Here is a 115,343-nt window from a genome sequence, read left to right as displayed (position 1 = left end):
CAAATGTCTAGGATAGTGATTTTCTCGGTCTGACAAGCCAACTTTTGCTAATTCTTCCTTGGCTATTTTGGTCGCTTCTTGGTCAGACAGTTTCTTAACTACCAGCAGACCTTCCTTGACATTTTCCAGAGCTGTCCGGCGGGAAAAGAGATTAAACTGCTGAAAGACCATGGCTAGCTTGCGGCGCAGTAGCAAAATCTCATCTTTGGAAATCCTTGAAAAATCCACTTTGAAGCCGTCGATAGTAATCTTTCCGCTATCAGGCTGTTCCAGATAGTTGAGGCTGCGGAGGAAGGTTGACTTCCCAGCACCTGAAGAGCCAATCAAAGCCACTACTTCACCTTTTTGAATGTCCAAACTGAGATCATCCAGAACCTTTTGACCTGAAAAAGTCTTACTTAAATATGAAATATTAATCATCAGATTCCTTCTCCTTCTGCTTGCTGAAGCGATTCAAAATTATCCGGCTGCTTGATATCCATCATTTTTTCAATCCATCGGCCAAGCTGCTCAATGAGAATATTGACAGCCCAATAAATCAGCGACACCGAAATAAAACGCTCAAAGTAACGGTAGTCTGCCCCTGCGATAGCCTGCGCCTTGGCAAAAATTTCCACTACACCAGCACTAAAGGCCAGAGAAGTCCCCTTGGTCAAGCCAATCAGGGAATTAATCAGACTAGGCGTCGCTACCACTGCTGCATTGGGGATAATGACACGTATATAAACCTGCTTGTTGGTCATTCCTAAGCTGCGTGCAGCCTCGATTTCTCCCAGATCTACAGACAAGATTGCTGCCCGGATGGTCTCACTGGCATAAGCCGCTTCGTTGAAAGCAAAGGCAACAATCGCAAAGACAGACGCTGGAATCTCGTTGATATTAAAGCTTGTGCCATACTTCTGATTGATGGCCTTGAGCAATAAAGGAATCCCAAAATAGGTCAGCATGAGCTGGACCAGCAGCGGTGTTCCTCTCAGAAAGCTGACAAAGAAAGCCTGAATCGGATACAGGACTTTAACCCGATTAATCTTGACGACAGCAAAAACCATGGCAAGCATAATACCAAAGACTGCACCGCCCACCGTTAAAAGAAGGGTGATTGGCAGATTTTGCAAAATGCCAGGAATGGCCTCAAAAACAGCCCTTAAACTAAATAATTTACCATCTGGAATAATCTTGAGGAACTCCTCATACCAACCAGTTGTCAGAAGATAAGTTGTAACCACTATTATTACTTCCTTTTCTTGATAATGAAATATTTTAACACAATTCTGGAACAAAACAAAGAATTTGCTTCGCTTTTACTGTCTTTTTAGCAGTCAAAACATGAGCAGCTAGTGCAAATCTCGTGTTCCTAAATATCAAATAAGCCACACTAAGCCCAATATAAAAATAGACTAGTTTCACTAGTCTATCATATCTATCTCACAAAGACTAATATATTTTTCTTATCACAGCGATAAGAAAAGTATATCACTAAAAGGTTTGGCGCTTAGCCTTACGCTCTGCCCGGCCACGTGCACGATTCTCTGCTCGCTTGGTCTTGCGGCGCTTTTCGTTCACTGCCCACTGGATTTTTTTCTTGTAGCCTGGTTTGATTTTTTTCTTTTTCTTCTTGACCAGTCCCAGCATTTCCGTGTCCAGCTTCTCCCGACTCTTTTCCCGATTGGCCCGACGGTCTCGGTCGTAGGTATCCTGGAACTCGTCATCTTTTATCATCTTGGGAATGAACTTAATCCCCATCTTTTCTAACTCCCGAATATCTGAGTCGTCACTCGGCTGGTAGAGTGTAATGGCTGTGCCAGGAAGACCATTACGGCCGGTCCGGCCTACCCTATGGACAAAGAAAGACAAGTCCCGAGGAATGCCATCGTTGATAACATGGCTGACACCTTCGATATCAATCCCCCGCGCTGCCAAGTCAGTAGCGACAATATACTCAAAATCCAGATTCTTGACCTGATTCATGATGCGCTTGCGCTCCCGCGGAGCAATATCTCCATGAATTTTAGCAACTTTGAGTCCCTGAGCTGTCAGATAGCTGTGTAGCTCATCTGCCCTCGTCTTGGTATTGACGAAAATCATGGCCAGATAAGGCTGCAGAAGCTGACTGATTTGATAAATCTGAGCATTCTTGTTTCGTCCCTTGGTTGATAGGAGCCAGTTTTCAATGGTGTCGGCAATGACCGTCTTGGTCTTAATCTGCTCAATCACTGGATTAGACAGGTATTTTTTCAAAAAAGGCTGGAGCTTCTGCGGAATGGTCGCTGAAAAAACGAGAAACTGCAGGTCTTTTGGCAGCCGGCCTGCAATCTTATCAACCGTCGCCAAAAAGCCCATGTCCAGTGTCATATCTGCCTCGTCAACGACAAAGGTCTTGGCCTTGTGAATAGCCAAATCGCCAGACTCTACCAGGTCATAAATCCGCCCAGGGGTTCCGATGACGATATGAGGCTGACTGGACTCTAACTTCCCAATCTGACGAGCCTTGTCAGTCCCACCGACATAGTTAGCCACCCGAATCTCTTTTTCAGAAAAACTAGCCAACTGACGAGCAGCCTGATAAATCTGTGCTGCCAGCTCCCGACTTGGGGCTGTAATGACAGCCTGCACACTGTCTGCCTCCTCATCCAGCATTTGAAAGATCGGCAGCAAAAACGTGTGGGTCTTCCCAGAGCCTGTCTTGGACTCCCCGACCAAATCCCGACCAGACAATACCACCGGAATCAGCTTCTCTTGGACTGGAGTCGCTTCAACGAAGTTCAAATCCCTGAGCGCTTCCTGAATATAATCTTTAAACTTAAATTCTGTAAATTTCATCTTGTCCTCTATTCTATTATCCTAACTATTATACCAAAAAATTGACCATCCTGCTTACCCTCAAATCTAAGAAGCAGAAAAGCGAGCCAGAGACTCGCTTCTTGCTATAAATATAGGATAGCCAGGGTCAAGAGACTACCCACGATACCGATTCCCCAGAAGAAGAAATCGACTTTCCACTCGCTCCACTCCTTGCCGTGGCCAGTTAGGCCACCAAGCTCAAAGTGGTGATGAACCGGGGTCATCCGGAAAATCCGCTTGCCGCCGGTCAGCTTGAAGTAAGTCACCTGCATCATGACAGAGGTTGTTTCAAACACATAGACGATACCAATCAAGAGCAGGGTCCACTCTTGGTGAAGGGAAATAGAGATAGCAGCCAGCATACCGCCCAAAGCCAAGCTTCCTACATCTCCCATGAAGATTTTAGCAGGCTTATGGTTGAAAACAAAGAAGCCTAGCAAGCCGCCAATCATGCTAATGATGACAATCAAAATATCAAAACGCTTCTGCTCAACAGCAATTACAGCATAGGCCACCAAGCTAATGACCACCGAGATACTGGCCAAACCATCAATTCCATCCGTCAGATTGACAGCATTGGAAAAGCCAATCAGCCAAAAAAGGACGAAAAAGACATAGAGGAAGCCTATCTGGACAGGAACGGTGAAGACATTCAGCTGGTCACCTGCACCGTGCTGATTATAGAAGAAGTAAAAGACAACTCCGCCGACCAGCTGCAGAAACAGTTTCTGCTTTGGATTTAGACCCTCGTTAATCTTACGAAACACCTTGAGGAAGTCGTCTAAAAAGCCAACAACGCCATACAGGACCAAGATAAAAAGAATCATGATGAGGCCGTTGGACAGCTGATGCGAAACCAGACCGATAACAAAGCTGGCCAGAACGGAGGTCAAGAGAAAGACAGTACCCCCCATGGTTGGTGTTCCGGCCTTGGCCTGATGCTGCTTAACATCTTCGTGCATCTGTTGGCCTGTGATACGAGCCTTATGGTAAAAACGAATAAAGGCAGGAATGCCGATGATAGTTAGGATAAAAGTTACGATTCCTGCAATAAGAGCAATAAGCATATTAGTCTCCCATTGTAATTGTTATTTTCTTGAGATTTTTCAGCGAAGTATTGGTCTTCTCGCTCTGCTTGACGACCTTGGAGCCCTCTCCTTTGAAAGTGACTTCAATGCCCTGCCACTTCGCAAAACGTTCGACATTGGCCTTGGTCCAGCCGTACATATCGGGCAGACTTTCTAAATCATCTGACAAGATCAAAATCTGCTGATTGGCCTTGAGATTCTTGCCCTCTTTGACAGATACTTTTTTAATCTTACCACCTGTTCCCAGTACAATTGGTTGGACGAGGTTACGGCGCAATTCATCTGCCAAGCCGCCAGGACTGATTTGATGTTTCAGACCTAGTTGCTTGGTCAAATCTTCCAGTGATGGCATTTTATAGCTGGTTTCTTCAGTGACTGTTTCAAGAGCTGGAGTTGTCTCTGTCGTCAGATTAAGACTGTCTTTGAGAGCGACAGCTTCTTCCAAGACCGGATTGACCACTTCCTGCCAGAATATAGGCTGGAATTTTTCCTCGGGCTGCTGAACTGTCACATACATGATAAATTCAGGATTTTCTGCCGGCGTCATGGCAACAACTGAGTAGATGTAGTCGTTCTCACCCTCTAGATAACCATTTTCAGAAGCGATCTGAGCGGTCCCTGACTTGACAGCGACATTCTGACCGGCCACTTGAATGACGGGTTCTCCACCGACATTCAGGGTTCCTTTGTAGGGGTCTGTTCCGACCTGAACCATATAATCCCGAGTGGTTTGAGCTGCTTTTTCTGAGACAGGATTTCCGATAATTTCTGTCGCTGTCTTACGAGCTGTATTGGTTTTTGGATCATGGATGGCATTGATAAACTTAGGCTCCACCATGACACCGTCATTGGCTACCGATGAGAAGGCACGCAGCATCTGCACCTGGGTCACACCAATCCCTTGACCGAAAGAACTCATGGCAATCGTAACATAGTTATCACCTGGCAGGGAGCCATAGGTTTCATTACCCATACCAAAGCGGGTCGGCAGACCAAACTTAAACTTACTCAAGTAGTCCAGCCACTTGTCATTGCCCATCTTCTGCTCCAGAATGGTCATACCGACGTTACTGGAATAGGTAAATCCTTGGGCAAAGGTCAGGGTTTCCCCTTCTGAAATCCCCATGTTGACGTTCCAGTCCCGAATGGTCGCATCCATGACCTTGTATTCTCTACTGTCATAGGTATCGTTAGGATTAAAGCTGCCATTATCAATAGCTGAAGCCAGAGTCATAACTTTCATAGTAGATCCTGGCTCGTACTGGCCTTGATAGAGCATGGTGTTCCAGTTGCCTAGATTTTTCTCATTCAAGCCTTCCTTGGTATCGGCATTATAGGTCGGCCGTTGAGAGGTAGCTAGGATTTCGCCGGTCTTGGCACTGACCAAGGTTGCATTGACAAACTTACCTTTGACTTTTTCCTGAAAGGCGTTCATCCGCGTTTCTAGGTAAGTTTGCAAATCAGCCGACAGCGTTGTATAGACGTCCTTGCCATCCTCTGCCTGTACAGAGACCTTTTCTGATCCAGGCACAACATTACCATTTCGGTCTTTTTCATAGGTCACAATCCCATTTTGACCAGCAAGAATCCGATCCAGTGCCTGCTCCATGCCAGAAGTCCCTTTCAGCGTCTTATTGCCTTCCTTATCCTCCTGCAGCTGGGCAAGACCGATAAACTGGGAGGCAAAGACACCGTTACTATAACTGCGGTTGGGACTGGTAGTAAAGTCAATCCCTTCAATACCAGCAGCTTCAAAGGCTTCCCGCATGGCATTCATATTACTGTAGGTAATGCCATTGCCCTGTGCCCCAAAGGAAACCTGCTTGAGATTTTTCTGCGACAGCTGGGTTTTGACGTAGTCCTTGTCCAGTTCTAGGTATTGATTGAAAATCTCTGCCACCTTATCATACTGGGATTCTTCCACATAGAGAATCTTGCCGGTAGCTGATTTGTAACTCTTGTCAATAATGGCATAGACATTATAAGTCGTAGCATCCTCTGCAATGGGAACTCCATTTCGGTCATAGATCGTTCCCCGCCGGGCAGCGACTGTAACCGTCTTTTGATGGACTACTTCTGCACCCTTTGATAGATTAACACCGAACTTCTGGTCTGTCCCAATAATAATGGCAAAATTAATCAAGAAAACGAAAAAGAGAAAGATAGCTAAGATACTCATGCTCTTTCCCACTTGCCTCCGATTGTATTCAGGGGTTTGCCTATTTTTCAGGGCGTATTTTTTAATTCTTTCAAAAATTCTATTCTTCATCCGTTGAACTCACTGTTTTACGATTTCCCTTCTGGAGTTTCATATCCTGAGAGCTGGCCAGCTGGGACAGCCTTTCATAGCGGGTCAGTTCATTGACTTCCTGCTTGATGTCGGCTAGCTCTGTCTGCTCCGCTTCAATCTGGGTATTAACTTCTGTCAAATCCCGGTCCACCTGCAATAGCTTGGTCTGCATAAAGACGATGCTGACCGCTAAAATAATGGCAGTCAAAACGATAGATCCGTAAAAGGCCTTCTCAACTCGGGAAAATTTTCTCATCTGATCTTGAAGCGGGTTTGGTCTTTTTTCTGACATTTCTTCCTCACTTGTGTATCTTACGGGCCACGCGCAGCTTAGCGGAATGAGCCCGATTATTGCTTTCTAATTCTTCTTTGCTTGGTAAAATTGGTTTGCGGCTGACCAGCTCCAGCTTAGGCTGCAGTTCATCAGGGATGAAGGGCAGGCCCTTAGGAACATCCACTGTCGAAGCCTCCTTGAAAAGCTGCTTGGTCAGACGGTCTTCCAGCGAATGAAAAGTAATGACCGCAATCCGGCCGTCCACCGCCAGCAGATCAATGGCCTGCTGAATAGACTCATCCGCTGCGCCCAGTTCATCATTGACCTCAATCCGAATGGCCTGAAAAATCTGCTTGGCTGGATGGCCTTTCTTCTTCAGCTCCTTAGCTGGCTTGGCTGACTTGATAATTTCAGCCAGTTCTGTCGTTGTTTCAATGGGCTTGACACTTCTAGCCTGCTCAATCTTGCGAGCAATCTGCTTAGAAAACTTATCTTCACCGTATTTAAAAAAGATTCGTACCAAATCCTGATAGCTATAATGATTGACAACCTCAAAAGCTGTCAAGGCTGCCTCGCGGTTCATGCGCATATCCAAAGGCGCATCCTGTTTATAGGAAAAACCACGCTCACGCTGATCCAGCTGAGGGCTGGAAACGCCTAAATCATAACAGATCCCATCAATTTCTTCCACACCGGCTTCTTGCAAACGGCTCTTGAGGTGGCGGAAATTGTCCTTGATAAAGGTCACCATCCCCCTCTCTACATAAGGAGCCAAACGCTTTTTAGCATTGTCAATAGCCGTCTGGTCCTGATCAAAGGCATAGAGATGCCCCTCATCTCCGAGCTGGCTCAAAAGATATTCGCTGTGACCAGCACCGCCAAGGGTCGCATCGATATATATGCCGTCAGGCTTAACCGCCAACTGGTCAACCGTTTCATGAAGAAGAACCGTAATGTGATGAAATTCGTTTGTCATATCTTACTTATTATATCACATTCAAAAGCAAAAAAAAATTTAAAAGAAAAAGTAAGCGGATGAAATCCTTTTTTGAATTTTTTGTCAGATATACTTGACACTTTTTCTAAAAAGTATTATACTAGCATAAAATAAAAGTCAAATATAACTGACAAACTTACTGGAAGTTATCAGTTATAGAATTAGAAAGGAAGGGTGTAATGAATCGTGTCAAAGAATTTCGAAAAGAAAAAAAGATGTCTCAGCTAGAGTTGGCCAAGTCTATCGGGGTATCGCGGCAAACTATCAATATGATTGAAAACAACAAATACAACCCCACCCTCGAGCTCTGTATCAATCTGGCTAGAGCGCTGGATACTGACCTCAACGCCCTCTTTTGGGATCCCCAGCTGATAGATGAAGATTCAGAGGACTAAGAGTTTTTCCCTGTAGCAAATTTCATACCTAAAGAAAGGACTAAAAAATGAAAAAAGAAACATTCTCAGACAAGATGATTAAACGATTTTACGGCATTACCGGACCTTTGGACGAGCAAAAACGTCAACAGGCTGAGCATCTAGGAAATATAGGCTTTATCTGGCTTTTCTTTATTCTGATTTTTGGCAATGCCATCGCCTTTCCCCTAGCCTTTCGCTGGCCCAAAATTATCGCTGTTGCCTATCCTATCCTGCTGGAAATCCTTATCCTCGGCTTCTGTGTCTATATAGTCATTCAAGCACGGCGCAAAGGAATTGATGACCTAGAGCTAGGACTTCAGGATGAAAAAGAAGAAAAAGCTATGAAACATGCTGGTCTCAAAGCAGGTTTCTCCTATTGGCTACTCTTTTACCCTCTCTTCGGCATCATGATAGCTGTCATGGAAAAGAAAGATATCCTACAAGTTTTGCTTCAACCTAAACTTATTGTAACTGGATTAGCCGCAGGCCTTGGATTTGGACTGATTATGCATTTCATTGCCAAAGGAAAGATTCGTCAAGCACAAAAAAAGGAGGAAGAAGACCTATGAGACTCAATCTCAAAGAAAAAATGGATTTAGGGATTCTATCCCTCATTATTGCCATCGCTGCTTATTTCTTTTTCCGTATTACAGAGCCTTGGATTTTCTGGCTGGATGTAGCAATTATCGTTAGCTGCATCTATGTAGTCCTCCGCATTTTGAAAAAACGTAAACAAGAATAAAAGAACCCCTCGACAGGAACTTTCTAGCTTCCTAGCGAGGGATTTTTTATATTTACTTAAGACTCTGGGTCATCTAGACTACGACCATGAAGACCTTTCTCGCGCTGAACTTGACGCAATTTTTCAGGAGTGATATCATTGCCAGCCTCATCAACAATCTTGATGCCTTCGATGTGATGGCGAACAGAGCGACGGTAGCCTTCGATATACTCTTCACGAAGCTTGGCTTGTTCCACTTTTTCCTCAGCAGTTAGACCTTCTGTTTTTTTCTTCTTAGCCAGTTCATTAATACGGGCAATTTTTTTAGGATCCATGATTCTACCTCTCTTACCTTTTATTTGGTATTAATCTGATTAAACTGGGCCAGCTGTCCCGCTTTGGCCGTCAAAGACGCCAGGAGAGCTAGGCGGTTGTTACGCACAGCTTCATCTTCTGCCATGACCATGGTATGGTCAAAGAAAGCGTCAATAACTGGACTGAGAGCAAAGAGTTGGTCCAGATTGGCAGCTAAGTCAGGCGTCAGCTCCACTTTTTCAATAGCAGCTGCCAAGTCTTTTTCCTCTTGATTTTCAAAGAGTGCTGGATTGACAGCTGTCTGCCCTTGAGCTTTCTCAGCTAGATTAAAGACCCGAGACAGGCTTTCGACTGCTGACTTGAAGTTGTCTTCCTGAGCTTTTTCTGCTAGGAGTGCAGCTGTTTCTACCAAATCGCGTACGACAAAGTTAGTGCTTTGAAGAACAGCCGTCACGATGTCTTTGGGAATGCCTCGATCCATCATTTTCTCAACACGAGCACGGAAGAAGTCCAGCACGGCCTCTTGATTGTCATAGCTTAGACTATCAAACTTGAGTTCGTAAAGTCGACCAAGAAGCTGAGCCAAGTCAATGTTCCAGCCAAACTTGTCCAAGATACGCACGACACCCTGAGTCGCACGGCGCAAGGCATAAGGGTCATTGGAACCGCTCGGAATCAAGCCAACTGAGAAGAAAGACAGAATAGTATCCAGCTTATCAGCCAGAGCCAAGACTGCTCCAACCTTAGTATCAGGCAATTCGCCATCGGCTGAAGTCGGCATATAGTGCTCCCGAATAGCAGCTGCCACCGCAGCATTCTCACCAGCCAGAAGAGCATACTTCTCACCCATGATACCTTGCAACTCATCAAACTCACCAACCATACCAGTCAGCAAGTCAAACTTATAAATAGCTGCTGCACGAGCCAAGTCGGCTGTCTCATCAGCATCCAATCCTGCTTCTTGCGCCAAGAAAGTAGCAATCTTGCCAGTCCGCTCCATGTGCTCTGCCAGAGAACCGATTTTTTCGTGGAAGGTCACATTGCTCAGCTTTTCAACCAAGTCGGCAATAGCCAGTTTTTGGTCTTCTCGCCAGAAGAATTCCCCATCTTCCAGACGAGCTACCAAGACTTTCTCATTTCCCTTGATGACATTTTCTAAGTGCTCTGCATTTCCGTTGCGGACAGAGATAAAGTGCGGCAAAAGCTTGCCTTCACTATCACGCACAACAAAATAACGCTGGTGCTCTTTCATGGAAGTTACTAAGACTTCCTCAGGCACTTCTAAGTATTTGGCATCAAAATTACCTAAGAAAGCAGTTGGATATTCCACTAGATTCAACACTTCATTGAGCAAGTCTTCGTCAATCTCGATAGAAACCCCGTGCTCCTCTTCCAGTGCTCGAATCTGCTCAACAATCATATCTCCCCGCTCAAGAGGGCTGGCAATCACAAACTGAGCCCGTAGGTCATCTTCATAGGAATCCGCTGAAGCAATCTCCGTTTCTTTCCCCAAGAAACGGTGTCCACGGCTAGTACGACCGCTCTTGATGTCCAAGAAATCCAAATCGAAGGCCTGCTCATCTAGGAGAACTATCAAGGTGTGGACTGGACGGATGTATTCAAAAGTGTTATTAGCCCAGTGCATGCTGACAGGGAAGGTCAGGGCTTGCAAAACTTCTGTCACTGCTGGGATGATCTCCTCTACCGGGCGGCCGATTTCTTCCTTGGTCACATAGACGTATTCTTCCCCCTTGATTTCACGGAAAGTAATGTCCCCAACTGTCAATCCCTTGCCACGAACAAAGCCTTGAGCAGCCTTGGTAAAGTTGCCGTCAGCGTCCAGAGCAATTTTCTTAGAAGGGCCTTTGAAATCTTCTGTCAAATCAGACTGCTTGTCCGCCAAGCCAACCACGCGCACCGCCAGACGACGCGGTGTGGAGAACATTTCAATTTTCTCAAAGGTCAGACGATGGTCTGTCAGGAAAGCTCCCATCTTGTCGCGCAGCTGCTTCATGCTAGGTGTCACGACATAGGCTGGCATTTCCTCCAAGCCTAATTCAACTAATAAATTTTTTACCATGATTATTCCTTTATTTTTTTCTAATATTTAGTGAACTATTTAATATTCTATTTCGACTTCGACAATAGATTTAACCCTTTTAGAATATGCACCTTCCAGTGTGGGGACAGTAATCAAAAAATCTTTAAGAGATTTTATCTGTTGCAAAATTTCATCACATTTTCGCGTTGATTCTTCCTCTGATAGCCCTACACAAGAAATTCCTAATTGAAACAATAATCCACAATAATCGTATTCATTGTTATTAGAAAAATGAGAGAAGTTACAATACAATATTGATTCTGCATTCCCAATCTTTTGAGATAGACATGTTTTAAAATTTATCCCCATCCTATGATCATCAAGGGTTCCAGGAAAGCCCTCCAATTCAACCTTTAACAGTTCCTCCATGATTATTCCCCCTCCTCTGCCAAGAGTTTCTCGCGAGTCTCTGCATCCAAAAGCGGATAACCCAGACGCTTGCGCTCAGCCACAAAGGTCTTGGCCACGACACGGGCCAGATTACGAATACGGGCGATATAACCAGCCCGCTCTGTCACAGATACAGCTCCACGTGCATCCAAGAGGTTAAAGGTATGCGAGCATTTGAGAACATAGTCATAGGCTGGGTGCACCAGATGCTCGTCCAGACAGCGCTTAGCTTCCGCTTCAAACTTCTCAAAATTCCCCAAGAGCAAGTCTTGGTCGCTGACCTCAAAGCTGTACTTGGAATGCTCATACTCAGGATGCGTGAAAATTTCACCGTACTTAACGCCATCAGCCCACTCAATGTCATAGACTGAGTCCACTTCTTGGATATAAGAAGCCAGACGCTCCAGACCATAAGTCACCTCAGCAGTCACCGGATGAGTTGGCAGACCTCCGACCTGCTGGAAGTAAGTGAACTGCGTGATTTCCATTCCATCCAGCCAAACTTCCCAGCCCAGACCAGCAGAGCCAGTTGACGGGTTTTCCCAGTTATCCTCAACAAAGCGGATGTCGTGCTCCAGCGGATTGATGCCCAAGAGCTCCAAAGACTGCAAATAAAGTTCTTGGATATTGCTTGGAGACGGCTTCATGACTACCTGAAATTGATGGTGCTGATAAAGACGGTTAGGATTTTCCCCATAACGACCATCTGCCGGCCGGCGAGACGGCTCTACATAGGCCGCATTCCACGGCTCTGGCCCAATAGCCCGCAGGAAAGTATAGGGACTCATCGTTCCCGCCCCCTTTTCATTATCATAAGCCTGCATGAGCATACAGCCTTGGTCATTCCAGAACTGCTGTAAAGTCAAGATAATTTCTTGAAATGTTAACTTTTTAGACATTTGTTACTCCTTTTGTTTCTTGAGATTCTTGCGAAGCGTTCAAAAGGGAACAATTACTTCCCTTTTGAAAAGCTAGTACATCGCTTAGACAAACCGCCCCATAACGGTTGTCGTTAGCCAATCGAACCTTTAGGTTCGCAATTGACTTTAGCGAGGTGAAATGTTAACTTCTTAGACATTTGTTACTCCTTTTGTTTGTTTATATCTCTTTGTCTATTATTTTCTGTTCTATGAACCAATCCAACAAGGTAAGTGTTTTATCTGTATTTGCCCAACGATGATAAGAATTAAAGACCGCTTGCACACTGCCTAGATTTTCTACTAACTTGTCAACTGTCAAAAAACTGCGCCAGTATTCGTAAAAAATACTAGCATAATTCCCTTGATAAGTTGAAGTACCGAAATCATTCAATGAATGCCAACCGTGCTTTTTCTGAAAGAGCTTTACGAGAGACTGATTACATGCTTTTTCCACTCGAAATTCCTCATCTGTAAAGAAATACTTGCGACTAATATACTCAGCCATACCTTCTTCAAACCAGATATAGGCACCGTATCCATCAAAGTCATCTAAAAAATGCTCTGACCAATGAGCCAACTCATGGCCTACAATCTGCAAGAGGGAATTCCCCGACAAAGACTGATAGTGGCTTTCTATTGCTTGAGTTTGGTGAGAGGTCTCGTAATTCTCCAACTGAAGGAGATACAAATCTTTCCAAACCGTCAACTCGGGAGTCATAACCATCCGCCTGTCATTTGTATAGGCTGGTAAAGGAATTTCCCGAATGATCTGTGTAGCAGAATCAAAATCGGACCAAATGATGGCTTGCGGCAAGTCATAAACCGCAAACTCGTCTTTTAAAAAAGCTAGATAACCCTGCAACTTTGCGGCATTCTTTGCGACGAAATCTCGAAAAGCTGCTAATTGGTTCTCGTCTTTTACAAGATAAAGGTTCTCCACGAATCTCCTTTCTTTCGAACAATAGACTCAGTACGCAAAAGAACCACATCCGACAGTCCTAGGCTATTCACCTAGGGGCGTCAAGACGCGGTTCCACCCTAATTTATTACTTCATTACTTTTGAAATTATATCCGAAAGCGCCATCTGCACTGCTTCCCTATCCGGCTCACACTATCCCGAACTCGCTAAAAAGTAGACAATGAGAATTCTTTCTAAAAAAGATTATAGCAGAAAATAGAGCCAATGTAAAATACTTATCGAAAAATCCCTCAAGTTTCAACTTAAGGGATTTTAACTAATCTAAACCAATTAGACTTGTTTAGTTTTTTTCGGTCTCACAACTCTTGGCTTTCTGCCATCGAGTTTTCTTTTTGCCTCTCTGAGGTTGGCAATAGCTGCTTTGACATCTTCCTGGCTGGCACCTGGATCCGCCAATACTGCCTTAGCCTCTGCATAGGCCTCTAGATAAGCTGCCTTCACCGCATCAGTCGCATAGATAAACTTATTGCTGATGGCTTGGTAATGCACCTCATCATCAACTAGCTTCTTGAGATTGGTAAAGTTAGTCGCCTTGCCATCCAACTTCTTCTCTGCTGTAGTCAGCTGAGCTAGAGCTGTATCAATTTGCTCCTGGGTCACCTTATCCTGCACCAAGAGCAGAGCCACTGCTTGGAAGGCCTTGTCATAAGCGCGGCGAGTTCTATCCTTAGCATTGGCATAAGCACCTGTCTTAGTGGTTGTTGCATAAGCTTCCACAGCCGCCTTAACCGCAGCAATATCAGAGTCCTTGCCGTCTAGATTAGCAGATGCTGTTTCTAGCTTACCTCTTACGGAATCAACTTGCGCTTGGGTCAGTTTGCTTGTCAAAGCTTCCTTGGCTGCTTGATAGGCTTGGTCGTAGGCTGTGCGCTTCGCTGCAGAAGCATTGTAATACTGAGCAGTGCCGACCAGACTAGACTGCTGATTGACAGCTGCCAGCAAGCCTGACTTGACGATAACTCCCAGCTTCAGCAGATTATTCTGGCCTTCTTTGACCTCAATAGTTGGCTCATTTTCCCAGAGCTCATAGCCAGTCGGTAGGTTGACAAAGACAGAGTAGAATCCAGCTGCTACGGATCTTCCGAAGGCATGCTTGCCAAACAGTTCTGCTGGAAGCGTATAAGCATCACCATTGTTATTCTTGAGAACCACTTGGGTATTCTTCGGAACAGCTTGATCAAAGGCAACGCTGACCGGTGCAAAGACCAGCTTCTTGACTAGAAACTCAATCGTCTTAAAACTATCCTGGGCTGTCAGCTCAAACTCCTGAGTCAGAGCACTGTAGAAACGAAGCTCATCCTTATCATAAGTAAAGATCTCAGCTGTGTAGCGGCCAAACGGCAGAGCATTGATTTGCTTGCCCTTGTCCAGTTCGACATACTTGCCCTTGCTATCCTTGATTCGATAGACAAAGGTCGAATGCACATCTTGACGCGTATTGGCATCCACCAGAGCGACACGGATACGCCCGTCATTTTCAGCACTGACTAGCTCTGACAAAGCTATGGCATCACGGTTACCCGCATAGTCCTCTACCACATAGAAGATCTTAGACTTGTCCACTCCTTTTGGCAAGGTGTAGCTGCCATCCGCATTGGCTGAGATGTAAACTCGACGCTCGTAATCACGCTCAATGCCAAAATCATCCACGTCTTTATAGGTCTCTTTCCCTTTTTCATCTGCTTGCAGATAGAAGACCTGTTCTCTCAAAATACCGCCGTTGCCAACATCTTTTGGCTTACGAGCCGTAAAGGTTTCCGCACCATCCTTGGTACTGATATAGCCTGAGCTAATCAAAGGCTTCTGATTATCAATCTGCAGGTTAAAGGTAATCTGCTGCTCTTTAGCACCTGGTACATCTGGCGTATAGCGAACCACATAGGTATAGAGGCCATCTTCCAGCTTCTCACCCTTGCTATCACGACCATCCCAGTATGTATCTTCTAGTAGGTAGGACTTAGGATTGTCTGACCGACCACTATAATAGTTCTTGCGGCTTTCTCTAATCGTGCTGCTCTGCCAGATTGGGAAGCGATAGTCCTTATCATCTGCCGTATAGACACTAGCTGTCAGATTATTGATATTACGATAGAGAACTGTCCGATACTGGATGCTGTCCTGATTGCCATCACCATTAGGTGAGAAGGCCAGACGAATCTTGCCATCCGCTCCCAGCTGCAGCACATGCTTACCATCCGCATTTTCTGCAGTTCCCAGTACAATTGAGCTGCGAGCAGCTGTTCGACCGGTAGAGTAGAGTGTATCATTTGACTCTGTCACAAGGGAAGAGACATTGTCATCAGACAGGATACTCTTGTCCTCTGGCACTGGGTAATAGAAGCCTGACTTGCCTTCTTGGACCAGATCATAGATTGGTCTTTCTACAGCTGGCAGATCTTGGAATTGCCCACGGAAGCCCATAAATGGCAGACTAACCACATCGCCGTCATCTGCTGGATCGACAAAGCGGACAAAGCCTTCTAAGAAATAGCCGTTCGGCATCTGCTTGATTAACTCTTCCGCAAACTTAGCAGTATTTACCTTGACCGTCACTTTTTGGCTGCTGTGAGCCTTGACAGTAACTTCTGGCCAGACCGTTTCAGTTAGTTTGCGAGGTGTCAGGGTAAAGTAGCCATCCTTGACCGCATCCGTGTTGGTATTGACAATCATCTTCAGTGTCCGATCCTTATCCGTGATATTATGAACCGTAACATCAAAGGTGAAGCTGTCTTGGACATTGCCCAAGGAAACGCTAGGATATTGGTTATCCCCTGTCACATAGAGGCCAGTAGAAACCGCCGCTGCCGTATCCACGATACCAGCACCCTGCTGACGCGGAGAGGTATAGGCACCTGTTTCCTTGTTGACATGCAGCTTGGCTGTAGACATGATAAGAGCTTTGACCAGATCTGCATTCTGGGCAGGTGTCAGGTCTGGATAATGCTGAAGGAGATATTCCTTGACCAGAGCCGCTACACCAGCCACATGAGGGGTAGCCATACTGGTTCCCTGCATATTGCCATAGGTATTGTCGTTAAGTGAAGAGTAAATATCGCCACCTGGTGCTGTCACATCTGGCTTGAGCAAGCCATCTGTCGTCACACCCCAGCTAGAGAAGTCAGACAGACTACCTGCTCCTGGATGCGGCCGATTGACCTTAAGTCCATTAAAGGCCACCTTGTAGTTACCAGCTGCTAAAGCCTCTCCATATTTCTTACTGATAAAGGCTGACGGAACCTTTTTAGATTCACTGTCTAGGCTCATCGTTAGGTTAGCTCCGTCGACATTATTGTACATCAGAGCACCAACAGCACCATGGCTAATGGCATTTCTAACTTTTTCAGCAAAGGTAAAGGAACCACGCTGGATAAGAGCCAGCTTACCTGTCAGATCCTTACCAGCAAAGTCCTCTTCACGGCCAAGACCAACATGGACATACTCATATTCCTTGCCCTTTTCAAAGGTTGCATTTGTCTCACCCATGGAGTAGCTGAAATGACCGTTCAAAAGCTTATCATTCTTTTCCAGACCACGCACTTCCATGACTTCCTCTGTCAGAACAGTGTTATTGACAGAGGCGACTGAGATAGAGCTTTCTACTGTTGAAGGACTGCCAACTAGACCATAGTCTGGATTTTCAACCAGAGGTTTAGAGTATTCACTTCCGAAGGTGTTGTCATTACCCGCCGCAATGATCACGCTCACCCCCTTGGCCCGAGCGCGCTCAATAGCGGCCTGCAGACTAGGGCTGACATCAACCGTTGAACCTGTTGCTGAACCTAGACTCATATTGATGGTATCAGCCCCCAAAGCCACCGCATCATCAATAGCTTTGATATAGATAGCGTCGCTAGTTGTGCGTTGACGGTCTGAGAAGACCCGCATAAACATAACTTGTGCTTCTGGCGCAACACCATAGACATACTCATCATTAGGAGCTTTCTTGTTGGGATTTCCCGCTGTAATCCCTGTTACGTGCATACCATGTGAGTAACTGTTCTTTTCCTTGATATTGTCATCACCGTCGATATAGTTATAGGCATAGACAACCTTGCTGTTATACCATTTCCCGTAGTCAATACCAGCCTTTTTCTTAGCTTCTTCCAGAGCTGCCTCTGTCTGATACTTGGCCTTTGACGGGTCAGATATCTTCAGAACCTCATGGTGGACATCCAGACCTGAGTCGATAATGGCTACCACACGGCCTTGACCTTTATAGCCTTGAGACCAGGTCTGAGGAACCTTGATGATCTCATTGGTACTGATGCTGCTTGGTTTAGCATCCCGAGAAGTTGGTGACTCTGCTACTGCATCAGGTTTAGATGCTGGCTTGTCTGAGTTTGCGGCTGCCGAAGACTCTGCAGTTGGACTAGCTGGAGCTGTTGGCTTGGTCTCTGTGGCAGATGGCTGAGTTACCTTCTCAGCACTTGAAGAAGCCTCTTCCGATGAGGAAGTCGCTCCTTTCTCTACAGGAGCTGCAGCTGCTTCCTTAGCCTCTGCCGTAGAAGGCTGGCTCGCCTGCTCTGTACTTGAAGCTACCGATTCAGAAGAAGCTGGTGCTGCTTTCTCCACAGCAGCTGGAGTTACCGGCTGACTCTCAGGTGTAGCTTCTTGAGAAGCGGACTCAGTCGCTGATACCACAGCGGCAGTCGGCTGACCTTGCCCTGACGAACTAACTGTCGCCTGCTCATCCGCCTGAGCCTGTCCAGCACCAAAAACCAGAGCAGTTCCCAGCAGAACAGAAGCCAAACCGAACTTGTATTTACGAAGTGAAAATCGTTGTCTTTGCATAGAAGTCTCCTTATCTTTATTTATAAACCATATTATAATAAAAATTTTCTGACAATTCATACAATCCTAACAAATTTAACCAAAACGTAATAATGGCGAATGTTTTAGCCAAAAACTACTATATGATAAAGTTTCAAGTCTCTATTTATTTGAAATACAGAACAAATACAGTTTAAAATCCGGAAATAAGAAAAACCAATCAGAACTAGCGCAGAATGTACCAGTTTGATTGGTTTGTTATGGGATGTTTATTAGATACTATTTTTCATTGATAAATAAGCAAACGTACTACTTCTTGGAATGATATTTACGTCATCTCTAGCTAATAAAGCACACTCTCCATCAAAAACATCTGTTTTTTTGTTTTATATGCTAATTCAAATTTCAGTATAATAGCGAATTCCTCAAGACCTACAGTAGTGAGTGTTGAAATAAAAAAGTTAATAAGAAATTCCAACCTTTTATTATTCGTCCCTAAAATCAAGGAATTTTTAATTCCATGGTTTACAATGAACTCATAAAATAACTCATGGTAACAGGACTTCTTTCATTCTTTTAGCATCTTGACTTTGCACAAATACAACTTTTTCCATGCCAGTAAGTTCGACTAATTTGTCTTTACCAATAATTATTGCCAAATTTTTAATCAACGAGCGTTTAGCAAATTCATCATAATATGTAAAAATAAATCTACTTTCGAATAGAGCATTTTCTGTTTTTTCAAAACATTTTTGGAAAATTTCTTTATCTAAAGGATCGACTGAATGACCAAAAATAATAATATTTTTAGAAATAATATTCTCAGGCAATATTTTTTCACTAGTGGAATCAGTTTTTACTTCAAAAAATTTCTCATATTTATTCCCAGTTTCTTTGACAACTCGTTGATAGTATTTTTGGTACGGTATTAAATCGCTATTCACATCATTTCCCTTATCTTCAATTCCGAAGACGATAGTGTTCATTTTTGATTTTTTTCTTGATAAATCAATCTCACCATGAATGTGATGAGTTCTCTCTTCCGATATTCCGAATAATTTCTCTGCAGTATGAGTATAGTTGAAACTTAACACATATGATTCTGATAAATTAGCAATACTATCCAAAGCTGTCTTTTGACGCTTTATTTTTTTCACTTCAAAATCATCATAATCTCTATATGACAAATATATCTCTAGGAGATCTATCAATAAGTCTAATTGCTTAATAAACTTATTATTGAATTCTTCTAACTTAATTTCTTTTTGGGAATTTCCCCAAAACTCATCTCCAAAAAAAGAGACAAATGCTCCTGTAATAAATGCTTTCGCATTAAAATTATCGTGTTCCTTGAAAACATCTCCCAGTAAATCATATTCATTCCCTGGATCTTGTTCGACAGCAAGAAATAATTCCTCTCTATTTTTTTTAAAATATATTATTGCTTCTACAATATTAGATAACATTATTTCAAGATTAGACCAGTTAGAACCAAGATTTTTTCCTTATTTATTAATGCATTCTAGATAAATATTATTCTTATATTCATCAATAACTATATTCCAAGTATTTATAAAATCTTGAAACTTTTCATCTTTTATTTGATATAAATCATTGGCAAAGTCAATAAAATTCTCATATCGTGTCTCCCTCCCCATCGCTATATCAAAGCCGTTACCTAGTATTAAAATATTGTCAGCCATACTTAACCTCCCCTATTATATTAAATTTGATTAATATCATTATTTTTTTCTAAATTGTTCCGCTTTAAATTCTAAATTCTCTATATCAATAATTCCTTTCATTCCTCAATTTTTAAAATGTAATTATCTGTTTTTATAACTATAAAATACCCTCTATATCTTGTTTTCTATTCTGGTAAAATTATACCACAAAAACACCAAAAATCCCCTAGAATTCACAATTCTAAGGGATTATTCTTTATCCTGCTGCTTCCGGTGCTTGTTCCGGTTTGGTTTTCTTATTTGGACTAGCCAAGCGGCGCTTGCTGTCTCGGATAGTATTGAGATCCTTGAGGAGTTTGGCAAAGTGGGCTTTCTCTGGATAGGCTTCTGCAGAGGCTGCGGTATAGCGCATAAAGAGGTCATAAGTGCGAGAGATTTCCGTGCGCAGCTGCTTGGTCTTACCGACTTCTTTGCTGGACTTAGCTGCACGCGCTAGGACTTCGGCCTTATCATAGTCTTCCTGAGCAGTCGTCACTGCGCTAATCACCGGTGAGAGTCCCAGAGTAGTTACTGCCGCATTGTAGGGCTCTTCCTTGAGGGTTTTGAGGAGGCTCTTAATCTCAGCAGTTGCGACATCGTTATTATGCTTAGTGATATCCTTGTACTTAGTCAGGACTGGAGCCAACGTCTCATAGGCTTCCTTAAACTTTGCTTCCTTTATCTTAGCAAATCCCCTATGCAGGGTAAAAAGTCCGACCAGAGCACTGTCCCGCTCCTTATCCACCTCTGCCAGACTTATGGTCTGCTTCTTTTCCACGCTGGCTAGCTGTTTCTGGAACTCTTCTAACTTGCTCGCAAAGGGCTCCAAGTGCGTACCATACATATCTTCGCTCTTGTTGGCCTTGACGAAGTCGGTGATGATTTGACGAGAATCCGTCATCAAACTTTCAAACTCACGGTGAGTAAAGTTGCTATAGGTCAAGGGACGAATGGTGTAGTTAGTAGTCATAATAAAACCTCTCCAATAATTTGATGAACTAAGTATAACACGTGACAATAAATCTTTTGTATGGCTGCCCTGAAATGTCATTTTTTATCCCTGAAATAGCACTTTTTCAAAATCAAAGACATAAAATATCCCCACCTGATGATTTCTTCAACTTCAGATGGGGATTATTTCTTTTCAAAAATGGATTATCAGAGCATTTCACGCTTAGAATGCTTTAAAATTTTAACAAACACTAGTATTCGAACTTTAGAAAACCTGTAAATTATAGTAATCCACATCATCTGACAGATAGAAAGCATGAATTTTTTTACAAACAGGACTAATCGAAAACTTAATTGCTTAAAAACTTTAGTAAACACTCGTGTTCAGCTTTTAGACTGATTGGATATTTGGCCATAGATGACTCTTCGAGTTTTTAATGATTACCTTTCTCTCTCATCTCCCCACTCTCAAGGGCTCGATACCTTTTTCAATCAGTTGGGTGTAATTTCCAATTCTTGGGTCTTCTTCATCTAACTCCCCTATCTTAGTATTTCGTTGGATATTGGTCTCATTTTACATCTCTCATTATAGCATAGAAGCAGTTTGTTTTATAGTTTCTTCTAGTGGTAGAGATAAAAATCCCCAGCTCTTTTTAAACTGGGGATAGCTTTATATTTTTAATTCATACACTTCCTGCCAGCCGGCTGGTCCTAATATACGTTGGGGCTGTTTGCTAAAACCGGTCTCTCGGTAGAGATAGGAAGCGACTTGATTTCTCTCATTGACGCCTAGGATGATGCTTTTATACATAGGCAAATGCTCTCTTATGAAATCAGGCAAGAGCTTCAGCGTCTGACTACCGTATCCTCGCATCCGAAAGCCTTCATCCGTTGAAAAGCTACGAAGGAGCAGGCTCTCTGGCTGACCGCCATAAGTAAACTTCTTTTCTCCAGCATCCAAGATCAGAAAAGTTACGATTTGATGTTCTACAAGGCCCAAGATAGCATAGCGATTTTCTAAGTCAGCAACAGCCTGACTGGGATGACTGGTAAATCTCAAATCGGTTAAATGGTAAGACTGCAGAGCTTGCCTATCCGAACTTCGATAGAATCGGATTTTCACCTAAAAATCCATCCCATCCGGATTTGGTGCGCCACCAGCCAAACCGCTGACATTTTTGAGTACTTCCAAATCAGCAGCATCTAGCTCAATGCCAAAGCAGTCCAGATTGCTGGCAATCCGGCTCGGAGTGACCGACTTAGGTAGAGGCAGGAAGCCTTCCTGCAAGCTCCAAGCTAGCGCGACTTGAGCAATGGTCTTGCCATATTTGTCTGCCACAGCCTGTACAGCTGGATTTTGGAAGAGCTCGCCTTGACCAAATGGTCCCCAAGCTTCCAGTAAAATCTCGTGCTCACGGCAGAAGTTCACCGCTTCTGTCTGATAGACACCTGGAGCCAGGCGGATTTGATTAACAGCAGGAGTCATGCGAGCTGTTTCAAGCAAGGCTTCTAAGTGATGAGGCAGGAAATTGCTGACGCCAATCGCTCGAATCTTTCCGAGATTATAAAGATCTTCCATAGCCCGCCAGACCTCAGCATTGCGCTTTTTCCAAGCATCATTTTCCCTCAGGGGTTTGGGATTCGGCCAGTGGATGAGGTAGAGATCCAGATAGTCCAGTCCCAACCGCTCCATTGAGGCCGCAAAGGCCTCTTGAGCCTCCTCATAAGTATGAATGTCATTCCAAAGCTTGGTCGTGACGAAGAGCTCCTCCCGCGGAATGCCGCTGTCCTTGATTGCCCGTCCAACACTCTCTTCGTTCTTATAGATGGCTGCCGTATCAATGTGACGATAACCTGCCTTGAGAGCGGCTAATGTCGCTTGATAGGCTTCTTCACCATCCTGAGCCTTCCAAGTACCGAAGCCCAGTACAGGAATGCCAACACCATTGTTCAAAAGATATTCTCTCATCTCATGTCTCCTTTACAAGTTCCATCTACTGCCTTCAGCAAGGCAGCTGCTATAGTGTTCACAAGAGCAGAACTGCTCACTTCTTTTCTTTTTTCTTCAGTATTGGCTTGGGTTTAAAGATATTTTCCTTAGTCGGCTCCATGCCTTTACTGAAAAAGCTATAGATAATGAAAGCAACTCCTGCGACAAGGATTAAGATTCGTCCAAAGATCAGTCCCGCCAGCAGCAAAACAAGTCCCATTATCAGAAATTTCGCATCAATTCGTTTCATAGCCTACTCCTGTTTACATTATAGTTTCATTATAACACGCCTAAGAAAGCAATTCAAATCTAGAAGAAGGCTATCAAATAGCTTGACAACCAAAAAGAACAGGTTGCCCTGCTCTTTCTGAAAAATATAAGGAGACTAATTTAAAATACCTGCGGTTCTCATACATGGAATCGTTCTTGACCATCAAGATAAGTAGCTACCAGCTCTAAATCTTTATCTAAAACGATAAAGTCAGCATCGTAGCCTTCCTTGATCTGCCCGCAGATATCATCAATATGGACTGATTTTGCTGGAATCAGGCTAGCCATCATAACCGCCTGATGAGGATTGGCAATGCCCCATTTGACCACATTTTTCAATCCGTCCTTGAGTTTGAGGATAGAGCCAGCTAGATTGCCCGTTGACTTGAGCCGAGCTGTTCCTTCTGCCACAACCACTGGAAATTCTCCTAGCATGTAGTCACCATCTTCAAGACCTCCTGCGGTCATACAGTCAGTAATGAGGGCAATATTTTCATGTCCCTTCTGCTTGAGCAAGATGTCACAGGCCTTAGGGTCCACATGATGGCCGTCACAAATCAGTTCCGCATAGGTGTGGGGCAACTCGTACATGGCACCAACCATGCCCAGCTCCCGGTGGGTCAAGCCCCGCATACCATTGTATGCATGCACCCAGACACTGGCACCTGCTTCGACCGCAGTTTTGGCTTCATCAAAGGTAGCGTTAGAATGCCCCAGAGCAACAGTCACGCCTTCATCAGTCAGCGTGCGGACAAATTCCTCTACGCCATCACGCTCTGGTGCGAGAGCGATCTTATTGAGCAAGCCATTTGCGGCTTTCTGCCAAGCACGAAACTCATCCATGCTAGGATCTTTCATATAGGCCGGATTTTGGGCACCCTTATACTTCTCGGTGAAGTAAGGCCCTTCAAAATAGAGACCGCGAATCTTGGCCCCACTGGCTTCTTGATAGCGTGCACCGATATTTTCAGTGACTGCTAAGAGCCGCTCATAGGATGAGGTCAGGGTTGTTGGTAAAAAGCTAGTCACACCAGTAGTCAAGAGACCCTCACTCATGGTATGAAGAGTTCCTTCGATGTTATTGTCCATTACATCAACACCGCCGAAGCCGTGAATGTGAGTATCCACCAGACCCGGCGCAATCGAGTAGCCGCTGTAGTCTATGACTTCTGCATCCTGCGGAACAGACTGCACCAACTTGCCAAACTTGCCGTCAATCAACTCTAAATAACCGCCCTGACGGATTCCCTGAGGATAGAAAAATTGATCTGCTTTGATATATGTAGGCATAAGACTGCCTCCCTTGTTCTTGAATGCTATATTCTCGGCCATTCAAAGCGGAAGTCTGTGATAGAGCTAGCATCTTTCTATAGCTGCTTTCTAACTTCCGCTTTTGAATCTCTGAGTTTTCTTGACTATATTATAACTCTTTCTTTTTTATTTGTAAATGGTATATACCTATTTTTACGAAAAATTGTTATATTAAATTAAAAAACAAGAAAACCCAGCCATGACAGCTGAGTTTCTGCTTTACTTTTTATCTAAATCGCGCAGCATCTGGTCGATCTTATTGCCATACTCGATGGATTCGTCCTTGACAAAGGTCAAATCTGGAATCTTGTACATCTTCAGATTGTGACCCAGCTCTCGCTTGATGGTACCGGTCGCTTTTTCCAGACCGGTCTGAGCTTTTTGATTATCAGAGGCCAGATTGCTCATAATCGTGTAGTAGACCTTGGCCATGGATAGGTCGCCCAGCATTTGAACATCGGTAATGGTCACTCCCTGCACCCTCGGGTCACGAACTTTCTTCTGCAAGATTTCATTGACTTCGCGCTTGATTTCCATACCCACACGGTCTGTACGAAAATTATTTGCCATGAGATTTCCTTTCTAATTTTTCTTTTCTGCAATATAAGCTAGGCTAGGCCTAGCTTATATTTTAGTTTTAATGAATGAAATTCGATCTAAACTCTTTGTGAAAAAGATGTGGAACTAGAAGTATCAACTTCCACCAAATATGATTTCACTGCGAGTTTTTAACGGACTTCTTATCTTATTTCTTAATTTCTTCCATGATATAGGCTTCGATCGTGTCATCTACTTGAATGTCATTGTAGCCATCAATCATGAGTCCACCTTCACGGCCGTTGGTAACTTCCTTAACATCATCCTTGAAGTGCTTGAGGCTGGCAAGCTCACCATCGTAAATCACGACGCCGTCACGGATAACACGAACCTTGGAATCACGGGTAACTTTACCATTGATAACCATAAATCCACCGATAGTACCAACCTTGGAAACCTTGAAGGTTTCGCGGATAAGAGCTTCCCCAATGATCTTTTCTTCGTATTCTGGATCCAGCATTCCCTTCATGGCATCTTCCATTTCTTCGATAACCTTGTAGATAATGCTGTGGAGACGGATTTCGACATCGTCAGCTTCTGCCTGCTGGCGAGCTTGAGATGTAGGACGAACGTTAAATCCGATGATGAAAGCATTTGAAGCTTCCGCCAGTGTCACGTCAGATTCATTGATAGCACCAACCGCTGAGTGGACGATGGTAATCTTAACGCCTTCCACTTCAATCTTCTGCAGGGAAGCAGACAGGGCTTCTACAGAACCTTGCACATCAGCCTTGATGATAACATTGACAGACTTAACTTCGCCAGCTTTGAGGGTATCAAAGAGATTTTCCAGACTGACACGGTGAGTAGCTTGACGCTGTTTGAGAAGGGCACGTTTGGCACGTTCTTCACCGGCTGCACGCGCAGCTTTTTCATCTTCATAGACCGCAAAGTGGTCACCAGCCATCGGAGTTTCATTGAGACCAGTGATAGAAACCGGTGTAGATGGTCCTGCCACCTTAACACGACGGCCCAGGTCATTGGTCATAGCCCGAACCCGACCGAAGGTATTTCCAACAACGATTGGATCCTGCACATTCAGAGTTCCCTGCTGAACCAGAAGGGTTGCGACAGCACCTTTTCCTTTATCCAGACGGGCCTCGATAACTGTACCAATCGCTCGAACAGTCGGATCTGCCTTGAGTTCTTGGATTTCAGCCACCAAGAGGACTGTTTCCAGCAAGCTGTCGATATTTTGATTGAATTTCGCTGAGATTTCAACAAATTCAGAATCTCCGCCCCAAGCTGTTGACATGACACCATGCTCAGCCAATTCACCAATCACGCGCTCAGGATTGGCACCTGGCTTATCAATCTTGTTAATGGCTACGATGATTGGGACATCAGCCGCCTTGGAGTGGTTGATAGCTTCGATCGTTTGCGGCATAACACCGTCATCAGCCGCTACGACCAGGATAGTGATATCCGTAACAGAGGCACCACGGGCCCGCATAGAAGTAAAGGCCGCGTGTCCAGGCGTATCCAAGAAAGTAATCTTCTTGCCGCTTTCCTCGATCTGGTAAGCACCGATGTGCTGAGTTATACCACCTGCTTCGCCTGTTGCTACGCGAGAGTTACGCAGGGTATCCAAAAGGGTTGTTTTACCATGGTCAACGTGTCCCATGATGGTTACAACCGGTGGACGCTCTACCAAGGCATCTTGGTTGATATAACCTTCTTCTACGAAGAAGCGCTCAATGTCAGCTGTGTCAACTTCCACCTTCTTCTTAGCTTCGATACCGTAGTCCACCATGAGGAGCTCAATAGTATCGCCGTCAAGAGATTGGTTTTGCGTTGCCATCACGCCCATCATAAAGAGCTTCTTAACAATTTCAGCTGGCTCGCGCTTGATCCGTTTTGCAATTTCTGCAACGGTCATTCCGTCTGTATATTCAAATTCAGTTGGCAACTCATGGAACTTACGTTCTGTAACAGGTTTTGGTGCCTGATTATTGTTGCCCTTTCCTTTTTTATTTTTCTTGTTTTTATTCCAATTACTATTTCTTTGATTTCTCACTTGATTTTGACTGCTTCGATTCTTTTGTTGTTTTCTTGGACCTTCTTCTTCGCGATCAAAATCATCGCGCTTCTTATCTGGTCGAGCTTGCTTCTTACGACGCGTATCCACAGCGGCTGGCGCTGGACTTGGATTCGCCGCTGGAGCAGATGGAGCTGGTGCAGGCTGAACTGGTGCACTTGCTTCTGCCTTAGGCTGCTCCTTGCGGCGGTTTTGCCGTTCCATAACTTCTTTTGCTTCCTGAGCTTGCTTAAAGCGTTCCTCGCTGGAGCGAGCGTATTCAGCATTCTGCTCTGCTTTCAAAGCTGCTGCTCGGGCCTTAAAGTCAATCTTCGGTCCTTGAGGCTGTTGGCGGTTTTGACCGTTAAATCCTTGATGATTCTGACCATTTCGGCGGCCATCTTGACCACGATTATCGCGACGGTCATTTGGACGATTGCCCCTATCTCGGTCGTTGCGGTTTCCGCGATTCTTATTTCGATTATCACGGTCCTCACGTTTGCCTTGCTCTTTGTTTTGTGGTTTGCGGTTGCCTTGCTGCTTCCGACGCGCTGCCTCTTCCTTGGCTCTCGCTTCACGCTCTGCCTTAAAGTTCCGGCTTTGCGGGCGCTTGACAGGCGCTGCCGTTTCTGCTTTCGCTTCTGGCTTAGCAGCTGCTTTTGCTTCTGTCTGTTCTGCCTTGACTGGCGCCGCCTCTTTGGCAGGAGTTTTTTGCGGTGATGGCTGAGCTGCTGTAGGCTTTTCTGCAGTAGCTTGAGGTGTGGCTGCTTTTTTCGTAAAGCTGGATTTGATTCGTTCACCAGCGTCAGCTTCTACGCTGGATGAATGACTCTTGACATCCAGACCCAGCTCCTTCGCACGAGCCACTACCTCCTTGCTTTCTTTTCCCAGTTCTTTGGCGATTTCATACAATCTTACTTTAGACAAATCTTGTCCTCCTCTTCTATTACATAAGAGACCTCATTTTCTTTGTAAAACCAGCATCTGTCACGGCGAGCACTTTTCTGGCCTTGCCAATGGCAGAGCTTAATTCCAGTGTTGAAAACACGGTTGATACTTCTACTTGGTAGTAACGACTTTTATCAGTGATTTTCTTGCTGAGATTAGGAGCTGCATCCTGGGCCAAAAAGACCAGATGTGCTTTTCCCTCCTGGATAGACTTAACGGTCAGCTCCTCACCAGAAATGATGCGGCCAGCCCGCTGAGCCAGTCCCAGCAAATTTGCAAGTTTCTCTTTATTCAAGACCTAACTCTCTTCTTTTGACCTTATGATCAACATAAGCGATTAACTCATCATAGAAAGCCTCATCCACTTCCATACTAAAGCTGCGGTTAAAGACCCGCTTCTTCTTAGCTTGAAGGGCTTCTTGATTATCCAGCTTGATATAGGCTCCACGGCCGTTGGCCTTGCCTGTCGGATCGATAAAGACTTGACCTTCCTTGTTCTTGACAATCCGCAGCAAATCACGCTTGTCAATCACTTCGTTGGAGACCACTGATTTTCTTAAAGGGATTTTTCTTGTTTTTGCCATTCCAGCCCCCTTAATCTAGTTCTTCAGCTTCGCTTTCTAAACCAGCTGTTTCTAGTACAGTTTCCTCTGCAGCTGCGTCAAAGTCTGTTGCTTCTGCTGCTGAAACTTCTGTCTCCAAAACATCTGCATCCGCAAGAATTTCTTCAGCTTCCTGAGCAAATCCGCCCAGTTCATTGGCTGCTTCCATTTCTTCAAACTCTGTGGCAGACTTGATATCGATTCTAAAGCCTGTCAAATGAGCTGCCAAGCGTACGTTCTGTCCGCGACGGCCGATAGCCAGAGAAAGCTTGTTGTCCGGTACAACAACCAAAGCCCGCTTGTTATCTTCTTGGTTAAAGATAACTTGGTCAACCTCTGCAGGAGCAATAGCGTTGTAGATAAATTCAGCTGGATCTGCTACCCACTCGATGACATCGATATTTTCTTCAGTCGGCACCATACGGCCACTCTTGGGATCGTATTTGGCAGGATGGAACTTGCTCGTAATTTTCTTGATATTAGCTCCACCGCGTCCGACGATTGTACCGATGGCATCCACATTAGGATTGTGGCTGCGAACCGCTACCTTGGTCCGATCGCCAGCTTCCCGTGACACGCTCATGATTTCTACAGTTCCGTCATAGACTTCTGGGATTTCCTGCTCCATCAAGCGCTTAATCATTTCTGGATGGCTGCGGCTAACAAAGACATTGACACCGCGAGGATTGTCTTCTACCTTATAGACAAAGACTTCGATACGATCGTGAGAGGCAAAGACCTCACCAGGAATCTGGTCTTGCTTCGATAATTGTGCTTCAATGCTGCCAAGATTGACATAGATAAAGCGATTGTCAAAGCGCTCCACCGTTCCTGACATGATTTCATTTTCATGTTCTTTGTAGGTATTGTAAGTGATAGCACGAGTTTGTTTGCGCATCTTTTCCATGATGGTTTGCTTAGCAGACTGAGCAGCGACCCGGCCAAATTCAGCTGGCGCTTCTTCAAACTTGATCTTATCTCCCAACTCATAGGCTGAACTGATAGCCAAGGCATCTTTGAGACTGATTTCCAAACGGCTGTCAAAGACCTCGTCCACGACTTCGCGAACAGTATAGACACGGAAATCTCCTGACTTTTCGTCAAACTCAATAGCTGCGCTGTCTGCCTGACCATAGCGACGACGATAGGCTGAGCGGAGTGACTCAGTCACTGCGTCAATGATATCTTCTTTCTTGATTCCTTTGTCTTCTTCCAAAATACGGAAGGCCTCTAGCATTTCTTTACTCATTTTCATGTGACTTTTGCCGAAACAAAAGTGTTCCTTTCTTTTCTATATTGCTTCTGCGGCTAAAACTTAACGGCTAATCTGGCTTTGGAAACCAGACTGTAGGGAATTTCGACTTCTTTTCTGCGAGTCTTGTCCAGATATTCCATGTGCAGAACATCCTCTTCAAAGCTCAGCAAGGTGCCTTCAAAGGCTTTCTGCTTGTCAACAGCCTTATAGAGACTGACATGGATATAGCTTCCGACTGCATCGGCCAGCTGTTCCTTGGTCTTGAGCGGGCGCTCCAAGCCAGGACTGGTCACTTCCAGAAAATACTGTTCTGGGAAGGGATCTGGCTTGATTTGATCCAAGAGCGGACTGATAATATCCGTCAAATCCGCTGTATCATTGACCGTAATGCCCTCAGGCTTATCTACAAAGACACTGAGAACGTAGTCCCCGCCCATCTTTCCGTACTCAATATCGACTAATTCATAGGGGGCCAAAATGGCTGGTTCAATAACCTCCCTCACCAATTCAACAATCGTTGCGATATGACGACACCTCCTCACAGATAAGAGGCGAAGATACTTCCTCGCCTCTCTTTCCTTATTCATTACTAGTATTATAGCACGACAAGTCCCAGAATGCAAGGGAAATGTGTCTTACAAGCTTTTAAAGACAGAATGCTACTTAAAATACTCTTATTTTTAAGCAAAATTCTTTCCTAATAATAAAGTCTTCAAGGAGTATTTCCTCAAAGACTTTTTCTTATTCAAACGCTGCTTCCACCCGGTAGATAACTTGTCCTTTGTTAGCAAATTTCTGCTCATACTCAGTCAGGACATTGTCCTCGAAGTCGCTGGCATGCAAATCCAACCACACACCCTTTAACTTCATACCATACTGAGAAAAGCTTACTAGGCTATATTCAAAAAGGCCACGGTTGTCCGTTTTGAAGTGGATTTCTCCATTTTCTGGCAAAATCTGCTGATAGGTCGCCAGAAAGGACTGATAGGTCAGACGGCGCTTTTCATGACGTTTCTTGGGCCAAGGATCCGAGAAGTTCAGATAGAGGCGGTCAATCTCGCCCTCTTCAAAATAATCAGTCAGATCCGAACCGTCCACCCATAGAAGCTTGATATTGGGCACATCCGTTGCTAGCACCTTGTCCAAGGCATAGCTGAGAACCGATTTCTGAATATCAATCCCGATGTAGTTGATCTCAGGATTGGCCTTGGCCATACCGGATACAAAAGCTCCTTTACCGCTGCCAACCTCTACATGAATGGGATGGTCATTGCCAAAAATCTCCTGCCATCTGCCCTTGGCGTCTGCCGGATTTAAAATCACATACTGGGGATGCGCCTCTAGCAGTTCCGTCGCTCCCTTACGATTCCTTACTCTCATTGTCCTCTTCCGTATTTGGAACGGAAGTTTCGTAATGCGTAAATCTCCCGGTTCACATTTTCTAAATCATTGTTTTCATAGTATTTGGCAATCTGCATCAGATAAGAATACTGACCAAACCAGTATAGCTTATTGAAAACAGTCTGATTATACTTATAGCCATAAGCACTCAGCCACTCTTGCCAACCTGAATCAGGCACATAATGGCTTAAAATATGTGCTACATCCATCATCCTGTCTGTCAGGCGCACAGAATCCCAATCCACCAAGTAAATAAGCCCGCTGTCGGTCTCTACCCAGTTGCTGTGGCGCACATCTCCGTGAACGATGGTCGCGTAGTCCTCACGAAAGGCTGGTACTGTCTGGCGTAGGTCGCGGATAACTGATTGCAGATATTGATTATTCCTCAAAGCAAGCGGCACTTGATTGAGCCAGGCATTCAGCAAATCAGTTGGCATTTCCAAAGTATAGCCCAGCTTGGTCAGCTGCGTCATCAATGGGCGCGAGCGATGCAGCCGTGTCAAAATGTTGATGACCTGCTTTTTGGACATATCATTTGGGGTCAGAATAGTGCCTGAAAGCCACTCCTGCCCGCTCATTACGTTGCCGTCCGGCATCCGGCGGCTCCACAAAAGCTGCGGTGCGATTTGTTCTCGAGCTAAGCCTGCTAAGATAGGGGTTGTATTCATCTTGACGAAAACGCGTCCCCCGTCCGGATAAGTCCCCATATAGGCCTTTCCGCTCTTACCAGCTATCGGTGTCAGGGTCAGCTCGTTATCAACCAAGTCCATATTTCCCCTCCGTAAAAAGTTTCTTTATCATTTTACTAGTTTTACCTCTTTTAGTCAACCAATCTCCGTAACTTAAACGGCAGATAGAACAGATAGAGTAGGGCAGTCGCTCCCAGCATGGCCAGCACTGCTGTCTTGTCTTGGAAAAATAGCAGAGCAGTCAGCACTTCAGCCAAGAGAACGCTGATGCCAATCGAAGTAATAATTTGTCTGGTTCCCTTAAGCTTTTCCCCTCTTTCTATCGGAAAAAGCTGGGTCAAAAACTGATAGTCAAAAGCTTCATACAAGGCTGTCAGCTGGAAGACTAAGAGGTAATTGAACAAGACCGCAAAAGCTGCAGCAATCCAAGTTTGACTGACAAAAACCAAGGCCAAAAGAGCCAAAAAGAGCAGTCTCAAGGTCAGAGCAAAGAAGTCTCCATTTCGCAAGTAAGAGCGCAAAAAGAGATTCTGCCAGGTCTTGCCATGCTGCTTGCCCACAAGTCTCGTCAAACCATCCAGATAAGCCCGGCGCTTGACACTGTTTGAAATGCCTTTAACATTGGTAAAGAGAGCAAAGAAGCGCAGAATCATCTGCTTTCGGGCTGCTTCATAAGCCACCAGCGCCTGCCAATCTAGGCCATTTTTAGTAAAGAACTTCTTGGCCTTAGCCTGAAACAAAAACCATTTTAAGACTAGCATAAAGAGGCAGTAAAGCCCGAAGCCCCAAACAGGCAATCCCAGAGCCAGAAAAAGCGGAGCTAACAGTAGCAATAGCCCAGTCTGTAAGACTGCGTACAAGAGATAAGAACGTAGAATCTGTCCTTTGATGAAAGACTTGACTTCTGCTTCTCTGACCAAGAGAAAGAGAGCATCCGGCTTTTCCAGATAGGTCGCAATCCGTCCAAAGGGCAGGATAAAGAGCGATAGAATAACCAGACTAGCAATAATGGGTAGGTGATTGGTCGGAAAATGCCGCAAAAGCTGACTGTACTGAACACCTAAAAATCCCATAAAAATCAGCAGAAAGAGTACGAAATGATCATTAAAAACATAGCGCAGGTATTTCAGACACTGCTGACGAAAATCCTGCTTTCGTTTGGCAAATAATTCTTTCATAGCGCTGCCTCTTCTGTCAGGGCTAGATAGATGTCATTCAGGCTAGCATCCGGCATTTGAAATTGAGCACGCAACTCAGTCAAGCTGCCCTTGGCCCGCACTTGACCCTTGTGCAGAATTACAAAACTATCGCACATCTTCTCAGCAGAGTCCAAAACATGGGTGCTCATCAGAATGGACTTGCCCTTCTTCTTTTCCTCCTCCAAGAGCTGGATAAGGTCTGCAATAGCTACCGGATCCAGACCTAAAAAAGGCTCATCTACGATAAAAAGGCTGGGATCAACTACAAAAGCACAGATAATCATCACTTTTTGCTTCATCCCTTTTGAAAAGTGAACAGGGAACCAATCCAGTTTTTCCTTGAGTCGGAACATTTCCAATAGCTTATCCACACGCTTAAAAGCTGTCTCCTGCTCAATGTCGTAAGCCATAGCTACCGTCTCAATGTGCTCGCGCAGGGTCAATTCTTCGTAAAGACTAGGCGTTTCCGGAATAAAACCGATCTTCTTGCGGTAATCACTGGGATTAGTCCGCAGCTCCAGTCCATCAATCTGAATTTGCCCCTTATAAGGCGTCAGAAGACCAATAATCTCATTGATAGTCGTGGACTTGCCCGCACCGTTGAGACCAATCAGACCAACCAGCTGGCCATTGCCCACTTCAAAGCTGACATCCTTTAAAACCGGGATATTAACATAGCCGCCCGTAAGCTCTTTGATTTCTAACATATTTTCTCCGAATTCTGGTATAATGGTTCTTATATTATAACAAAATCTAGCGAATAGAGGTACCATTTATGGCTGATTGTATTTTTTGTAAAATTATTGCTGGAGAAATCCCTTCTTCTAAAGTCTATGAAGACGAGAAAGTCCTTGCTTTTCTGGATATTTCCCAGGTAACACCAGGTCATACCTTGGTTGTCCCTAAAGAGCATTTCCGAAATGTTCTGGATATGGATGCCGACAGCACCAGTCAGCTCTTCGCTCGCGTACCTGACATTGCTCGAAAGGTGATGAAAGCCACAGGTGCAGCCGGTATGAATATCATCAACAACAACGAAGAAATTGCTGGACAGACTGTCTTTCATACCCATGTGCATTTGGCACCGCGCTACAGTGATGCAGATGACCTCAAGATAACTTTCGCAGCCCACGAACCAGACTTTCCAGCTCTGGCCGAATTAGCTGAAAAGATTGCACAAGCTTAAGGAGGGAATATGAAACTTTCAAATATTTTCCTATTTATCGGTGCCGCAGCAGCCAGTTACAAACTGGTCGAAAACCGTCAAAAAATTCAAGAAGAAATCATTGAAACAACAGATAGTCTAGACAAAGTAAAGGACAGTCTAGCCAATATTCAACGAAATATTGCCATCATTCAAGAGCAAAAAGAGCAAGTCAAAGACATCGCTCAAGAACTTACTTATAAATATAAAGTCCTTGAAAACCAAGCTCAAGTGCAGATCCAGCAAGTCAAAGACATCTGGGAAAAGTACGAGTCTTGATAGAGAAAAGGTGGTTGATAGGGAAACAAAAACTCCAATCCGCTACCGCGTCAAGAACCTCCTGTCATTACCAAAAGAGGCCGAGACATTTTGTCCCGGTCTCTTTTTATATTTAACTTTTTACTCTGTAGTCGCATTGACTACTGGCTGACTTTGTGGGGTGCTGACACTGACATCTGTAGCTGGGGCAGAGGAAGCTGCTGGAGCAACCTGAGTCGTATTCGTAGTTCCAACTGTTGTATCTGTCGTCGGATAAGAATAATTCTCATAACCATTATTATAAGTAGGCTGACTATAAGAATTCTGGTAACTGCTATAGCTTTCTGTGCTGCTAGATGTACTGCTGCTATTGCTGCTTCTTAGACTGTTGCCGCCCATAATATCTTCATAGAGAACAGCATTGGTCTTCAGACTCTTAACTGTGTCCAAGCCCAGAGACTTGCGGATTAGATTCTGCATGCTCAGCAGATGCTCTGACGTCACTAGCTGATAGCTTCCACCATCAGGCAAGGTCGCATCTTCTCCACGCAGCTGCTCAGACTTAATGTTTTTAAAGGCGTCTTTATAGCCTAACAATTGAGGAATGCTTTTTGAATCAAGCGCGATATTAGTCTGCATATTGTTGCTGACAGCTTTTAAAATAGTCTGATAACGGCTGAGACTGTTGAGACTAAGAACTTTTTCAACCACTTTCTCAATTACTTCACGTTGACGCTTTTGGCGGCCATAGTCGCTATCTGGATCCTGATAGCGCATGCGAGCATATACCAGCGCTTGATCACCATTGATTTTTTGCTTGCCAGGTTCCACCTTGGCAGTATACTCAGGCTCATTATCTTCAATAGAAATTGGGAAGTCAAAGGTATTATTGACCTCAATACCACCTACTGCATCTACTAACTGAACCAAGCCCTGCATATTAATCATCACATAGCGGTCGATGTGGATATTCATCAAGCCCTCAATAGTCGAAATGGCTAACTCTGCTCCGCCTGTCGCATAGGCGGCATTCAGCTTGGCTTCAACTGTCTGACCGTTTTCGTCAATCTGAGTCAGAATATCACGTTCCAAACTCATCATGACTGTTTTCTTGGTCTTAGGATTGACACTCAGGAGAATCATGGTATCGCTGTTCCCGACCCAAGTATCCTCGCGGGATCCGCTCCCTGTATCTACACCCATCAGCAAGATAGTCATGGGCTTAGTTGCAGAAATAACATCTGTCTCATTTCCCAAACCCTTATAAGTCTTGGACAGTTCATCTGTTGACTGACCATAAATCGTCCAAGCATAAGTACCGATACCAGCTGTCGTTACGACAAGGAGACTGAGAAACATCATTATAATCTTTTTAAACATATCTTTTTTAGTCTATCAGCTTACCCATCAGGTAAACATCAAGAAATATCCCTTCTTTTAAATAGGCTCCTCTTTTTTGTAAGCCTTCAATTTCAAATCCTAAATCTTTATAGAGGTGAACTGCTCGTTCATTTCTAACCTGAACGCTCAATTCCAAACGTCTAATAACTTGAGAATCTTCTGCCCAAGTCAATGCCTCTTCCAGCAATATGCGTCCCAGTCCTTGGTTCCAGAAAGCTTTCTTCACTACAACAAAGACTTGACCAATATGGCGAATTCGCTCATGGAAATCAGCTGTGATGCTGACAAGGCCAGCAATCTTACCATTCAAAAGCGCCAACAGATAAAGCTGATTACTGGAAGCAGCCTGATGCTCAATGAATGAAGCCATCTCCTCTTGATTCATCAAGATTCCAGCCTCATCCAGCGTCATATAATCTGACTCAGACCCGACCTGATTGAGGAAGGCAATCAGATCAGCAGCATCTGTTTTTTCCGCTTCTCGCAAGCATAATTCATATTCAGTCATTCTGCAGTTCCTCAAGCAACTCTTGGGCTCGCTTTCCTTTGGCTTCAAAAACCAATTCACGCCCGTCTTCCTTTTTCAAGAGGCTTAATTTGAGATAGTCTTCAGGTAGATTTTCTCCTAGCAGCTCTCCCCATTCAATGACCGTCACACCCTCCCCGAAGAGAAAGTCATCCAAATCAATGGAATCTGGATCGCCTCCGATGCGGTAGACATCCAGATGATAGAGCGGCAAGCGCCCCTCGTATTCCCGAACAATGGTATAGGTTGGACTTTTAATCATCTGACTGATGCCCAAACCTAGAGCCAGACCCTTAGTAAAGGTTGTCTTCCCTGCTCCTAAATTTCCCGTTAAAACCAGTACGTCCCCTGCCTGAAGCAATTTGCCCAGACGCTGACCCTGCTGGATTAATTCTTCCTCATTATGACTAAACATTCTCTTATTATACCAGAAAAAAATTTTTTCTGCTTAATTTTGCAAAAGAAAAATCAGCCAGGAAAAGTTGATTTTTTATACTGAAAATATAAGCTATCCAAACTTTACTAGACACAAGGAAATCCAGCAATGTTTAGACCTAATTTAAAGCCAAATTTACGAAATTCAAAATAAAGAGAAAATCCAAAATCCAAATCATAGAATGCACATCCTTAGCTTGACCTTTGAAGATTTTGACCAAGGTGTAGGTAATAAACCCAGCTGCTATCCCGTGAGTGATAGAATAGGCAAATCCCATAAAAATAGAAGTAAAGAAAGCTGGAATGGCTTCTGTCATATCATCCCAATGGATATTTTTTAAGCTAGCCAGCATCATAATCCCCACGATAATGAGAATCGGTGCAGTTGCAGCATTAGGAACAATAGCCAAGAGTGGGCTAAAGAAGCTTGATACCGCAAAGCAGATGGCTACGACCAAGGCTGTCAGACCTGTTCGGCCCCCAGCTCCGATACCAGCTGCAGACTCCACATAAGTCGTCACGTTAGAGGTTCCAGCAATGGCGCCAATAGAGGTTCCGATGAGGTCCGAGTAAAGCGCCTTATCCAAGCCTTCTGATTCATGGTTTTCCCCAGAAGTCGCCACAATCCCGACCTTTTCGCCTGTACCGATTAAGGTACCAATGGTATCAAAAATATCTGTCAATGAAAAAGCTAGAATAGCCATAAATGTCTGAGGCCAGCGAGCTGAATCTGCTAAAAGGGCACCCAGACCTTTCGGACCTACTGCCACCCCAAAAATCTGCCCCAGTTCATTAACAGCAGTACCAATGTTATTCTGCCCAAAATCAATAGATGACAAATCAACCAAGCCAACCAGAATAGCCACAACTGTCGTGACTAGAATGGATAGGATAACACCACCCTTGATATTTTTCACGATAAAGAAGATTGTGATGGCCAAACCAACTAGGGCTACTAGGACCGCTGGATTGTTAAAGTCTACCAGGCCTGGAGTTGCTGCTGAATTAGCCGTAATAGCCGCTGCAGCTTTATCTGCTCCCTTGCCAGCTACTGTATAGTTTCCCGGATCGATTGAAAACTTGAGCAAGCCAGCATTTTTAATACCTACATAAGCCAGAAAGACTCCAATCCCTGCTGAAATAGCTGCTCGCAAGGAGCCTGGAATTGACTCAATGATCATCTTACGCACCTTGGTCAAAGTGATAATAAGCGAAATAATTCCGCAGATAAAGACCATAGCCAAGGCTTCCTGCCAAGTGTAGCCCAAGGCAAAGACGACCGTAAAAGTGAAAAAGGCATTCAACCCCATACCCGGCGCCTGCGCATAAGGCAGGTTGGCAAAGAAGGCCATCATCAAGGTGCCGGCAACAGCCCCGATAATCGTAGCTAGAAAAACACCCTGCTTGGGCATACCTGTCTGAGCCAGCATGGCCGGATTGACAAATAAAATGTAGGACATGGCAAAGAAAGTCGTCAGACCCGCCAAAACTTCTGTCCGGACATCTGTCCCTTTTTCGGTCAGTTTGAAAAATTTATCCATTTTTCAATAAATCTCCTTTTGAGTAAAATTTCTAATATCTAGTTCAACAAAAAAGAAAAAAGATTGAATTTCGTTTATTTGCGAACGATAACTTAGATTATAATAAAAAACATTCACTTTTTCAAGATGAATGTCTCGCTATTCTTATTTTTTATTATCTCTCATCAGAAATACCAAACTCATAAACTGTAAAAAGGCAAAACCAATAATGAAAGGCAGACGATTAGGCTGCAAAGTTTGCAAAAGCTTCTGTATAACCAGCTGTGGATGAAGCAATAAATCCCAGCTATTGAGGCGATCATAACGTCCTATATAGATAGCCAGACTGGACACAACAGACAGAGCTGCCGTCAGCAATAGATCCAAATACCAGTTAAGCTTCCAGCCTTCCTTGATGACATACCAGCTCTCCATCCCACAGAAAATCCCGAATAAAATACTGGAAACAAAAGCTAAAAAGAGCAGGAAAACACTAGGCTTACTCAGAACATCTGCCACCCAAGTCATGTGAATCAAATCTGTAATCATATAGAAAGTGTTAGGGAAGAAAAGCAACCACAGTAGGAAAAGAAGAGGATAAATCCATTTCTGCTTCTTGAATAAAAGTGTCAAGACAGCTGCATCATAGCTAATTAAGGTCAAGGTCATATTCCAGATGAGATAGGTCGGACCGCCATTTAGAGATTGGATATAGATAAAAAAGGCAATCATCAGAAAAAGAGCATGAATCATGATCGGTTTACGCATACGAAAAGCTCCTCCTTGGTGTGTCATAATTGTGACTGATTAGAGCACCATTATAACATAAGTCGTGTTATTTACACTGAATTCTGTTATAATAGTCTGTATTATCACTGAAAAGAGACTCACATGACAAAAAAAGTAATCGCTGTGGACTTGGACGGAACCTTGCTTGATTCTAACAGCAATTTGTCTGACTTCACCAAAGAAACCATCAAAAAAATTTCCCAAAAGGGCCACAAGGTCATTATCACAACAGGCCGGCCCTACCGCATGGCTTTGAAATATTATAAAGAATTAGAGCTCAATACGCCCATGATCAACTTCAATGGCTCTTTGACTCACATTCCAGAAAAGAAATGGGAGTTTGAAAAATCGCTGACGCTGGATAAGTCCTTTCTGCTGGATATGGTTAAGCGTAGGGATGAGATTGAAGCGGATTTCATTGCTGGCGAATACCGCAATAAATTCTATATCACCAATCCCAACGAGGAAATCGCTGATCCCAAGCTCTTTGGCATCGATGCTTTCAAACCAGAAAACCAGTTTCAAGCTAATCTGGTAACGGAGAATCCTAACGCCATTCTCCTGCAGACACGAGCAGCTGACAAATACGCTCTGGCAGAGGAAATGAATGCTTTTTACCAGCATGAACTTGCCATCAACTCTTGGGGCGGCCCACTCAACATTCTCGAGTGTGCTCCCAAAGGGGTCAACAAAGCCTTCGCCCTTCAGTACCTGCTTAATGTTCTCAATGTGGATCGTAAAAATCTGATTGCCTTTGGTGATGAGCAAAATGATACTGAGATGCTGTCCTTTGCTGGTACTGGCTATGCCATGAAAAATGCCAATACTGACCTGCTGCCCTACGCCGACCAGCAATTATCTTTGACTAACGACCAAGATGGCGTCGCCCACGAGCTCAACAAACTCTTTTTATAAAAGTAGACAATTAGCCAAACTCTGTTTGAGAGTTTGTCTTTTCTTTTTTGTCTTCTCTCGACCTCAATCATGCTCAAAAGCTTTAAAAATAGAAGCTTATCCGCCGTATCATAGTTTTAAAGGTTACTTTCGCTCACATTTGTAAGCGTTTGCCATTTGTTCGAGTTTGTGATATAATTAACATAATCAAAAACTAAATAACAGGAGGAAACTACTTATGAAAGCAGTTGTTGTAAATCCAGAAGGAACCAATGTCCAACTCGTCGAAAATAAGGAACTTCGTCCTCTTGAAACAGGGGAAGCTCTCGTTGACATTGAATACTGCGGTGTCTGCCATACGGACCTGCACGTCGCGCATGGTGACTTTGGCAAGGTACCGGGTCGCGTTCTCGGACATGAAGGTATCGGTATTGTCAAAGAAATTGCTCCAGATGTAAAAAGCCTCAAGGTCGGAGACCGCGTCAGTGTCGCTTGGTTCTTTGAAGGCTGCGGCGCTTGTGAATACTGTACAACTGGTCGCGAAACCCTTTGCCGTACAGTAAAAAATGCTGGTTATTCCGTTGATGGTGGGATGGCAGAGCAATGTATCGTAACTGCTAATTATGCAGTCAAAGTTCCAGAAGGACTCGATCCTGCCCAAGCTTCTTCTATCACCTGTGCCGGCGTAACTACCTACAAAGCTATTAAAGAAGCCCAGCTGCAGCCAGGACAATGGACAGTAATCTTTGGAGCAGGTGGATTGGGTAACCTAGCGGTGCAATATGCCAAGAAAGTCTTTAATGCCCATGTTGTCGCTGTTGATATCAACAATGACAAGCTAGCTTTGGCTAAAGAAGTCGGTGCTGATATCGTCATCAACGGCCATGAAGTTGAAGATGTCACTGCTCTTATCCAAGAAAAAACTGGCGGTGCGCATTCTGCAGTAGTAACAGCCGTTTCTAAAGTTGCCTTCAATCAAGCTGTTGATTCTGTTCGTGCTGGCGGTCGGGTAGTTGCCGTTGGATTGCCATCTGAAATGATGGACCTCAGCATTGTCAAAACCGTTTTAGATGGTATCCAAGTCATCGGTTCCCTCGTTGGTACACGTAAGGACTTGGAAGAAGCCTTCCAGTTTGGCGCTGAAGGATTAGTGGTTCCTGTCGTTCAAAAACGCCCTGTTTCAGATGCTGTGGATGTCTTTGACGAAATGGAAGCGGGTACCATTCAGGGACGTATGGTACTTGACTTCACGCACTAATCCTTTAAAGCATGTCAATCCCAACATTTACCAAACTCTTGGAAACGTATGATGGGCAGACTTGATATTATTTAGAAACTTTTGCCATTATAGAGGGAGACTAAAGACATAAGATGCGATTTTTTGTCTTTGGTCCTCCTCTTTCTTTTTTGATAAACAAACACTTTCTTAAACACGATTCTTTTCTTTCATTTCAAAAGTCTCTTTCATATTATTTCAATATCTTTTCATATATCAACCTATTGTATTTTCTGTTTTCCTAATTTATTAAAACATTTCTATATCTATGGTTTGCTTATACCTATATTTATCAGGGGTTCAGCAAATACTGACATTTTTGAAAGAAAATGTTCTTTTTAAAGACAAACGCTTGCATTTTTCATGAAAACGTTTTATAATAAAACTGCCTTAAAGTTTTCTTAAAACTTAAGTCAAACATTTTATAAGGAGGAATGTCAATAATGAGTATCGGAATCATTATTGCTAGCCACGGTGAATTTGCTGCTGGTATTCATCAATCAGGTTCTATGATTTTCGGTGAGCAGGAAAAATTACAAGTTGTTACTTTCATGCCCAACGAAGGACCAGATGATCTCTATGCAAAGTTCAATGACGCTGTGGCTTCGTTTGATGCGGACGATGAAGTGTTGGTCTTGGCTGACCTTTGGAGTGGCTCTCCATTCAACCAAGCTAGCCGTGTCATGGGTGAAAATCCAGACCGCAAGTTCGCTATCATTACAGGCTTGAACCTGCCTATGCTGATTCAAGCTTATACAGAAAGGATGATGGATGCCAACGCCGGCGTTGAAGCTGTTGTTGCTAACATTATCAAAGAAGCCAAGGAAGGAGTCAAAGCTCTGCCTGAAGAGCTGAACCCTGCTGTTGAAGAAGCAACTGCTCCTGCTGCAGCTGCTCCAGTTGCCCAAGCAGCAATCCCTGAAGGGACTGTAATCGGTGACGGCAAGCTCAAAATCAACCTTGCCCGTATCGACACACGCTTGCTGCACGGTCAGGTAGCAACAGCTTGGACGCCAGATTCAAAAGCAGATCGTATTATCGTTGCCTCTGACTCAGTAGCTCAAGATGAACTTCGTAAAGAATTGATCAAGCAAGCTGCACCAGGTAATGTCAAAGCCAATGTTGTCCCAATCGACAAATTGATTGCTGTTTCAAAAGACCCTCGCTTTGGCAACACTCATGCCTTGATTCTGTTTGAAACTCCTCAAGACGCCCTTCGTGCTGTTGAAGGCGGTGTGCCAATCAAGACCCTTAACGTTGGTTCTATGGCTCACTCAACTGGTAAAACGATGGTCAACAACGTACTGTCAATGGACAAGGAAGACGTTGCTACTTATGAAAAGCTGCGTGACCTTGGCGTTGAATTCGACGTACGTAAAGTACCAAATGACTCTAAAAAAGATTTGTTTGATTTGATTAAGAAAGCCAACGTGCAGTAGAATCAAACGTTTTGCTTTTATTAATTTACGAAAGGATTTAGAACATGTCTATTATTTCTATGGTTTTAGTAGTCTTTGTTGCCTTCTTAGCTGGTCTAGAAGGTATCTTGGACCAATTCCAATTCCACCAACCGCTGGTTGCTTGTACCTTGATTGGACTGGTAACTGGTAATTTGGCTGCCGGTGTTATGCTGGGTGGCTCTCTCCAGCTGATCGCTCTTGGCTGGGCTAATATCGGAGCTGCTGTAGCACCTGATGCCGCCCTCGCTTCTGTTGCCGCTGCCATCATCATGGTACTGGGTGGAGACTTCTCAAGCAAAGGAATCGCTGTAGCACAAGGTGTTGCTATTCCACTTGCTGTTGCTGGTCTCTTCTTGACTATGATTGTCCGCACTTTGTCAGTCGGTTTGGTTCACGGTGCAGATGCTGCTGCGAAAAAAGGAGACATTAAAGGAGTTGAACGCGCTCACTTCATCGCTCTCTTCATGCAAGGAGCACGTATTGCTATTCCTGCAGCACTTCTTTTAATGATTCCTGCTGAATCTGTTAAATCTGCTCTTGAAGCTATGCCAGCTTGGCTATCAGAAGGTATGCAAATCGGTGGTGGCATGGTCGTAGCCGTTGGTTATGCCATGGTTATCAACATGATGGCAACTCGTGAAGTATGGCCATTCTTCGCTATTGGTTTCGCTTTGGCTGCTGTCAGCGAACTCACTCTGATTGCCCTCGGTGCAATTGGTGTCGCTATTGCCCTCATCTACCTTGCCTTGTCTAAAAAAGGCGGAAATGGTGGCGGTGGAGCAACAGCTTCATCTAACGATCCAATCGGCGATATCCTAGAAGACTACTAAGAAAGGAGACACACTATCATGACAGAATTAAATACTGTAAAACCTGATGAGTCAGGAAAATTGACTCTTTCAAAGGCTGACCGTCAAAAAGTTTGGTGGCGTTCTACTTTCTTGCAAGGCTCTTGGAACTACGAACGTATGCAAAACTTGGGCTGGGCTTATTCACTGATTCCAGCTATTAAGAAGCTTTATACTAAAAAAGAAGATCAAGCTGCTGCTCTTGAGCGTCACTTGGAATTCTTCAACACTCACCCATATGTAGCAGCTCCAATCATCGGAGTTACACTTGCGCTTGAAGAAGAAAAAGCAAATGGTGCAGCAATTGACGATGCGGCTATCCAAGGGGTTAAAATCGGTATGATGGGACCTCTGGCTGGTATCGGAGACCCTGTCTTCTGGTTCACAGTTCGTCCTATCCTTGGAGCACTTGGTGCATCTCTTGCTTTGACTGGAAATATCATTGGTCCACTTATCTTCTTCTTAGCTTGGAATGCTATCCGGATGGCTTTCCTCTGGTACACACAAGAATTGGGCTACAAGGCTGGTTCTGAAATCACTAAGGACATGTCTGGTGGTATCCTCCAAGACATTACCAAAGGTGCTTCAATCCTAGGTATGTTTATCTTGGCTGTTCTGGTTGAGCGCTGGGTATCTATTAAGTTTGTCTTTAACGTTTCATCTGTTAAGCTAGATGATAAAGCATATATTCATTGGGACAAATTGTCTAGTGGCTATAAGGGTATCCAAGAAGCATTTGCTCAAGTAGGCCAAGGACTATCTCAAACCCCTGAAAAAGTTACAACTTTCCAACAAAACTTGGATTCCTTGATTCCTGGTTTGATGGGACTGCTTCTAACTTTTGCTTGTATGTGGTTGCTTAAGAAGAAAGTATCCCCTATCACTATCATCATCGCCCTCTTCGTAGTTGGTGTACTAGCTCACGTTGCTGGTTTGATGTAATCAAAAAGAAGGTTTCGGCCTTCTTTTTATTGTGGTATAATAGCTATATTATTTAAAAGGGAGTTACTCTATGGCACAGTCACAAAATAAAACAGTTGAGTTTAATACCACTGGCGTTTCCTATCTTGGATTAGGCGGAAAGGTTGGGAAATTTCTAATCGGCGAGACAGCTCTGGAGTTTTATGCTGATGCCAATGTAGAAGATTATATTCAGCTGCCTTGGTCTAGCATCACTACTATCGGTGCTAATGTTTCTGGCAAAAAAGTCAGCCGCCATTTTGAAATCTGGACTGACAAGGGAAAGTTTCTCTTTGCCTCCAAAGATTCTGGTAAGATACTCAAAATTGCGCGGGAGCATATCGGCAACGACAAAGTCGTTAGATTGCCGACTCTGTTACAAAAAATTGCTGGAATCTTTAAGAAGAAAAAATAGGGTTGAAAAAGTTTCTGCCCTATTTTTTATATTTCCGACTAAGACAAAACCAGCTTGTACCACCAAAATGGAGCTAGCACAAAAAATTGGAAAGTGAATCAGTCTGAGAATGCACTATTTCAGCCCCTTGAAATGATGGGATGAAGTAAGCTGATATTATCAATGCAAGACCGCATCATTAGATTTTCAAAAAGGATAAACATCAGCTAAATTTTTCTCGAAAGTCCATGTCTTGACACCTTCAACATCACGGACATCTAGTTGTTTAAATCCGTTCTTTTTGTAAAAACGACAGTTGCTTTCTGTATGAGTAATTAAAGTAAGCCGCTGGCATTTTTCTTCTTTTGCAAGCAATTCAAGTCCCTTTGAGATAAAAAGACCGCCAACTCCCTGTCCTTGATAATCAGGCAGCACACCCAGCAATTCAAGATAAAGAGTTGAAATACCCCTTTTTTTAGCTTCTTTACTGCCCTCCCCAAAGACTTTTTGAAAGGCTAAAAGCTGGGGAATATATTGCCACATCCTCCATGCTCCTGCCCGCAAAAAGGAAAGCATACCGACAGGATGATTACCGAGCTTATGAATGGTAGCGACCGCCATAAGACGCCCGTCCACTTCAGCAAGTAGGCAAATATGATGACGCATCGCCGCCTTAACCATAACTGCATGCAATCTATTTAGAAAATCAATATAAGACTGACTGCTGCCAAAGAGAGGACGGAATTTTTCTCTGTAGATCTCATGCTCAGCAAAAGCAGCAGTTAAAACCGAGACTGCTGCAGCAAGATCCCTTTCATCTGCTCTTCTAAAACGAATCATGATAACTACCTCTTCAAATCTTTTCTGCTAATTTTTCTAAAAAAGCTTGACGTTTTTCAGCTGTAGACTGAGAAATATTCCCGAAATTCAACCAACGGCGCTGTCTAGCACCGATAGACTTAAAGGTATGGCCCAACATGGCTTTCTTGACGACATCACCACAGAAATACTTAAGATAGAAGGTCGGTGCTGCAGAGGTAGTAATAGCTAACACCTCTTTAATATTGGTCAAACAACCAACTAACTGGCGAGTCTTCGTCTCCTCGTAAATCTTATTTTTCAAAAATACCTTATCTTCAAAGCCCTTGACAATAGCTGGCATATCCGCCCACCAGATAGGAAAAATCATGATAAGGCGGTCACAGGACGCAAGAGCTTCCTGATATTTTAAAACCAGCGGGTCTAGTGCCTGCCCTTTATTAAAAAGCGCTAGCTCTTCCTTGGTATAGACAGGATTAAAACCATCCTCATAGAGATCGACCAGTTCATAGGTCTGACCTTTCTTCTCCAACAAGTCCTGAACCTGCTCTAAAATAGCATGGTTAAAGCTTTTATCATAGGGATGTGCATAAACAATGAGATTTTTAATCATGTTTGTAACCTCCTAGTAAATCATTGAACATTGAGCGATAGACTTCCTCATCAAAAGGCTCCAAGCCTTTGGCAATAAAATGGCCATAGCCTGTGATGAAAGTGTCCAGCTTGAGCAAGAGAATCTTTTTTTCTTTCTGACTCTCAATAGGCAGCCGATCCAGATAAGCCACTGTCTTGTTCCCGATTTCCAGAAGCTCACCTTTCCGATAAGCCTCTGTCGCCACAGGACTGAAAAAGAGAAAATCCATCATCTGACTGTTGGTCTCATATTCCGATAAAAGAAAGAGTCCTATCTGCCAAATGCAATCCAGAGGATCAGAGACTCCATCTAGATACTGCTCCTCTAAACGCTTAAGCTGCCTCTGGTTTTCCAAAAGACAGACCTGATAATAAAGATCCTCCTTGTTCTCAAAAGCCTTGTAAAAAGCACCAGTCGTAACCCCCAGCAGAGATGCCAGTTTTCTCAAGGGAATATTCCGATAGCCATACTCTCTGATAAGCTGGCTTGCCTTCTCAATCATACGGTCGCGCGTTGTTTGTTTTACCATAAGAACTCCTTCAGATAACTATGTTACCTTTATTTAAAGATAACATAGTTATCTTTTTCTGTCAAGATTTTTCCTATCCTGGGATTTACATTTTCCGGAAAATCCTGTATAATAGTCGAAACGGATAAGTACTATTGGGCACTTTTCAGAAAGTCTGCGGTGGCTGTGAGCAGATAAGGAGAAAATAGGAAATTCTACCGTTAGTTTAAAAATGAATAATTAAGCAAGTGCACTTTTGTGAAGTTGGATGGAACCGCGGCTCTGCCGCTCCAACAGTTTCATAAAGTGCTTTTTATTTTTGGAGGTACCTATGTTAGATTTAAAACGCATCCGTACGGACTTTGATTCTGTTGCTAAAAAATTGGCTACGCGAGGTGTTGATGCTGCTACCCTTAACCAAATGAAAAGCATTGACAAAGAACGTCGGGATTTGTTAGTCAAGGTCGAAGAACTCAAGGCTGAGCGCAATACTGTCTCTGCTGAAATTGCTCAAGCTAAACGCAACAAAGAAAATGCTGATGACAAGATTGCTGCTATGCAAAAACTTTCTGCTGAGGTCAAGAACTTAGACGCAACCTTGGCTGAGCTGGATGCTAAGTTGACTGAATTCACTACTACTCTGCCTAATATTCCACATGATAGTGTTCCTGTGGGAGCAGATGAGGACGAAAACATTGAAGTTCGTCGCTGGGGGACACCTCGCCAATTTGACTTTGAAGCTAAGGCTCACTGGGATTTAGGTGAAGAACTGGATATCTTAGACTGGGAACGTGGAGCAAAAGTTACTGGTGCTCGCTTCCTCTTCTATAAGGGCTTGGGAGCTCGATTAGAGCGCGCTATCTACAACTTCATGCTGGACGAGCATGGCAAAGAAGGCTACACCGAAGTCATCACTCCTTACATGGTCAACCACGATTCTATGTTTGGGACTGGGCAATATCCTAAGTTCAAAGAAGATACCTTTGAGCTAAGCGATACCAACTTCGTTCTGATTCCGACTGCTGAAGTTCCACTGACCAACTATTATCGAGATGAAATTTTGGACGGAAAAGAATTGCCAATCTACTTCACAGCTATGAGTCCATCATTCCGCTCTGAAGCTGGCTCTGCTGGTCGTGACACGCGCGGTCTCATCCGTCTGCACCAGTTCCACAAAGTTGAAATGGTGAAATTTGCCAAGCCAGAAGAATCTTATCAAGAGCTGGAAAAGATGACTGCCAACGCAGAAAACATCCTGCAAAAGCTGAATCTGCCTTACCGCGTTGTAGCACTCTGTACTGGAGATATGGGCTTCTCAGCTGCTAAGACCTACGACTTGGAAGTTTGGATTCCGGCTCAGAACACCTACCGTGAAATCTCTAGTTGCTCTAACACAGAAGATTTCCAAGCTCGTCGAGCTCAAATCCGCTACCGTGACGAAGCAGATGGTAAGGTCAAACTCCTTCATACTCTCAACGGTTCTGGACTGGCTGTCGGACGCACAGTAGCAGCTATCTTAGAAAACTACCAAAACGAAGACGGCTCTGTGACTATCCCGGAGGTTCTGCGTCCGTACATGGGGGGATTAGAAGTTATAGCGCCAAAATAAAAATCAGATCATCCTGATAATTTGCCTGTATCATCAGGTCTGAATGCAGACTTATTTTGCTAAAATTAAAAAAATCCGAGTTCAACTCAGAGAAAATCAAAAACAGATTTTCAAAGAGTATCATCTCGGATTTTTTGTTATCTTTCTGGCTCGCAATGAGACTGTATAGTAAAAACAAACATAGAGGACAATTACGACGGCTAGCAGAGCTTCTGCATGACTTAGCCAAACAAGCCAAGCCCAACCTAGATAATCAAGTCCTAGTTTCAGGGCAAAAGCTGTATTGACAAGAGGAAAAGTCAAGGCTGACCAGCTAAGCTGAGGTCCCAGTCGGAAAATACGAGGTAAGAGGCATAGGACCAAGAGATAAAAGGCCTGCGATAAGAGGAGCAGTAAGGCAACAAACCAACCTTCAGCATCAGAACCAGCCAGACGGATATAACTTCCCAGCAAGAGTGAGAAAGGCGCACAGTAAATAGCCCACTGCGGCTTTAAAGCATCAGGCAAACTTTGTGACCGCCTTGCTCTGTAAAATAAGGGATAGAGAATCAAACTCAGTAGCAGAGCAAAAAACCAAGCCAAATAGCCCAAAAACGGCTGATGAACTACACCCTGAGTCAAGCTTGCCATGGCCAATCCAACATAGAGGACCGTCCAGCTCGGGGTCAAAGCTAATCCCTCAGCCTTAAGCACATACTTCCATGTAAAGATAGCTATTAGAAAAATATGCAGCAACAAGGCCATGTACCAAAGCAGCTGGCCCACCCAAAATAAGCCAAGCTTGCTAAGGAGCCTTTTTCAATTCCTGACGATAGTCCGAAAATAACAGCACTAAAGCCAGTGTCAGATAAAGCCAAAGTATCAAAGCTAGACCATTCAAGAAGTGGAAAAAGATAGAATGGTAGTTCAGTAAAAGATTAGCTAGGCCAAACAGGCCAAGAATCAACCCAGATAAGAGAATGGGCGGTCGTTTGCTGTTCACGAAGCAACTCCTTTATAGTAATATCTCGAAGCCCCTTTTCAATGACAATCAGACGTTTGTTTGCCATCATTTCTATGAAACTTCTAAAATATGCCGCAGCTGGACTGCACTCGGTGAGACAATGGGAAGAAAAGCTCCTTCGTTCCAACGGCGGATAAATCCAGAAGTCGAATTACTCAAGTATCCTCTGCCTCCACTAGCCTGCAACTCCAAGAGCAGACTTTGAGCTACCACATCAACTATATCAATTCGCAACTGGAAGAGCTCCTTAGGACGCTCAACAAAATAGCCAGGCTGGAGAAGTCCTCTATAGAGCTGATCCTGGATTTCAGTCAGAGCAGCCACTTGCTCCTCCCACTCCTCTCTCAAAATGGAGCGAACTGACAGATTGGCCTCGACCTCCGCCAGAGACTTCTCTGCTAAGCCAAGAGCCAAACCAAACTGATAACCTAGAAAAGCTGGGCGATTTTCTGCCAAAAAGTCCTGGGCATCTTGAGCAAGAATCCATTCCTCTTGCAAAGGCACATGGTTAAAGGTCAGGGCAGCTGTATTTCCCCCTTGCAAAGATACAAACTCTAAATCCGCTGAACGAGAGAAATTCTCTGCGTCAGATGGCACAGCCAGAACCAACGGCTGGCGGCTCCCATCTTCGAAACCAGCAACAAATATGCTGAGAAAGCGATCCGCGCGAGCATTGGTTACCCAAGGCAGACGCCCCTTCAGATAAAGCTGCCCATCTTCTTCCACAATAGAGACATTTAACTCTTCTAAGTCCGACAGGAATTTGACAGCATTGGACAGGGCTGTCGCACCTGCATATTCCCCTGACAAGAGCCCTTCCAAATAGTGGTTTCTAAAGTAGAGATTAGGAGATTTTAAAATGTTATCAATAAAGGTTCTTTGCCCCCAAGAGATAAAGGAGGCGGTCAAAGAATGGTGAGCCAGCTCCTTGAGCACTTCAATCACATCCGTATCATTGCCACCTCGGCCTCCCAGCTCTTCTGGAACGCCAACCCGAAAGGCTCCTTCAGCGGCGATACGCTCAATCAGTTGGTTACCCGCTGCACAGGATTCTTTGTCAATTTGGTCAGCGTGATCATCCAACCAGTTGATAAACTCTTCTGAAAAAAATGTCATTTGCCACCTCCTCAAAGACTAGGCATAAGGCTGCAATTCTGGATTAATTGGCGTGTTGGCCAGATTATTGGCATAATTGCATAGGGTCGCAAGGCTAACACCCAGAACTACATCCAGTGCATTCTCATGCGTATAGCCTGCTTCTAGGAAATCTGCCAAAGCCTCATCTCCAACCCGTCCCTTGGTATTGATGACAGCAATGGTAAATTTAGCAAGCGTATCTAGCTTCGGATCTGTATCAATCGGAGTACGATTGCGCAGAGCCTCCAAAAGATCATCATTCATTTGAATCTGCTTGATTGAAAAAGCTGTATGACCCGCCACACAGAAAGCACAGCCATTGGTAACCGCAGCCGTAATCTGCACTACTTCACGCTCAGTCGGTGTCAGGCTGTTACGGCGATTGATGGCTCCAACCGTCCGATATGTTTCCAAAGCCGTTGGCGCATTGGCCAAAAGACCGATAAGATTGGGAACGTAGCCACCGTTATCTTTTTGAACAGTTTCCAGGACTTCTTTTACCTCGGCTGGTGCGGACTCAATTGTGTGGATAGTAAATTCTGACATATGAAACCTCATTTCTTTTAATTAGAAACTATCTTAACATAGGACCAATAGCTTGTATAATATATATTTTATATAAGTCCTATAAAGAGAATATAATGCGATTTTTCAAACTAAAATATATTACCCTCGTAATGTGGCTCCACATCAATTTCAAACAAGAATCCGAAACGAGAAAAAGAAGCCTTTGGGCTTCGATTTTTTAATATTTCCTGAATCGCTGATAGCGATTTTCCAGTAATTGCTCCAAGGTCAGCTGAGACAGACTATCCAACTCAGCAGCGATTTCTTCTTTCACTGCAGCCAGTAATTCATGGTTGTTAAAGCCTCTTTCAGGAATGACCTTATCCACCACTTCCATCTGCAAGAGCTCATGTGAAGTAATTTTCATCAGTTCTGCCGCTTCCATAGCGCGGCTGCCGTCTTTCCAGAGGATAGAAGCAAAACCTTCTGGACTAAGAACTGCATACATAGAGTTTTCCAGCATCCAGACCTTATCTGCTACAGCTAAAGCCAAAGCCCCACCAGAGCCCCCTTCACCAATGATGATGGCAATAATCGGTACTTTGAGATTGCTCATTTCCATCAAGTTACGGGCAATAGCTTCCCCTTGGCCACGCTCCTCAGCACCGACACCAGGATAAGCACCTGCCGTATTGATAAAGGTTACCACAGGACGGCCAAATTTTTCCGCCTGCTTCATGAGACGCAGAGCCTTACGGTAGCCTTCCGGATGCGGCTGTCCAAAGTTTCGGCGCAAATTATCCTGCAAATTGCGACCTTTTTGAATACCGACCACCGTCACAGGCTGACCCTTTAGTGTCCCAATACCGCCAATCACTGCACCATCATCTCGAAAAGAGCGATCTCCATGCAGCTCGACGAAGTTATCAAAAATTCCTTGTGCAAAATCCAGCGCAGTCAAACGAGCCTGATCACGCGCTTCTTTAATAATCCGAGTGATTTTTGTCATGCTTGACCTCCATGGAATGCTAATAAGATAGCAAGTGTATCTCTCATATCACCACGCTTGACAATGGTATCCACAAAACCATGCTCCATGAGAAATTCAGCCTTTTGAAAATCATCTGGCAGCTTCTCACGAACCGTGGACTCAATAACTCGACGCCCGGCAAATCCAACCAGAGCCTGTGTTTCAGCCAGAATAATATCACCTTCCATAGCGAAAGAGGCTGTGACACCGCCAGTTGTCGGATCTGTCAAGACGGTCAGATAGAAGAGACCTGCTGCAGAGTGCCGCTGAACAGCCGCAGAGACCTTAGCCATCTGCATCAAACTCATAATGCCCTCCTGCATGCGGGCACCGCCAGAAGCCGTAAACAGAACGACTGGCAATTTATGCTCTGTTGCATACTCAAAGAGACGGGTAATCTTTTCACCCACAACTGTCCCCATAGAAGCCATGATAAAGTTTGAATCCATGATTCCAAGAGCTGTTTTATGCCCCTTGATACTAGCTGTTCCAGTCAGAACCGCCTCATCTAAGCCTGTCTTCTCTCGGGTAAGAGCCAATTTTTCCTGATAGTTAGGGAAGTTCAGAGGATCCTTGGTTTCAATTCCAGTGAACATCTCTTCAAAACTGTTCTCATCCACAGTTAGATTTAAGCGCTCATGGGCAGAAATACGGAAATTATAGCCACAGTTAGGACACACACTGTCATTCCCAAGATCTTTTTGGTAAATGGTATGCTTACAACCTGGGCATTTCGAAAAGAGTTCGTCTGGTACCTCAGGCTTTGCTTGAGGTTTTTCCCGACTCGCTCGATTAGGATTGATACGGATATATTTATCCTTCTTTGAAAACAAAGCCATCGTTTACGTCTTCTCCTTTTCAAGATTTTATACTCAGGCACATCAAACAGCAAGAGCCGCCGTCTTTCAAGTTTACAGAGCAGCTCTTATATGTCGTATCTATTGTTTCTCTTGATAAGCCGGAAGGAACTTCTCCATGAGAAAGGCGGTATCATAATCACCAGCAATTACATTAGGATCTGAGATTAAGTCCAGTTGGAAGCCGCTGTTGGTTACAACCCCGTCAATTTCTAGTTCATAGAGTGCACGCTGCATCTTCATGAGAGCATCAAAGCGGTTTTCTCCGTGAACAATTATCTTCGCAATCATGCTATCGTAATAAGGCGGGATGGTATAGCCAGGATAGACGGCTGAATCCACGCGCAGCCCCACTCCACCGCTTGGAAGATAAACATTTGAAATCTTACCAGGACTCGGCGCAAAGTTAAAGGCTGGATTTTCAGCATTGATCCGACACTCAATCGCATGCCCTCGGATTTCAACATCATCCTGACTGAAGGACAGCTCTTGACCGTTTGCAATCTTGATTTGCTCTTTTACAATATCCACACCGGTAACAAACTCGGTGACTGGATGCTCAACCTGCACCCGAGTATTCATCTCCATAAAGTAGAATTCACCCTTGGCCTCATCGAGAAGAAACTCAATTGTACCAGCATTTTCATAGCCGACAGACTGAGCAGCCCGAACAGCTGCTTCACCAATCTGCTGACGCAGGGTTTTCCCAATTGCCACAGATGGACTTTCTTCCAGCACTTTCTGATTATTACGCTGCAAAGAGCAATCCCGCTCGCCCAAGTGAACCACATGCCCCTGCTGATCAGCCAAAATCTGCACTTCAATATGGCGCGCTGGATAAATGACTCGTTCCATATACATGGCACCATTACCAAAGGCCGCTTTGGCTTCGCTAGATGCAGACTCAAAGGCCGCTACTAAATCCTCAGCCTTTTCAACCTTACGAATGCCTTTGCCGCCGCCGCCAGCAGAAGCTTTAAGCATGACTGGATAACCAATCTTTTCTGCGACTTCCAAAGCTTCTTCAGAGGTATGAACTTCTCCATCAGAACCTGGGATAACTGGCACTTTCGCCTTAATCATCTGAGCCCGAGCATTAATCTTGTCCCCCATCATGTCCATAACAGCACCTGAAGGCCCAATAAACTTAATGCCGACCTCTTCGCACATGGTCGCAAATTTAGAGTTTTCACTCAAAAAACCAAACCCAGGATGAATGGCTTCTGCACCTGTCAGAACAGCAGCAGACAGAACTGCATTCATATTTAGATAAGAATCAGTGGACTTGGCTGGACCGATACAGACAGCCTCATCAGCCAGTAGGGTATGGAGTGCTTCCTTGTCAGCCGTTGAATAAACAGCTACCGTATCAATTCCCAACTCGCGAGCTGCACGAATAATTCTGACCGCAATTTCCCCACGGTTAGCAATTAAAATTTTACGAAACATGGTGAAAGCTCCTTTTATCTACTGGCCAATCGCAAAGGTCAAGGTACCGCTGGCTGCAAGTTTTCCATCAACTTCTGCTTTCGCCTCTACAACCGCAATGGTTCCGCGACGCTTGACAAACTTAGCTGTCATAATCAGCTGATCACCTGGTACAACTTGCTTCTTGAACTTAACCTTGTCCATACCAGCATAGAAGACCAGTTTGCCCTTATTTTCTTCTTTGGATAATTCCAGCACGCCGGCTGTTTGAGCTAGAGCTTCCATGATCAAGACACCTGGCATAACAGGATATTGAGGAAAATGTCCGTTAAAGAAAGGCTCATTGACTGTCACATTTTTCAGAGCGACAATCTCATCTTCGCTAACTTCCAATACGCGATCCACTAAAAGCATTGGGTAGCGGTGCGGAAGTGCTTCTTTTATTGCATTGATATCAATCATTTGATGCGTACCAGCCCTTTCCCAAATTCAACCATTTCTTCATTCTGAACCAGAATTTCTGTAACCAGACCATCTTTAGGTGCTGGAACTTCATTCATGACCTTCATTGCTTCAATAATCATCAGGGTTTGACCTTTTTTAACTTGGTCTCCAACTGATACAAATGGCGGCTTGTCTGGACCAGCTGCTAAGTAAGCCACACCAACCAAAGGACTTTCCACAACATCACCTTCAGCAGCAGGTGCCGGAGCTTCTGAAGCTGTTTCAGGCTCAACAGATGGAGCTGCTTGAGGAGTTGTTTCAATCACAGGTGCACTCGCAGCCTGCAAAGGTGCAGCAATTGGAGCAGCGCTGGCTGTTGGAACTGCAGCCTGACCTTCATTCTTACTAAAAGTCAGCTCATCGCTCTGATTTTTGTAAGAAAACTCACGCAGACTAGACTTGTCAAACTGCGCCATTAAATCTTTAATTTCGTTGATATTCATAGGTTTTTAAGCCTCCCAGCGTTTAAAGGCAAGAACGGCATTGTGGCCGCCAAAGCCAAATGTATTGGAAATCGCATAAGGGATTTCCTGTTCCTTACCTTGACCGTAAATAACGTTGGCTTCAATATAGTCTGGCAGCTCTGTTGTACCAGCTGTTTTTGGCACATAGCTATGGCGCATTGCTTCAATCGTCGCAATAGCCTCAACCGCGCCCGCGGCACCGAGCAGGTGTCCTGTAAAGGATTTAGTAGAAGACACCGCTACATCTTTACCAAAGACAGAGACAATGGCTCCGCTTTCGCCTTTTTCGTTAGCAGGGGTTGATGTACCGTGAGCATTGACATAAGCTACATCTTTCGGCTCAATTTCAGCTTCTTCAACTGCCTGTTTGATCGCCTTGATAGCGCCCAAACCTTCTGGATGCGGAGAAGTCATATGGTAAGCATCACAAGTGTGGCCGTATCCTACTACCTCAGCCAAGATAGTAGCTCCGCGCTTCTCAGCATGTTCCAAACTTTCCAGAACCAGCATACCAGAACCTTCACCCATGACAAAGCCATTGCGGTCCTTGTCAAAAGGAATAGAAGCACGCTTAGGATCTTCTGTCGTAGAAAGAGCTGTCAGAGCCTGGAAACCAGCAATCGCAAATGGTGTAATAGAAGCTTCTGAGCCACCAACCAGCATCACATCTTGATAACCGAATTTAATCGAGCGGAAAGCTTCACCAATCGCATCGTTAGCTGAGGCACAAGCTGTATTGACAGACTTACAGATACCATTGGCTCCAAAGCGCATCGCAACATTTCCTGCCCCCATATTTGGCAAAGCTTTTGGCAAGGTCAAAGGTTTGATACGTTTAGGACCTTTTTCATGCAAGCGAACAACCTGTTCTTCAATTTCCTGAATCCCGCCGATACCTGAAGCCACGATGACACCAAAGCGATCCTTATCCAACTTATCTACATCTAAGTGAGCATTGTTGACCGCTTCTTGAGAGGCATAAATCGCATAAAGTGTATAATTGTCATAACGGTTGGTATCCTTTTTGACAAAGTATTTATCAAAAGGGAAATCCTGAATTTCCGCCGCATTGTGAACACTGTATTCACTATGATCAAATTTAGTAATTGGACCGATTCCAATATTGCCTTCTTTTAAATTATTCCAGAATTCTTCTGGAGTATTTCCGATAGGTGAAGTTAAACCGTATCCTGTTACAACAACTCGATTAAGTTTCATATTGAGCTCCTTTATTTAGATGAATCAACTGATTTTCTACTCATTAATATTCAAAAACTATGACTTACTGCATAGTAAAGCCGCCATCAATCGTGATGACTTGACCCGTCAGATATTCTTGACCCGCCAAGAAGAGAGCAACATCTGCTACTTCTTCCGGAGTACCAAAACGCTTCATCGGAATGAGCGCCAGAGACGCCGCCTTTACTTTTTCTGGAAGCACATCTGTCATATCAGATGCGATAAAGCCTGGGGCAATGCAGTTCACACGGATATTACGCGCTGCCACTTCACGGGCTACTGATTTAGAAAAACCAATCAGACCGGCCTTGGAAGCTGCATAGTTTGCCTGACCGATATTTCCAGCCAAACCAACGACACTCGATAGGTTGATAATAGCACCCTGACGAGCTTTTGTCATCGGTTTCAGGACTGATTGTGTCATATTGAATGTTCCAGTCAAGTTCACTTTCAGCACCTGCTCAAAATCTTCTTCCGTCATTTTCAGCATGAGCTTATCACGTGTAATACCAGCGTTATTGACCAATACATCTACAGACCCCAGAGCCGCAACAGCTTCTTCCACTATCCGCTGAGCATCCGCAGATTTAGACACATCCCCAATAACAGCCACGACTTTACCAGAATAGCCGGCAAATTCAGCCAAAATATCATCAGAAATCCCGCTTAGTCCGTTTAAGATAACATTGGCTCCGACACTGGCAAATTTATGCGCAATTGCCAGCCCAATCCCACGAGCGGACCCTGTAATTAACACATTCTTGTTTTGTAATTCCATGATGATTCCTCATTATTTTTCTAGAAGAGCATTCAAACTTTCTACATCTTCAACTTGGCGTACATCTGCAGATTTATCAATTTTCTTAATAAAACCAGACAGAACTTTGCCAGGACCGATTTCGATAAATTCAGTCACACCAGCTTTCTGCATTGTAGCAATGCTGTCATAAAAGCGCACTGGCTCCATTACCTGACGAGTCAAAAGCTCTTTGACTCTTTCTTTTTCCATCACAGTTGCTTCAGTATTTCCGACTAATGGCCGTACAAAATCTGAAAACTCAACTGTTTCCAAGACTTCTGCCAATCGTTCACTGGCTGGCTTTAAAAGCGCTGTATGGAAAGGTCCGGATACATTGAGCGGGATTAAGCGCTTGACACCAGCATCTTTCAAAAGTTCCACAGCCTTATCCACTGCCGCCACTTCTCCGCCGATAACAATCTGACTTGGCGTATTATAATTGGCTGGTGAGACTACACCAATAGCACTTGCTTCTTGACAGACCTCTTCAATGAGAGAAACCTCAGCATTTAAAACTGCGACCATTTTCCCTGAGCCAGCTGGAGCCGCCTCTTCCATGAAGCTACCGCGCTTAGCAACCAAGGCTACCGCCGTCTTGAAATCAAGGGCGCCCGCAGCCACCAAGGCAGAATATTCTCCAAGAGAGAGACCCGCTACCATGTCTGGCTCTATTCCTTTATCAGCTAAGAGGCGATAAATAGCTACTGAAGTCGTTAAAATAGCCGGTTGCGTATAGCGAGTTTGATTGAGCTTTTCCTCATCCTGATCGATCAAAGCTCGGACATCATAGCCTAGAACTTGGCTAGCCTCATCAAAAGTTGACCGAACAAGCTCATACTGATCATAAAGCTCGCGCCCCATTCCAAGGTACTGCGCTCCTTGACCGGCAAAGAGAAAGGCTCTTTTAGTCATTTCTAGTTACTCCTGCCCAACGTTTTGCTTCCTGCTGAATCTTCTCAGCAGCACCATAGTAGATATCTTTGAGGATTTCTTCGACTGTCTCTTCCTTACTGATTAAACCAGCAATTTGACCAGACATGACGGAACCATTTTCCACATCTCCGCGAACAACCGCATTGGCCAAAGCACCAGCACCCAGATTTTCAAAAACAGTCAAATCTGGATTTTCTTGCTTGAAGGCTTCTTTTTCCGCCTTTTCGAAATCACGCGTCAGCTTATTCTTGATAGCACGAACTGCATGACCAAAATGCTGGGCAGAGATAGTCGTATCAATATCGCGAGCCTTCAAAATCATGTTCTTATAGTTTTGATGGGCATTGGATTCCTTTGCAACAACAAAGCGAGTTCCGACTTGAACAGCCTCGGCTCCCAGCATAAAACCAGCTGCAGCACCAGCACCATCTGCAATACCACCGGCAGCAATAACCGGAATGCTAACTGCTTCTGCAACCTGACGAACCAAGGACATGGTAGTCAATTTTCCGATGTGACCACCGGCTTCCATACCTTCTGCAATGACTGCATCCGCACCGATTTTTTCCATCCGCTTAGCCAAGGCCACACTTGGCACAACAGGGATAACTGTAATTCCCGCTTCATGGAAACGAGCCATGTGCTTGCTTGGATTACCTGCACCAGTTGTTACTACTTTTACTCCCTCTTCAATGACCAGATCAACAATGTCGTCTGCAAAAGGAGACAGGAGCATGATGTTAACCCCGAAAGGACGGTCTGTTAAAGACTTAATCTTGTCAATATTAGCCTTTACCACTTCCTTGGGTGCATTTCCACCACCGATGATGCCAAGACCGCCGGCTTTTGAAACCGCGCCAGCCAAGTCGCCATCAGCAACCCAGGCCATTCCGCCTTGGAAAATAGGGTAATCAATGTTCAATAATTCTGTAATACGTGTTTGCATAATACCTTCCTTTTATCATTGCTTAAGTAATAGCTTGATCTCAAACTACCACACGCTAGATGTATTTCCTTTACTTTGACAGTCAAACTATTACCTAAACAAGAGAGAATATCTTTCGATACTCTCAGTTACTTGCTTATTTAGTTTTTTCTTCTACATAAGCAACCAAATCACCAACTGTGTTCAAACCTTCTTCAGTTTCGATTTGAATGTCAAATGCATCTTCAATTTCTGAAATCACTTGGAACAAATCCAATGAATCTGCTTCAAGATCATCGAAAGTTGACTCAAGAGTAACTTCTGATGGCTCTTTGCCAAGTTCTTCAACGATAATTTCTTGTACTTTTTCAAATACTGCCATGGATAGACTCCTTTAAAAATAAAATATTTTTTATCATGTGTTTCCACTTGATTAACTAAATTGTAACAATAAGCGTGCCCCATGTCAAACCTCCACCGAAACCTGACATCAAAATTGTCTGATTTCCGTTCAGTTTGATCAGTCCTTGCTCCACACACTCAGATAATAAAATCGGGATGCTAGCTGCACTAGTATTGCCATATTCCATCATATTGGCTGGAAGTTTCTCCCGCGCAACACCAAGCTTCTTAGCCATTTTATCCAAAATACGGATATTGGCCTGATGCAGCAACAGAAAATCCAAATCTTCCGCTGAAAGCTGACTGCTTTCAATGGTTTCCTTGATAGAACGAGCAACATCACGAATAGCAAAGTCGAAAATAGCTCTGCCGTCCATTGTCAGATAAGGCTGATTCTCACCTTTTTCTGAAAAAGGTGAAGATAAACCAATTTTTCCGCAGGTCAGACTATCTCCGCGAGATCCGTCAGTAAACTGACTTTCTGCCAAAAAATGCTGTTCTGAAGCACTTTCCAACAGGACACCGCCAGCACCATCTCCAAAGAGAACCGCAGTTGAACGATCCGACCAATCTACCGTCTTAGAGAGCGTCTCACTTCCTATGACTAGACCTTTTTGATAACGGCCTGAAGAAATAAACTTTTCCCCAGTAGATAGGGCGAAGATAAAGCCACTGCAGGCTGCCGTCAAATCAAAGGCAAAGGCATTCTTAGCACCAATGTTTGCCTGTACTCTCGCAGCAGCTGAAGGCATTAAAGAATCCGGCGTAATAGTGGCAACAATGATAAAGTCCAGGTCCTGAGCAGAAATTCCTGACTTTTGCAGCAAATTCTCTGCTACTTTTGTAGCTAAATCACTGGTCGTTTCATCTGACGATAAATGGCGGTTTTTAATCCCAGTTCGACTTGAAATCCACTCATCACTGGTATCCATAATCTCGGCTAGATCATCATTGCTGACAACCTGACGGGGAGCATAATGAGCCACCTGGCTAATCTTAGCATAGTTCATTATTTCAAATCCTCTAGGAAACTATATAAATTTTGCAGGCCCTTTTGCATCACTTGTCTCTCTTCTGGACTCATCCCATCCACTACCTGCATGACCATGCGGTTGTGGAATCGCTTGTGAAGACGATACAAAAGCCGCCCATTCTTTGTCAAATTCAGATGCACCACACGACGATCAACTTCCGACCGACGCCGCTCAATATACCCCTTACGCTCCAGATTATTCAAACTAGTCGTAACAGTCCCCAAGGTAACCATCAATTCTCGTGATATATCACTTGGAGTAGCATTTGGGGTTGTGCCAATGACATCTATTGTATGCATTTCCTTAATGGAGACATCGTTGAAGCGACTGCTTCTTAGGCTCGATTCTTCAATAACCAAGACATTATTGAAAATAGACGTTAAGTAATCATTTACTAACTGAAAATTCAAAACCAACCCTCCTTAAGAAAATACTTTGACAATCAAATTTTATCAGATAGAAAAGTAATTTGCAAGCTTTTTTGAAAATTAATTTGATTTTCAAATATTTTCGTAAACAACTTACAAATTAAGCAACCTTGAACCAATATATTATTTACCTGTGAAATTTGGACGACGCTTCTCAGAGTGTGCCCGAACTCCCTCTTTGAAATCTTCTGTGAAAGCCAGCGATTTCTGTAGTTCCAACTCTAGCTCTGCATACTCAGACCAGCCACTGAACAGACTCTTCCAAACCATTTCTTTCATTGCTCTGTAAGAATTTAGAGAGCCACGTTTCAGCTTTTTCAGCAACTGTTCCGTTGTTTTTTCCAACTTTTCTGCTTCACAGACTTTATAAAGCAAGCCGTAATCCAGAGCTTTCTCTGCAGTCAGAGCTTCCCCAGTCATAACCAGATGGGTCGCACGAGTCACCCCGATAGCACGAGTCAGTAAGTAAAGACCGCCAGCATCTGGCGCCAGACCAACCCCAACAAAGGCCTGAATGAAGCGGGATTTTTCAGTGGCAATACAGAAATCTGCTGCAACGACCATATTAGCAGCCGCACCAGCAACAGGGCCATCAACACTCATGATAACCGGCTTAGGCAGACGTTTCATAGCAAAAGAAATATCGTTCACCAGTTCTGCGATTTTCACCAAGGATTGGACATCATCATCACTGACAGCTCTCTGCATCTCAGCCAAATCCCCGCCCACTGAAAAAACCTTACCATTTGCATTGATAACTAAAAATTTGACGGACTCATCCTTAGCAGCAAGTTCAATAGCCTCTAAAATTTCCTCACACATAGGAATATTAAAGCCATTTGAAACTTCAGGACGATTGAAAGTAATCGTTGCCACCTCATCTGCTACGTGATAGAGAATTCCATTAAATGTCATTTCAGCTCCATTCCCGACCCGATTTCAAATCAGCCGTTTTGTTTTATTCTTAAATAATTTGATATTCAAATTATAAACAACTTATATTTTATCATAAAATATAAAAGAAAGGAAATAAAAAATGGGAAAAATTAGATGGTCTTCAAATTTAAAGTGTAAAAGCAATATTATGGATAAAAATAGTATAAAAACAGTGTTTGAATAATTTTCAGAATTTTGTTATAATTTTTAAAATAAGATAGGAGAATCTATGAAAGTTGTAAAATTTGGCGGAAGTTCACTGGCTTCTGCGACTCAATTAGAAAAAGTTTTGAATATTGTCAAATCTGACCCTGAACGTCGATTTGTTGTAGTATCAGCGCCAGGAAAACGCCATGATGACGATATCAAAGTAACCGATGCTCTGATTAAATATTACCGAGAGTATATAGCAGGAAATGATGTCACACCAAACCAACAGTGGATTATTAATCGCTATGCAGATATGGTTGCAGAATTAGGTTTGAAGCCAAAAGTTCTGGAGAAAATTTCCAAAAGCATCACAAGCCTTGCAACTTTGCCAATTGAAGATAATGCATTTCTTTATGATACTTTCCTTGCAGCAGGAGAAAACAACAACGCTAAATTAATTGCAGCTTATTTCAGTCAAAATGGCGTTCCAGCTAATTATGTACATCCGAGAGAAGCAGGACTCGTCGTTTCCAGTGAACCTGGCAATGCAAGAATTCTCCCTTCTAGCTATGATAAGATTGAAGAACTCAACAATTCTGATGAAGTTCTAGTTATTCCTGGTTTCTTTGGTGTAACTCAAGATGGACAAATCTGTACATTTTCTCGCGGAGGTTCTGATATTACCGGCTCTATCATTGCTGCGGGAGTCAAAGCAGATGTTTATGAAAACTTTACTGATGTTGACGGAATCTTTGCTGCCCATCCCGGCATCGTTCACAAACCACATTCCATTCCTGAGCTAACCTATCGGGAAATGCGTGAATTGGCCTACGCTGGCTTTACAGTTCTCCATGATGAAGCTCTGCTTCCAGCTTACCGCGGCAAAATCCCGCTGGTTATTAAAAATACCAACAATCCAGAACATCCAGGTACTCAAATTGTCCATAAACACAGCAAGGACCATCTACCAGTCGTTGGAATTGCTGGAGATGCAGGCTTTGTCAGCATTAACATGTCCAAGTACCTGATGAATAGAGAAATCGGCTTTGGTAGACGCGTCCTTCAAATTCTCGAAGACCTGAATATTGGTTGGGAGCACATGCCTACAGGAATTGATGACCTCTCTATTATCTTGCGCGAGCGCGAATTAACTCCTATCAAAGAGGAAGAGATCCTTCGTCAGCTTGTTCAAAAAGCAGAGGTTGATCATGCAGAAATTGAACACGATCTTTCCATTATCATGATTGTCGGCGAAAAAATGAAGAGTCATATCGGGGTTACAGCCACTGCAACCAAAGCTCTTTCGGAAAACAACATCAACATTCAAATGATGTCCCAAGGTTCAAGCGAAGTATCCATCATGTTTGTTGTTGAAAAAAATCAAGAAAAAGCTGCCATTCGTGCACTTTACCGAGCTTTCTTTGAACCCCAAACTCTGGAGTAAGACCAGACCTAGAAACCATTTTTATCAAACAAACTCTAATGAAAAAAGCAGAAACTAGTCTCAGACAAACTTCTGCTTTTTTCATTCAATTATAAAGAATACAAAGTCAAACTTTAGAATACACTAAAATAAGACTATAGAATACCTTGTCTCCAGTATATCCTATCACTAAAAATAAAAAGAGGTAAAAACCTCTTTGAAACTCCGCCAGTAGGACTCGAACCTACGACATCATGATTAACAGTCATGCGCTACTACCAACTGAGCTATGGCGGATAACTGCTAAGCGACTACCATATCTCACAGGGGGCAACCCCCAACTACTTCCGGCGTTCTAGGGCTTAACTGCTGTGTTCGGCATGGGTACAGGTGTATCTCCTAGGCTATCGTCACTTAACTATTGAATTAACTGTCCTGTCCTCTCAGACAAGCCTTGTCAACTCAAAATTGAATACAATATCAAATCTCACATTCCTCTAAACCATTCGCTGCACTCTGATGAAGCTCTTATTCTAGGATAAGTCCTCGAGCGATTAGTATTAGTCCGCTCCATGTGTCACCACACTTCCACTTCTAACCTATCAACCTGATCTTCTCTCAGGGCTCTTACTAACTTGCGTTATGGGAAATCTCATCTTGAGGTGGGTTTCACACTTAGATGCTTTCAGCGTTTATCCCTTCCCTACATAGCTACCCAGCGATGCTCTTGGCAGAACAACTGGTACACCAGCGGTAAGTCCACTCTGGTCCTCTCGTACTAGGAGCAGATCCTCTCAAATTTCCTACGCCCGCGACGGATAGGGACCGAACTGTCTCACGACGTTCTGAACCCAGCTCGCGTGCCGCTTTAATGGGCGAACAGCCCAACCCTTGGGACCGACTACAGCCCCAGGATGCGACGAGCCGACATCGAGGTGCCAAACCTCCCCGTCGATGTGAACTCTTGGGGGAGATAAGCCTGTTATCCCCAGGGTAGCTTTTATCCGTTGAGCGATGGCCCTTCCATGCGGAACCACCGGATCACTAAGCCCGACTTTCGTCCCTGCTCGAGTTGTAGCTCTCGCAGTCAAGCTCCCTTATACCTTTACACTCTGCGACTGATTTCCAACCAGTCTGAGGGAACCTTTGGGCGCCTCCGTTACCTTTTAGGAGGCGACCGCCCCAGTCAAACTGCCCGTCAGACACTGTCTCCGTAGATGATAAACCTACCGGGTTAGAGTGGCCATAACACAAGGGTAGTATCCCAACAACGCCTCCATCGAAACTGGCGTCCCGATTTCATAGGCTCCTACCTATCCTGTACATGTGGCACAGACACTCAATATCAAACTGCAGTAAAGCTCCATGGGGTCTTTCCGTCCTGTCGCGGGTAACCTGCATCTTCACAGGTACTAAAATTTCACCGAGTCTCTCGTTGAGACAGTGCCCAAATCATTACGCCTTTCGTGCGGGTCGGAACTTACCCGACAAGGAATTTCGCTACCTTAGGACCGTTATAGTTACGGCCGCCGTTTACTGGGGCTTCAATTCATACCTTCGCGTTACCGCTAAGCACTCCTCTTAACCTTCCAGCACCGGGCAGGCGTCACCCCCTATACATCATCTTACGATTTAGCAGAGAGCTGTGTTTTTGATAAACAGTTGCTTGGGCCTATTCACTGCGGCTGACCAAAGTCAGCACCCCTTCTCCCGAAGTTACGGGGTCATTTTGCCGAGTTCCTTAACGAGAGTTCTCTCGCTCACCTGAGGCTACTCGCCTCGACTACCTGTGTCGGTTTGCGGTACGGGTAGAGTATGATACAACGCTAGAAGCTTTTCTTGGCAGTGTGACATCACTCACTCGCTACTAAACTTCGCTCCCCATCACAGCTCAACGTTAGAGGTATAAGCATTTGACTCATACCACGCCTCACTGCTTAGACGTACATCCAATCGTACGCACGAGTTAGCCTACTGCGTCCCTCCATCACTTCATACTCTAGTACAGGAATCTCAACCTGTTGGCCATCGGATACACCTTTCGGTCTCTCCTTAGGTCCCGACTAACCCAGGGCGGACGAGCCTTCCCCTGGAAACCTTAGTCTTACGGTGGACAGGATTCTCACCTGTCTTGCGCTACTCATACCGGCATTCTCACTTCTATGCGTTCCAGCGCTCCTCACGGTACACCTTCTCCACACATAGAACGCTCTCCTACCATACCTATAAAAGGTATCCACAGCTTCGGTAAATTGTTTTAGCCCCGGTACATTTTCGGCGCAGGGTCACTCGACTAGTGAGCTATTACGCACTCTTTGAATGAATAGCTGCTTCTAAGCTAACATCCTAGTTGTCTGTGCAACCCCACATCCTTTTCCACTTAACAATTATTTTGGGACCTTAGCTGGTGGTCTGGGCTGTTTCCCTTTCGACTACGGATCTTAGCACTCGCAGTCTGACTGCCGACCATAATTCATTGGCATTCGGAGTTTATCTGAGATTGGTAATCCGGGATGGACCCCTCACCCAAACAGTGCTCTACCTCCAAGAATCTTGATGTCGACGCTAGCCCTAAAGCTATTTCGGAGAGAACCAGCTATCTCCAAGTTCGTTTGGAATTTCTCCGCTACCCACAAGTCATCCAAGCACTTTTCAACGTGCCCTGGTTCGGTCCTCCAGTGCGTTTTACCGCACCTTCAACCTGCTCATGGGTAGGTCACATGGTTTCGGGTCTACATCATGATACTAAAGCGCCCTATTCAGACTCGGTTTCCCTACGGCTCCGTCTCTTCAACTTAACCTCGCATCATAACGTAACTCGCCGGTTCATTCTACAAAAGGCACGCTCTCACCCATGAACGGGCTCGAACTTGTTGTAGGCACACGGTTTCAGGTTCTATTTCACTCCCCTCCCGGGGTGCTTTTCACCTTTCCCTCACGGTACTGGTTCACTATCGGTCACTAGGGAGTATTTAGGGTTGGGAGATGGTCCTCCCAGATTCCGACGGGATTTCACGTGTCCCGCCGTACTCAGGATACTGCTAGGTACAGAATCTATTTAAAATACGAGGCTATTACTCTCTTTGGCTGACTTTCCCAAGTCATTCTTCTATAAATTCTGAGTCCACATTGCAGTCCTACAACCCCGAAGAGTAAACTCTTCGGTTTGCCCTCCTGCCTCTTCGCTCGCCGCTACTAAGGCAATCGCTTTTGCTTTCTCTTCCTGCAGCTACTTAGATGTTTCAGTTCACTGCGTCTTCCTCCTCATTCCCTTAACAGAAATGGGTAACAGGCATCAACCTGTTGGGTTCCCCCATTCGGACATCCCCGGATCGAAGCTTACTTACAGCTCCCCGAGGCATTTCGTCGTTTGTCACGTCCTTCTTCGGCTCCTAGTGCCAAGGCATCCACCGTGCGCCCTTACTAACTTAACCTTATTTTTGACCTTTCAGTCTTAAACTCATTAATTTTCACAGCGTTTTCGGTTTATTTTCTTGTTACTATTTGATATCGGTATTCAATTTTCAATGGACAAGTTCTTTATCTAGTAAAACTAGATAATGGAGCCTAGCGGGATCGAACCGCTGACCTCCTGCGTGCAAAGCAGGCGCTCTCCCAGCTGAGCTAAGGCCCCACATAGCCCTCTCAAAACTAAACAAGACCCAAGTGCATTCCGTGTGTCCTTACGGACTCCTTAGAAAGGAGGTGATCCAGCCGCACCTTCCGATACGGCTACCTTGTTACGACTTCACCCCAATCATCTATCCCACCTTAGGCGGCTGGCTCCTTACGGTTACCTCACCGACTTCGGGTGTTACAAACTCTCGTGGTGTGACGGGCGGTGTGTACAAGGCCCGGGAACGTATTCACCGCGGCGTGCTGATCCGCGATTACTAGCGATTCCGACTTCATGTAGGCGAGTTGCAGCCTACAATCCGAACTGAGACTGGCTTTCAGAGATTAGCTTGCCGTCACCGGCTTGCGACTCGTTGTACCAGCCATTGTAGCACGTGTGTAGCCCAGGTCATAAGGGGCATGATGATTTGACGTCATCCCCACCTTCCTCCGGTTTATTACCGGCAGTCTCGCTAGAGTGCCCAACTGAATGATGGCAACTAACAATAGGGGTTGCGCTCGTTGCGGGACTTAACCCAACATCTCACGACACGAGCTGACGACAACCATGCACCACCTGTCACCTCTGTCCCGAAGGAAAACTCTATCTCTAGAGCGGTCAGAGGGATGTCAAGACCTGGTAAGGTTCTTCGCGTTGCTTCGAATTAAACCACATGCTCCACCGCTTGTGCGGGCCCCCGTCAATTCCTTTGAGTTTCAACCTTGCGGTCGTACTCCCCAGGCGGAGTGCTTAATGCGTTAGCTGCGGCACTAAGCCCCGGAAAGGGCCTAACACCTAGCACTCATCGTTTACGGCGTGGACTACCAGGGTATCTAATCCTGTTTGCTCCCCACGCTTTCGAGCCTCAGCGTCAGTTACAGACCAGAGAGCCGCTTTCGCCACCGGTGTTCCTCCATATATCTACGCATTTCACCGCTACACATGGAATTCCACTCTCCCCTTCTGCACTCAAGTTAAACAGTTTCCAAAGCATACTATGGTTAAGCCACAGCCTTTAACTTCAGACTTATCTAACCGCCTGCGCTCGCTTTACGCCCAATAAATCCGGACAACGCTCGGGACCTACGTATTACCGCGGCTGCTGGCACGTAGTTAGCCGTCCCTTTCTGGTAAGATACCGTCACAGTGTGAACTTTCCACTCTCACACCCGTTCTTCTCTTACAACAGAGCTTTACGATCCGAAAACCTTCTTCACTCACGCGGCGTTGCTCGGTCAGGGTTCCCCCCATTGCCGAAGATTCCCTACTGCTGCCTCCCGTAGGAGTCTGGGCCGTGTCTCAGTCCCAGTGTGGCCGATCACCCTCTCAGGTCGGCTATGTATCGTCGCCTTGGTGAGCCGTTACCTCACCAACTAGCTAATACAACGCAGGTCCATCTGGTAGTGATGCAATTGCATCTTTCAATTAATTATCATGCAATAATCAATTTTATGCGGTATTAGCTATCGTTTCCAATAGTTATCCCCCGCTACCAGGCAGGTTACCTACGCGTTACTCACCCGTTCGCAACTCATCCAAGAAGAGCAAGCTCTTCTCTTCAGCGTTCTACTTGCATGTATTAGGCACGCCGCCAGCGTTCGTCCTGAGCCAGGATCAAACTCTCATTAAAAAGTTTGAGTTCGCACTCATTACTGTCCACTGACAGATTTATTTTCGTTTTTTTTGACAGGTTACATATCTCTATGTCACCCTGCACTTGGTTCGTCTTGTTCAGTTTTCAAAGGGCTTTGTCTTTCGCGACAACTATATTAGTATATCACCTATACCTACTACCTGTCAATACCTTTTTTGAAAGAATTTAAAAAAATATTATTTTTAAATTGATGAATTGTTTTGCATACCTTTGAGGCTGGTAAATTGACCTACATTCTTTCTTTTAAAGGCGCAAAAAATGCCCTTTCGGACATTTTTTCTATTTTTGTTCTTGTTTATACTTTTCGAGTTCAGCTTTATTAGCCCAGACATAGTGTCCCGGACGAATCTCTGCCATTTCTGGTTTATCAACTGAATAATCGTGCTGTTCAGGATCATAGACCTTCAACACTTTTTTACGCTCCAAGATTGGGTCTGGAATTGGAACAGCTGAGAGCAGAGATTGTGTATAAGGGTGGACAGGATGGTTGAACAATTCCTCTGTCTCTGCCACTTCTACAATGACACCTTTGTAAATCACGGCGATACGATCAGAAATAAAACGAACTACCGAAAGGTCATGGGCAATAAACAGGTAGGTCAAGCCAAGCTCTTTTTGAAATTTTTTCAAAAGATTCAAGACCTGTGCTCGGACAGATACGTCCAAGGCGGAAATCGGCTCATCAGCAATCACGAAGTCTGGTTGCATGACCAGAGCACGAGCAATCCCAATCCGCTGACGCTGTCCACCAGAGAATTCGTGAGGATAGCGAGTTAAATGCTCAGCTAACAAGCCAACTTCATTGATGATATCTTTGACTTTTCTTTGACGATCTTCTTCGCTATCAAACAAATGGTAATTATAGAGACCCTCAGATATGATATAGTCAACCGTTGCACGTTCATTCAGGCTAGCTGCTGGGTCTTGAAAAATCATCTGAATCTTGCGAATCAAGTCTGCTTCTTCTGCTTTTGACTTTTTACCATTAATCTTTTTGCCTTCGTAGAAGATATCACCTGCACTGGTATCATTAAGGCCGATAATAGCTCGACCAATAGTAGTCTTACCAGAGCCTGATTCTCCTACAAGAGAGAAAGTTTCCCCCTTGTTGATGAAGAAATTTGCGTTTTTTACTGCTACAAATTTCTTACTTCCTTCGCCGAAGGAAATTTCTAAATCTTTAATTTCAACTAATTTTTCAGTCATTTCCTTCCTCCTAAGCTTCTAATTGATTGAAGCCCATTTTCGAACGAATTTTTTCATGCAGGTTTTCGATAATCTCTGGTTTATCAACCTTAGGCGCATCTTCGTGCAGCAACCAAGTCTTAGCCCAATGAGTATCTGAGACCTTGAAAGCCGGTGCTTCTTCTTCAAAGTCAATTGACATGGCATAGTCAGAACGCAAAGCAAAGGCATCTCCTTTGATCGGTGAATAGAGCGACGGCGGAGTACCAGGAATCGAGTAGAGGGCCCCATTCGCATCTGCCAACTGAGGCAAGCTGGATAGCAAGCTCCATGTGTAAGGATGTTTTGGCTCGTAGAAGATTTCTTCAACTGTGCCGTATTCTACAATTTCACCGGCATACATGACCGCAACCTTATCTGCAATACTAGCCACAACACCAAGGTCGTGCGTAATAAAGATGGTTGTGAAATGATATTCTTGCTGCAAGGATTTGAGCAAGTCAATGATTTGCGCTTGAATCGTTACATCGAGGGCCGTTGTCGGCTCATCACAGATAAGAATATCAGGACGGCAAGCCAAGGCAATAGCAATAACAATCCGCTGACGCATACCACCTGAGTATTGGAAAGGATATTCTTCGAAACGTTTTTCCGCATCTGGAATCCCGACCTTACTCATATAGTCAATGGCCATTTTTTTAGCTTCTTTGGCTGATTTTCCCTGGTGCTTGATAATGACTTCTGTAATCTGGCTTCCAATCGTATTAATGGGATCCAAGCTCGTCATCGGATCTTGGAAGATAGTCGCAATTTTTGCACCGCGAATCGGCTCCCAATCCTTGTTACTCCGAAGAGTTGTCAAATCTTTACCACGGTAGTCAATGGTTCCTTGAGCTACACGGCCATTTTCTTCTAGCATTCCAGTAAAGGTCTTGGTCAATACAGACTTACCAGAACCTGATTCACCAACAATAGCCAGAACTTCGCCTTCAATCAAGTCCAGAGAGACTCCACGAATGGCGGTTAAGACACGATCGCGAACATCGAATTCCACGACAATATCGCGAGCAGTCAATATTACATTTTCATTCTTTGTCATATTTACTCCTATCTATGTGTACGTGGATCGCTGGCGTCGGCTAAGTTTTGACCAACTACGAAGAAAGTAAGGGATACCAAAATCAGAGTTGTGAGTGGAATCCAAAAGAGGTAGGCATTCGTCGTCACGTTTTGAGAATAATCTGAAATCAAGCGTCCCAAACTTGGCACTGTTACAGGAAGCCCTAATCCAAAGAAGGACAGAAAGGCTTCGTAAGAGATAAAGCTTGGCAACATTTGTGAAGTGGTGGTCACGATAACAGATACCAACTGCGGCATAATGTTCTTCGTTACAATCTTGAGAGTTGGTGTACCAAGAGTACGAGAGGCAAGGTTGTATTCCAAATCCCGATAGCGCATAATCTGCACACGGATAGTGTAGGCAATACCGACCCAACCAGTAATCGTCATGGCAAAAATAAGATTCCAGAAACCAGCACCGATAGAGTAGGTCAAGACAATGACAATCAAGAGGGCAGGGATGTTTGAAATGATATTGTAGACTTCCATCATGACACGGTCGACTGTTTTGGAAATTCCCCAGATACCGCCGATGATGACTCCGATGGCCAGATTAATAACCGTCGCAATAATCGAAATAAGAATAGAGTTACGAGCACCAAACCAAACACCATCAAAGAGAGACTTACCATTACTATCCGTTCCAAACCAGTATTGAGCACTTGGTTTGATATAACGCATGCTAAAATCATTTACCTTGCTCACGTCATTAAAGTCGAAGTTTGAAAACATAGGATAAATGAAGCTCATGAGAATAATGGCAATCAGAATCCCTAGCATGGTAATGGTTGATTTCTTTTTCAGAAATTGACGCATGACTGATTTCCAGTAAGAATAGGCTGGAGCATCAATCGTTTCAGAGGCAAAATCGTCACGTTTGACAAATTGGAATTTGCTTTTATCAATTGTAGCCATTATTTACCTCCTTTTGATGTTAACTTAATACGTGGGTCCAGTACAGTCATCAGAATGTCACCCAGCAAGAGAGCAAAGATAGACAGACATGTGAAGATGAATACAAGACCAACAACCATAGAGTTATTGGATGCCTTAACAGAATCAATCAGCATCTTACCCATACCAGGAAAAGCAAAGACAGTTTCTGTCAGAGTCGCACCTGCAATAACACCAACGATAGAAGCTGGGATACTAGATACCAGCGGCACCATAGCGTTTTTAAAGATGTGCTTGTTAGAAATTTCTTTTTCAGAGAGTCCCTTAGCACGCGCAAAGCGGACAAAGTCCTGAGACTGCAAGTCAATCATATACCGGCGAATCCAAACAGCTGTCCAAGGAGCACTCAAAAGGCCTAGGATAACAGCTGGCAAGACATAAGAACGCCAATCTCCCGCTCCCAAGATTGGGAAGGAGTCTGGAAGACCGACAGCAGAGCCAGCCAAACGGACGATGTAGACCAAGGCGATGGTTGGCAGTGACATCATAAAGGTCAAGCCCGCTGTAGAAATGCTATCAAACCATGTGTTTTTGAGTCGAGCCATGTAAGAACCGAGTGGAATAGCAATCAGATAAGACAGAGCCACACCAATCAAACCGATAATGGCTGAGCTGGTAATCATGGATGGATTTTGATAGTTGCTTTGAGTCGCCGTATAGGCATCTCCCTTACCAAACTTAGCAATGTCCTGTGAATCGGCTTTGCTTGGCGTCTTATAGGTACGAGAATAGATATTTACAGACGATGTCTTTTTACCTGTTGGGAATTGAACTTCGGAAGACTTAGTTTGTCCTTGCCCTTGTGTAATAACCTGCAGAACAGGGATATTGGCATAGGTTGGATAAGAATTCCCTAAATTAAAGGTGATAAAGTTCTGGTGGACAAATGGGAACTGACCATTAAAGTAAAGCAAATATTTATGCTTGGTACCAGAACCCACAAGAGACCAGCCAACAGATGGATCATTTTCAAACCGGATATAACGCTCTAGGTTTGGATTTTCCTCATCTTGGATAACATTTGGATGGTCAATTTGAATCAAATTAGCATAGAACTCAAAGACACGTTCATACACAGGTACTTCACGTACAGCGTAGAATTCTCCGCTCAGTGGAAATTTCTGCAATTTCCAGCCATTACCGAGTTTATCAATATACTTCTGATAAATCTTCTCGTTTGCTTCAGTAGCTTCTGTGGTAACAGAAGAATCTTCCTTGCTGGCTTTCTCCTGCAGTTCCTTTGTATCATAATAGTCAATGTAGCCCATCCGCTCAAAGATAGTGTTTTCATAGTTAGTCTTTTTATCTTTATTGGTCGCTATCTTATTATAGTTAGGATCCTGCTTGAAAATCAACCTTCTTGGCACCATAGTATAGATAATGGCATAAGTCAGGGTCGTCACCAAGAAAATCGACACAATTGAGCGTAAGATACGCATAAAAATATATTTTTTCATTTATCGTTTCCTTTAAATTCCAAAAGAACTTTCTCCTCTATTAGAGAAAGTTCTCTTAGCAAGCTTATTTCACGTGGTCTGCTAATTCTTCTTGAGCTTTTTTATTAGATTCCGCACGTTCTTTATTCCATTTTTCCTGAGCGCTATTATAATCTTTTGTCGTTACAGGCTCATCCTGCAATTTCATGTATTTATAACTTGCTGCTTCACGCGCCTTAGCACCAGACCAAGCAAACGGTGCTGAGAAAGGCACTACCTTAGTCAAGGTTGGACGACCTGTTCTAGAAGTTACCGGAATCAACAAAGCACTATCAGTCAGCCAAGCCTGAGCAGCCGCATATTTTTCATAACGCTTGTTCAAATCTTGCTTTTCTGCACCAGCTTCGTCAACCAGCTTGGTATATTCATCCAAACCAACTTGTTTCGCTGCGGCATTATCTGTGCCATCAAATCCTAAGAAGGTCTTGGTGTTTTCACCACCAGGTTTGATAACATCAAGATAGGTAGATGGATCTTGATAGTCCGGAGACCAGCCGACATTATCTGAAATATCCCAGTCCTCTTCAGCAGCAGAAGGAGCAAACAAGGTAATGTTAGTCACTTCATCCTTAGACAATTGGTGAACATCAATCACAACATTATCTGTTCCCAAAGTCTTCTCAATGGATTGCTTGAGGGATTGAACGCGCTGTACTTTAGAAGTAGCTGTTTGATCAACCGGAATGTCCAGATGAATTGGGAATTCCACTCCATCAGCTTTCAAAGCTTCTTTTGCTTTAGCGAATTCAGCCTTTGCTTTGTTCTCGTTATAGAGACCATCTTGACCATCTGAGAAGTCAACGTCTTTCCATTCGTCGCCATAAGTTACTACTTTTTCCTTAACTAAGTCACCGAAGGACTTGTCACCAGCCTGCACAAATGTAGGTGGGATGTAAAGGTTACGAAGAAGTTTGTCTGCTCCGTCCTTACCATTAATCTGAGATGCATAGGACTCACGATTGAAGGCAAAGGTCAAAGCCTGACGGAAGTCCTTGTTAAGCAAGGCTTTCTTAGTTGAAGTCTTTTGAACTTCTGATGTCTTAGCCGTATGATTATAAGACTGGCGATCAATGTTAGTACCTACTAAGAAAGTTGAGGCATCTTGAGGTGTATAGACGATATTATCTTTAAAGTCTTTTTCAACCTTTTCATAAGTCGCACTAGTTGGGAAAAGTCTGGCTGTTGTCAATGCGCCTTGGCTGAACTGCTCAGCAGGTTTTCCTTGATCTTGTCCATCATAGAAAGAGAGTTTAACTGCATCTACGTGAACATTTTCTTTGTCCCAATAATTAGGATTCTTCTCAAATTGGATTTCAGATTTTGAAGTCAATGATTTGAGCAAGAAAGGTCCGTTGTAAAGCAAGCTTGTTGGATCAGTTGCTTGAGCGAACTTATCACCTTGGTTTTCCAAAAAGTCTTTGTTTACTGGGTAGAGAATTCCCATTGTAGTCTTAGAGTTCCAGAAACTTTCTGGCTCATTAAGAGTATACTCAACGGTATGATCATCAACTGCTTTGATTCCTACTTCTGAGAAATCAATCTTCCCAGAAATATAGTCCTTAAGCCCTTTTACAGAATCCTGAACCAAGTAGATTGTTTCAGATTTATTGTCTGCCGCATACTTAAGACCTGTGACAAAGTCTTCTGCTGTCACATCTGCGTACTCTTCACCTTCAGAAGTATACCACTTAGCATCTTTGCGAAGCTTGTATGTATAGGTCTTCCCATCTGGTGATACAGTCCATTCCTCTGCCATTGAAGGAACTAAGTTTCCATATTGGTCGTTTTCTAAAAGACCGTCAATGACATTTGCTGTCAAGTCTGTTGTAGCAGCTTTACTTGAAGTGAGATAGTTCAAGTTTTCAGGATCTGTCTCGTAGATATAATTAAAGGTGTTAGAACTGCCTGATTTTGTGTTTGGCTTAGAGCCTGAGCAAGCTGCAAGAAAGCCAGCCGCAAGAAGAGTTACTCCTGCTAACGCAAGGACTTTGCTTTGTTTCATATGGGTTTCTCCATCTTTTAGATTTTTAGATTTAATTAAGATTATAGCATAGATAGTACTAAAAGTAAAATAAATTTTCAGAATATTAAGTTAGCTCACTAACACCCTCAGATGTTTATGTAATCAGACTTCCTGCATGTCTGTCATCTAGGATTAGACAACATTAGCCTCGCCCATTCCGCCTCTAAAATCATCAAAAATCCCACTGTAGCTACAATGGGATTTTCTTTCTTTATTTAATATGTTCTGCGAGTTCTGCTTGAGCTTTTTTATTGGATTCTTCCTTTTCTTTTGCCCATTTTTCACGCGCTTTTTCATATTCTTTAGTCGTTATTGGTTTATCTTGGATTTCAACATATTTAAAGCTGTATTCACCCTTGTTTCCAGTCCAAGCAAATGGTCCTGAGAATGGAACAACCTTACGGACACTTGGTGTTGCACCAGATGACCAAGCTGGCATCAACAGGGCACTGTCTGTCAGCCAAGCCTGAGCTGCTGCATATTTTTCGTAACGTTTGTTAATATCCTCGTTTTCTGAAGCTGCATCTTCCAAGAGCTTGTCATACTCTTCAAAGCCGGCCTCTTTAGCTGCTGCATTATCTGTGCCAGGGTCAAAACCAAAGTAGCCGTCAACATTCTCACCAGTCTTAGAGCCAGTGATTTCCAGATAAGAAGATGGATCGTTATAATCTGGGCTCCAGCCGAGATTATTATTCAAATCCCAGTCTTCTTGAGATGCCGAGGTTGCAAAGTAGGTGATGTTATTCAAGTCATCATCTGTCATCTGCTGAATATCAATCACCACATTGTCAGATCCAAGATTAGCTTCAATAGACTGCTTCAGTGACTGAACACTCTTAACACCATTGGTATCTGCTGAGCTGACCGGAATATCCAGATGAATAGGGAATTCCACTCCTTCTGCCTGCAGCGCTTCTTTAGCTTTGGCAAATTCTGCCTTAGCTTTTTCTGGATTATAAAAGCCATCCTGAGCGTCGTCTAATTTGACTCCCTTCCACTCATCGCCATAGCTAGCCAGATTTTCTTCTACAATGCTGCCGAACTCTTTACCATTAGCCTGAACAAAGGTTGGCGGAACAAAGGTATTACGAAGTTGCTTGTCTGCTGCTTCTTCGCCATTGGTTTGGGCAGAATAGGCAGTACGGTCAAAGGCAAAAAGCAGAGCCTGACGGAAATCTTTATTGAGCAGTGCTTTCTTAGTGGAAGCTTTCTGTGCATCCGTTGTCTTAGAAGTATGCTCGTAAGACTGACGGTCGATATTAGTTGTAACAAAGAAGGTTCCTGAACCTTGAGGAGTGTAGACGATATTGTCTCCATACTGTTTCTTCACACTGGCAAAGTTGGAGCTATTTGGGAAAAGACGGGCAATGGTGTAGTTGCCGTCAGAGAAGCCACGCACCAGCGATTCTGTATCTTGCCCATCATAGTAAGAGAACTTGACAGTATCGATTTTCACCTTTTCCTTATCCCAATAGTTCGGATTCTTCTCTAAGCTAATTTGAGATTTGGAAGTGATAGATTTCAAGATAAACGGACCGTTATAGAGGACGCTGGTTGGATCTGTCCCCTGAGCAAATTTGTCACCTTTTGATTTCAGAAATTCTTCGTTAATCGGGAAAAGAATCCCCATGGTTGTCTTAGAATTCCAGAAACTTTCTGGCTGATTGAGAGTGTATTGAACAGTAGAATCATCCACCGCCTTAACACCAACTTGGGAGAAGTCAGTTATTTTACCATTGACATAGTCATCCAAGCCTTTAATGGATTTTTGAACGATATAGAGACCATCAGACTTGCTGTCTGCGGCATGCTTCAGACTGGTCACAAAGTCCTTAGCAGTCACATCTGCATACTCTTCACCATCAGAAGTATACCACTTCACTCCCTCACGAAGCTTATAAGTATAGGTCAGACCATCTTTTGAAACGGTCCAATCTTCCGCTAGAGAAGGCACTAAGTTACCATACTTATCGCTTTCTAGCAAACCATCCACTACATTAGCCATAATCTCATTGGTTGCCCGCTTATTGGACACAGTGTAATCCAGTGTATCTGGATCTGAGGTATAAACATAGCTATAGTTTTTCCCAGATGAATTGGAACCACCAAACGAACAGGCAGCCAAAATTCCTGCAGAGAGAATGACAAGCCCAGCAGCTGCAGCTAACTTAGATGTTTTCATAAACTTCCTCCAGTTTTCATTAAGATTACTTTCATTATAGCACTTCTGCGACAGGATGTAAACGCTTCAATGCAATAGAGAGTCATATAAAAAAAGAGACTGGGACAAAATGTCTCAGTCTCGCTTTATCGTATTCACAAACTTTTGATTCCAAACTGTTTATAAAGAATCAAAAATTCGCGGTTCAGAACCTTATTTAATGTGTTTTTCTAAGTCTTCTTGGGCTTTTTTATTGGATGCTTCCTTTTCTTTTTCCCATTTCTTAAGAGCCGCTTCATAGTCTTTAGCTGTAACAATATCATTTTGGAGCTCCATGTTCTTAAAGACATAGGCATCTCCTTTAATTCCGACATAAGAGTAAGACTTGGTAAATGGCACAACCTTCTGAACGACTGGTGAACCACCACCAGAAACACTAGGAATAACAATGGAGCTATCCGTCAACCAAGCCTGAGCTGCTGCGTACTTGGTGTAACGAGCATCTGTATCTTGTTTTTCTTGATCAGCTTCATCCAGCAAAGCCTTGTATTCATTCAAGCCAACCTTATTTGCCACATCAGCATTTTTCCCTTTTTCTATACCAATATTATCTGCAGCATCACCTGTTTCAGGGTTAAAGATATTCAGATAAGTTGATGGATCTTGGTAGTCTGCTGACCAGCCAGACATGTTGAGATCGTAGTCTTTCTGAGCTGCTGTTTCTGCAAAGTAGGCAGAATTATCAAAGTCATCTGTTGACATTTGCTGAACATCAATAACGACATTTTCTTGGCCAAGCGCTGATTCGACAGACTGTTTGAAGGAGTTCGTCCGTTGTACCAAAACCTTGTCAGACTGATCGACAGGGACGTCAATATGGATTGGGAATTCTACACCTTCAGCTTGCAAGGTTTCTTTTGCCTTGGCAAATTCCGCCTTGGCTTTATCAGCATTGTAGATACTATCCTGAGCATCCGCCAGCTTAATGCCATTCCACTCATCTCCATAAGATGAAAGTTGGCTCTCTACTACATCAGAGAAGTCCTTACCGTCCACCTGCACAAAGCTAGGAGGAACAAGCAAGCTACGGATGAGTTTAGTCGCTCCATCTTTACCATTCATCTGAGCTCCAAAAGATGTCCGGTCAAAGGCAAAGTTAATCGCCTGACGGAAGTCTTTATTTTGAATAGCAGCTGTAGTTGATGCCTTTTGAGCATCTGATGTCTTAGACGAATGATTATAAGTCTTACGATTCAGATTGAAAGCAAAATAGAAACTAGTTGAATTCTGTGGTGTGTAAATAATATTGTCTTTGTACTGCTTTTCTACAGAAGCATAGTTAGAGCTCGTAGGGTAAAGCCGTGCTTGAGAATAAGCCCCGTCTGAGAAGTTGCGGATCAAGGATTCCTGATCCGAACCATCAAAATAAGTCAGTTTTATATTTTCAACCTTGACATTGTCCTTATCCCAATAGTTCTGGTTTTTAGCATATTCAATGACAGACTTAGAAGTGAATGCTTTCAGAACATAAGGTCCGTTATAAAGAATGGAAGAAGGTTTTACGGTACCAAAATCTTTGCCTTGTGACTTCAAGAAATCCTCATTGATGGGGAACAGAATCCCCATGGTCGTCTTAGAGTTCCAGTAGCTTTCTGGCTGGTTGAGCGTGTATTCGACCGTGTGGTCATCAACTGCTTTTACTCCAACTGTTGAGAAGTCTTTAGACTCTCCTTTGACATAGGCATCCAAGCCTTTGATAGAGCTTTGGACGATAGGAAGAGCTTCAGAATTTTCATCTGCCGCGTGCTTCAAACCTGCTACAAAGTCTTGTGCTTTAACCTCTGCATATTCTTCACCATCTGATGTGTACCACTTAGCATCTTTACGAAGCTTATAGGTATAGGTCAAACCATCCTTTGAAACAGTCCAGTCTTCCGCAATAGATGGAACCAAATTGCCGTATTTATCATTTTCTAAAAGGCCGTCCACCAAGTTTGTAATAACATCGGACGTAGTAGCTCGATTTGAATTGACATAGTCCAAAGTATCAGGATCACTCAAATAGACATAAGAATAGGTATTACTGGCACTAGAGCTTCCACAAGCAGCTAAGATTAGTGTTGACACGACTGTCAGTCCAGTAATGGCCAACCATTTAGATTTTTTCATGAGCATTCTCCTTCTCAATTTATATTGTATTATTATACAATATTTTTTTATAAAAACAAATGTTTTATGTAGAAAAATAATAATTTTCTATTTTTCAGCTTGTATATCTGTATTATTTCAAATATTTTTCTATTTTGTGAGTTTTTCCGAAAGATGCTTTTATAAAAAATCTCTTTAAGGGGATTACCCTACTTTTCTCTACATTTATTTTGTAACCTTTTATTATCCTTGATTTATAAAAGAAAAGAGAATTTTATGATACAATGGTTATATCTTGTTTTAGGGGAAAGAAATGAAACGATTATTCCTATGTTTACTAGTTTTGGTCGGAATGACCGCCAACAAGGTGGCAGCAGATGATTTCAACATTGCCGCTAAAAGTGCAATGGCTGTGGATGCTACTTCTGGAAAGATTCTCTACGAAAAAGATGCTAATACTCCAATCGAAGTCGGCTCCATCACCAATCTTTTGACCGTCTATCTGGTCTATGAAGCCATTGACAGAGGAGACTTGACTGCCGATACTTATGTTGATATTTCAGACTACGCTTACAGTCTGACATCTAATCCAAATATCAGCAATGTCCCTTTGGAAGCCAAACGTTACAAAGTCAAAGACTTGATTGCCGCTTCCTTGATGTCCAGCTCCAACAGTGCCACGATTGCTTTGGCTGAGAAGGTTGGGGGCAGCGAAGAAAATTTCGTCCAAATGATGAAGGCTAAGCTTAAAGAATGGGGTATCAAAGATGCTACTATTGTGAACTCCACAGGGCTGAATACTCTTCTTCTGGAATACGCAACTGAAGAAACAGACTATACTGCCTCAGCTAGCACAGCTAAAAAAAGCAAGGACACTGAAAACAAATTCAGCGCCTACGACTTGGCTGTTATCAGCCGGCATCTGATTATGGATTTCCCTCAAGTGACAGAGATCACTTCCAAGTCCACAGCCAAAATTGCGGGGACGAGTCTGGAAAATTATAACTTCATGCTGGAAAACCAGTCCAACTTCCGCTCAGGTGTGGACGGACTCAAAGCCGGCAGTTCGGAGAAGGGAGGCTCTTCCTTTGTTGCAACGACTACTGAGAATGGCATCCGCATGATTACAGTTGTGCTAGACGTTGAGCAAACTGACGGAGACCCTTACGCACGCTTTGTAGCCACAGCGTCTTTGATGAACTATGTTTCGCAAAACTTCACCCAGACGACCATTGTGGCCGAGGGTGAAGCCTACAATAAAAGCCATTCAACCGTTATTGACGGCAAACAAAAGACCGTGCCAGCCGTTGCCAGCAAGGATTTTACCATCATTGAACGCATCGCCAATCAGGCGGAACACAAAGTAGAATTCTCCACCAACGAAAAAGGCTTCCAAGCTCCACTGAAAAAAAATACTGAGCTCGGAACCTTGACCTATAATGACCCTGAGCCAATCGGCCAAGGCTATCTGGAAAACAAAGCACCTTCTGTCACAATGGTAGCCGGCCAAGAGGTGGAAAAAAGTATCTTCTTCAAGGTCTGGTGGAATGACTTCGTCCGCTATGTCAACGAGAAATTATAAAAAAAGCCGCGAATCAAATGATTCGCGGTTGTTTTGTATGTTTTGTAAATGTTGGACTAGAACTAGTAAACTTCTTTGAATATTAACTCGCAATGCGGTTCTTTAAGCAGTGATTTAAAGTTTCGCCTAGACAAAGCTTTATCCAACTGATCCTTCCATTTCATAGCTAATCAAGCGGTTAAGCTCAACAGCATACTCCATAGGCAGTTCTTTGGTGAAAGGTTCGACAAAGCCCATGACAATCATTTCGGTTGCTTCGGATTCGGACAAGCCACGGCTCATGAGATAGTAGAGCTGCTCTTCGGAAATCTTAGAAACCTTGGCCTCATGCTCCAGAGCCACCTGAGAGTTATGAATTTCATTAAAGGGAATGGTATCTGATGCCGAAATATCATCCATGATAATCGTATCACACTCAATATGGCTGACAGATTTCTGTGAATTCTTTCCAAAGGTCACTTGACCGCGGTAATCCACTTTACCTCCGCCCTTAGCAATAGACTTAGACACGATAGATGAGCTGGTATGCGGAGCATTGTGAATCATCTTAGCCCCTGTATCTTGGTGCTGATTGGTATTGGCAAAGGCAATGGAAAGCATAGTTCCACGCGCTCCAGGTCCATCCAGATAGACAGACGGATATTTCATAGTCGTTTTCGCACCGAGGTTCCCGTCAATCCACTCAACTGTCGCATCTTTCATAGCCCGCGCCCGCTTGGTCACGAGGTTGTATACATTATCGGACCAGTTTTGAATAGTGGTGTAGCGCATATAGGCCCCATCGAGGGCAAAAATTTCAACAATCGCAGCATGCAAGCTATTGCTGGAATAAGTCGGAGCAGTACATCCTTCTACATAATGGACGCTAGCACCCTCATCAACGATAATCAAAGTCCGCTCAAACTGACCCGAATTTTCATTGTTAATCCGGAAATAAGTCTGCAAAGGAACATCTACCTTGACACCTTTTGGAACATATATGAAGGTACCACCTGACCAGACGGCGGAGTTGAGAGCTGCTAGCTTGTTATCTGTCGGAGGAACCAGCTTAGCAAAATACTGCTTGAAGAGCTCTGGATATTCCTTTAGAGCTGAGTCGGTATCCGTGAAAACGATTCCTAGCTTTTGGAACTCTTCCTTCATATTGTGGTAGACCACTTCTGATTCATACTGGGCCGCCGCACCAGCGAGATAAGCTCTCTCTGCTTCTGGGATCCCAATCTTCTCAAAGGTTTCCTTAATCTTCTCAGGCACTTCATCCCAGCTTCTAGCAGGCTTATCAGAAGCCTTTTGGTAATAAATCAAGTCATCAAAATTAATTTCTGACAAATCCGGCCCCCAAGTCTGCATCGGCATCTTCTTGAAAGCCTCGTAGGATTTGAGGCGGAAATCCAGCATCCACTCTGGTTCATCCTTGGCTGCAGAAAGCTCACGAATGACCGCTTCATTCAGCCCTTTCCCTGTCGAGAGAACAGGTTCAACATCGTCATGGAAACCAAACTTGTATTCACCGAGATCAATCGGTTTTGGTTCTACTCTTTCTTCTGACATAATTTCCTTTCACATTCTTACTTTTTATCTTCTTCAATTGCTCGCTTGAGGGCATTCCAACCCAAGGTCGCACACTTAATTCGCTGCGGGAATTTGGCAACGCCTGCTAAAAAGGCTCCATCTCCCAATTCTTTCTGGCGACTGTCTTCTTGACCCTGAACCATCTGCGAGAAAACTTCTGCTAATTCCAGCGCCTGCTCTTTTGTCTTGCCCAGAACCGCATCCGTCATCATACTGGCCGAAGCCGTTGAAATGGTACAGCCGGAATTCACAAAAGCAATATCCTCTATCTGATTTTTAGCATTAAACTTCACTGACAAGCTGATAACATCGCCACAGGTTGGATTATTGAGGACTACTTGCTCCACATCTTCCAGCTTCCCATGATGATGGGGGTGAGCCGAGTGATCAGTCACAACTGCCTTGTAAAGACTGTCTAACTTAGAAAGCGCCATTGAAAAACTCCTTTGTCTTTTCTAAAGCATCTACCAGCTTGTCACAATCTGCATAGGTATTGTAGATATAAAAGCTAGCCCGAACAGTCGCTGGCACCTGTAGATAGGTAAGCAAAGGCTGGGCACAATGGTGACCCGCCCGAACAGCTACTCCTTCGTAGTCTAGAGCCGTCGCGACATCATGCGGATGGAGACCATCCAAGTTAAAGGCAATCACGCCCGAACGCTGGGCCAAATCCTGAGAGCCATAAATGGTCAAGCCTTCCACTGCCTGAAGCTTAGGAAATACGTAGGCAATCAGGTCCTGCTCATGCTGGGCAATGGCATCCATACCCAAGTCTTCCAAATAATCAATGGCTGCCGCAAGACCGATTGCTCCTGCCATATTCGGAGTGCCAGCCTCAAACTTCCAAGGCAATTCCTTCCAGGTCGCTTCCTGCTCATAGACAAAATCAATCATTTCGCCGCCGAACTCAACTGGCGACATCTGCTCTAGCAATTCTTCCTTACCATAGAGAACGCCGATACCGGTAGGTCCGGCCATCTTATGTCCCGAAAAGGCAAAGAAGTCCACATCCAAATCCTGCACATCAATCTTCATATGCGGAATGGATTGAGCACCGTCCACCACCAAAAGCGCTCCTCGCTGATGAACCAGCTGGGCAATCTCCTTGATGGGATTGATGACCCCAAGGACATTAGAAGCATGAGCTAGAGAGACAAACTTTGTCCGCTCATTGAGCTTAGCACGAAAATCCTCCATATCCAGAGCACCATCTTTGAGATAGACATAGACCAACTTGGCTCCAGTCTTCCTACAAACTTCCTGCCAAGGAATGACATTGGAATGGTGCTCCATAATCGAAATCATCACTTCATCACCAGGCTGCAGCCTTTCAGCCGCAAATTGAGCCGCCCAGTTAAGGCCCGTCGTAGTTCCTCGTGTAAAGAGGACTTCTCTGCTTGAAGCTGCATTGATAAAAGAATGAACTCTTTCCCTGGCTGCTTCATAGGCCGCTGTCGCACGCTCGGCTAGCGTATGCACACCGCGGTGCACATTGGCATTGTCTCTAAGATAGTAGTTTTCAATAGCTGCCAGCACCTGCTTGGGTTTCTGGGTTGTCGCCGCATTGTCCAAATAAACCAAAGGCTCATCATTGACAATTTGGTCCAAAATGGGAAAATCTTGCTTGATTGCTTCTGCGTTAAATCCAGACATGAAGACTCCTATCTACTTTTACGGGACAAGGCCCAGCTTTTTATCTTTTTGCGAGAATAATATCGATATTTTCAATCATTTCATCACGGACTTCCTTAACAGGGATTTCTACTATCACTGAGCCCAAGAAGCCGCGCACGACCAAGCGTTCAGCCGTCGCCTTATCAAGACCCCGACTCATGAGGTAGTACATATCCTCTGGATCCACCTGGCCGATAGAAGCCGCGTGACCAGCTGTCACATCGTTTTCATCAATCAAGAGGATTGGATTAGCATCTGAACGAGCCTGGTCAGACAGCATGAGAACTCGGCTTTCCTGCTGGGCATCTGCTCCCTTGGCACCTTTGATAATATGGCCGATACCATTGAAGGTCAGGGTTCCTTTTTCTAGGATAACCCCGTGCTGCAGGATATTTCCGATAGAGTTGCAGCCATAGTTAGTTACTCGGGTATCAATCCCCTGAACCTGCTTGCCACTTGAGAGAGCCACTACTTTCATATCCGCATGGCTGCCCTTGCCATAAAGGTCGCTATCAAAGTCAGCCACAACATTGCCTTCGTTCATAACGCCGATAGCCCAGTCAATCATGGCATCATTGTCCAGCTTACCTCTACGGCTGATATAAGCTGTTACATTTTCGCCCAAGCGATCAATAGCTGAAAACTTAATCTGAGCTCCAGCCTGAGCAATAACTTCGACAGTGATATTGGCTGTTACTGGGACAGAGCCCTCGCCGTAAGTTTCCAAGCGTTCCAAGTAGTTAACCTTGGAATGCTTGCCTGCGATAATCAAAATATGCTTGTTAAAAGGAACATCGCTTTCGCTGTCCTGATAAAAAATTCCTTCAATTGGCTGGTCAATCTCAACATTGTCCGGCACATAAAGAACGGCACCGCTGTTGAAATAGGCAGTGTGGTAAGCTGCCAATTTGTCCTCGTCGTACTTGACCGCAGACATAAAATGCTTCTCTACCAGCTCTGGAATCTCTTCTAAGGCAGTGTGGAAATCAGTGAAAACCACACCTTGTGCTGCCAAGTCAGCTGGCAATTGCTCCAAAACAATATGAGTTCCCACTTGGACAAGCTTGAGATTGTCATCTAGGGCTGTAAAGTCTGGAACACTTGTCAGCGGCTCACTCTCTGAAATACGGCCGTCACCCAGATTCCAACGGTGAAATTTAACCCGCTCAATACGCGGCAATTCTAACTGGTCAATCTTATCAAAGGCCTGCTGGCGCAGTTGAAAGAGCCAATCTGGCTCTGCATGTAGCTGTGAAAATTCTTGAATCAATTCTTTAGTCATGTCATTCTCCTATCTTTTATCAAAGTCAAAAGAATGTTTGACTAGGCTTCTTCGGTATAGGTGAAGCCCAACTCTTCAGCCAATTTAGCATAGCCTTCTTTCTCCAAGCGGACTGCCAATTCAGGACCGCCAGAAAGAACGACTTTACCATCCATCATGACATGAACTACATCTGGAGTGATATAGTTGAGCAGGCGTTGATAGTGAGTGATAATCATAGCACCAAAACCTTCACCTCGCATAGCATTAACCCCTTTAGATACAACTTTAAGAGCATCAATATCGAGACCAGAGTCAATCTCATCTAAAAGTGCAAAAGTCGGCTCTAGCATGAGCAACTGCAAGATTTCATTGCGCTTCTTTTCCCCCCCAGAGAAACCTTCATTAAGGTAGCGCTCAGCCATTTCTTCTTTCATGTTGAGCAGTTCCATCTTTTCATCCAGCTTCATGATAAAGTCGCGGACAGAGATTTTTTCCTCGTCTTCCTTGCCAGCATTCATAGCTGCACGTAGAAACTCTGCATTAGTAATACCAGGAATTTCACTAGGGTACTGCATAGCCAGGAAGAGTCCCATGCGAGCACGCTCATCCACTTCCAACTCCAAGATATTGACTCCATCAAAAAGCACCTCTCCTTGAGTCACTTCGTAGTTAGGATTGCCCATGATGGCTGCAGACAAGGTTGATTTCCCTGTTCCATTCGGGCCCATAATTGCTGCAACCTCTCCTGTTTTCAGAGTGAGATTCACCCCTTTGAGAATTTTTTTCCCTTCAATTTCAACATGAAGATCTTTTATTTCTAAGACAGACATTTCTTTTTCCTTTCTTTGCTTAGCTGATTTACATACTTTAGTATACCAAAAAAAAGCCCAAAAGGCTTTTATTTTGTTTAGAGCTATTCTTATTTATTCCTCTTTTGACGCCATTTCCGCCGAACTTCCTCACGGTAGTAGGAGTTGCCAATAAAGCGGAGAATATTGAGCAAAGGAGTACGATTAGGCCCCAAAACTCCGACCAGCTCAGCAAAGAGCTCAACACCCAGAAGTAAGCCTATCATCAAGAGCACGCCACCAATTCGACTGGAAACATTCAACAAGAGAGAAATCATGGCAAAGACCAGCGAAATCCCGTAGATAACCAGCACTGTCCCGCGGTGGGTCAATCCCAAGGATAAGAGTCTGTGATGAAGATGATGCTTGTCAGGCGTGTAGAATTTCTGACCAGATAGAGTACGGCGGATAATCGCCAGAAAAGTATCCGTAATCGGCACTCCTAAGATAATCATAGGCGTCACCACCGCAACAGCCGTCGCATTTTTTAGCCCTTGCAAGGACAAGACGGCAATCATAAAGCCGATGAAGAGAGCCCCCGTATCACCAAGATAGATGATAGCCGGGTGGTAATTGTAAGGGAAAAAACCCGCAATTGACAAGACCAAGACGAAAATTGTCAGGGTCAAAAAGAGATTGTGCTGGGGCAAAAAGAAGTAAGAAACAATCCCCATCGTTACCAAGGAGATGATGGACACCCCACTCACCAGACCATCCAGACCGTCAATCAAATTAACCGCATTGGTGATAGAAATAATCCACACCACTGTCAAAATATAGGACAGCCAAGGCTCAAAATGCAGGAAAGGTCCGCCAAAAGGAAGCTTAAAATCATCCAATCGGAAATCCGTCAGCCACCAGATTAGGCTGGCCGCTAGAACAATTCCCCCCATTTTCAGCATAGGCGACAGCTCTTTGATATCATCGACCAGCCCTGTAAAGGCAATAATCAAACCACCAATCACGACCGGCCAAACATAATCAAAATAGGTCTGTCCAAAAAAATCTACAGCAACAATCTGTGGCATCAAGAGCAGAGTAGAGATAGAAAAGGCCGCTACAATCGCCAGCCCGCCACTGCTAGGCATGGGCTTTTTATTGATGCGGCGAGCATTGGGATAATCTACCGCACCAATCTTAAAGGCTAAGAGCCGAACCAAGGGCGTCAGAATCACCCCGATAAAAAAAGTTCCCAGCAATACCAAGATAAACTTTAACGGAAAAGTAATCATAGGCATTCAACCTTCTGCAGGCCGGAGACCGCATCTGTCACCAAAAGCAGATGACCGTGCTCCTGAAGCACCGCCCGAGTGATATCTGAATCATCTGCAAACTCACGCATCTTGGCCAAGAGCCAAGCTGGATAGCGCTCTGGAAAACCCTCAACATCTACTAAAATCGTCAAATAATAAGCAGAATCATGCTTATAAAGCTCTGATAAGTCAATCTTATAGTCCACCGTCTGGGCAAAGGCCGCAGCAGCCTTAATATCTTCAAAACGCAGGATATAGTAAATGTAACGCTCTGCATTTTCTGTCAACTGCTCATCGGCCGCCTGCTGAGAAAATTGCGCCCCTTCCTCTGCTTCGGCTGTTTCCAAAGATTGGACTGCTTCTATGTCTTCCTTACTCTTTTCAAAAATGCTCTTTTCCAATGTCTTGAGGAATTCATCTGGAGACATATGAGACAGCTCATCCATGTCTGGCAGATCTGCCAAATCCTCAAAACTCAGATTCTTATCTAATTTAGACTTGGTAACAAAAACATCTACCTTGTCTGGCTTAGGCGTCACACGGAAACTCAGCATACCGCTGTCCAAAAAATTATCCGGCATTTCCAACTCATCTAAGATGGTATAGAAAAACTCTTCTGTCTTTTCTTGGGGGACCAAGAAATCAGCCATTTCCATGCCACGTTCTTCCAAATCTTCCAGCTGAATCGTGATTTTTATGGTCGAATCACTAATCTGTTTCATTTCCATATCTCTACCTCATACACTTCTAGTCCTACTATTATACTAAAAAATCCCCCGTATTTCAAAAAATAGCTAGTATTGGTCTGAAAATGGCAATTACCCAAAAAAGCTCTCAGAAAATTCCGAGAGCTTATTATTTCACTACATGAGAGAGTCAGGGAAACATTAAAATCTCCCCCTTTTATCCCATCAAAGCTTTGATGGCTGCATAAACCAGAAGCACGCCGCCTAGGCCAATCCGATATTTCCCAAAAATTGTAAAGTCATGCTTTTTGACGTAGTCTGTCAGGAAACGAATCACAACTAGACTGACACCGAAGGCCACCCCCATGGCAACTAAGAGCAAGAAAATTTGCCCAAATCCCAGACTGTTCCCATTCTTGATGAACTTGAGAATTTTCCAGCCACTAGCGCCAAACATAATAGGAATCCCCAAATAGAAAGTGAACTCTGTCACGACAGAACGACTGACACCATTCAGGAGACCACCGACAATGGTGGCACCAGAACGGCTAGTTCCAGGGAAGAGAGCTAGAATCTGAAAGAGACCAATTTGCAAGGCAGTTTTGTAAGGAAGAGAAGCTAAATCTGTCACAGCAGGCTCCTCATGCTCGCGCCTTTCCAGATAGATAAAGGCCGCCCCATAGACAATCAGCATCACTGATACAGAGACCAGATTGTAAAAATGCGCTTCAAACCAATCATCCAAGAATAAGCCGATAACAGCAGCCGGCAAGGCTGCCACGACGACCTTAGCCCAAAGTTGCCAAGTCTTTTGAACCTGACGTGCTGACTTGCCTGGTTTAAAAGGGTTGAGCTTATCAAAATAGATGACAACAACCGCCAAAATAGCTCCCAGCTGGATAACGACATTAAACATTTCCATAAAGGCTGGACTTTGATTTTTATACTGGATAAAATCTTGAATCAAAATCAGATGCCCTGTACTGGAAATCGGCAGCCATTCTGTGATTCCTTCGATGATTCCGTAAATAATAGAGATAAAAATTTCAATGATAAACATAGAATACTCCTGAAACAAGGGTTTACTCAAGGAAAGTCACATTTAAATTCCCAAAGAGTATTAGGTCTTATTATATCACAATTTCAATGCTAGGAAAAGCCAGTAATAAGACTTTTCTGGATAGGCGAGGGCTTGTCTATTAGAAAGCTCCACCGCCTCCGCCACCTCCGCCACCGGAGAACCCACCACCTGAACTTCCGCCAGATGAGACGGAGAAATTGCTGGCTGTGGTGGCTACATGGCCGTAGTTTGAGAAACTGTGCATACTGCTATAGAAGGCATAGTGCAAGTTAGCCTGAACATAGCTGTCCATAGATGGATTTTGCAAGCGAATCTGACGCAGAGCCATGACACGGCTGACACGATCTGCATAGCCAAAGAGGGTCGCATAGACCAAGAGACGGTTCCAAAGGATAATACCTTCAATTTCTGTATTGTCCAGATGAGCAATATCTCGCAGCATATTGGAAAAACTTCGCCACAGATAGTAATCATGCGCGCCTTCATCATTCAGGACGCCATCTCGCCAATAAAGCTGCGCCTTACTAGCAAAAATGCAAATCAAAACAAGCCCCATCAGTGCTAAGGGAATATATATCCAGATAAAGCCTCCAAAAGCGCCCAAGTAGACAAATAAAAATCCAAGAGAAAACAGCAAAACAGCACTAGCTAGAATAATGGCAGTAATTAGTAATCTCTTTTCCTGAACTTTAAGAGGCCGGTAGTGACTAAAGAGACCCAAACGCTTGCCTTCAGAGCGCACTTCTTTAGATAAGGAGCGCAAACTGTTAGTAAATAAGGACTTGATATTACTACCAATGTTACGAATATAGGACTCATCCGCAGAAGACTTGTGCTTATAAATATCTTCTGAAATTTGATAGGCTGAAAAGAGATCTTTCACACTGGCTTGGGATTGTTTGTTGAAAGCCATGCCCAGAAAACGTCTTTCAAAGTCCGCCAGTCCATCATAGGTCGCTATTTGCAGAACAGGATTTTCAGCATCTCCCTGCAGGAGGAGATTGCCCCTATCCAGCAAGTCTAACAAAGTCGCCTGAACCATGTTTTCAAAGTTCAGCACTGCCTTGCCGCCCCTAGTCGGATCGACATCCTCCATGTCCACCGCGTAAATATTTTCCGCCAAGACAAGAGGAGACAAGTCCTGAGGAGCCTCATATAGACGGGCATTCTTGGGATAAGACTGCTTAGGCTTGATCTTCTGGGCAAAGACAAAATAAAGAATAGCCGCTGCAAGGATGGCACATAGGAGCAGCAAGGGCATATAAATTTCTCCTAGTTGCCGGTAAAAGACCGTCTTGCGGGCAATTTTTTCTTCTTGAGCTTTAAAGGTTGGCAAGTAGTCGCTCTCGTCTTCATTCTGGGACACAAGAGAGACTGCTTGTCGATCCCAATAGCCGTGGAGCTCGACATTATCACCCGAGCCAATTCCATTGAGTTTGACCAGATAGTCGGTGCCATCCTTATCCACGAAAGGCTGGGTTCCAAAGTAGCCACTATGAGCAAAAAGCTCGCTCTTATCTGGATTGCTCAAGCCAGAAACTGTCAAAACGACTTCTTCTATCCCCTGATCCCAGTCGCTGATAGGAGTCCAGTTGAGCTCAGCAATATCCTTGTGAAGAAAAAGGAGATTTCTCAGCTGCCAAGTCACAGTAACAACAACTCTGTCACCGTCGTTTCCTGAATTATAGATTTTGACCTCATAGCCATCTCCCAAGTCTTTGACTTGGGGGTTAATGTCCATATCTGGCTCACCATTCGTCAGAACCGAGACCGTCGGATTCCCATCAATGGCAAAGCCATTGGGCATCTTTCCAGCAGAGCCCAGCGACACAATTTGACCGTTATAGTCGTCATTAAACTTGTAGGTTACTTTCTCTGTGTAGGTAGCTGTATTGTCCTCACGCAAGGCCAGATCGCCTTGATAGGATTCAATATCATAGTCAACAGCCGAGACAACCTGACCAAAACAAAGACAGGAAAATAAGACTAATAGGAGACAAAAATATCGTTTCATACTCAACCTCTCTTTACAGATATTTTGTTCTATTATATCATTTTTATCAAGTAAGGGCTTACTAGGATTGAAAAGAACGGTAATTTTCGATAGAATAGGAAGAACTATTATTAGATAAGCAGGAGAAACCCATGAAGAAATTATTACTCACTTTATTTACAGCCCTCCTGGTCACCTTAGGAACGATCCATGTTATTCAGGCCGATGACTACCTGAGAATCGGTATGGAAGCAGCCTACGCGCCCTTCAACTGGACTCAGGATGACGATTCCAACGGTGCTGTAAAAATCGAAGGCACCAACCAATATGCCAACGGATACGATGTGCAGATTGCCAAAAAAATTGCTCAAGAGATGGGTAAGGAACCTCTGGTTGTCAAGACTTCCTGGAATGGCTTGATTCCTGCTCTGACTTCCGGCAAAATTGACATGATTATTGCAGGTATGAGCCCAACTGCCGAGCGGAAAAAGGAAATCGCCTTTTCCAACAGTTACTACACCAGCGAGCCAGTTCTCCTAGTTCGTAAAGATGGAAAATATGCATCTGCTAAGACTCTAGAAGACTTCAAAGACGCTAAAGTCACTTCCCAGCAAGGAGTTTATCTCTACAATCTCATTGACCAACTGCCTGGTGCCAAAAAAGAAACAGCTATGGGCGATTTTGCTCAGATGCGTCAAGCCTTAGAATCCGGTGTTATTGATGGCTATATCTCTGAGCGGCCAGAAGCCTTGACTGCCGAGACTGCCAACTCCAACTTCAAAATGATTCAATTTGAGAAAGGCTTTGAAGTCGGCGAAGAAGATGCTTCCATTGCCATTGGGATGCGCAAGGATGACAATCGTATCGAGCAAGCCAATGCAGCAATCGCTAAGATTACTACCAATGACCAAGTCAAGCTGATGGATGAGATGATTCAGAAACAGCCTGTTGATACGGATAGTGAAACAACGAATGAATCATTCTTCAGTCAAGTTGCTAAGATTCTGGCTGAAAACTGGCCTCAATTCCTACGCGGAGCTGGGTTGACCTTGCTTATTTCGATAACAGGAACCATTGCAGGCCTCATCATCGGACTGCTGATTGGAGTTTATCGGACGGCACCAGCTTCTAAGAATAAACTCCTGGCATCACTGCAAAAAATCTTCGGCTGGTTCTTAAATATCTATATTGAGATTTTCCGTGGAACTCCAATGATTGTTCAGTCCATGGTTATCTACTACGGAACAGCCCAGGCTTTCGGAATCTCTATCGACCGAACTATCGCGGCCATTTTCATCGTCTCCATCAATACTGGAGCTTATATGAGTGAGATTGTCCGCGGTGGTATATTTGCTGTTGATAAAGGGCAATTTGAAGCCGCAACAGCACTGGGTATGACTCATGGTCAGACCATGCGCAAGATTGTTCTGCCTCAGGTCGTCCGCAATATTCTGCCCGCAACCGGTAACGAATTTGTCATCAATATCAAGGATACATCTGTGCTGAACGTTATCTCGGTAGTCGAGCTTTATTTCTCTGGAAATACTATCGCTACCCAGACCTACCAATACTTCCAAACCTTTACCATCATCGCTGTAATCTACTTTGTCCTGACATTCAGCGTGACACGCATCCTGCGCTATGTTGAAAAACGCTTCGACACAGACAACTACACGACAGGTGCCAATCAAATGCAGACAGGAGAAGTAAAATCATGACAGAAACCATTTTAGAAATTAAAAACCTCAAGAAGTCCTACGGTGAAAACCAAGTCCTCAAGGACATCTCCCTCACCGTTCATAAAGGAGAAGTGATTTCCATCATCGGCAGCTCCGGCAGCGGAAAGTCAACCTTCCTGCGCTCCATTAACCTTCTGGAAACGCCAACTGGCGGACAGATTTTCTATCGCGGCAAGAATGTTCTGGACGAGAATTACGACTTGACCCATTACCGTGAAAAGCTGGGCATGGTCTTTCAGTCTTTCAATCTCTTCGAGAATCTTAATGTCCTTGAAAACACTATCGTCGCTCAGACAACAGTTCTGAAAAAAGAACGGTCAGAAGCCGAGAAAATTGCCAAAGAAAACCTCAACAAAGTTGGCATGGGCGAGCAATACTGGCAGGCCAAGCCTAAGCAACTCTCAGGAGGTCAGAAGCAGCGGGTCGCTATTGCCCGCGCCCTCTCCATGAATCCTGATGCCATCCTCTTTGACGAGCCGACTTCAGCCCTCGACCCTGAAATGGTCGGTGAAGTTCTGAAAATCATGAAAGAACTAGCTCAGGAAGGGCTGACAATGATTGTCGTGACCCACGAAATGGAATTTGCCCGTGATGTTTCCAGCCATGTTATCTTTATGGACAAGGGCGTCATTGCTGAAGCTGGCAGCCCGCAGGATATCTTCACCAATCCCAAAGAAGAAAGAACTAAAGAATTCCTGCAACGCTTCCTCAGCTAAATTACTTCTATTTTCAAAAACAAAAAAAGGAATCTGGAACTAAGTCCAGATTCCTTTTTTGATTTAATGAGCAATATCAGTTGCACAATTTTGAAGTTTAGTCTTCAAATTTTTCATGGTTTTTGTCGTAGAAATCAATCAAGCCAAGAGCTGTTTCAAAAGAGATATTTTTCACTTTTGCACGTCCTTGAGCAAGAGCAATGATAGACATTTCACGTGCATTTGTTTCTTTACTAATACGGTAACCAGTGATCTTCTTATCACGTACCCAACTAACAACAGATTCTACTTTCTCGAAATTAGATTTAGCCATTTCTTACTCCTCTCTATTCTAGCTACATCAACTACTATAATTGTTTTTATACAGTTTGTCAACTTAAACAAACCAAATTCGAACAAATTAAATAATTCTGAATTTTCTTTACTTAGCTTTGAGGGCTGAAAGTATCTGAGTCCGAATACTTTCGACACCTTCTGGATTTGCTGGAAGGAAGATGGTATTATTACCCGAACTATCTGCAAAATTATTCAGCGTATCCAGGTACTGATTGGTCAAAAGAATAGACATAATCTGCTCTTCTGTCAACTCAATGTTGGCGCCCTTCAATTCCTTGATCGAATCTGCCAAACCATCCACAATGGCCTTCCGCTGCTCGGCAATACCAACCCCATGCAGGCGGTCTTTCTCAGCTTCTGCAGAGGCAGCTGTCACAATCTTAATCTTATCCGCTTCAGCCAATTCCTGAGCAGCCACACGCTTACGCTGCGCCGCATTGATTTCGTTCATAGACTGTTTAACTTCAGCATCAGGCTCAACCTTGGTAATCAAGGTTTTGACAATGATATAGCCATAGGTCGACATTTCTTCAGCTACCTGTTTTTGGACCTCTAGGGCAATTTCGTCCTTCTTTTCAAAGAGCTCATCCAAGGTCAGTTTTGGAACGGAGGAACGAAGGGCATCTTCAATATAGGACTTAATCTGTGCTTCTGGCCGCATAAGTTTGTAATAAGCATCAATTACGTTGTTCTCATTTACACGATACTGGGTCGCAACATTCATAGTTACGAAAACATTATCCTGTGTCTTGGTCTCAACGACAATCTCGCTCTGCAGCAAACGCAGCTGAACGCGAGCTGCTATCTTGTCAATCCCTAAAGGAAGACGGAAATTGATACCACTGCTGCTGGTTTTGTGATAGCGTCCAAAACGCTCAATGATTGCCACAGATTGCTGACGAACCACATAGACTGCACTAAGCAGCAAGAATATTAAGATTATGATCAATATGATAAAGAAAAATGGAATAAAAAACATGTTCAAGCCTCCTTGATTCACTATAGTATATTCTAACATATTTAATTTGCAGTTTCAAACGAAAGCATACAAATTAGGCTAAAATATCTTTACAATCAGACAAGCATATTGTAGAGTGTTTCATTCCCGTTCAGATTGATAAAGGACGGATCAAACTGCTCAATACGGTTAATCAAAGAAGCATAATCATGCTTATCTGCCAGAGAAATACCAATCAAAACTGGTCCCGTTCCCTTGCTTGCCCGCTTGATATATTCAAAACGAGTGATATCGTCATTGGGTCCTAAAATATCATTCACAAATTCTCTCAGGGCACCCGGACGCTGCGGGAAGTTAACCACGAAATAATGCTTGATACCATCATAAATAAGCGCCCGTTCTTCCATCTCTGGCATACGGTTGATGTCATTATTACCACCTGAGATAATGCAACAGATAGTCTTCCCCTTGATATACTCGCTCAGAACTTCCAAAGCAGCAACACTTGCCGCACCAGCTGGCTCTGCGACAATCCCTTGCTTGGAGTATAGGTCAATGATGGTCTCTGAAATAAGCCCTTCATCTACACCGATAAGGTTTTGAACATTCTTTTGTGTAACCTCATAGGTTGACTCACCAACCTTCTGTACTGCGATGCCGTCAGCAAATTTGTCGATTTCTTTAAGCTTGACCGGACCTCCAGCTTCAAAAGCTGCTTTCATACTGCGGGCACCGTTGGCTTCCACACCAACAACTTCGATAGCTGGCTGACTTTCTTTGATATAGGTTGAGACTCCTGATATCAGTCCGCCGCCACCAACTGGTACTAAAACTGCATGAAAATCGATAGCTTCTCTCTTGGCCTCGTCTAAGATTTCATAAGCCACTGTTCCTTGACCAGCTTGGACATCTTCATTATCAAAAGGATCGATAAAGGTGCGGTTTTCAGCCTTAGTATAGTCAAGCGCAGCCTTGGCCGAAGCATCAAAGGTATCTCCAACCAGCTTGATATCCACAAATTCACCACCAAAGAAGCGGACTTGGCCAATCTTCTGCTGAGGAGTCGTGATGGGCATAAAAATAGTTGCTGGAATTTTCATTTCCTTACAAGTATAGGCCACTCCTTGGGCGTGATTTCCCGCAGAAGCACAGACAACTCCACGCTGACGTTCTTCTTCGTTAAGTTGAGAAATGGCATAATAAGCCCCACGAAGTTTAAAAGAGCGCACCCGCTGCATATTTTCTTTCTTTAGGTAAATCTTAGCCTGGTACTTCTCTGACAAATAATGGTCGTAGTCAAGAGGTGTATTGACAACCACATCTTTTAACACTTTATGAGCATGCGTGATATCTTTTGCTCTGAGCATATTTTTTCCTTCCCTGTCTTTCCAGTTTATTCTCTATCAAGCAAAACAAGGGGCTGGGAATTCGCATTCCAACCCCTAATGTCTTATATGCTTTTTATCTTAATTGTAAATCTTGAAAGCATCGTCGTCGTTTTTACCAACGAATGGCATTGCTTTACGCAATTCTGCACCGACCTTTTCAATCTCCAGATTAGCAGCTTGCTCGCGGTAAGCAGTCAGTTTTGGACGACCAGCTTTATAGTCATCAACGAAGTCGTTCGCAAATTTACCGTTTTGGATATCAGCCAAGACCGCCTTCATGTTTTCTTTGACTTGCTCAGTAATCACGCGCGGACCAGATACATAGTCACCATATTCGGCTGTATTTGAGATAGATTGACGCATCTTCTTGAAGCCACCTTCATAGATCAAGTCCACAATCAGTTTCATTTCGTGAAGCACTTCAAAGTAAGCCAATTCTGGCGCATAGCCTGCTTCAGTCAAGACTTCAAATCCTGCTTCAATCAGGGCAGTCAGACCACCACAAAGCACAGCTTGTTCACCAAAGAGATCTTCTTCTGTTTCTTCTTTATAAGTTGTTTCAAGAAGTCCAACACGAGCCGCACCAACACCTTTACACCAGTCCATTGCGATGTCTTTGGCATTTCCAGTAGCGTCTTGATAAACTGCATACAGAGCTGGTACACCAAAACCTTCTTCGAAAGTACGGCGAACCAAGTGACCAGGACCTTTCGGTGCACACATGAAGACATCTACATCAGCAGGAACTTTGATAAATTCAAAATGGATGTTAAAACCATGAGCAAATCCAACTGCGTTTCCAGCTTCCAAGTTTGGAGCGATTTCTGCTTCATAGAGATCTTGTTGGATTTCATCTGGAGCCAAAATCATGATAACATCAGCCAATTTAGCTGCTTCTGCTACTGTATAAGTATCAAAGCCATCTTCTTTAGCCTTGTCAAATGACTTACCAGGACGAACACCGATAATCACATCGTGGCCAGTATCACGCAAGTTTTGCGCATGAGCATGACCTTGTGAACCATAGCCGATTACGGCAATTTTCTTACCGTCAAGTGCTGCTACTTTTACATCTTTTTCGTATTCCATTGTTACTGCCATAAGTTTTACTCTCTTTTCTATTTTTATTGCCTGTTAGGCGGTTTTAACAAATTAAAGGTTTGGTTTAATCTCGGGTAAAGCCTGTCGCTCCAGTCCGAGCAATATTTTTGATACCATATGGGCGGATGACCCGAAGCAAGGCTTCGCTCTTCTCCGCATCACCGGTCATCTGAACGGTAATGGAGCTAGGTGCTACATCCACAACTGTCGCCCGGAATGGCTGGATAATAGACAGAATCTCTGCTCGCTTATCAGCTGGAGCTGAGACCTTAACCAGAATCACTTCACGCTCTAAGTGAGGACGGTCCGTGATATCTCGAACCCGAATCACATCAATCTGACGATTGAGCTGCTTGATAATCTGCTCGACTTCTGCCAATGAAGCCACATCAATGATAATGGTGATACGGGATACTTCCGGATTTTCCGTCGTTCCGACTGAGATACTCTCAATATTAACCTGACGTCTGGAAAGGACACCCGTGAAGCGGTTCAGAACCCCCGAACGGTTTTGGAGTTTAGCTGTCAACATTCTACGCATGGAACTTCACCCCCAACATCTCATGATTGCTCTTGCCGGCCGGCACCATTGGAAGAACGTGCTCCTTGCGAGAAATATCTACCTCGATAAACATCGGTACATCTTCCTTCAGCACTTCCAAATCCTGGACAATAGTCTCCGGATTGTCAAATTTATAGGATTTAACACCATAGGCCTGAGCCATGAGCTGGAAATCTGGCAATGTTTCAAAGACAGACTCAGAGGTACGACCATCATAGAAAGCTTCCTGCCACTGGCGCACCATGCCTAACGAATGATTGTTAAGCATGATGACCTTAATCGGAATCTTATAGATATTGAGAATAGCCATCTCTTGGTTTGTCATCTGATAGCCACCATCTCCAACAAAGAGCACCACTTCCTTATCCGGGTTGGCAATCTTAGCCCCAATCGCTGCTGGAACACCGAAGCCCATGGTTCCTAGACCACCAGACGTTACCAGTTGACGCTCGTTTTTATACGGATAATATTGGGCGGCCCACATCTGGTGCTGACCAACGTCTGTTACAACGATGGCATCACCCTTGGTCAGCTCACCAACGCGCTCAATGACAGCTTGAGGCTGTACAACACGTTCTTTCTTATCATATGAGCGAACCCGTTCCTTATCTTGCGTTACTTTTTCAATCCACTTGCTGGTATTATTATGCACCTGCTCTTCATTCAACAGCATCTGCAGGGCTTTCTTAGCATCCCCTACGATAGGAATATCTACGCTGATAATTTTTCCAATTTCCGCTGGGTCAATATCAATATGTGCTACTTTAGCGTTCTTGGCAAAGGTTTTCGGATTACCGGTCAGACGGTCATCAAAGCGGCAGCCGATACTAATCATAAAGTCAGCCTCAGTCATAGCAATATTGGCCGCAAAAGAACCGTGCATTCCACCCATACCTAAGAACAAAGGATGGTCTGTCGCAATAGTTCCCTGACCTAACAAGCTAGTGACCACTGGAATCTGATAACGCTCCGCAAACGCAACCAATTCCGCTGCTGCCTCGGCATAGCTAATACCACCTCCCGAAAGAAGGACCGGCTTTTTAGCCTTAGAGATTTGTTTGATAATCTTCTTAATCTGCAATTCATTAGGCTCAATAGTCGGCTGGTAACTCGGCAGATGCAACTTGCTGTCGTAGATAAAGTCTGTTTCCAGAGCCGAGACATCCTTAGGCAAATCAATAACGACTGGCCCAGGACGACCTGTCGTCGCAATGTGAATAGCTTCTGTAATAATACGCGGAATTTCTGCCGTCTCCCGCACCTGATAATTGTACTTGGTAATAGGAGTCGTAATCCCAACAATATCCGCTTCCTGAAAAGCATCTTTACCGATCCCAGCCTTGGCTACCTGACCAGTAAAGACTAAAAGGGGGACGCTATCACTCATGGCATCGGCAATACCGGTAATGGCATTGGTCGCTCCCGGACCGCTAGTCACAACTGCAACTCCGATTTCCCCAGTAGACTTCGCATAGCCTTCTGCTTCGTGAACACAGCCTTGCTCATGGCGGCCTAGAATATGACGGATGCCTTCAAAACTATAAATAGCATCATAAAGCGGCAGTACAGCGCCGCCGGGATAGCCAAAAATCGTATCAACACCAAGATTTTTCAAGGTTTCTAACACAAGCTCTGAGCCTGTCTTAGAAGTTTCTAATTTGATTTTCTCCATTCTTCCCCTTTCATTTATTTACAATTTTCTAAAAATTCAAAAAGCTTTCTACTATGATAACATTTTTGAAAAAAATTGCAAGCCATGCAGAATGTTTTTCTACATTTTTTCTCTAAATCCGAATGTTTTTTCTAATAAAAGATAAAAAGTCAGAACTATATTTATAGTCCCGACACTCCGTTGGAATATACCTCACACAAATATTTTCTTTAGCTAAAAACTATCTTATCCCACCTTTTCTCCAAAGCTGAATCTCCCAGCTATAACCAGCCTTTCTCTTGCCCGATTCGGACTGCTTCTGTTCGATTTTCAGCATCTAGCTTGGTCAAAATAGCAGACATATAGTTACGAACCGTTCCATTTGACAGGTAGAGTTTTTCAGCAATTTCTTTATTGGACAGGCCAGTCGCCGCAGCTTGCAGGACTAGCCTCTCCTGCTGAGAGAGAGGGTTCCTACTGGTCATTAGCACCTCCATCAATTCCGGCGAATATTCCTTTTGCCCATCTAGAACGGTATGGATGGTTTTCATCAAATCCGCAATGCTGCGCTCTTTGAGCACATAAGCATCTACATCCGCCTTAACAGCTCGCTCAAAGTAGCCCGGTCGCTTGAAGGTTGTGACGATGATGACCTTGATGTTGGGTCGATTGGCCTTAACCCATTCGAGAACATCTAGGCCGGTCTGGTGGGGCATTTCCACGTCCAAAATAGCTACATCAAGAGTTTCTGACTTGAGACAGTCAATGGCCTTCTGCCCATCCGCGGCCTGATAGACTTCTTCGACATCTGGCTGCAGCTGCAAGAGCTGAGCTAGAGCATCTCTCAGCATACTTTGATCTTCTGCTAACAAAAGTTTCATGCTTCCTTCCCTCCGTATGGCAATTCAATTCGAATCCATGTTGGATCTTGGCTGCTAAGAATCTCAAGCTTTCCTGATAAGGCAGACAGCCGCTCTCGAATACTATGCAACTCCCGTCCGGTCAGCTTCTGAAAACCACAACCATCATCCTGAATGTCTAAAACAAGTTTTTCGTTTTTCTTTACCAAAGAAAAATTGCTCTTTTTAGCCTTGGCATGCTTAATAATATTGGTAGCAGCCTCCAGCAAAATCATACTGATTGTTGACTGCTGACTCGGTGGGATACTGGCAATATTGAGCTGGTTATCTATTTTTACCTGAACGCCGCTCATCTCCAGCATGGCTCGAATGGTCACTAGTTCCTCGTCCAGCGTCCGATTCTTTAGATCGTTAATAATCCGCCGAACATCAGCCATGGACTTCTTGCTGATCTCTTGCACTTCCTGCAGTTCTTTTGCTGCCTTTTCATAGGCTTCCATCTGCAAAAACTGCTGAGCTAGCTCCGCCTTAACACTGAGCATAGCAAAGGTATGTCCTAGACTATCATGTAAGTCACGGCCAATCCGATTGCGCTCATTTTCTGCTAGAAAGAGATTCAGCTGGGCATTTTGTTTGGTCTTTTCTTCCTTGATTCGCTCGGTCGTCTGAATCCGATGGAGACCAAAGGTCAAACCATCCGAAAAGAGAAAAGTGACAATAAAGAAGAGTAGTTCTGCTGGACCAACATGACCCATCAAATAATTAGTCAGCACAATAGCAGGCTGCAAATCAATAAAGGTCCAAAAACGCCAGGATTTAAACGAGACATCATCCAGCTCATAAATCAGCAGATTAGATAGATAAAAAATATACCAGGTAAAACCTGTATTTAGCCAGACAGAACCATAGTATATGTAAACAACCAAGAACCACCAAGAAAAAAATTGAATAAGGCGATGGTTACTTAGCAAAACCGCATAGTAAGCCGCAACAAAAATAGCTGTCCCAAGCAAGAGTAAAAGCGGGTATTCCCCGCTGATTACTCCCGCCACTGGAAAGATGATAAAGACCAGCGCAATATGAAACATATAGTGGACTTGTTTAAGCTTTTCCCACATGCTTTTATTTTACCTCAATTCGCTTTTTGAGCTGCAGCACAAGAATGCTGACCAAAACCGTATAAATCAGAACAATCAAAGCTGCCTTGCCATTGAACTGATGGTGTTCTAGATAAGAGGACACGACTTGCATCAGTTGATAACTTGGCGTCAACTTACCGATTGGCTGGAGCCATTTTGGGAACATGGTCAGAGGGAACCATAGACCGCCCAGAACAGCCAGTGCCATATAGACGATATTTCCCACAACAGACATGAGCTGAGCACTTGGCAAGAGACTGACCAATACACCCATAGCAATAAAGACCACACTTCCTACCAGAAGGATCACGGCAATAAGAAGCCAGTCTACCATTGGCAGATTAACCCCGCGAACAAAATGCCCAATCGAGAAGACTACGATGATAGAAAGCATAAAAGTCAACAGCGTACTGCAAAGTTTTGATATATAATATTTTACCATAGAAATCGGCGAGTGCTGAATCATTTTTTGCCAATTATTATTTTTATCAGACTGCAAAGTGCTTGGAATGCTAAAGAAGGCACTAGACATGATACTAAAAAGAGTCATAGAGAAGAGGTAGCCTCGAAGCACAAGTTCAGACGTATCACTTCCAGACATCATTCCTGAGAAAATCAGGTAAAAGACGCTGGGCAGACCAATAGACAAGAGATAATAAGCAGCCTGCCGCTTCATTAAAATCAACTCAATCTTCATAAGACTTGCCATATTTTTCATGATTACTCTCCTATTCTTGTGTCGTTTCAAAAATACTATCCAAGAGGGTACGGTTACGTACTTCAATCTCTTCGATTGTACAGCCGTGTTCCTGAAGGACCTGCCAGACCTGTCCAGCATCTCTAGTAGCAAAAGATAAAGCCTTTTGCTTGATTTCTAAATCAGTCACATTATCCAGTTTTTCCAGCACAGACTGATAAGTCAGCGGCAAGGTAAAGTGTTTTTCCTGCTCCTCACTGCGCATGGCATAAGGCGTCGTGTCCCGAATCAACTCGCCCTTGTGCAGCACCAAAATCCGATCTGCCGTATGCTCGACTTCTTCGATATAGTGCGAAGAATAAACGATGGTCACTCCCTGCTGCTTGAGCTGATTAACAATTTCCCAGAAATGCTGACGAGTAGAGGTGTCCATAGCAGAAGTCGGTTCGTCCAAGAACAGAATCTTAGGACGGCCAATCAGACTCAGAACAAAAGAAAAGAGACGCTTTTGTCCACCAGACAGCTTGCTGGCCAACTGATTCTTTTGCTTGTCTGTAAATTGCAGCAAGTCATCAATTTCTTGATCAGACAGACTATTTGGATAAATAGCTTGGAAGAACGTCAAGAGTTCCTTGACCTTCAAATCCTCCACCACTGTATTTTCCTGTGGTAAAATCGCTACCGACTGCTTGAGATGATTGTCAGTTGGTTTGAGTCCCTGAATCCTTGCTTCACCCGCTGTCAGAAACTTATCGCCCAGCAAACAATCCATGAGAGTCGTTTTCCCTGCTCCATTGGGACCAATCAAGGCCACACAGTCACCTTGGGAGATTTCAAACGAAATATCCTTTAAAATCTCCTTACCATGAATGCTTTTTGAAAGCTTCTTTACTTCAATCAGTTCCATTTTACTCCTCCTTTGATTTGGTAAACCGTATGTGCATCTTTCCTTTATTTTTCCAAAGGCGAAAGAAGAACGAAAGCCAAATGCTTTTTTAATTCTTACAGCAACCTTTTATCATGTTGTTAACTATATTATAAGGCAAAGAAATTTTTCCTACTAGTTGATTTTGTCACCAGCTGACATGACAAATGTCACTATTCTGCTTTTAGAGCACAAAGCTAGCAAATATTGGAATAATCTGTTTATCTCCCCTCTGCATGAAGACACAAAAAAGCCGGTCCCCCTCGTTGAGAGGAGCCGACTAGTTGTATGTCTGTTGCAATTTAGATAGAAACTGGAATTAAAGCAGCCTAATCTAAAAATTTTTCAATAAACTAGCTACTCAATTTGTAAGATGAAATGACCAACGCTTTTTAAACTTTAGCTCTGCACCTCTTCTTTGAGACCATTGAGCTTCAGACTCAGAATGAACATTTCAGGTGTAATATCCTTAATATCCTTCAGTCCAAAACCTTGGAAGAAACTGTTCTTTTCCACCTCTTCGACATTGACCTTTTGCAAATCAATTTCAATTAAGGTCTGCAATTTCTTCTCTGCTGTAACTGAATAATCAATATTGACACCCTCCAGACTCTTAGCTGCTACATAGTTTGAATCAGACTGCATTCCTTCACGAATGATAGTCGTCATCTCCTCTGGAGTCAAAGTAGCTGATGCCGCACTAGCTTCTTCTGGCAAGGAAGTGAGCAATTCCATCCGAAGATTCAAGATTTTCTTGCCCTGATAGGTAATTGTATCACGATGATGGATTTCTTCAATGTCTCCGACTAAAGTTTTAGAGACAATCTCTGTACTTTCAGAAGAAGAACTGGATGACTTGCTAGAGCTGGAGCTAGAGCTGGATTTAGTCCTCCTAGAAGAAGCTGCTGATTCAGAAGAATGTCTAGGACGATGCTTGCTGAAGCTAGGAAGCACACAGCCCGTCAAGAGTACCGAAGCAGAAATAACAAGAATGAAAAATTTTTTCATAGTTCACCTTTTTTACTTTTTATTTGTTACAGTATAACATAATACCAGTTTCTTGTCTAAGTATTTTCTATAAAATAATAAAAGACAACCTTTCGATTGCCTTTTTATGCTATTCAACACTAAAAATATATGGATAAACCGGCTGACTGCCCTGATGAATTTCTACTTCGACATCCTCGAATTGTTCCATCAAATCTTGAGCAAGACTGCTAGCCAACTCTTCGCTGCCGTCTTCACCGATATAGATAGAGACAATCTCGCTGTCTTCATTGAGCATCTTGCTGAACGTTTCTTTCAAAGTTGCCAGCATATCTGGATTAGAAACAACAATCTTACCATCCACCATACCGAGGTTGTCATTTTCATGAATTTCCAAGCCATCAATCGTCGTATCACGAACCGCAGTCGTCACGCTGCCGCTGACTACTTCTGCCAAGGCTGCAGTCATACGCTCTTGGTTTTCCTCAATAGTCTTGCCGCCATCAAAAGCCAGGAGACTGGTCAAGCCTTGAGGAATCGTACGAGTCTCAATAACAGCTGCAGGCTGTTCAATCACTTCTGCTGCTGATTGGGCTGCCATGAAGATGTTTTTATTGTTTGGCAAGATAATAATATTGCGAGCATTGACTTGCTCCACAGCTTTGATAAAGTCTTCCGTTGATGGATTCATAGTTTGACCGCCAGAGATGATGTAGTCAACTCCCTGAGCCTTAAAGATTTCAGCCAGACCATCACCAGCCACTACAGCGATAATTGCAAACTCTTTTTCTTGAGCCGGCTTAGCTGAGCGCTCTTCCTTTTCAACCTGGGCTTCGTGCTGGTTGCGCATATTGTCAACCTTGACCTTGACCAGACTACCATACTTGAGACCTTCCTGCATAACCAATCCTGGATCTTCAGTATGGACATGGACTTTGACGATTTCATCATCGTTTACTACCAACAGGGAATCTCCCAAATCGTTGAGATAATTGCGGAACTCATCATAATCAAAGTCTTTTACATAGGTTGGTCCTGTCTTAAGAGCTACCATGATTTCTGTACAGTAGCCAAAAGTAATGTCTTCTGTTGCCACATGGCCAGCTACAGACTTATGATGCTCAGCATTGATCATCTCAGACATGGTCGCAGGTGTCGCCACAAAGTCCTCAGATGCGATATATTCGCCTGTAAGTGCAGACAAGAATCCTTCGTAGATAAAGACAAGCCCTTGACCGCCAGAGTCCACAACACCGACTTCTTTCAGAACCGGCAGCATATCAGGTGTCTTAGCCAGAGCAGCCTTTGCTCCTTCAAGAGCCGCTTTCATAACTTCTACAGCGTCATTAGTGACTTCAGCTTTCTTCTTGGCACCAATAGCCGCACCGCGAGAAACAGTCAAAATCGTTCCCTCAACCGGCTTCATAACTGCCTTGTAAGCCACTTCTACACCAGACTGAAAGGCCAGAGCAAGATCTTCACCAGTCAGCTCTTCATGCTCTTTCACACTTTGAGAAAAACCGCGGAAAAGCTGGGAGGTGATAACGCCTGAGTTACCACGCGCACCCATCAAAAGACCTTTCGCAAAGATACCTGCCGCTTCGCCAACTGTTGAAGCAGACTTGTCTGCCACTTCCTTAGCACCATTTTCAATGGTCATGCCCATGTTGGTACCTGTATCTCCGTCTGGAACTGGGAAGACATTCAAAGAATTTACATATTCAGCCTGTTTATTTAAGCGAGTAGATGCTGCCTGCACCATTTCTTGGAATAAACTAGTAGTAATATTTGCCACGATTATTCTCCTACGACTTTAATATTTTGGATATAAACATTCACTGCATGGGCAGTAATTCCGAGCTTGTTTTCCAAACTGAATTTAACACGCTCTTGGATGTTTTTGGAAACTTCGCTGATTTTGACTCCATAGCTTAACACAGTGTAGACATCAACTGCGATATCACCTTCATCAGTCGCTTTCACAACCACGCCCTTAGCATAGTTTTCTTTTCCTAAAAGGGCTTGAAAATTATCCTTGATTGCATTTTTGCTGGCCATGCCAACTACACCAAAAATTTCAGTCGCTGCACCGCCGACGATTGTCGCAATCACATCATCAGTCAGCTCAATTTGACCATCTTTTGTATTAATTTTCACAGTCATAATTTGTACCTCAAAAGTATTTTATAGTTTATTCTACCATATTTTATACAGGGTGTAAAAGAGGAAGGGTCTAAATCAACTGTCTAGGCGGAAATTTACAAGCAAAAAAGGACGGAAAATTTCCATCCTTTTAAATAAAAATTAAACGCGTTCAACTTTACCTGATTTAAGGGCACGAGCTGAAGCCCAAACTTTTTTAGGTTTACCGTCAATCAAAACAGTAACTTTTTGAAGATTTGGTTTAACAGCGCGTTTTGTTTGGTTCATCGCGTGAGAGCGGTTGTTTCCTGATACAGTCTTACGACCAGTAAAGTAACATACTTTAGCCATTATCGTGTTTCCTCCTATTAGATCTAATATTACGGATGTGCTAGCACCACATACCTTCCTATATTACCAAAAAACTTGACGTTTGACAAGTACATTTGTCCAAAGTTTCGAAATTAATCCGTTTTCCTAAACATAGCTAATCTTCAAAGAACCGAAAGCTACGTTGCCTTTGACATAGAGAGTTTTTCTCTTTTCATTGACATTGCGGGGATTGTAGACAGAGCCAAAGGCATTATCTACATCCAGCTCTACACGCCAGTCGCTGGGCACATAAAGCATCACACTGCCAAAAGACAGATCCACTTCAAAAGTTGCTGAGTCCCCTTCGATAGTCGCATTATCAAAATAAACCGATGCACTGCCAAAAGCACAGTCTAACTTTTCATAGGTGAAGTTATCTGAGTTGATATAGCGCGTGCCGCTGCCAAAAGCAATATCATCTTTTGAGGAAGAAGAGGCAGTTGAGAAGATACGCCCCTTAAAAATGCGCCGGGGCTTGAAAATCATATTGAGACCGATGCAAGCCAGAATACCACCCAAAACCAAGGTTCCTGTTGAAATAGCTAAAAAGTGGTAAACGGCATTGGCAATAATCAGCGCAATAACTGCCATGATCAGCCCAGTGCCAAAGTCTCTTTCTAAGAAATTTTCCAAGGCGAAATAGGCAAACATTGCAACTACTAGCATGGGCCAAATATTAAAATTGAAGGCAGGAATCCCAAAATTCCCCTGCAGCAGAACCCAAGCTGCCAAGACTAAAAAGCCGATTCCAAAAATTGTTTTTTTCATGAAAATTACCTCGTTTCGTTTAACTTTTCTTTTAAAATTTGATAGTAGTGTCGGGAAACGTGCACTTGTTTATGTGTGTCATAAAATTGGATAGTACTGGTTCCCGAAAATGATTTATCCAAAGCGTAAATAGCCTTGGCATTGGCAATAGTAGACTTTGAAATGCGACAGAAATATGCCGGAAGTCTCTCTTCTAATTCGTATAGCTTCAATTTGACTTCATAAGCATCATCCCTGCTATGAGCATAAATTTTGGTAGCATCCGTTTCAAAAAATAAAATATTCTTCAAATCGACAAAATATTCACTTGTATCCTTATAGAAAGCTATCGGTTGACGGTTGGCTTGTTCAAGAGCTGCTTGAATCCGAGCCACCTCTTCACCATATTGAGCCGTTCGGATAACGACTTCAGTTTCTGCCATATCTGTATCAAGCTCAATCCTAATCTTCATAGCCACTCCTTTCCTTGCTTCTGACTTCATTATAACAATTTTCAAAAAAGAAACAAGGCATTTTCAGTAAGTGGTTATTTTTGATAACTAAGTGGTAGCTTACCCTTCTCAAAAAATGTTAAGCAAATTTGATTTCTCATCCTAGACTCTCCAATAGATTCGTTTAGTATAAAAGCACGACTTACACATATTGAATATCTGTCTTATTTTATGATCAAACAAATTTGAAAACTTTTTTCCTTCTGATATAATAGTACCTCAGGAGGTACTATATGTCTAAACAAAAAATTAATCGCTTTGTCGGATCTATTGGAGCTTTTATTGGGATTCTTGTCTTTATTGCATATATTCCACAAATTATCGCTAACTTGCAAGGAGAAAAAGCTCAACCATTCCAACCACTATTCGCAGCAGTTTCTTGTTTAATTTGGGTAATCTATGGTTGGACCAAAGAACCTAAAAAAGACTGGATCCTTATCATTCCCAATGCGGCAGGAGTGATATTAGGCGGTCTAACTTTTCTTACTTCTTTATAAGAATTAGATAAACAAAACCAGCAACCCATGAAAAAGTTGCTGGTTTTCTTTCTGCCGATTGCAGGGATCGAACCTGTGACCTACGCGTTACGAGTGCGTTGCTCTACCAACTGAGCTAAATCGGCGTCTTTTCCCCTTTATTTTAGCATCTTGAGTTTTTTTGTCAAGTTAGAATTTCACAATTTCTTAACCCAAATCAAACAAGGGTTGCTTTTATCCCAAAGTTCAGGAAAAATTTCTAACTTTTTAAAGCCCTGAGCCTGATAAAAAGCGTTAGTTCTGTCATAGGTAGGATAATAACCTGGTGCTACCGTTTTTACTTGCAGATAGGATGCTTTTTGACGAGCAGATTTTTCTAAAACTTCTAGAAGTTGACTACCAATTCCCGCTCTATGATAGAATTTCTTAACAGCTAAGCAGTCAATCTCTGCACAATCTTCACTAGAATAAGATAAGCTTACAAAGCCAGCCAATTTACTCTCCTGATAAGCAACCCAAACTTGTAAATCCCTAGCTCCTTCAATGTAAGCTTGTGTACTTTCAGGTATTCCAAACCATTCTGGTAGATCCTTTAAAACTTCACTGACTGCTATCATCTTTTGTTTTTCTTCCTTCACTTCTTCAATCGCTACCATCTTTAAATCCTTTCATGTTTTAAGCTTTAGGACTAAACATATTTTCCATCTTACGAACCCGCACTTTCGTAGGCATCCAATCCCCTATCCCAGAGTTTGAGCGAAATGAAAAAGAAAACAAGGGAAATCAGAATCAAACCACCAATGTTAAAGAGCCCATTTTTGTCCTGCAAGAAATAGCTAGCAGGATAGTAGGCTGTAAAAGCAAAAGGAACGATAAAACTAATCAACCAACGAAGGAGCGAATTGTAAATGGAAATCGGGTACTTGGCAAAATCATTAAACATATAGAAAATGTAAATCATAGCACCTGACTGCTTGGTCCAAAAAGCGATACTGGCTGTCGCGATTTTCAAAGAAGTATAAATCAGGGTCGCAAAAGGAATGCAGACTAGGAAAAGCAAGAACTTGGGAATAGTCCAAGTAATGCTAGAGAACGTTGTCGCTAGTAAAATTCCACCGACCAAGAGCTCACCCAAGGCATCAATCTGAAAAGTCTCGACTAGGATGTGAAAGAGAGGATTGATAGGACGAGTCAGATACTTGTCAAACTCTCCCTTTCTCACCAATCGTTGCCCCAGTGCCCAGAGATTGTCAAAAAAGAGATGGTCCAGTCCCTTGGGAATCAAGGAAAAACCATAGATAAAGGCAATCTCTTGAAAGGTCCAGCCTTCTAGCGAGGGGATGTGTTGAAAGATGACATTGAGAAACAAGAGGTTCAAGCCTTGGGTCAGGAAGACACCTAAAACACCAACCACAAAATCAACCTTGTATTCCATGATTTGCTTGATGTACTGTCTGATAAAAATCAGATGCATGCGCTGATATTTTTTCATACTAACCTCCTTGAATGGTGATAAATGACTGGACTCTTTTCCAAATCAACTGAGACAAGCCCACCATCACTAAGAGCCAGAAAAACTGTAGCAAAAGCGCTTGATGAATCTGACTGGCATCGTATTTCCCAACGATAATCATAACCGGAGTGTAAATCAAGGATGAAAAAGGCAAAAAGGAAAGAATATTTGAAACAATTTTAGGAAAGAAAGCCAAGGGAATCAAACTCCCCGACATAAAGGCCACTATAGAAGTCTTGAGTAGATTAGAACCCCATAGATTTTTAAATACAAAGGCTGAAAATCCAAAGCAGATATTAAAGAAAAAGTTAATCAGGTAGGCCAGCGTTAAGCTAAAGAGATAAAGGACAGTTAATCCCAGCACTTCTACAATCCCTTGCCCAGAAAGGATTTTTACCAATACAATGACACATAGAAATGGAACTCCAACAGAAATAAAAATCAACCACTTGGAACCAAGTTCGGTGAAGAGATAGGAGGCCGCAAAATGAACTGGTCTCAGCAAGCGCATGATAATGGAGCCATCCTTGACCTCCTCCCCGATCATAAAAGAGCTATCCGACCTGGTCAGAAGGTTCGTCACAAAACTCATGATGATGTAGAGGGTGATATCCGCCATACTGAAGCCCTGAATCAAAGATTCTTGCGAGGAATCAAAGACTGCCTTCCAGAGATAAAAGGCCACAAAAGCTCCCATGACATCGCCAATTCGATAGAGAAGAAAGTTGACTCGATAGGTAATCAACTCCTGAACCCCTGCATTGATAAAGGGTTTGTAACGTCTCCACAATTTGACCATCTTAGAGCTCCTTTCGATAGAAGCGACGGATAATATCCTCAATATCCGTATCTAGCATCTTCAAATCACGAATTTCAAAATCAGACAGGGTTTGCTTGATAATATCAGCCGACTGGTAGCGGGAACTATCGAATTCAATATTGAGACTGTTTCCTTGTCTATCAATGGTCATATCCGAAAAATCTTCATAGTGAGAAACGAGGTGACTTTGACCTGGTAGTAGTTCAAAGGAGAGAGTCTTCATCTTGCCAAAGGTTTCCTTGAGCTGGTTAACCGTTCCATCAAAAATCTCCTGCCCCTTGTCAATCATAAAAATCCGATCACAGAGTTGCTCAATGTCGCTCAGGTCATGAGTGGTCAAGAGAATGGTTGTTTCTTCCTCCTGATTAATCTGGGTGATAGCCCGACGAATATTGTCCTTGACCGAAACGTCCAACCCAATGGTTGGTTCATCTAAAAAGAGAACCTTGGGATTATGAAGTAAGGAAGCCGCAATGTCCGCCCGCATCCGTTGACCAAGTGAAAGAGTCCGCACGGGATCTTTGATAAATTCCTTCAAATCCAAGACTTCATTCAAAAAGTCCATGCGCTTATGGAAAAGCGAGTCTGGCACATCATAAATTTCCTTCAAGACTGTATAGGTCTCTTGCAGTGCCAAATCCCACCATAGCTGGGTTCGTTGTCCGAAGACCACTCCAATATCCTTGACATAGTCTTGACGATTATCCTGCGGAATTTTGCCGTTGATTCGACAAAAACCAGATGTCGGTTTCAGAATTCCTGTCAGCATTTTGATGGTTGTCGACTTCCCAGCACCGTTGGCCCCGATAAAGCCTAAAATCTGCCCTTTTGGAACCTCAAAGGTTAAATCCTTGACCGCTTCAAAGGTCTGCTTTTCAGGATGAATAAAGGAGCGCAAAGCCCCCTTCAATCCCGGTTCCTTGACAGCCTTCACAAAATTTTTCTGAAGATGCTCTACTTCTATCATTGCCATACGTTTCTCAATATCCCATCATTCAATTCATGTTACAGATCATTTCCCTACTTAACTCAGGAAAATAGAATCTTATCTCCTCACTATACTACCACTTTTACTTTCAAACGAACATAGGTAATTTAAAAATAATTATCATATTTTGTCACACACCAAAAAAACCCACCTTTACAGGCAGGTTTCTGTTTTGTATTGTTCAGCTAGATTAAGCTTTACCTTCTCATTTCAATTCTTTAGCCAAGATACTCATGTTTTCTTCTAGATTCTCTAGGTAGTTTTTATCATTTTGAGGATCTGCTTCCAAAGGATTGAGAGTTTTTAGCCTGACACCTGTTGACTTTACGAGCGTTTCTGCCACTTTCGACGATGCATTACTTTCGGTAAAAATCGTCTTAACTTTATAGGTTTTCACAAATTCTTGAATTTCAGTAAGCTGCCTTGCATTTGGCTCTTGTTCAGGAGAAATCCCTGCAATACCTAGCTGCTGCAAACCAAACCGCTTTGCTAAATACGAGAACGCAGTATGTTGAGTGACGAAAGTCTTTTGCTTAGCCTTTTCAAAGATTGGTTGGTATTTTTTGGTCAATTCTTGAGCTTTAGCAATGAATTTCTTAGCATTTTTTTGATATATTTCCTTATGTTCTTTATCGAGTTCAGATAGCTTATCCGCAATAATCTGCGCTTCTTCACCAGCTTTTTCAGGATCTAGCCATGTATGAGGATCGTAGAGAGTTTTTTCATCGATTCCTTCGCCAGCTTCCACGTCTTCCAAACCCGGTACACGCTCCAAGGTCATTCCTTCGGATGCTTCCAGCACTTTCACCTTAGATTTTTGCAAATTTGGATCTAGGCTCCCCGCCCATGACTCTAAGGTATGTGAATGATAGACAAAAACATCCGCATCATAGATAGACGCTATATCATTAGCTGATGGTTCAAAAGAATGGATCCCTGTACTAGATTGAATCATGCGAACATCATTCAAATCACCAGATACTTCTTTAACCATGGCATAAACCGGATAAAAACTGGTCACAATCTTCAAACCTTTAGCTTGTTGTTCTTCTTTCTGAGTACACGCTCCCAGCATCAGAGCTAGTATACTCAGCGTTATTAATACTGCAGTTCTTTTCTTCATATTAACTCCAAAATTGTTGGTTCATCTTTTATTTATCAATAAAACATTCATATCTAAAAACAGATAAAAATCAAGGTGTTGTTTCTGTATTAGTAGCAGGTGTTGAAACAGCTGATTTCAACAAGGTTAACAGTTTTTCTACTTCTGCCATGATGTTATTATTATCCATAGTCCCTAAATTAAGATTATTTCGCAATCCTGTTAAGGTCTCAGTTGCATTGGATTTCAAACTTGGATCCGTCGTCTTTTCAAGTAAGTCTTCCGCCTCTTGCAACTTAGCTTCTACTTTAGCAGTTTCAACTTGAGGTACTTCTGGCTCAGTTGGTGTTTCCTCTTCAACTTCTTCTTGAGGTTTCTCTGGGCTAACAGCATCCTCCTTGTCATCTTTTTTACCTAAAACATGATCACTTGCATTCCCCCATCCATCGCTAGACTGTGGTCGCTCATCTGGATGTTCAACATAATACTTGATAGTTGCAAATAAATCCTCTAATGTATAGCCATTAGGAGCTCGGTAAGTCTTATCATCGAACCAAGCAAATTTGATGTTGTGGTAGTGATCCTTATGAGGGATAATCAGATTACCATTTTTTACTGCTACAGTATGCTCAACATTGTAAGGCAGACGAACGAGCGGTATCCGTTTCTCTCCTTGAACACGTTCGTAGATAGCAGACGCACTTTCTCCACTTGGATTGGCTTTGGAATCATCTGTTGGTGCAGGTGGAAGCAGACCTTTTTCTTTAGTATAGGTCTGAGCAGCTGCTTTTTCTTTAGCTGAAAGACTATCTTTTCCTATCCAGTGACTGTGTCCCATATGAGGGGTTACATAAGCATCTCCTTCGTCGCTGATAATATCGCGCGCATCAAAGATATATCCATCAGATGTCGTATATTTGTCAGCTAGCTGGGCTACTCGAACTTCGGTTTCAGTATACTCAATCTGTGAATTTGCTTTGCCTAGACGTTCTGGATGATTGATAGGCGCAAGAAATGCTAATAAGTCATCAATTAATTGCACCTTATCACTTGTTTCATCATTCAAACGCTTCACTAAATCATCCAAGGCTTGAAAATCTGACAAACGTCCCTTATTTTCTAGCAATTGCTGATGGGCCTGAGTCAGAAGACCATATACTTTATCGTAAAATTCTTGATTTTTCGGTTCAACTGATTCTTTCTTAGCTTGCAGGACATGAGATATGCTTTTCTGCTTCGCCAATTTATTTTCAATCGCTGTAATAATCTCTTTAGGCAAGTCTTTAGCTAAAAGATAGCGGGACACTCCTTTATCCTCTAGCACATAACCGTCAGCTATTTTCCTAACGACCTGCTGGATTAAATCCTTATCCAATGAATCCGCATGTTCCAAATTTAACTTTGGAGGAAGAATCGGTTTTAAAGCTGGTTGAGATGGAGTTGGTATAGGTCTATAAGGTGTCAATCCTAACATAGGTTTATTAGGCTGACTTATAAGAGGAATTGTCCGAG

The 115,343-nt window shown here is 43.7% G+C and carries 106 protein-coding genes, 3 tRNA genes, 3 rRNA genes and 2 pseudogenes (2 of these 114 cut by a window edge); 17 read left to right on the top strand and 97 right to left on the bottom strand.

Annotated features, from left to right (window positions below; genetic code table 11):
* From DQM55_RS02670 to rsmH, 7 genes are all read right to left on the bottom strand, one after another.
* On the bottom strand, positions 1-420 hold the 5' portion of the coding sequence (locus tag DQM55_RS02670) for an amino acid ABC transporter ATP-binding protein (RefSeq protein ID WP_111675385.1). The gene continues 324 nt to the left of window position 1, outside the view; only the first 420 of its 744 coding nucleotides appear in the window; the start codon lies at positions 418-420; the stop codon falls past the left edge of the window.
* Positions 420-1,229: an amino acid ABC transporter permease gene (locus DQM55_RS02665; protein ID WP_331813034.1), complete on the bottom strand. Its 810-nt coding sequence runs from the start codon at positions 1,227-1,229 to the stop codon at positions 420-422. Before DQM55_RS02665 ends, DQM55_RS02670 begins: the two co-directional genes overlap by 1 nt.
* 247 nt (positions 1,230-1,476) lie before the next feature.
* Positions 1,477-2,820, bottom strand: coding sequence for a DEAD/DEAH box helicase (locus DQM55_RS02660; protein WP_111675383.1), 1,344 nt, complete (start codon positions 2,818-2,820; stop codon positions 1,477-1,479).
* Between the two features lie 104 nt (positions 2,821-2,924).
* Positions 2,925-3,908 carry a phospho-N-acetylmuramoyl-pentapeptide-transferase gene (mraY, locus tag DQM55_RS02655; RefSeq protein WP_111675382.1) on the bottom strand — a complete coding sequence of 328 codons (984 nt, stop codon included), beginning with the start codon at positions 3,906-3,908 and terminating at the stop codon, positions 2,925-2,927.
* 1 nt (position 3,909) lies between these two features.
* Positions 3,910-6,198, bottom strand: coding sequence for a penicillin-binding protein PBP2X (pbp2x, locus tag DQM55_RS02650; protein ID WP_111675381.1), 2,289 nt, complete (start codon positions 6,196-6,198; stop codon positions 3,910-3,912).
* Entirely contained in the window at positions 6,188-6,511 is a 324-nt protein-coding gene (ftsL, locus tag DQM55_RS02645; RefSeq protein ID WP_002893529.1) for a cell division protein FtsL, read from the bottom strand. The genes pbp2x and ftsL overlap by 11 nt, the downstream gene beginning before the upstream one ends.
* 7 nt (positions 6,512-6,518) lie before the next feature.
* Positions 6,519-7,469 (bottom strand): 16S rRNA (cytosine(1402)-N(4))-methyltransferase RsmH, encoded by a 951-nt coding sequence (gene rsmH / locus DQM55_RS02640; RefSeq protein ID WP_002901313.1) that lies wholly within the window; start codon positions 7,467-7,469, stop codon positions 6,519-6,521.
* Between the two features lie 200 nt (positions 7,470-7,669).
* Between rsmH and DQM55_RS02635 the strand changes: the two genes are divergently transcribed.
* The 3 genes from DQM55_RS02635 to DQM55_RS02625 are packed head-to-tail and all read left to right on the top strand — an operon-like array spanning position 7,670 to position 8,648.
* A complete protein-coding gene (locus DQM55_RS02635) occupies positions 7,670-7,885 on the top strand; it encodes a helix-turn-helix transcriptional regulator (protein WP_111675380.1) in 216 nt (71 codons plus the stop codon).
* Positions 7,886-7,932: 47 nt separating this feature from the next.
* Positions 7,933-8,475: a DUF3278 domain-containing protein gene (locus tag DQM55_RS02630; protein ID WP_111675379.1), complete on the top strand. Its 543-nt coding sequence runs from the start codon at positions 7,933-7,935 to the stop codon at positions 8,473-8,475.
* Entirely contained in the window at positions 8,472-8,648 is a 177-nt protein-coding gene (locus DQM55_RS02625; protein WP_002908960.1) for a hypothetical protein, read from the top strand. Before DQM55_RS02630 ends, DQM55_RS02625 begins: the two co-directional genes overlap by 4 nt.
* Positions 8,649-8,704: 56 nt before the next feature.
* On the opposite strand, the gene DQM55_RS02620 is transcribed toward DQM55_RS02625, so the two are convergent.
* The 22 genes and pseudogenes from DQM55_RS02620 to DQM55_RS02515 form a co-directional block, all read right to left on the bottom strand.
* A complete protein-coding gene (locus tag DQM55_RS02620; RefSeq protein WP_002914290.1) occupies positions 8,705-8,962 on the bottom strand; it encodes a DUF896 family protein in 258 nt (85 codons plus the stop codon).
* Positions 8,963-8,982: 20 nt separating this feature from the next.
* Positions 8,983-11,022 carry a glycine--tRNA ligase subunit beta gene (glyS, locus tag DQM55_RS02615; RefSeq protein WP_111675378.1) on the bottom strand — a complete coding sequence of 680 codons (2,040 nt, stop codon included), beginning with the start codon at positions 11,020-11,022 and terminating at the stop codon, positions 8,983-8,985.
* A gap of 39 nt (positions 11,023-11,061) precedes the next feature.
* Complete coding sequence (locus tag DQM55_RS02610; protein WP_111675377.1) at positions 11,062-11,412, bottom strand: hypothetical protein; 351 nt, start codon at positions 11,410-11,412, stop codon at positions 11,062-11,064.
* 2 nt (positions 11,413-11,414) lie between these two features.
* The gene (gene glyQ / locus DQM55_RS02605; RefSeq protein ID WP_002908141.1) at positions 11,415-12,332 is read right to left on the bottom strand and encodes a glycine--tRNA ligase subunit alpha; all 918 of its coding nucleotides are present in this window, start codon (positions 12,330-12,332) and stop codon (positions 11,415-11,417) included.
* Positions 12,333-12,531: 199 nt separating this feature from the next.
* A complete protein-coding gene (locus DQM55_RS02600) occupies positions 12,532-13,293 on the bottom strand; it encodes an elongation factor Tu (protein ID WP_111675376.1) in 762 nt (253 codons plus the stop codon).
* A gap of 310 nt (positions 13,294-13,603) precedes the next feature.
* Entirely contained in the window at positions 13,604-18,124 is a 4,521-nt protein-coding gene (locus DQM55_RS02595; protein ID WP_111675375.1) for a S8 family serine peptidase, read from the bottom strand.
* Positions 18,125-18,651: 527 nt separating this feature from the next.
* Positions 18,652-19,806: pseudogene (locus tag DQM55_RS02590) on the bottom strand (AbiH family protein).
* Positions 19,807-20,044: 238 nt separating this feature from the next.
* The gene (locus tag DQM55_RS02585) at positions 20,045-20,797 is read right to left on the bottom strand and encodes a DUF6261 family protein (RefSeq protein WP_172454705.1); all 753 of its coding nucleotides are present in this window, start codon (positions 20,795-20,797) and stop codon (positions 20,045-20,047) included.
* 651 nt (positions 20,798-21,448) lie between these two features.
* Positions 21,449-21,901, bottom strand: coding sequence for an acetyltransferase (locus DQM55_RS02580; protein ID WP_111675373.1), 453 nt, complete (start codon positions 21,899-21,901; stop codon positions 21,449-21,451).
* On the bottom strand, positions 21,902-22,747 hold the full coding sequence (locus DQM55_RS02575; protein ID WP_111675372.1) for an aldo/keto reductase: 846 nt from the start codon (positions 22,745-22,747) through the stop codon (positions 21,902-21,904).
* Between the two features lie 76 nt (positions 22,748-22,823).
* Positions 22,824-23,018 carry a hypothetical protein gene (locus DQM55_RS02570; RefSeq protein WP_002903311.1) on the bottom strand — a complete coding sequence of 65 codons (195 nt, stop codon included), beginning with the start codon at positions 23,016-23,018 and terminating at the stop codon, positions 22,824-22,826.
* Between the two features lie 158 nt (positions 23,019-23,176).
* On the bottom strand, positions 23,177-24,328 hold the full coding sequence (nagA, locus tag DQM55_RS02565) for an N-acetylglucosamine-6-phosphate deacetylase (RefSeq protein WP_111675371.1): 1,152 nt from the start codon (positions 24,326-24,328) through the stop codon (positions 23,177-23,179).
* 240 nt (positions 24,329-24,568) lie between these two features.
* Positions 24,569-24,919: a 30S ribosome-binding factor RbfA gene (rbfA, locus tag DQM55_RS02560; RefSeq protein ID WP_002908941.1), complete on the bottom strand. Its 351-nt coding sequence runs from the start codon at positions 24,917-24,919 to the stop codon at positions 24,569-24,571.
* A 175-nt stretch (positions 24,920-25,094) separates the two neighbouring features.
* Entirely contained in the window at positions 25,095-27,890 is a 2,796-nt protein-coding gene (gene infB / locus DQM55_RS02555; protein WP_111675370.1) for a translation initiation factor IF-2, read from the bottom strand.
* Positions 27,891-27,909: 19 nt separating this feature from the next.
* Positions 27,910-28,206, bottom strand: a complete 297-nt coding sequence (locus DQM55_RS02550) for a YlxQ-related RNA-binding protein (RefSeq protein ID WP_111675369.1) — start codon at positions 28,204-28,206, stop codon at positions 27,910-27,912.
* Positions 28,199-28,495: an RNase P modulator RnpM gene (gene rnpM, locus DQM55_RS02545; RefSeq protein WP_002893558.1), complete on the bottom strand. Its 297-nt coding sequence runs from the start codon at positions 28,493-28,495 to the stop codon at positions 28,199-28,201. The genes DQM55_RS02550 and rnpM overlap by 8 nt, the downstream gene beginning before the upstream one ends.
* Before the next feature lie 10 nt (positions 28,496-28,505).
* Positions 28,506-29,762 (bottom strand): transcription termination factor NusA, encoded by a 1,257-nt coding sequence (gene nusA, locus DQM55_RS02540; RefSeq protein ID WP_223323966.1) that lies wholly within the window; start codon positions 29,760-29,762, stop codon positions 28,506-28,508.
* A 59-nt stretch (positions 29,763-29,821) separates the two neighbouring features.
* Positions 29,822-30,310, bottom strand: a complete 489-nt coding sequence (gene rimP, locus DQM55_RS02535) for a ribosome maturation factor RimP (protein ID WP_331813033.1) — start codon at positions 30,308-30,310, stop codon at positions 29,822-29,824.
* A 199-nt stretch (positions 30,311-30,509) separates the two neighbouring features.
* Complete coding sequence (gene trmB, locus DQM55_RS02530) at positions 30,510-31,148, bottom strand: tRNA (guanosine(46)-N7)-methyltransferase TrmB (protein ID WP_002893561.1); 639 nt, start codon at positions 31,146-31,148, stop codon at positions 30,510-30,512.
* Positions 31,145-31,939, bottom strand: coding sequence for a cell cycle regulator CcrZ (gene ccrZ / locus DQM55_RS02525; RefSeq protein ID WP_111675367.1), 795 nt, complete (start codon positions 31,937-31,939; stop codon positions 31,145-31,147). The genes trmB and ccrZ overlap by 4 nt, the downstream gene beginning before the upstream one ends.
* A gap of 50 nt (positions 31,940-31,989) precedes the next feature.
* Positions 31,990-33,036: an ABC transporter permease gene (locus DQM55_RS02520; protein ID WP_111675366.1), complete on the bottom strand. Its 1,047-nt coding sequence runs from the start codon at positions 33,034-33,036 to the stop codon at positions 31,990-31,992.
* Positions 33,033-33,764, bottom strand: coding sequence for an ABC transporter ATP-binding protein (locus DQM55_RS02515; RefSeq protein ID WP_172454704.1), 732 nt, complete (start codon positions 33,762-33,764; stop codon positions 33,033-33,035). Before DQM55_RS02515 ends, DQM55_RS02520 begins: the two co-directional genes overlap by 4 nt.
* 68 nt (positions 33,765-33,832) lie before the next feature.
* Here DQM55_RS02515 and DQM55_RS02510 point away from each other — a divergent pair, with 68 nt between their 5' ends.
* On the top strand, positions 33,833-34,243 hold the full coding sequence (locus tag DQM55_RS02510; protein ID WP_002893566.1) for an HIT family protein: 411 nt from the start codon (positions 33,833-33,835) through the stop codon (positions 34,241-34,243).
* Positions 34,244-34,252: 9 nt separating this feature from the next.
* Positions 34,253-34,540: a hypothetical protein gene (locus tag DQM55_RS02505; protein WP_111675364.1), complete on the top strand. Its 288-nt coding sequence runs from the start codon at positions 34,253-34,255 to the stop codon at positions 34,538-34,540.
* A 120-nt stretch (positions 34,541-34,660) separates the two neighbouring features.
* Here DQM55_RS02505 and lytR read toward each other — a convergent pair whose 3' ends face one another.
* From lytR to DQM55_RS02480, 5 genes are all read right to left on the bottom strand, one after another.
* Positions 34,661-35,899 (bottom strand): glycopolymer--peptidoglycan transferase LytR, encoded by a 1,239-nt coding sequence (gene lytR, locus DQM55_RS02500; protein ID WP_111675363.1) that lies wholly within the window; start codon positions 35,897-35,899, stop codon positions 34,661-34,663.
* A gap of 7 nt (positions 35,900-35,906) precedes the next feature.
* On the bottom strand, positions 35,907-36,428 hold the full coding sequence (locus DQM55_RS02495; protein WP_004185532.1) for a GNAT family N-acetyltransferase: 522 nt from the start codon (positions 36,426-36,428) through the stop codon (positions 35,907-35,909).
* Positions 36,421-36,861 carry a tRNA (adenosine(37)-N6)-threonylcarbamoyltransferase complex ATPase subunit type 1 TsaE gene (gene tsaE / locus DQM55_RS02490; protein WP_004185531.1) on the bottom strand — a complete coding sequence of 147 codons (441 nt, stop codon included), beginning with the start codon at positions 36,859-36,861 and terminating at the stop codon, positions 36,421-36,423. Before tsaE ends, DQM55_RS02495 begins: the two co-directional genes overlap by 8 nt.
* Before the next feature lie 139 nt (positions 36,862-37,000).
* Entirely contained in the window at positions 37,001-38,422 is a 1,422-nt protein-coding gene (locus tag DQM55_RS02485; protein ID WP_004185530.1) for an NCS2 family permease, read from the bottom strand.
* A gap of 144 nt (positions 38,423-38,566) precedes the next feature.
* Complete coding sequence (locus tag DQM55_RS02480) at positions 38,567-39,196, bottom strand: DUF1361 domain-containing protein (protein WP_004185529.1); 630 nt, start codon at positions 39,194-39,196, stop codon at positions 38,567-38,569.
* A gap of 96 nt (positions 39,197-39,292) precedes the next feature.
* Between DQM55_RS02480 and DQM55_RS02475 the strand changes: the two genes are divergently transcribed.
* The 6 genes from DQM55_RS02475 to DQM55_RS02450 all read left to right on the top strand — a co-directional run bounded on the left by DQM55_RS02475 (position 39,293) and on the right by DQM55_RS02450 (position 45,043).
* Positions 39,293-40,105: a Cof-type HAD-IIB family hydrolase gene (locus tag DQM55_RS02475; protein WP_111675362.1), complete on the top strand. Its 813-nt coding sequence runs from the start codon at positions 39,293-39,295 to the stop codon at positions 40,103-40,105.
* A gap of 217 nt (positions 40,106-40,322) precedes the next feature.
* Entirely contained in the window at positions 40,323-41,342 is a 1,020-nt protein-coding gene (gene adhP, locus DQM55_RS02470; protein ID WP_111675361.1) for an alcohol dehydrogenase AdhP, read from the top strand.
* Positions 41,343-41,803: 461 nt separating this feature from the next.
* Positions 41,804-42,799, top strand: coding sequence for a PTS sugar transporter subunit IIB (locus DQM55_RS02465; protein WP_172454703.1), 996 nt, complete (start codon positions 41,804-41,806; stop codon positions 42,797-42,799).
* 44 nt (positions 42,800-42,843) lie between these two features.
* Positions 42,844-43,650: a PTS mannose/fructose/sorbose transporter subunit IIC gene (locus tag DQM55_RS02460; RefSeq protein ID WP_002893578.1), complete on the top strand. Its 807-nt coding sequence runs from the start codon at positions 42,844-42,846 to the stop codon at positions 43,648-43,650.
* An 18-nt stretch (positions 43,651-43,668) separates the two neighbouring features.
* Positions 43,669-44,610, top strand: coding sequence for a PTS system mannose/fructose/sorbose family transporter subunit IID (locus DQM55_RS02455; protein ID WP_002893579.1), 942 nt, complete (start codon positions 43,669-43,671; stop codon positions 44,608-44,610).
* A gap of 70 nt (positions 44,611-44,680) precedes the next feature.
* Positions 44,681-45,043: a DUF956 family protein gene (locus DQM55_RS02450; RefSeq protein ID WP_111675359.1), complete on the top strand. Its 363-nt coding sequence runs from the start codon at positions 44,681-44,683 to the stop codon at positions 45,041-45,043.
* Positions 45,044-45,229: 186 nt separating this feature from the next.
* On the opposite strand, the gene DQM55_RS02440 is transcribed toward DQM55_RS02450, so the two are convergent.
* Genes DQM55_RS02440 through DQM55_RS02430 form a run of 3 tightly spaced genes read right to left on the bottom strand, consistent with a single transcriptional unit; the run spans position 45,230 to position 47,004 of the window.
* Complete coding sequence (locus DQM55_RS02440; RefSeq protein ID WP_111675358.1) at positions 45,230-45,862, bottom strand: GNAT family N-acetyltransferase; 633 nt, start codon at positions 45,860-45,862, stop codon at positions 45,230-45,232.
* Positions 45,863-45,875: 13 nt separating this feature from the next.
* Positions 45,876-46,454 carry an NAD(P)H-dependent oxidoreductase gene (locus tag DQM55_RS02435; RefSeq protein WP_111675357.1) on the bottom strand — a complete coding sequence of 193 codons (579 nt, stop codon included), beginning with the start codon at positions 46,452-46,454 and terminating at the stop codon, positions 45,876-45,878.
* Positions 46,447-47,004, bottom strand: a complete 558-nt coding sequence (locus DQM55_RS02430) for a TetR/AcrR family transcriptional regulator (RefSeq protein WP_111675356.1) — start codon at positions 47,002-47,004, stop codon at positions 46,447-46,449. The genes DQM55_RS02435 and DQM55_RS02430 overlap by 8 nt, the downstream gene beginning before the upstream one ends.
* Before the next feature lie 310 nt (positions 47,005-47,314).
* Here DQM55_RS02430 and serS point away from each other — a divergent pair, with 310 nt between their 5' ends.
* On the top strand, positions 47,315-48,592 hold the full coding sequence (gene serS / locus DQM55_RS02425) for a serine--tRNA ligase (protein WP_111675355.1): 1,278 nt from the start codon (positions 47,315-47,317) through the stop codon (positions 48,590-48,592).
* Positions 48,593-48,712: 120 nt separating this feature from the next.
* On the opposite strand, the pseudogene DQM55_RS02415 reads toward serS, so the two are convergent.
* The 16 genes and pseudogenes from DQM55_RS02415 to DQM55_RS02340 form a co-directional block, all read right to left on the bottom strand.
* Positions 48,713-49,574: pseudogene (locus tag DQM55_RS02415) on the bottom strand (TDT family transporter).
* Positions 49,575-49,646: 72 nt separating this feature from the next.
* Positions 49,647-50,711 (bottom strand): acyl-CoA dehydrogenase family protein, encoded by a 1,065-nt coding sequence (locus tag DQM55_RS02410; RefSeq protein WP_111675354.1) that lies wholly within the window; start codon positions 50,709-50,711, stop codon positions 49,647-49,649.
* Positions 50,712-50,729: 18 nt separating this feature from the next.
* Positions 50,730-51,278, bottom strand: coding sequence for a carboxymuconolactone decarboxylase family protein (locus DQM55_RS02405; protein WP_172454702.1), 549 nt, complete (start codon positions 51,276-51,278; stop codon positions 50,730-50,732).
* A 199-nt stretch (positions 51,279-51,477) separates the two neighbouring features.
* The gene (locus tag DQM55_RS02400) at positions 51,478-52,248 is read right to left on the bottom strand and encodes an acetyl-CoA carboxylase carboxyl transferase subunit alpha (RefSeq protein WP_111675352.1); all 771 of its coding nucleotides are present in this window, start codon (positions 52,246-52,248) and stop codon (positions 51,478-51,480) included.
* Positions 52,245-53,108, bottom strand: a complete 864-nt coding sequence (gene accD, locus DQM55_RS02395; protein WP_111675351.1) for an acetyl-CoA carboxylase, carboxyltransferase subunit beta — start codon at positions 53,106-53,108, stop codon at positions 52,245-52,247. Before accD ends, DQM55_RS02400 begins: the two co-directional genes overlap by 4 nt.
* A gap of 99 nt (positions 53,109-53,207) precedes the next feature.
* Positions 53,208-54,575 (bottom strand): acetyl-CoA carboxylase biotin carboxylase subunit, encoded by a 1,368-nt coding sequence (locus DQM55_RS02390; RefSeq protein ID WP_002893598.1) that lies wholly within the window; start codon positions 54,573-54,575, stop codon positions 53,208-53,210.
* Between the two features lie 18 nt (positions 54,576-54,593).
* Positions 54,594-55,016, bottom strand: a complete 423-nt coding sequence (fabZ, locus tag DQM55_RS02385) for a 3-hydroxyacyl-ACP dehydratase FabZ (RefSeq protein WP_002896886.1) — start codon at positions 55,014-55,016, stop codon at positions 54,594-54,596.
* Positions 55,013-55,501, bottom strand: a complete 489-nt coding sequence (gene accB / locus DQM55_RS02380) for an acetyl-CoA carboxylase biotin carboxyl carrier protein (RefSeq protein WP_111675350.1) — start codon at positions 55,499-55,501, stop codon at positions 55,013-55,015. The genes fabZ and accB overlap by 4 nt, the downstream gene beginning before the upstream one ends.
* Before the next feature lie 6 nt (positions 55,502-55,507).
* A complete protein-coding gene (gene fabF / locus DQM55_RS02375; RefSeq protein ID WP_111675349.1) occupies positions 55,508-56,740 on the bottom strand; it encodes a beta-ketoacyl-ACP synthase II in 1,233 nt (410 codons plus the stop codon).
* Positions 56,741-56,804: 64 nt separating this feature from the next.
* Positions 56,805-57,539, bottom strand: a complete 735-nt coding sequence (fabG, locus tag DQM55_RS02370; protein WP_002922206.1) for a 3-oxoacyl-[acyl-carrier-protein] reductase — start codon at positions 57,537-57,539, stop codon at positions 56,805-56,807.
* Between the two features lie 12 nt (positions 57,540-57,551).
* Positions 57,552-58,472 carry an ACP S-malonyltransferase gene (gene fabD, locus DQM55_RS02365; RefSeq protein ID WP_111675348.1) on the bottom strand — a complete coding sequence of 307 codons (921 nt, stop codon included), beginning with the start codon at positions 58,470-58,472 and terminating at the stop codon, positions 57,552-57,554.
* Positions 58,465-59,439 carry an enoyl-[acyl-carrier-protein] reductase FabK gene (fabK, locus tag DQM55_RS02360; RefSeq protein WP_002902460.1) on the bottom strand — a complete coding sequence of 325 codons (975 nt, stop codon included), beginning with the start codon at positions 59,437-59,439 and terminating at the stop codon, positions 58,465-58,467. The genes fabD and fabK overlap by 8 nt, the downstream gene beginning before the upstream one ends.
* A gap of 136 nt (positions 59,440-59,575) precedes the next feature.
* On the bottom strand, positions 59,576-59,800 hold the full coding sequence (locus tag DQM55_RS02355) for an acyl carrier protein (RefSeq protein WP_002893611.1): 225 nt from the start codon (positions 59,798-59,800) through the stop codon (positions 59,576-59,578).
* A 55-nt stretch (positions 59,801-59,855) separates the two neighbouring features.
* Positions 59,856-60,830: a beta-ketoacyl-ACP synthase III gene (locus tag DQM55_RS02350; protein WP_004192131.1), complete on the bottom strand. Its 975-nt coding sequence runs from the start codon at positions 60,828-60,830 to the stop codon at positions 59,856-59,858.
* Entirely contained in the window at positions 60,830-61,264 is a 435-nt protein-coding gene (fabT, locus tag DQM55_RS02345) for a fatty acid biosynthesis transcriptional regulator FabT (protein WP_002901186.1), read from the bottom strand. Before fabT ends, DQM55_RS02350 begins: the two co-directional genes overlap by 1 nt.
* Positions 61,265-61,405: 141 nt before the next feature.
* Positions 61,406-62,197, bottom strand: coding sequence for an enoyl-CoA hydratase (locus DQM55_RS02340; RefSeq protein ID WP_002901188.1), 792 nt, complete (start codon positions 62,195-62,197; stop codon positions 61,406-61,408).
* A 250-nt stretch (positions 62,198-62,447) separates the two neighbouring features.
* Here DQM55_RS02340 and DQM55_RS02335 point away from each other — a divergent pair, with 250 nt between their 5' ends.
* Positions 62,448-63,812: an aspartate kinase gene (locus tag DQM55_RS02335; protein ID WP_002905272.1), complete on the top strand. Its 1,365-nt coding sequence runs from the start codon at positions 62,448-62,450 to the stop codon at positions 63,810-63,812.
* 202 nt (positions 63,813-64,014) lie between these two features.
* Here DQM55_RS02335 and DQM55_RS02330 read toward each other — a convergent pair.
* From DQM55_RS02330 to DQM55_RS02270, 12 genes are all read right to left on the bottom strand, one after another.
* Positions 64,015-64,088 (bottom strand) — tRNA-Asn (locus tag DQM55_RS02330).
* A gap of 5 nt (positions 64,089-64,093) precedes the next feature.
* Positions 64,094-64,209, bottom strand: a 5S ribosomal RNA gene (rrf, locus tag DQM55_RS02325).
* Between the two features lie 116 nt (positions 64,210-64,325).
* Positions 64,326-67,225 (bottom strand): 23S ribosomal RNA (locus DQM55_RS02320).
* 127 nt (positions 67,226-67,352) lie between these two features.
* Positions 67,353-67,425, bottom strand: a tRNA-Ala gene (locus DQM55_RS02315).
* Between the two features lie 64 nt (positions 67,426-67,489).
* A 16S ribosomal RNA gene (locus DQM55_RS02310) occupies positions 67,490-69,037 on the bottom strand.
* Together the 16S, 23S and 5S rRNA genes with 2 tRNA genes alongside form the textbook arrangement of a ribosomal RNA operon.
* 303 nt (positions 69,038-69,340) lie before the next feature.
* Positions 69,341-70,267 carry an ATP-binding cassette domain-containing protein gene (locus tag DQM55_RS02305; RefSeq protein WP_002922228.1) on the bottom strand — a complete coding sequence of 309 codons (927 nt, stop codon included), beginning with the start codon at positions 70,265-70,267 and terminating at the stop codon, positions 69,341-69,343.
* A gap of 10 nt (positions 70,268-70,277) precedes the next feature.
* Positions 70,278-71,345, bottom strand: a complete 1,068-nt coding sequence (locus DQM55_RS02300; RefSeq protein ID WP_002902455.1) for an ABC transporter ATP-binding protein — start codon at positions 71,343-71,345, stop codon at positions 70,278-70,280.
* A gap of 8 nt (positions 71,346-71,353) precedes the next feature.
* Positions 71,354-72,280, bottom strand: coding sequence for an oligopeptide ABC transporter permease OppC (gene oppC, locus DQM55_RS02295; protein WP_002920135.1), 927 nt, complete (start codon positions 72,278-72,280; stop codon positions 71,354-71,356).
* Entirely contained in the window at positions 72,280-73,776 is a 1,497-nt protein-coding gene (locus tag DQM55_RS02290) for an ABC transporter permease (RefSeq protein WP_002902452.1), read from the bottom strand. The genes oppC and DQM55_RS02290 overlap by 1 nt, the downstream gene beginning before the upstream one ends.
* Before the next feature lie 64 nt (positions 73,777-73,840).
* Positions 73,841-75,817 (bottom strand): peptide ABC transporter substrate-binding protein, encoded by a 1,977-nt coding sequence (locus DQM55_RS02285; RefSeq protein ID WP_111675347.1) that lies wholly within the window; start codon positions 75,815-75,817, stop codon positions 73,841-73,843.
* Positions 75,818-76,049: 232 nt separating this feature from the next.
* Positions 76,050-78,020, bottom strand: coding sequence for a peptide ABC transporter substrate-binding protein (locus DQM55_RS02275; protein WP_111675346.1), 1,971 nt, complete (start codon positions 78,018-78,020; stop codon positions 76,050-76,052).
* 192 nt (positions 78,021-78,212) lie between these two features.
* Positions 78,213-80,168 (bottom strand): peptide ABC transporter substrate-binding protein, encoded by a 1,956-nt coding sequence (locus DQM55_RS02270; RefSeq protein WP_032912388.1) that lies wholly within the window; start codon positions 80,166-80,168, stop codon positions 78,213-78,215.
* Positions 80,169-80,460: 292 nt separating this feature from the next.
* On the opposite strand from DQM55_RS02270, the gene pbp3 reads away from it, so the two are divergent.
* Positions 80,461-81,729 carry a D-alanyl-D-alanine carboxypeptidase PBP3 gene (gene pbp3, locus DQM55_RS02265; protein ID WP_111675345.1) on the top strand — a complete coding sequence of 423 codons (1,269 nt, stop codon included), beginning with the start codon at positions 80,461-80,463 and terminating at the stop codon, positions 81,727-81,729.
* Between the two features lie 138 nt (positions 81,730-81,867).
* On the opposite strand, the gene sufB is transcribed toward pbp3, so the two are convergent.
* The 9 genes from sufB to DQM55_RS02220 form a co-directional block, all read right to left on the bottom strand.
* Positions 81,868-83,280, bottom strand: a complete 1,413-nt coding sequence (gene sufB, locus DQM55_RS02260) for a Fe-S cluster assembly protein SufB (protein ID WP_002893631.1) — start codon at positions 83,278-83,280, stop codon at positions 81,868-81,870.
* 17 nt (positions 83,281-83,297) lie between these two features.
* A complete protein-coding gene (gene sufU / locus DQM55_RS02255) occupies positions 83,298-83,735 on the bottom strand; it encodes a Fe-S cluster assembly sulfur transfer protein SufU (RefSeq protein ID WP_061592734.1) in 438 nt (145 codons plus the stop codon).
* A complete protein-coding gene (locus DQM55_RS02250; protein ID WP_111675344.1) occupies positions 83,722-84,954 on the bottom strand; it encodes a cysteine desulfurase in 1,233 nt (410 codons plus the stop codon). The genes sufU and DQM55_RS02250 overlap by 14 nt, the downstream gene beginning before the upstream one ends.
* 40 nt (positions 84,955-84,994) lie before the next feature.
* Positions 84,995-86,257: a Fe-S cluster assembly protein SufD gene (sufD, locus tag DQM55_RS02245; protein WP_060976601.1), complete on the bottom strand. Its 1,263-nt coding sequence runs from the start codon at positions 86,255-86,257 to the stop codon at positions 84,995-84,997.
* A gap of 41 nt (positions 86,258-86,298) precedes the next feature.
* Positions 86,299-87,069: a Fe-S cluster assembly ATPase SufC gene (gene sufC, locus DQM55_RS02240; RefSeq protein ID WP_002893635.1), complete on the bottom strand. Its 771-nt coding sequence runs from the start codon at positions 87,067-87,069 to the stop codon at positions 86,299-86,301.
* Between the two features lie 89 nt (positions 87,070-87,158).
* Complete coding sequence (locus tag DQM55_RS02235) at positions 87,159-88,325, bottom strand: glycosyltransferase family 4 protein (protein WP_060976600.1); 1,167 nt, start codon at positions 88,323-88,325, stop codon at positions 87,159-87,161.
* Positions 88,316-89,068, bottom strand: a complete 753-nt coding sequence (gene mecA, locus DQM55_RS02230) for an adaptor protein MecA (protein WP_048774117.1) — start codon at positions 89,066-89,068, stop codon at positions 88,316-88,318. The genes DQM55_RS02235 and mecA overlap by 10 nt, the downstream gene beginning before the upstream one ends.
* A 175-nt stretch (positions 89,069-89,243) precedes the next feature.
* On the bottom strand, positions 89,244-90,086 hold the full coding sequence (locus DQM55_RS02225; RefSeq protein WP_048774115.1) for an undecaprenyl-diphosphate phosphatase: 843 nt from the start codon (positions 90,084-90,086) through the stop codon (positions 89,244-89,246).
* Between the two features lie 139 nt (positions 90,087-90,225).
* Positions 90,226-92,121 (bottom strand): DUF2207 domain-containing protein, encoded by a 1,896-nt coding sequence (locus tag DQM55_RS02220; protein ID WP_023917189.1) that lies wholly within the window; start codon positions 92,119-92,121, stop codon positions 90,226-90,228.
* 131 nt (positions 92,122-92,252) lie between these two features.
* On the opposite strand from DQM55_RS02220, the gene DQM55_RS02215 reads away from it, so the two are divergent.
* Both DQM55_RS02215 and DQM55_RS02210 read left to right on the top strand, forming a co-directional pair.
* Positions 92,253-93,818, top strand: coding sequence for an ABC transporter substrate-binding protein/permease (locus DQM55_RS02215; RefSeq protein ID WP_023917191.1), 1,566 nt, complete (start codon positions 92,253-92,255; stop codon positions 93,816-93,818).
* Positions 93,815-94,555: an amino acid ABC transporter ATP-binding protein gene (locus tag DQM55_RS02210; RefSeq protein ID WP_023917192.1), complete on the top strand. Its 741-nt coding sequence runs from the start codon at positions 93,815-93,817 to the stop codon at positions 94,553-94,555. Before DQM55_RS02215 ends, DQM55_RS02210 begins: the two co-directional genes overlap by 4 nt.
* A gap of 97 nt (positions 94,556-94,652) precedes the next feature.
* Here the strand turns inward: DQM55_RS02210 and DQM55_RS02205 are convergent, their stop codons facing one another.
* The 16 genes from DQM55_RS02205 to DQM55_RS02130 all read right to left on the bottom strand — a co-directional run bounded on the left by DQM55_RS02205 (position 94,653) and on the right by DQM55_RS02130 (position 108,893).
* Complete coding sequence (locus tag DQM55_RS02205) at positions 94,653-94,868, bottom strand: capsule biosynthesis transcriptional regulator (protein ID WP_002893653.1); 216 nt, start codon at positions 94,866-94,868, stop codon at positions 94,653-94,655.
* 108 nt (positions 94,869-94,976) lie between these two features.
* Positions 94,977-95,909, bottom strand: a complete 933-nt coding sequence (locus DQM55_RS02200) for an SPFH domain-containing protein (RefSeq protein ID WP_075202729.1) — start codon at positions 95,907-95,909, stop codon at positions 94,977-94,979.
* Between the two features lie 56 nt (positions 95,910-95,965).
* Positions 95,966-97,216, bottom strand: coding sequence for a threonine ammonia-lyase IlvA (gene ilvA / locus DQM55_RS02195; protein ID WP_048774108.1), 1,251 nt, complete (start codon positions 97,214-97,216; stop codon positions 95,966-95,968).
* Positions 97,217-97,315: 99 nt separating this feature from the next.
* Entirely contained in the window at positions 97,316-98,338 is a 1,023-nt protein-coding gene (gene ilvC, locus DQM55_RS02190; RefSeq protein WP_002902418.1) for a ketol-acid reductoisomerase, read from the bottom strand.
* Between the two features lie 64 nt (positions 98,339-98,402).
* Positions 98,403-98,879, bottom strand: a complete 477-nt coding sequence (gene ilvN, locus DQM55_RS02185; protein ID WP_002898887.1) for an acetolactate synthase small subunit — start codon at positions 98,877-98,879, stop codon at positions 98,403-98,405.
* Positions 98,872-100,572 (bottom strand): acetolactate synthase large subunit, encoded by a 1,701-nt coding sequence (locus DQM55_RS02180; protein WP_048774106.1) that lies wholly within the window; start codon positions 100,570-100,572, stop codon positions 98,872-98,874. Before DQM55_RS02180 ends, ilvN begins: the two co-directional genes overlap by 8 nt.
* Positions 100,573-100,832: 260 nt before the next feature.
* On the bottom strand, positions 100,833-101,432 hold the full coding sequence (locus tag DQM55_RS02175; RefSeq protein WP_048774104.1) for a response regulator transcription factor: 600 nt from the start codon (positions 101,430-101,432) through the stop codon (positions 100,833-100,835).
* Entirely contained in the window at positions 101,429-102,529 is a 1,101-nt protein-coding gene (locus tag DQM55_RS02170; protein WP_111675343.1) for a sensor histidine kinase, read from the bottom strand. The genes DQM55_RS02175 and DQM55_RS02170 overlap by 4 nt, the downstream gene beginning before the upstream one ends.
* 4 nt (positions 102,530-102,533) lie before the next feature.
* A complete protein-coding gene (locus tag DQM55_RS02165; RefSeq protein ID WP_002925925.1) occupies positions 102,534-103,268 on the bottom strand; it encodes an ABC transporter permease in 735 nt (244 codons plus the stop codon).
* Between the two features lie 10 nt (positions 103,269-103,278).
* Entirely contained in the window at positions 103,279-104,154 is an 876-nt protein-coding gene (locus tag DQM55_RS02160; RefSeq protein ID WP_111675342.1) for an ABC transporter ATP-binding protein, read from the bottom strand.
* A 417-nt stretch (positions 104,155-104,571) separates the two neighbouring features.
* Positions 104,572-105,180 (bottom strand): SP0191 family lipoprotein, encoded by a 609-nt coding sequence (locus tag DQM55_RS02155; protein WP_048774099.1) that lies wholly within the window; start codon positions 105,178-105,180, stop codon positions 104,572-104,574.
* Between the two features lie 109 nt (positions 105,181-105,289).
* Positions 105,290-106,954 (bottom strand): DAK2 domain-containing protein, encoded by a 1,665-nt coding sequence (locus tag DQM55_RS02150; RefSeq protein WP_002898897.1) that lies wholly within the window; start codon positions 106,952-106,954, stop codon positions 105,290-105,292.
* Between the two features lie 2 nt (positions 106,955-106,956).
* The gene (locus tag DQM55_RS02145; protein ID WP_002893676.1) at positions 106,957-107,322 is read right to left on the bottom strand and encodes an Asp23/Gls24 family envelope stress response protein; all 366 of its coding nucleotides are present in this window, start codon (positions 107,320-107,322) and stop codon (positions 106,957-106,959) included.
* 141 nt (positions 107,323-107,463) lie between these two features.
* Complete coding sequence (gene rpmB / locus DQM55_RS02140) at positions 107,464-107,652, bottom strand: 50S ribosomal protein L28 (protein WP_001140948.1); 189 nt, start codon at positions 107,650-107,652, stop codon at positions 107,464-107,466.
* A gap of 126 nt (positions 107,653-107,778) precedes the next feature.
* On the bottom strand, positions 107,779-108,441 hold the full coding sequence (locus DQM55_RS02135) for a LiaF transmembrane domain-containing protein (RefSeq protein WP_002905297.1): 663 nt from the start codon (positions 108,439-108,441) through the stop codon (positions 107,779-107,781).
* 5 nt (positions 108,442-108,446) lie between these two features.
* The gene (locus DQM55_RS02130) at positions 108,447-108,893 is read right to left on the bottom strand and encodes a LytTR family DNA-binding domain-containing protein (protein WP_023917202.1); all 447 of its coding nucleotides are present in this window, start codon (positions 108,891-108,893) and stop codon (positions 108,447-108,449) included.
* Between the two features lie 272 nt (positions 108,894-109,165).
* Here DQM55_RS02130 and DQM55_RS02125 point away from each other — a divergent pair, with 272 nt between their 5' ends.
* Positions 109,166-109,429, top strand: coding sequence for a SemiSWEET family transporter (locus DQM55_RS02125; RefSeq protein WP_002902394.1), 264 nt, complete (start codon positions 109,166-109,168; stop codon positions 109,427-109,429).
* A 52-nt stretch (positions 109,430-109,481) separates the two neighbouring features.
* On the opposite strand, the gene DQM55_RS02120 is transcribed toward DQM55_RS02125, so the two are convergent.
* The 7 genes from DQM55_RS02120 to DQM55_RS02090 form a co-directional block, all read right to left on the bottom strand.
* Positions 109,482-109,554, bottom strand: a tRNA-Thr gene (locus tag DQM55_RS02120).
* Positions 109,555-109,605: 51 nt separating this feature from the next.
* Complete coding sequence (locus DQM55_RS02115) at positions 109,606-110,064, bottom strand: GNAT family N-acetyltransferase (RefSeq protein ID WP_002902392.1); 459 nt, start codon at positions 110,062-110,064, stop codon at positions 109,606-109,608.
* A 50-nt stretch (positions 110,065-110,114) separates the two neighbouring features.
* Complete coding sequence (locus DQM55_RS02110; RefSeq protein ID WP_002905302.1) at positions 110,115-110,900, bottom strand: ABC transporter permease; 786 nt, start codon at positions 110,898-110,900, stop codon at positions 110,115-110,117.
* Position 110,901: 1 nt separating this feature from the next.
* Positions 110,902-111,720: an ABC transporter permease gene (locus tag DQM55_RS02105; RefSeq protein WP_002908780.1), complete on the bottom strand. Its 819-nt coding sequence runs from the start codon at positions 111,718-111,720 to the stop codon at positions 110,902-110,904.
* A 1-nt stretch (position 111,721) separates the two neighbouring features.
* Positions 111,722-112,714: an ABC transporter ATP-binding protein gene (locus DQM55_RS02100; RefSeq protein WP_002905304.1), complete on the bottom strand. Its 993-nt coding sequence runs from the start codon at positions 112,712-112,714 to the stop codon at positions 111,722-111,724.
* A 220-nt stretch (positions 112,715-112,934) separates the two neighbouring features.
* A complete protein-coding gene (locus DQM55_RS02095; RefSeq protein ID WP_002905305.1) occupies positions 112,935-113,852 on the bottom strand; it encodes a metal ABC transporter solute-binding protein, Zn/Mn family in 918 nt (305 codons plus the stop codon).
* Between the two features lie 70 nt (positions 113,853-113,922).
* On the bottom strand, positions 113,923-115,343 hold the 3' portion of the coding sequence (locus DQM55_RS02090; RefSeq protein ID WP_111675341.1) for a pneumococcal-type histidine triad protein. It continues 1,000 nt past the right edge of the window; 1,421 of the gene's 2,421 nt are visible here — the last part of the coding sequence; its start codon lies beyond the right edge, outside the window; it ends in the stop codon at positions 113,923-113,925.

The organism is Streptococcus sanguinis, assembly GCF_900475275.1.
Classification (GTDB): Bacteria; Bacillota; Bacilli; order Lactobacillales; family Streptococcaceae; genus Streptococcus; species Streptococcus sanguinis_N.
Note: the sequence above shows the minus strand (reverse complement) of the source record. Positions and strands in the feature narration are given on the sequence as shown.

Excerpts from the sequence above, each read along its gene's own strand:
- DQM55_RS02235 (WP_060976600.1), bottom strand. The coding sequence starts at position 88,325 with ATGCCTATGATTACTTTTCCGTTAAAGTTTATCTTGGTATTGCTGGGA.
- trmB (WP_002893561.1), bottom strand. The coding sequence starts at position 31,148 with ATGAGAGTAAGGAATCGTAAGGGAGCGACGGAACTGCTAGAGGCGCAT.
- pbp3 (WP_111675345.1), top strand. The coding sequence starts at position 80,461 with ATGAAACGATTATTCCTATGTTTACTAGTTTTGGTCGGAATGACCGCC.
- rsmH (WP_002901313.1), bottom strand. The coding sequence starts at position 7,469 with ATGACAAACGAATTTCATCACATTACGGTTCTTCTTCATGAAACGGTT.
- ilvA (WP_048774108.1), bottom strand. The coding sequence starts at position 97,216 with ATGCTCAGAGCAAAAGATATCACGCATGCTCATAAAGTGTTAAAAGAT.
- DQM55_RS02165 (WP_002925925.1), bottom strand. The coding sequence starts at position 103,268 with ATGAAAAATATGGCAAGTCTTATGAAGATTGAGTTGATTTTAATGAAG.
- DQM55_RS02575 (WP_111675372.1), bottom strand. The coding sequence starts at position 22,747 with ATGAGAGAATATCTTTTGAACAATGGTGTTGGCATTCCTGTACTGGGC.
- DQM55_RS02170 (WP_111675343.1), bottom strand. The coding sequence starts at position 102,529 with ATGTGGGAAAAGCTTAAACAAGTCCACTATATGTTTCATATTGCGCTG.
- DQM55_RS02100 (WP_002905304.1), bottom strand. The coding sequence starts at position 112,714 with ATGGCAATGATAGAAGTAGAGCATCTTCAGAAAAATTTTGTGAAGGCT.
- DQM55_RS02430 (WP_111675356.1), bottom strand. The coding sequence starts at position 47,004 with ATGGTAAAACAAACAACGCGCGACCGTATGATTGAGAAGGCAAGCCAG.
- DQM55_RS02465 (WP_172454703.1), top strand. The coding sequence starts at position 41,804 with ATGAGTATCGGAATCATTATTGCTAGCCACGGTGAATTTGCTGCTGGT.
- adhP (WP_111675361.1), top strand. The coding sequence starts at position 40,323 with ATGAAAGCAGTTGTTGTAAATCCAGAAGGAACCAATGTCCAACTCGTC.
- glyS (WP_111675378.1), bottom strand. The coding sequence starts at position 11,022 with ATGGTAAAAAATTTATTAGTTGAATTAGGCTTGGAGGAAATGCCAGCC.
- DQM55_RS02405 (WP_172454702.1), bottom strand. The coding sequence starts at position 51,278 with ATGTCAGAATTTACTATCCACACAATTGAGTCCGCACCAGCCGAGGTA.
- DQM55_RS02160 (WP_111675342.1), bottom strand. The coding sequence starts at position 104,154 with ATGGAACTGATTGAAGTAAAGAAGCTTTCAAAAAGCATTCATGGTAAG.
- DQM55_RS02155 (WP_048774099.1), bottom strand. The coding sequence starts at position 105,180 with ATGAAAAAATTTTTCATTCTTGTTATTTCTGCTTCGGTACTCTTGACG.
- DQM55_RS02515 (WP_172454704.1), bottom strand. The coding sequence starts at position 33,764 with ATGTTAGAAATCAAAGAGCTTACGGGCGGCTATGTTAATATCCCGGTT.
- DQM55_RS02290 (WP_002902452.1), bottom strand. The coding sequence starts at position 73,776 with ATGAAAAAATATATTTTTATGCGTATCTTACGCTCAATTGTGTCGATT.
- DQM55_RS02115 (WP_002902392.1), bottom strand. The coding sequence starts at position 110,064 with ATGGTAGCGATTGAAGAAGTGAAGGAAGAAAAACAAAAGATGATAGCA.
- oppC (WP_002920135.1), bottom strand. The coding sequence starts at position 72,280 with ATGGCTACAATTGATAAAAGCAAATTCCAATTTGTCAAACGTGACGAT.
- pbp2x (WP_111675381.1), bottom strand. The coding sequence starts at position 6,198 with ATGAAGAATAGAATTTTTGAAAGAATTAAAAAATACGCCCTGAAAAAT.
- DQM55_RS02485 (WP_004185530.1), bottom strand. The coding sequence starts at position 38,422 with ATGGATAAATTTTTCAAACTGACCGAAAAAGGGACAGATGTCCGGACA.
- glyQ (WP_002908141.1), bottom strand. The coding sequence starts at position 12,332 with ATGTCTAAAAAGTTAACATTTCAAGAAATTATCTTGACTTTACAGCAG.
- lytR (WP_111675363.1), bottom strand. The coding sequence starts at position 35,899 with ATGTTTAAAAAGATTATAATGATGTTTCTCAGTCTCCTTGTCGTAACG.
- ilvN (WP_002898887.1), bottom strand. The coding sequence starts at position 98,879 with ATGCGTAGAATGTTGACAGCTAAACTCCAAAACCGTTCGGGGGTTCTG.
- DQM55_RS02135 (WP_002905297.1), bottom strand. The coding sequence starts at position 108,441 with ATGAAAAAAACAATTTTTGGAATCGGCTTTTTAGTCTTGGCAGCTTGG.
- fabZ (WP_002896886.1), bottom strand. The coding sequence starts at position 55,016 with ATGATTGATATCAATGCAATAAAAGAAGCACTTCCGCACCGCTACCCA.
- ftsL (WP_002893529.1), bottom strand. The coding sequence starts at position 6,511 with ATGTCAGAAAAAAGACCAAACCCGCTTCAAGATCAGATGAGAAAATTT.
- DQM55_RS02635 (WP_111675380.1), top strand. The coding sequence starts at position 7,670 with ATGAATCGTGTCAAAGAATTTCGAAAAGAAAAAAAGATGTCTCAGCTA.
- DQM55_RS02390 (WP_002893598.1), bottom strand. The coding sequence starts at position 54,575 with ATGTTTCGTAAAATTTTAATTGCTAACCGTGGGGAAATTGCGGTCAGA.
- DQM55_RS02520 (WP_111675366.1), bottom strand. The coding sequence starts at position 33,036 with ATGAAAGAATTATTTGCCAAACGAAAGCAGGATTTTCGTCAGCAGTGT.
- fabK (WP_002902460.1), bottom strand. The coding sequence starts at position 59,439 with ATGCAAACACGTATTACAGAATTATTGAACATTGATTACCCTATTTTC.
- rbfA (WP_002908941.1), bottom strand. The coding sequence starts at position 24,919 with ATGGCAAATAATTTTCGTACAGACCGTGTGGGTATGGAAATCAAGCGC.
- DQM55_RS02480 (WP_004185529.1), bottom strand. The coding sequence starts at position 39,196 with ATGACACACCAAGGAGGAGCTTTTCGTATGCGTAAACCGATCATGATT.
- DQM55_RS02095 (WP_002905305.1), bottom strand. The coding sequence starts at position 113,852 with ATGAAGAAAAGAACTGCAGTATTAATAACGCTGAGTATACTAGCTCTG.
- DQM55_RS02305 (WP_002922228.1), bottom strand. The coding sequence starts at position 70,267 with ATGACTGAAAAATTAGTTGAAATTAAAGATTTAGAAATTTCCTTCGGC.
- ccrZ (WP_111675367.1), bottom strand. The coding sequence starts at position 31,939 with ATGGACTTGGTTGATAACGAGCTGACCCTGACACCGATAGCTGGTAAG.
- DQM55_RS02130 (WP_023917202.1), bottom strand. The coding sequence starts at position 108,893 with ATGAAGATTAGGATTGAGCTTGATACAGATATGGCAGAAACTGAAGTC.
- DQM55_RS02435 (WP_111675357.1), bottom strand. The coding sequence starts at position 46,454 with ATGATTAAAAATCTCATTGTTTATGCACATCCCTATGATAAAAGCTTT.
- DQM55_RS02180 (WP_048774106.1), bottom strand. The coding sequence starts at position 100,572 with ATGGAGAAAATCAAATTAGAAACTTCTAAGACAGGCTCAGAGCTTGTG.
- DQM55_RS02570 (WP_002903311.1), bottom strand. The coding sequence starts at position 23,018 with ATGAAACGAATTGATGCGAAATTTCTGATAATGGGACTTGTTTTGCTG.
- nagA (WP_111675371.1), bottom strand. The coding sequence starts at position 24,328 with ATGCCTACATATATCAAAGCAGATCAATTTTTCTATCCTCAGGGAATC.
- fabD (WP_111675348.1), bottom strand. The coding sequence starts at position 58,472 with ATGACTAAAAGAGCCTTTCTCTTTGCCGGTCAAGGAGCGCAGTACCTT.
- DQM55_RS02410 (WP_111675354.1), bottom strand. The coding sequence starts at position 50,711 with ATGACATTTTTTTCAGAAGAGTTTATCAACTGGTTGGATGATCACGCT.
- sufC (WP_002893635.1), bottom strand. The coding sequence starts at position 87,069 with ATGTCTGTCTTAGAAATAAAAGATCTTCATGTTGAAATTGAAGGGAAA.
- DQM55_RS02475 (WP_111675362.1), top strand. The coding sequence starts at position 39,293 with ATGACAAAAAAAGTAATCGCTGTGGACTTGGACGGAACCTTGCTTGAT.
- rnpM (WP_002893558.1), bottom strand. The coding sequence starts at position 28,495 with ATGGCAAAAACAAGAAAAATCCCTTTAAGAAAATCAGTGGTCTCCAAC.
- mraY (WP_111675382.1), bottom strand. The coding sequence starts at position 3,908 with ATGCTTATTGCTCTTATTGCAGGAATCGTAACTTTTATCCTAACTATC.
- DQM55_RS02460 (WP_002893578.1), top strand. The coding sequence starts at position 42,844 with ATGTCTATTATTTCTATGGTTTTAGTAGTCTTTGTTGCCTTCTTAGCT.
- DQM55_RS02125 (WP_002902394.1), top strand. The coding sequence starts at position 109,166 with ATGTCTAAACAAAAAATTAATCGCTTTGTCGGATCTATTGGAGCTTTT.
- DQM55_RS02620 (WP_002914290.1), bottom strand. The coding sequence starts at position 8,962 with ATGGATCCTAAAAAAATTGCCCGTATTAATGAACTGGCTAAGAAGAAA.
- DQM55_RS02595 (WP_111675375.1), bottom strand. The coding sequence starts at position 18,124 with ATGCAAAGACAACGATTTTCACTTCGTAAATACAAGTTCGGTTTGGCT.
- DQM55_RS02610 (WP_111675377.1), bottom strand. The coding sequence starts at position 11,412 with ATGGAGGAACTGTTAAAGGTTGAATTGGAGGGCTTTCCTGGAACCCTT.
- DQM55_RS02440 (WP_111675358.1), bottom strand. The coding sequence starts at position 45,862 with ATGATTCGTTTTAGAAGAGCAGATGAAAGGGATCTTGCTGCAGCAGTC.
- DQM55_RS02110 (WP_002905302.1), bottom strand. The coding sequence starts at position 110,900 with ATGAAAAAATATCAGCGCATGCATCTGATTTTTATCAGACAGTACATC.
- nusA (WP_223323966.1), bottom strand. The coding sequence starts at position 29,762 with ATGAGTAAAGAAATGCTAGAGGCCTTCCGTATTTTGGAAGAAGACAAA.
- DQM55_RS02400 (WP_111675352.1), bottom strand. The coding sequence starts at position 52,248 with ATGACAAAAATCACTCGGATTATTAAAGAAGCGCGTGATCAGGCTCGT.
- accB (WP_111675350.1), bottom strand. The coding sequence starts at position 55,501 with ATGAATATCAACGAAATTAAAGATTTAATGGCGCAGTTTGACAAGTCT.
- fabF (WP_111675349.1), bottom strand. The coding sequence starts at position 56,740 with ATGAAACTTAATCGAGTTGTTGTAACAGGATACGGTTTAACTTCACCT.
- sufB (WP_002893631.1), bottom strand. The coding sequence starts at position 83,280 with ATGTCAGAAGAAAGAGTAGAACCAAAACCGATTGATCTCGGTGAATAC.
- DQM55_RS02625 (WP_002908960.1), top strand. The coding sequence starts at position 8,472 with ATGAGACTCAATCTCAAAGAAAAAATGGATTTAGGGATTCTATCCCTC.
- tsaE (WP_004185531.1), bottom strand. The coding sequence starts at position 36,861 with ATGTTTAGTCATAATGAGGAAGAATTAATCCAGCAGGGTCAGCGTCTG.
- accD (WP_111675351.1), bottom strand. The coding sequence starts at position 53,108 with ATGGCTTTGTTTTCAAAGAAGGATAAATATATCCGTATCAATCCTAAT.
- DQM55_RS02175 (WP_048774104.1), bottom strand. The coding sequence starts at position 101,432 with ATGAAACTTTTGTTAGCAGAAGATCAAAGTATGCTGAGAGATGCTCTA.
- DQM55_RS02225 (WP_048774115.1), bottom strand. The coding sequence starts at position 90,086 with ATGTTTATCATTGAAATTTTTATCTCTATTATTTACGGAATCATCGAA.
- DQM55_RS02210 (WP_023917192.1), top strand. The coding sequence starts at position 93,815 with ATGACAGAAACCATTTTAGAAATTAAAAACCTCAAGAAGTCCTACGGT.
- DQM55_RS02105 (WP_002908780.1), bottom strand. The coding sequence starts at position 111,720 with ATGGTCAAATTGTGGAGACGTTACAAACCCTTTATCAATGCAGGGGTT.
- DQM55_RS02300 (WP_002902455.1), bottom strand. The coding sequence starts at position 71,345 with ATGACAAAGAATGAAAATGTAATATTGACTGCTCGCGATATTGTCGTG.
- DQM55_RS02250 (WP_111675344.1), bottom strand. The coding sequence starts at position 84,954 with ATGTCTGGATTTAACGCAGAAGCAATCAAGCAAGATTTTCCCATTTTG.
- DQM55_RS02200 (WP_075202729.1), bottom strand. The coding sequence starts at position 95,909 with ATGTTAGAATATACTATAGTGAATCAAGGAGGCTTGAACATGTTTTTT.
- DQM55_RS02585 (WP_172454705.1), bottom strand. The coding sequence starts at position 20,797 with ATGACTACTAACTACACCATTCGTCCCTTGACCTATAGCAACTTTACT.
- DQM55_RS02450 (WP_111675359.1), top strand. The coding sequence starts at position 44,681 with ATGGCACAGTCACAAAATAAAACAGTTGAGTTTAATACCACTGGCGTT.
- DQM55_RS02215 (WP_023917191.1), top strand. The coding sequence starts at position 92,253 with ATGAAGAAATTATTACTCACTTTATTTACAGCCCTCCTGGTCACCTTA.
- DQM55_RS02275 (WP_111675346.1), bottom strand. The coding sequence starts at position 78,020 with ATGAAAACATCTAAGTTAGCTGCAGCTGCTGGGCTTGTCATTCTCTCT.
- DQM55_RS02495 (WP_004185532.1), bottom strand. The coding sequence starts at position 36,428 with ATGACTGAATATGAATTATGCTTGCGAGAAGCGGAAAAAACAGATGCT.
- DQM55_RS02285 (WP_111675347.1), bottom strand. The coding sequence starts at position 75,817 with ATGAAACAAAGCAAAGTCCTTGCGTTAGCAGGAGTAACTCTTCTTGCG.
- sufU (WP_061592734.1), bottom strand. The coding sequence starts at position 83,735 with ATGGCGCTTTCTAAGTTAGACAGTCTTTACAAGGCAGTTGTGACTGAT.
- DQM55_RS02660 (WP_111675383.1), bottom strand. The coding sequence starts at position 2,820 with ATGAAATTTACAGAATTTAAGTTTAAAGATTATATTCAGGAAGCGCTC.
- DQM55_RS02220 (WP_023917189.1), bottom strand. The coding sequence starts at position 92,121 with ATGAAACGATATTTTTGTCTCCTATTAGTCTTATTTTCCTGTCTTTGT.
- DQM55_RS02270 (WP_032912388.1), bottom strand. The coding sequence starts at position 80,168 with ATGAAAAAATCTAAATGGTTGGCCATTACTGGACTGACAGTCGTGTCA.
- DQM55_RS02505 (WP_111675364.1), top strand. The coding sequence starts at position 34,253 with ATGAAACTTTCAAATATTTTCCTATTTATCGGTGCCGCAGCAGCCAGT.
- DQM55_RS02350 (WP_004192131.1), bottom strand. The coding sequence starts at position 60,830 with ATGAACTATGCTAAGATTAGCCAGGTGGCTCATTATGCTCCCCGTCAG.
- ilvC (WP_002902418.1), bottom strand. The coding sequence starts at position 98,338 with ATGGCAGTAACAATGGAATACGAAAAAGATGTAAAAGTAGCAGCACTT.
- DQM55_RS02205 (WP_002893653.1), bottom strand. The coding sequence starts at position 94,868 with ATGGCTAAATCTAATTTCGAGAAAGTAGAATCTGTTGTTAGTTGGGTA.
- DQM55_RS02340 (WP_002901188.1), bottom strand. The coding sequence starts at position 62,197 with ATGACATTTAATGGAATTCTCTATCACGTAGCAGATGAGGTGGCAACG.
- DQM55_RS02510 (WP_002893566.1), top strand. The coding sequence starts at position 33,833 with ATGGCTGATTGTATTTTTTGTAAAATTATTGCTGGAGAAATCCCTTCT.
- sufD (WP_060976601.1), bottom strand. The coding sequence starts at position 86,257 with ATGACTAAAGAATTGATTCAAGAATTTTCACAGCTACATGCAGAGCCA.
- serS (WP_111675355.1), top strand. The coding sequence starts at position 47,315 with ATGTTAGATTTAAAACGCATCCGTACGGACTTTGATTCTGTTGCTAAA.
- rpmB (WP_001140948.1), bottom strand. The coding sequence starts at position 107,652 with ATGGCTAAAGTATGTTACTTTACTGGTCGTAAGACTGTATCAGGAAAC.
- DQM55_RS02455 (WP_002893579.1), top strand. The coding sequence starts at position 43,669 with ATGACAGAATTAAATACTGTAAAACCTGATGAGTCAGGAAAATTGACT.
- mecA (WP_048774117.1), bottom strand. The coding sequence starts at position 89,068 with ATGGAAATGAAACAGATTAGTGATTCGACCATAAAAATCACGATTCAG.
- DQM55_RS02355 (WP_002893611.1), bottom strand. The coding sequence starts at position 59,800 with ATGGCAGTATTTGAAAAAGTACAAGAAATTATCGTTGAAGAACTTGGC.
- DQM55_RS02630 (WP_111675379.1), top strand. The coding sequence starts at position 7,933 with ATGAAAAAAGAAACATTCTCAGACAAGATGATTAAACGATTTTACGGC.
- DQM55_RS02335 (WP_002905272.1), top strand. The coding sequence starts at position 62,448 with ATGAAAGTTGTAAAATTTGGCGGAAGTTCACTGGCTTCTGCGACTCAA.
- fabG (WP_002922206.1), bottom strand. The coding sequence starts at position 57,539 with ATGGAATTACAAAACAAGAATGTGTTAATTACAGGGTCCGCTCGTGGG.
- DQM55_RS02145 (WP_002893676.1), bottom strand. The coding sequence starts at position 107,322 with ATGACTGTGAAAATTAATACAAAAGATGGTCAAATTGAGCTGACTGAT.